General features: G+C 34.6%; 86 protein-coding genes, 2 pseudogenes, 1 riboswitch and 1 other annotated feature (1 of these 90 cut by a window edge). Of the genes and pseudogenes, 12 read left to right on the forward strand and 76 right to left on the reverse strand.

Going from position 1 to position 84,399, the window contains the following annotated elements:
• Positions 1-227: the end of a hypothetical protein gene (locus tag CD29_RS10285; protein ID WP_036186226.1), read on the forward strand. Its footprint begins 358 nt before the window's first position; only the last 227 of its 585 coding nucleotides appear in the window; its start codon lies beyond the left edge, outside the window; it ends in the stop codon at positions 225-227.
• 354 nt (positions 228-581) lie between these two features.
• On the opposite strand, the gene CD29_RS10290 is transcribed toward CD29_RS10285, so the two are convergent.
• From CD29_RS10290 to CD29_RS10310, 5 genes are all read right to left on the reverse strand, one after another.
• The gene (locus CD29_RS10290) at positions 582-1,133 is read right to left on the reverse strand and encodes an ECF transporter S component (protein WP_036186228.1); all 552 of its coding nucleotides are present in this window, start codon (positions 1,131-1,133) and stop codon (positions 582-584) included.
• 189 nt (positions 1,134-1,322) lie between these two features.
• Complete coding sequence (locus CD29_RS10295) at positions 1,323-1,736, reverse strand: DUF4430 domain-containing protein (RefSeq protein ID WP_036186229.1); 414 nt, start codon at positions 1,734-1,736, stop codon at positions 1,323-1,325.
• Positions 1,737-2,029: 293 nt separating this feature from the next.
• Positions 2,030-2,200: riboswitch (cobalamin riboswitch) on the reverse strand.
• Positions 2,201-2,276: 76 nt separating this feature from the next.
• A complete protein-coding gene (locus tag CD29_RS10300; protein ID WP_036186231.1) occupies positions 2,277-2,687 on the reverse strand; it encodes a Fur family transcriptional regulator in 411 nt (136 codons plus the stop codon).
• Entirely contained in the window at positions 2,684-3,541 is an 858-nt protein-coding gene (locus tag CD29_RS10305) for a metal ABC transporter permease (protein WP_036186233.1), read from the reverse strand. Before CD29_RS10305 ends, CD29_RS10300 begins: the two co-directional genes overlap by 4 nt.
• Positions 3,542-3,555: 14 nt before the next feature.
• The gene (locus tag CD29_RS10310; protein WP_036186235.1) at positions 3,556-4,302 is read right to left on the reverse strand and encodes a metal ABC transporter ATP-binding protein; all 747 of its coding nucleotides are present in this window, start codon (positions 4,300-4,302) and stop codon (positions 3,556-3,558) included.
• Positions 4,303-4,753: 451 nt separating this feature from the next.
• Between CD29_RS10310 and CD29_RS10320 the strand changes: the two genes are divergently transcribed.
• Positions 4,754-5,002 carry a DUF2624 family protein gene (locus CD29_RS10320; protein ID WP_036186238.1) on the forward strand — a complete coding sequence of 83 codons (249 nt, stop codon included), beginning with the start codon at positions 4,754-4,756 and terminating at the stop codon, positions 5,000-5,002.
• 48 nt (positions 5,003-5,050) lie between these two features.
• On the opposite strand, the gene dacB is transcribed toward CD29_RS10320, so the two are convergent.
• From dacB to CD29_RS10355, 7 genes are all read right to left on the reverse strand, one after another.
• A complete protein-coding gene (dacB, locus tag CD29_RS10325) occupies positions 5,051-6,484 on the reverse strand; it encodes a D-alanyl-D-alanine carboxypeptidase/D-alanyl-D-alanine endopeptidase (RefSeq protein WP_036186239.1) in 1,434 nt (477 codons plus the stop codon).
• Between the two features lie 156 nt (positions 6,485-6,640).
• On the reverse strand, positions 6,641-7,528 hold the full coding sequence (locus tag CD29_RS10330) for a deoxyribonuclease IV (protein ID WP_036186240.1): 888 nt from the start codon (positions 7,526-7,528) through the stop codon (positions 6,641-6,643).
• 63 nt (positions 7,529-7,591) lie between these two features.
• Positions 7,592-8,911, reverse strand: a complete 1,320-nt coding sequence (locus CD29_RS10335) for a DEAD/DEAH box helicase (protein WP_036186241.1) — start codon at positions 8,909-8,911, stop codon at positions 7,592-7,594.
• Between the two features lie 157 nt (positions 8,912-9,068).
• Positions 9,069-10,034 carry a 4-hydroxy-3-methylbut-2-enyl diphosphate reductase gene (locus CD29_RS10340; protein ID WP_036186242.1) on the reverse strand — a complete coding sequence of 322 codons (966 nt, stop codon included), beginning with the start codon at positions 10,032-10,034 and terminating at the stop codon, positions 9,069-9,071.
• Positions 10,035-10,118: 84 nt separating this feature from the next.
• Complete coding sequence (vrrA, locus tag CD29_RS10345; protein WP_036186245.1) at positions 10,119-10,793, reverse strand: VrrA/YqfQ family protein; 675 nt, start codon at positions 10,791-10,793, stop codon at positions 10,119-10,121.
• Between the two features lie 144 nt (positions 10,794-10,937).
• Positions 10,938-11,636 carry a response regulator gene (locus tag CD29_RS10350; RefSeq protein WP_036186403.1) on the reverse strand — a complete coding sequence of 233 codons (699 nt, stop codon included), beginning with the start codon at positions 11,634-11,636 and terminating at the stop codon, positions 10,938-10,940.
• Positions 11,637-11,643: 7 nt separating this feature from the next.
• Positions 11,644-13,209 (reverse strand): ATP-binding protein, encoded by a 1,566-nt coding sequence (locus CD29_RS10355; RefSeq protein WP_036186406.1) that lies wholly within the window; start codon positions 13,207-13,209, stop codon positions 11,644-11,646.
• A 139-nt stretch (positions 13,210-13,348) separates the two neighbouring features.
• Between CD29_RS10355 and CD29_RS10360 the strand changes: the two genes are divergently transcribed.
• A complete protein-coding gene (locus CD29_RS10360) occupies positions 13,349-14,371 on the forward strand; it encodes a DctP family TRAP transporter solute-binding subunit (RefSeq protein WP_169716176.1) in 1,023 nt (340 codons plus the stop codon).
• A gap of 278 nt (positions 14,372-14,649) precedes the next feature.
• The gene (gene dctA / locus CD29_RS10365) at positions 14,650-15,912 is read left to right on the forward strand and encodes a C4-dicarboxylate transporter DctA (RefSeq protein ID WP_036186247.1); all 1,263 of its coding nucleotides are present in this window, start codon (positions 14,650-14,652) and stop codon (positions 15,910-15,912) included.
• A gap of 79 nt (positions 15,913-15,991) precedes the next feature.
• Here dctA and CD29_RS10370 read toward each other — a convergent pair whose 3' ends face one another.
• The 9 genes and pseudogenes from CD29_RS10370 to CD29_RS10405 form a co-directional block, all read right to left on the reverse strand.
• A complete protein-coding gene (locus CD29_RS10370; protein ID WP_036186248.1) occupies positions 15,992-17,113 on the reverse strand; it encodes a Nif3-like dinuclear metal center hexameric protein in 1,122 nt (373 codons plus the stop codon).
• Positions 17,100-17,807, reverse strand: coding sequence for a tRNA (adenine(22)-N(1))-methyltransferase (locus CD29_RS10375; RefSeq protein WP_036186249.1), 708 nt, complete (start codon positions 17,805-17,807; stop codon positions 17,100-17,102). The genes CD29_RS10370 and CD29_RS10375 overlap by 14 nt, the downstream gene beginning before the upstream one ends.
• Before the next feature lie 158 nt (positions 17,808-17,965).
• Positions 17,966-18,322, reverse strand: a complete 357-nt coding sequence (locus tag CD29_RS10380) for a c-type cytochrome (RefSeq protein WP_036186250.1) — start codon at positions 18,320-18,322, stop codon at positions 17,966-17,968.
• 147 nt (positions 18,323-18,469) lie between these two features.
• Positions 18,470-18,625: pseudogene (locus CD29_RS20000) on the reverse strand (acyl-CoA dehydrogenase family protein); the annotation flags it as partial.
• Positions 18,626-18,661: 36 nt separating this feature from the next.
• Positions 18,662-19,216 (reverse strand): hypothetical protein, encoded by a 555-nt coding sequence (locus tag CD29_RS10385; protein ID WP_036186251.1) that lies wholly within the window; start codon positions 19,214-19,216, stop codon positions 18,662-18,664.
• A gap of 163 nt (positions 19,217-19,379) precedes the next feature.
• Complete coding sequence (gene rpoD, locus CD29_RS10390) at positions 19,380-20,504, reverse strand: RNA polymerase sigma factor RpoD (protein WP_036186252.1); 1,125 nt, start codon at positions 20,502-20,504, stop codon at positions 19,380-19,382.
• 32 nt (positions 20,505-20,536) lie between these two features.
• Positions 20,537-22,357 (reverse strand): DNA primase, encoded by a 1,821-nt coding sequence (dnaG, locus tag CD29_RS10395; RefSeq protein WP_036186253.1) that lies wholly within the window; start codon positions 22,355-22,357, stop codon positions 20,537-20,539.
• A gap of 218 nt (positions 22,358-22,575) precedes the next feature.
• The gene (locus tag CD29_RS10400) at positions 22,576-23,388 is read right to left on the reverse strand and encodes a pyruvate, water dikinase regulatory protein (RefSeq protein WP_036186255.1); all 813 of its coding nucleotides are present in this window, start codon (positions 23,386-23,388) and stop codon (positions 22,576-22,578) included.
• Positions 23,389-23,399: 11 nt separating this feature from the next.
• Positions 23,400-24,038, reverse strand: coding sequence for a helix-turn-helix transcriptional regulator (locus tag CD29_RS10405; RefSeq protein WP_036186257.1), 639 nt, complete (start codon positions 24,036-24,038; stop codon positions 23,400-23,402).
• 594 nt (positions 24,039-24,632) lie between these two features.
• On the opposite strand from CD29_RS10405, the gene CD29_RS10410 reads away from it, so the two are divergent.
• Positions 24,633-26,021, forward strand: a complete 1,389-nt coding sequence (locus CD29_RS10410; protein ID WP_036186259.1) for a glycine--tRNA ligase — start codon at positions 24,633-24,635, stop codon at positions 26,019-26,021.
• Positions 26,022-26,190: 169 nt separating this feature from the next.
• On the forward strand, positions 26,191-26,670 hold the full coding sequence (locus CD29_RS10415) for a hypothetical protein (protein WP_036186261.1): 480 nt from the start codon (positions 26,191-26,193) through the stop codon (positions 26,668-26,670).
• A gap of 8 nt (positions 26,671-26,678) precedes the next feature.
• On the opposite strand, the gene recO is transcribed toward CD29_RS10415, so the two are convergent.
• The 15 genes from recO to deoC all read right to left on the reverse strand — a co-directional run bounded on the left by recO (position 26,679) and on the right by deoC (position 39,508).
• The gene (gene recO, locus CD29_RS10420; RefSeq protein WP_036186263.1) at positions 26,679-27,473 is read right to left on the reverse strand and encodes a DNA repair protein RecO; all 795 of its coding nucleotides are present in this window, start codon (positions 27,471-27,473) and stop codon (positions 26,679-26,681) included.
• 258 nt (positions 27,474-27,731) lie between these two features.
• Positions 27,732-28,643, reverse strand: coding sequence for an NAD(P)H-dependent flavin oxidoreductase (locus tag CD29_RS10425; protein ID WP_036186265.1), 912 nt, complete (start codon positions 28,641-28,643; stop codon positions 27,732-27,734).
• A gap of 309 nt (positions 28,644-28,952) precedes the next feature.
• Positions 28,953-29,870, reverse strand: coding sequence for a GTPase Era (gene era / locus CD29_RS10430; RefSeq protein WP_036186267.1), 918 nt, complete (start codon positions 29,868-29,870; stop codon positions 28,953-28,955).
• Positions 29,845-30,270, reverse strand: coding sequence for a cytidine deaminase (locus tag CD29_RS10435; protein ID WP_036186269.1), 426 nt, complete (start codon positions 30,268-30,270; stop codon positions 29,845-29,847). Before CD29_RS10435 ends, era begins: the two co-directional genes overlap by 26 nt.
• Before the next feature lie 25 nt (positions 30,271-30,295).
• Positions 30,296-30,652 carry a diacylglycerol kinase family protein gene (locus CD29_RS10440; RefSeq protein WP_036186271.1) on the reverse strand — a complete coding sequence of 119 codons (357 nt, stop codon included), beginning with the start codon at positions 30,650-30,652 and terminating at the stop codon, positions 30,296-30,298.
• 4 nt (positions 30,653-30,656) lie between these two features.
• A complete protein-coding gene (gene ybeY / locus CD29_RS10445; protein WP_036186273.1) occupies positions 30,657-31,127 on the reverse strand; it encodes an rRNA maturation RNase YbeY in 471 nt (156 codons plus the stop codon).
• 24 nt (positions 31,128-31,151) lie between these two features.
• Positions 31,152-33,200: an HD family phosphohydrolase gene (locus CD29_RS10450; RefSeq protein ID WP_235801819.1), complete on the reverse strand. Its 2,049-nt coding sequence runs from the start codon at positions 33,198-33,200 to the stop codon at positions 31,152-31,154.
• A 311-nt stretch (positions 33,201-33,511) separates the two neighbouring features.
• Positions 33,512-34,468 carry a PhoH family protein gene (locus CD29_RS10455; protein WP_036186278.1) on the reverse strand — a complete coding sequence of 319 codons (957 nt, stop codon included), beginning with the start codon at positions 34,466-34,468 and terminating at the stop codon, positions 33,512-33,514.
• A 4-nt stretch (positions 34,469-34,472) separates the two neighbouring features.
• Positions 34,473-35,594, reverse strand: coding sequence for a sporulation protein YqfD (locus CD29_RS10460; protein WP_036186280.1), 1,122 nt, complete (start codon positions 35,592-35,594; stop codon positions 34,473-34,475).
• Positions 35,591-35,833, reverse strand: a complete 243-nt coding sequence (locus CD29_RS10465; protein ID WP_036186282.1) for a hypothetical protein — start codon at positions 35,831-35,833, stop codon at positions 35,591-35,593. Before CD29_RS10465 ends, CD29_RS10460 begins: the two co-directional genes overlap by 4 nt.
• An 85-nt stretch (positions 35,834-35,918) precedes the next feature.
• Positions 35,919-36,383, reverse strand: coding sequence for a hypothetical protein (locus CD29_RS10470; RefSeq protein WP_140422905.1), 465 nt, complete (start codon positions 36,381-36,383; stop codon positions 35,919-35,921).
• A gap of 86 nt (positions 36,384-36,469) precedes the next feature.
• Entirely contained in the window at positions 36,470-37,483 is a 1,014-nt protein-coding gene (gene floA, locus CD29_RS10475) for a flotillin-like protein FloA (protein ID WP_036186285.1), read from the reverse strand.
• Positions 37,480-38,241, reverse strand: coding sequence for an NfeD family protein (locus CD29_RS10480; RefSeq protein WP_036186287.1), 762 nt, complete (start codon positions 38,239-38,241; stop codon positions 37,480-37,482). Before CD29_RS10480 ends, floA begins: the two co-directional genes overlap by 4 nt.
• 254 nt (positions 38,242-38,495) lie before the next feature.
• Positions 38,496-38,669, reverse strand: a complete 174-nt coding sequence (gene rpsU, locus CD29_RS10485; protein ID WP_016426884.1) for a 30S ribosomal protein S21 — start codon at positions 38,667-38,669, stop codon at positions 38,496-38,498.
• A gap of 170 nt (positions 38,670-38,839) precedes the next feature.
• Positions 38,840-39,508: a deoxyribose-phosphate aldolase gene (gene deoC, locus CD29_RS10490; RefSeq protein WP_036186289.1), complete on the reverse strand. Its 669-nt coding sequence runs from the start codon at positions 39,506-39,508 to the stop codon at positions 38,840-38,842.
• Between the two features lie 196 nt (positions 39,509-39,704).
• Between deoC and CD29_RS10495 the strand changes: the two genes are divergently transcribed.
• From CD29_RS10495 to CD29_RS10505, 3 genes are read left to right on the forward strand one after another with little or no spacing between them, the layout of a single operon-like run.
• Complete coding sequence (locus CD29_RS10495; RefSeq protein WP_036186290.1) at positions 39,705-41,213, forward strand: glucosyltransferase domain-containing protein; 1,509 nt, start codon at positions 39,705-39,707, stop codon at positions 41,211-41,213.
• Positions 41,214-41,223: 10 nt separating this feature from the next.
• Positions 41,224-42,153: a glycosyltransferase family 2 protein gene (locus CD29_RS10500; protein WP_036186291.1), complete on the forward strand. Its 930-nt coding sequence runs from the start codon at positions 41,224-41,226 to the stop codon at positions 42,151-42,153.
• Positions 42,137-42,544, forward strand: coding sequence for a GtrA family protein (locus CD29_RS10505; protein WP_036186292.1), 408 nt, complete (start codon positions 42,137-42,139; stop codon positions 42,542-42,544). The genes CD29_RS10500 and CD29_RS10505 overlap by 17 nt, the downstream gene beginning before the upstream one ends.
• A 55-nt stretch (positions 42,545-42,599) precedes the next feature.
• Here CD29_RS10505 and mtaB read toward each other — a convergent pair whose 3' ends face one another.
• The 12 genes from mtaB to gpr form a co-directional block, all read right to left on the reverse strand.
• On the reverse strand, positions 42,600-43,940 hold the full coding sequence (gene mtaB / locus CD29_RS10510) for a tRNA (N(6)-L-threonylcarbamoyladenosine(37)-C(2))-methylthiotransferase MtaB (RefSeq protein WP_036186293.1): 1,341 nt from the start codon (positions 43,938-43,940) through the stop codon (positions 42,600-42,602).
• Positions 43,941-43,956: 16 nt separating this feature from the next.
• Positions 43,957-44,700 carry a 16S rRNA (uracil(1498)-N(3))-methyltransferase gene (locus CD29_RS10515; RefSeq protein ID WP_036186294.1) on the reverse strand — a complete coding sequence of 248 codons (744 nt, stop codon included), beginning with the start codon at positions 44,698-44,700 and terminating at the stop codon, positions 43,957-43,959.
• Between the two features lie 109 nt (positions 44,701-44,809).
• Positions 44,810-45,748: a 50S ribosomal protein L11 methyltransferase gene (prmA, locus tag CD29_RS10520; protein WP_036186408.1), complete on the reverse strand. Its 939-nt coding sequence runs from the start codon at positions 45,746-45,748 to the stop codon at positions 44,810-44,812.
• A 78-nt stretch (positions 45,749-45,826) separates the two neighbouring features.
• Positions 45,827-46,945, reverse strand: coding sequence for a molecular chaperone DnaJ (gene dnaJ, locus CD29_RS10525; RefSeq protein ID WP_036186295.1), 1,119 nt, complete (start codon positions 46,943-46,945; stop codon positions 45,827-45,829).
• Positions 46,946-47,221: 276 nt separating this feature from the next.
• Positions 47,222-49,060 (reverse strand): molecular chaperone DnaK, encoded by a 1,839-nt coding sequence (gene dnaK / locus CD29_RS10530; RefSeq protein ID WP_036186296.1) that lies wholly within the window; start codon positions 49,058-49,060, stop codon positions 47,222-47,224.
• Between the two features lie 65 nt (positions 49,061-49,125).
• Positions 49,126-49,713: a nucleotide exchange factor GrpE gene (gene grpE, locus CD29_RS10535; RefSeq protein ID WP_036186298.1), complete on the reverse strand. Its 588-nt coding sequence runs from the start codon at positions 49,711-49,713 to the stop codon at positions 49,126-49,128.
• Between the two features lie 12 nt (positions 49,714-49,725).
• On the reverse strand, positions 49,726-50,760 hold the full coding sequence (hrcA, locus tag CD29_RS10540) for a heat-inducible transcriptional repressor HrcA (RefSeq protein ID WP_036186299.1): 1,035 nt from the start codon (positions 50,758-50,760) through the stop codon (positions 49,726-49,728).
• Positions 50,761-50,850: 90 nt separating this feature from the next.
• Positions 50,851-51,996, reverse strand: a complete 1,146-nt coding sequence (gene hemW / locus CD29_RS10545; protein WP_036186301.1) for a radical SAM family heme chaperone HemW — start codon at positions 51,994-51,996, stop codon at positions 50,851-50,853.
• A 147-nt stretch (positions 51,997-52,143) separates the two neighbouring features.
• On the reverse strand, positions 52,144-52,449 hold the full coding sequence (locus tag CD29_RS10550; protein ID WP_036186303.1) for a hypothetical protein: 306 nt from the start codon (positions 52,447-52,449) through the stop codon (positions 52,144-52,146).
• 202 nt (positions 52,450-52,651) lie between these two features.
• Positions 52,652-54,481: a translation elongation factor 4 gene (lepA, locus tag CD29_RS10555; RefSeq protein ID WP_036186305.1), complete on the reverse strand. Its 1,830-nt coding sequence runs from the start codon at positions 54,479-54,481 to the stop codon at positions 52,652-52,654.
• A gap of 296 nt (positions 54,482-54,777) precedes the next feature.
• Positions 54,778-55,623 carry a stage II sporulation protein P gene (spoIIP, locus tag CD29_RS10560; protein WP_036186307.1) on the reverse strand — a complete coding sequence of 282 codons (846 nt, stop codon included), beginning with the start codon at positions 55,621-55,623 and terminating at the stop codon, positions 54,778-54,780.
• Positions 55,624-55,688: 65 nt separating this feature from the next.
• A complete protein-coding gene (gene gpr / locus CD29_RS10565) occupies positions 55,689-56,723 on the reverse strand; it encodes a GPR endopeptidase (protein ID WP_036186309.1) in 1,035 nt (344 codons plus the stop codon).
• 164 nt (positions 56,724-56,887) lie between these two features.
• On the opposite strand from gpr, the gene rpsT reads away from it, so the two are divergent.
• Entirely contained in the window at positions 56,888-57,139 is a 252-nt protein-coding gene (gene rpsT, locus CD29_RS10570; protein WP_036186311.1) for a 30S ribosomal protein S20, read from the forward strand.
• Between the two features lie 53 nt (positions 57,140-57,192).
• Here the strand turns inward: rpsT and holA are convergent, their stop codons facing one another.
• Positions 57,193-58,203, reverse strand: coding sequence for a DNA polymerase III subunit delta (gene holA / locus CD29_RS10575; RefSeq protein ID WP_036186411.1), 1,011 nt, complete (start codon positions 58,201-58,203; stop codon positions 57,193-57,195).
• A gap of 176 nt (positions 58,204-58,379) precedes the next feature.
• Here holA and CD29_RS20005 point away from each other — a divergent pair, with 176 nt between their 5' ends.
• A complete protein-coding gene (locus CD29_RS20005) occupies positions 58,380-58,541 on the forward strand; it encodes a YqzM family protein (protein ID WP_036186313.1) in 162 nt (53 codons plus the stop codon).
• Between the two features lie 43 nt (positions 58,542-58,584).
• Here CD29_RS20005 and CD29_RS10585 read toward each other — a convergent pair whose 3' ends face one another.
• The 12 genes and pseudogenes from CD29_RS10585 to CD29_RS10635 form a co-directional block, all read right to left on the reverse strand.
• Positions 58,585-60,867, reverse strand: coding sequence for a DNA internalization-related competence protein ComEC/Rec2 (locus tag CD29_RS10585; RefSeq protein ID WP_036186413.1), 2,283 nt, complete (start codon positions 60,865-60,867; stop codon positions 58,585-58,587).
• Positions 60,860-61,435, reverse strand: coding sequence for a ComE operon protein 2 (locus CD29_RS10590; protein WP_036186315.1), 576 nt, complete (start codon positions 61,433-61,435; stop codon positions 60,860-60,862). Before CD29_RS10590 ends, CD29_RS10585 begins: the two co-directional genes overlap by 8 nt.
• 72 nt (positions 61,436-61,507) lie before the next feature.
• Positions 61,508-61,795, reverse strand: coding sequence for a ComEA family DNA-binding protein (locus CD29_RS20695; protein ID WP_235801820.1), 288 nt, complete (start codon positions 61,793-61,795; stop codon positions 61,508-61,510).
• A 45-nt stretch (positions 61,796-61,840) separates the two neighbouring features.
• A pseudogene (locus CD29_RS20875) lies at positions 61,841-62,101 on the reverse strand (SLBB domain-containing protein); the annotation flags it as partial.
• A 150-nt stretch (positions 62,102-62,251) separates the two neighbouring features.
• Positions 62,252-62,992, reverse strand: a complete 741-nt coding sequence (locus CD29_RS10600; protein ID WP_036186321.1) for a class I SAM-dependent DNA methyltransferase — start codon at positions 62,990-62,992, stop codon at positions 62,252-62,254.
• Positions 62,989-63,339 carry a ribosome silencing factor gene (rsfS, locus tag CD29_RS10605; RefSeq protein ID WP_036186326.1) on the reverse strand — a complete coding sequence of 117 codons (351 nt, stop codon included), beginning with the start codon at positions 63,337-63,339 and terminating at the stop codon, positions 62,989-62,991. The genes CD29_RS10600 and rsfS overlap by 4 nt, the downstream gene beginning before the upstream one ends.
• A gap of 61 nt (positions 63,340-63,400) precedes the next feature.
• On the reverse strand, positions 63,401-63,961 hold the full coding sequence (yqeK, locus tag CD29_RS10610; RefSeq protein ID WP_036186331.1) for a bis(5'-nucleosyl)-tetraphosphatase (symmetrical) YqeK: 561 nt from the start codon (positions 63,959-63,961) through the stop codon (positions 63,401-63,403).
• Entirely contained in the window at positions 63,948-64,523 is a 576-nt protein-coding gene (locus CD29_RS10615) for a nicotinate-nucleotide adenylyltransferase (RefSeq protein WP_036186334.1), read from the reverse strand. The genes yqeK and CD29_RS10615 overlap by 14 nt, the downstream gene beginning before the upstream one ends.
• Before the next feature lie 11 nt (positions 64,524-64,534).
• A complete protein-coding gene (gene yhbY, locus CD29_RS10620; RefSeq protein WP_036186336.1) occupies positions 64,535-64,840 on the reverse strand; it encodes a ribosome assembly RNA-binding protein YhbY in 306 nt (101 codons plus the stop codon).
• A 43-nt stretch (positions 64,841-64,883) separates the two neighbouring features.
• Positions 64,884-65,708: a shikimate dehydrogenase gene (aroE, locus tag CD29_RS10625; protein ID WP_036186338.1), complete on the reverse strand. Its 825-nt coding sequence runs from the start codon at positions 65,706-65,708 to the stop codon at positions 64,884-64,886.
• Between the two features lie 47 nt (positions 65,709-65,755).
• Positions 65,756-66,859, reverse strand: a complete 1,104-nt coding sequence (gene yqeH / locus CD29_RS10630; RefSeq protein WP_036186341.1) for a ribosome biogenesis GTPase YqeH — start codon at positions 66,857-66,859, stop codon at positions 65,756-65,758.
• Positions 66,856-67,377, reverse strand: a complete 522-nt coding sequence (locus CD29_RS10635; RefSeq protein ID WP_036186344.1) for a YqeG family HAD IIIA-type phosphatase — start codon at positions 67,375-67,377, stop codon at positions 66,856-66,858. The genes yqeH and CD29_RS10635 overlap by 4 nt, the downstream gene beginning before the upstream one ends.
• A gap of 373 nt (positions 67,378-67,750) precedes the next feature.
• Between CD29_RS10635 and sigK the strand changes: the two genes are divergently transcribed.
• Positions 67,751-68,485, forward strand: coding sequence for an RNA polymerase sporulation sigma factor SigK (gene sigK, locus CD29_RS10640; RefSeq protein ID WP_197061755.1), 735 nt, complete (start codon positions 67,751-67,753; stop codon positions 68,483-68,485).
• Between the two features lie 291 nt (positions 68,486-68,776).
• On the opposite strand, the gene mtnN is transcribed toward sigK, so the two are convergent.
• The 15 genes from mtnN to CD29_RS20265 all read right to left on the reverse strand — a co-directional run bounded on the left by mtnN (position 68,777) and on the right by CD29_RS20265 (position 84,306).
• A complete protein-coding gene (gene mtnN / locus CD29_RS10645) occupies positions 68,777-69,469 on the reverse strand; it encodes a 5'-methylthioadenosine/S-adenosylhomocysteine nucleosidase (protein ID WP_036186347.1) in 693 nt (230 codons plus the stop codon).
• Between the two features lie 122 nt (positions 69,470-69,591).
• The gene (locus CD29_RS10650) at positions 69,592-70,356 is read right to left on the reverse strand and encodes a YrrS family protein (RefSeq protein ID WP_036186349.1); all 765 of its coding nucleotides are present in this window, start codon (positions 70,354-70,356) and stop codon (positions 69,592-69,594) included.
• A gap of 205 nt (positions 70,357-70,561) precedes the next feature.
• Positions 70,562-71,047 carry a transcription elongation factor GreA gene (gene greA, locus CD29_RS10655; RefSeq protein WP_081976221.1) on the reverse strand — a complete coding sequence of 162 codons (486 nt, stop codon included), beginning with the start codon at positions 71,045-71,047 and terminating at the stop codon, positions 70,562-70,564.
• Between the two features lie 250 nt (positions 71,048-71,297).
• On the reverse strand, positions 71,298-71,936 hold the full coding sequence (gene udk / locus CD29_RS10660) for a uridine kinase (RefSeq protein ID WP_036186352.1): 639 nt from the start codon (positions 71,934-71,936) through the stop codon (positions 71,298-71,300).
• A complete protein-coding gene (locus CD29_RS10665; RefSeq protein WP_036186354.1) occupies positions 71,936-73,213 on the reverse strand; it encodes a peptidase U32 family protein in 1,278 nt (425 codons plus the stop codon). Before CD29_RS10665 ends, udk begins: the two co-directional genes overlap by 1 nt.
• A gap of 15 nt (positions 73,214-73,228) precedes the next feature.
• Complete coding sequence (locus CD29_RS10670; protein ID WP_036186357.1) at positions 73,229-74,161, reverse strand: peptidase U32 family protein; 933 nt, start codon at positions 74,159-74,161, stop codon at positions 73,229-73,231.
• Between the two features lie 5 nt (positions 74,162-74,166).
• Entirely contained in the window at positions 74,167-74,796 is a 630-nt protein-coding gene (locus tag CD29_RS10675; protein WP_036186360.1) for an O-methyltransferase, read from the reverse strand.
• A 251-nt stretch (positions 74,797-75,047) separates the two neighbouring features.
• Complete coding sequence (gene mltG, locus CD29_RS10680) at positions 75,048-76,139, reverse strand: endolytic transglycosylase MltG (protein WP_036186422.1); 1,092 nt, start codon at positions 76,137-76,139, stop codon at positions 75,048-75,050.
• Between the two features lie 1,206 nt (positions 76,140-77,345).
• Complete coding sequence (locus CD29_RS10690) at positions 77,346-78,266, reverse strand: nuclease-related domain-containing protein (protein WP_036186365.1); 921 nt, start codon at positions 78,264-78,266, stop codon at positions 77,346-77,348.
• A 171-nt stretch (positions 78,267-78,437) separates the two neighbouring features.
• A complete protein-coding gene (locus tag CD29_RS10695; RefSeq protein WP_036186367.1) occupies positions 78,438-78,959 on the reverse strand; it encodes a DUF1292 domain-containing protein in 522 nt (173 codons plus the stop codon).
• Between the two features lie 69 nt (positions 78,960-79,028).
• Positions 79,029-79,337 carry a DUF1292 domain-containing protein gene (locus tag CD29_RS10700; protein ID WP_036186370.1) on the reverse strand — a complete coding sequence of 103 codons (309 nt, stop codon included), beginning with the start codon at positions 79,335-79,337 and terminating at the stop codon, positions 79,029-79,031.
• A gap of 88 nt (positions 79,338-79,425) precedes the next feature.
• On the reverse strand, positions 79,426-79,854 hold the full coding sequence (gene ruvX / locus CD29_RS10705) for a Holliday junction resolvase RuvX (protein ID WP_036186372.1): 429 nt from the start codon (positions 79,852-79,854) through the stop codon (positions 79,426-79,428).
• 4 nt (positions 79,855-79,858) lie between these two features.
• Positions 79,859-80,128 (reverse strand): IreB family regulatory phosphoprotein, encoded by a 270-nt coding sequence (locus tag CD29_RS10710; protein WP_036186375.1) that lies wholly within the window; start codon positions 80,126-80,128, stop codon positions 79,859-79,861.
• A 111-nt stretch (positions 80,129-80,239) separates the two neighbouring features.
• The gene (gene alaS, locus CD29_RS10715) at positions 80,240-82,900 is read right to left on the reverse strand and encodes an alanine--tRNA ligase (RefSeq protein ID WP_036186378.1); all 2,661 of its coding nucleotides are present in this window, start codon (positions 82,898-82,900) and stop codon (positions 80,240-80,242) included.
• Positions 82,901-83,089: 189 nt separating this feature from the next.
• Positions 83,090-83,314 (reverse strand) — a binding site (T-box leader).
• A 776-nt stretch (positions 83,315-84,090) separates the two neighbouring features.
• Positions 84,091-84,306: a hypothetical protein gene (locus CD29_RS20265; RefSeq protein ID WP_211277457.1), complete on the reverse strand. Its 216-nt coding sequence runs from the start codon at positions 84,304-84,306 to the stop codon at positions 84,091-84,093.
• Between the last annotated feature and the right edge of the window lie 93 nt (positions 84,307-84,399).

An 84,399-nucleotide genomic window follows, 5' to 3' on the forward strand; every position in this document is an offset into this window, starting at 1 on the left:
TGGTTATGGAAAAATACAATTTGATGGATCTTTATGAGAGAAATAAAGCACGGAGATATTTCGACTCCCATCTTGGAAACCCAGAAGAAATTAAAATATTAGCTGAGAATCAAGCGCGTTTTGTCAAAGCATCCGTTAAAGAGCTAAAAACTAATTCATTTAATCAGATGATTAAAAATTGTTGTGATGAAGCTATTAACATTTCAATGCAATATTCTCATATTTAGCAACCCAAGTTAAAATTACATAATAAGAAAAAAACAGGCTGAGACATAAGTAAAAAGGTACAATCATTCAAATTGGGATTGTACCTTTTTGATATAGCGACGTTCGTTTCTGATGCATGCTTCGCGCATCCAGGGGAAGCCATGAGCCTCCGGGAGCTAAAGCTCTCCGGGGTCTCATGACTGCTTCTACGTCCTGCAGGATAAGGAATGCTTCCTTGAAATATCATCGCAACGAGAAAATACTTTAGTATTTTCGAGAGAGTCTTCGCATGCCTCGGAAGCGACGACTTTCTAATCTAGCGTTAGCAGATTTTTATTATACATAATACTGACTTTTGGTTGAAAGTTATCTTTTTATCTAAATAACTTTTTCTTTTCTTTTTCCATAATTTTAATAATAATTGGGCCGAGTACTAAAAAGAAAAAGAAATTTCCTATTGCATGATAGATATCGAATGGTATGCCCGCTAAATAGTATGCAACGAACATGAGTCCATCACCTATAAACAGCATATTTAAAGAGACCATTAAGCCAAAGAACATCCCCATCAGTGCAGAATACAATGCAAGGATGAAAAATGGAATCTTTTTGTATATCTTACCTATCAACCCTGAAACAACGGCTACAGAGCCCCAAGCAATCAACTGCATAATCAAGAATGGTCCAAATCCTAAAACAAGATTAGAGCCAAACACTGTAATTATCGCTAAAGTTAAGCCAACTTTTATGCCAAAGACAAGCGATACGCAGATAATTATGGTTGTAGATGGTTGCACATTCGGAATACCAACTGTATATATTCTACCAACAATACTTAATGCTGCAAGACAAGCGATAATTGTCATAACTCGAGTAGATTGTCTAATTTGCATTGTCGAACGTAATTGAAGATTTTTATCTTCCAATTTTTCACCTCATTCAAATACGCCAAAACGTATTTACACCTGTCACTTCTCATTCGAATCAGTAAAAAATGTGTTAGCTAAATTGTTTCGAGCATACTAAATCCTTAAGGAAATTTATATCGAGAATGTCATTCTGACGAAAAGCAGCTATCTTTTATTCAACTATCCTCTATTATGTGTGGCTAAATATTAATAAGATGTTAACTCCCAAGTGATTTTATCGCCATCTTTAAGGATAACTTCCGCAGCGCCTACCATTGACATTTCACCATTTACTGATAATGCCCAGTAAGTTTTCGTTTCTTCCCCTGCTTCTACCCCGTTAATTGTAGTGACAAAACCGCCTTCTTCAATAGCGTTTAACTCTCTAACTGTTACTTCTAGCGCATTTTCCCCTTCTGTAAATGCAGCTTCTTTTACATCTGATTTACCATCATTAATAACTTCAAGTTCAACTGACAGTTGCTCTACGTTCGATTCAGTTGTTTCATTTGTTGTTTGTTCTGCTGGTTTTACTTCTTCCTGTGCTCCATTTGAACTACAGCCAAATAATGCAATAACGACTAACATTAATAAAGATATTCTTTGTAATAATTGTTTCATTTATATCTCTCCTCAAGTGTTCTATAAATTACTATGTAGCAAAAATCGTTAGTTCCACTTCCCCCAATACTAAAGTAATAAGTGAATGGTGCCTCTTGGATGGAATCTAGATAGATTAAGATGTCCGTTTTATTTAAGTGATGACTTACTGTTTCGAGTTTTTAAAAATACTAGAGACTAAAAACGCAAAATAAAAAGCCACCCAAGAATGGATGGCAAAAGAACAAGTTTCAACACAAATAATGTGTGATTTAAGCATTTCGCCGTACATTCTCTTTAATTCCGAAGAGGTTTGTTACGATCAGAAAAAGACAGGTCTCCTGGCTTGTGCATTTGCGTTTTGAAGCCTTCCCATCATTAGACAGTGGCATATTCCAAAACTAGCACTTACAGTTGCGGATACAGCTTCGGTCTCTAACCGAATTCCCAATTAAGCATTAAGCGTCTTCTTCCTGCATGATTATTCACTTGACTATCAATTTATCATACTATTCATAAAAATCATAGTGAAATTTAAAGTTTTAGTAATTTCATGAAACACTAAGCGCAATTTGAACACTTTCCGTAAATTTCAAACTTATGCGATTGGATTTCATATCCTGGTAATTTTTCAGTGAGCATTTCCATAGGACATACTTCAATTTCTCTCACATTCCCACATTCCATACATATAAAATGATGATGGTGGTGGTCTGATTCACATTGCATACGGAAGTTTCGTTCTCCATTTAACTCAGTTTCTTCTAAAATACCTAGCTCTACAAAAGTAGAAAGATTGCGATAGATTGTATCGAAGCTCATCCCAGGAAACTCCAACTTCAAAACATTTAGTAAGTCACGTGCTGTTAAATACTTTTCCGTCTCCTCAAACATATTTAAGATTAGTTCGCGTTTGTCTGTTTTTTTATAGCCGTTTTCTTTTAATATTTCCCATGCTCGTGTAATATTCACTGTTCTATCCCCTTTCTACTAAAATTCAATACCAGTTTTTTTATAGAAATAACTGCGAATAAAATGATAATCGATGTTACTACAATGGTACCTCCAGGGGCTAAATTTAAATAGAAAGCTCCCACTAGTCCAATAATGACAGCAGTTTCCCCGAAAATTATAGAAAATAGTATTGTTTCTTTAAATCCTTTGGCAAAACGCATAGCTGTTGCAACTGGTAATGTAATAAGCGAGGAAACTAGTAAAATACCTACGATTCGCATACTTGCTGCAATGACTAATGCAACGACTATCATAAATAATAAGTGAATCGACCTAGAGGGTAATCCTGTGGCTTTTGCATATTCTTCGTCAAAGGATAAAACAAACATCTCTTTAAAAAATAACGATAAAAATATAATGACAACTAATGCAATTAGGATGACTACTACTAAATCCTGCCTTGACACGGCAGAAACAGAACCAAATAAATAACTCATTAAATCTGTACTAAAACCACTTGCTAGAGATATAAAAATTGCTGATAATCCAATTCCCGCTGACATAATTATAGGTATAGCTAATTCTTCATAATGTTTATACAATCTTCGTAATCGTTCTATTAATACAGAACCCCCAACAGACGCAACAATCCCAAGGTAAATTGGATTAAGCAAAGCTAAGCTTGCAAATGTTTGACTTAAATAAAGGCTTCCCGCAATTCCTGCAAGAGTCACATGTGACAAAGCATCTGCAATTAAAGACATACGACGTACGACAATGAAAACTCCTAATAACGGCGCAATAGCACCAATAATTAATCCAGAGAGAAAGGCATTTTGTAAAAATTCATAGTTTAATATAGCTTCGATCAATGTCCTTCTCTCCTTTAATGAATTTTTCGAACCGAATGTCCGTACCAATCATTTAACTGCTCATTTGAAATGGCATCAAAGTCTTTTTTATATCCATGAAAATGAATCGTTTGATTTAAACAAGCAACGTGACTAATACGATTAGAAACCGTATCAACATCATGTGTGACTAAAATAATTGTCTTTTTTTGTTCCTCGTTCAATCTCACTAACATATCATAAAATGATTGAACATTTTCATGATCAATACCTACTGTCGGCTCATCTAAAATTAGTAACTTTGGTTCAGCAATTAATGCTCGAGCGATAAAAACTCGTTGTTGTTGACCGCCAGATAATTGACCGATATTACGTGATAAGTAATCTTCCATACCAACAGATTTTAATGCTTCAATAACTAATTCCTTAGAATTTTTTGGCATTCGCTTAAATAAACCAACTTTTTTAGTTAAGCCACTTTTTACAACTTCTTCTACTGTTGCAGGGAAACTTGAGTTAAATGCGTTTGATTTTTGTGAAACATACCCAATCCATTCACGATTGACAAATGAATTCGTTGATACTCCAAACAAATTAACTTCACCTGTAAGAGGTTTTTCAATTCCTAATATAAGCTTTAATAATGTAGATTTTCCTGATCCATTTGGACCGAGCAACGCTAAAAAATCACCTTCAGAAACACTGAAGGATATATTATGTAATACTTTTGTATGTTCATATTGAAACGAGACATTTTTCAATTCTATTAATGATTTGGTCATAATTTCGCTTCTTTCTAATTCTAATTCATAATCATTACGATTTACATTTTGTAAGTATACGTGTTTCTTTTTCGTTTGTAAAGAAATCCATCTTAATGAGAAAAGCGGAGAACGCCTGCTCAGCTCCGCGTCGGTGAAAACGCAACGTCGTGCTCCTGTGCTGCAGTAGCTGCTCGTCGCAAAATGCTTTTGTTGCATCTCCGACATGACCAACGGCAGTCAAAAGCGCAACGTCCTGTTGCATTGACTGCATGACCGACGTCGTGTCGGCCCTCGTGTTAACCTCTGTCGCACTACCGGCACTCGTACATCCATGTACTTCGGAGAAACCGACAAAATGGCGCTCTTTGCCCTTACAGGCGGTTTTTAAGTTGCTGAGGAGCTGGGTTCGAAGCTAGACATTACTCAAAAATGTTATACATTCTTATACTTTAAGAAAGGACATGAAAATATGCGTGCAGTTGAGATATGGGAATCCTTGTTATCTAAGCCTGATAAAGAAGTCATCAAAATTGCAAGATACTACGGAGTAGAACTAACTATTGATGAAGTTCGCCAGTTAAGACCTTTAGCAGAACAAGCTAATATAACTTGGTTAGTAACAGGTATTCCAAAGAGTGTATTAAAAGAGGCTGAAAGAATATTAGGGCCGAAAAAGTTTAGACAATATAAGAAGCTTCTTGATAGTTATTCGTCGTAACAAAACATTGAAAGTGGTTGAAAATATGAAGTTCAACCACTTTTATATTTAATATTGATCTATAAACATTTTTACTAATTCATCTATTGAACTAAGTTTTATTGTTTTTTGATTTTGTGTCAGTATAGTAAAAGCATATTCCTTCCCACTTTTTGCAGTAAAGTAGCCAGATAATGTATAGACACCTGAAATATAACCTGTTTTTGCAACAACTTTGTTCATTAAGTTAGGTGTGCTAAACCTTTCTCTTAATGATCCTCCCACTAGACGGTCCGGTTGTCCTCCAATTGGTAAACTATTATAAAATACTGAATAATACGGTTCATTTCTAACATTATACAGTAGGTTAGTTAATTGGTTTGCAGTTACTTTATTATTATGGGACATGCCTGAACCATCCTCAAAATCCCACTCATTCATTTGTAGGCCTAACTTTCTACCATAATCATTCATCACCTGTAAACCATGTTCCAGACTTCCTACACCAAAGTTTTCTTTTCCCATTGTTTTAACGAGAATATCCGCTATGTTGTTATTACTCAATTTTAAAAATGGAACCATAATTTTTTTTAGAGGAATTGATTTTTTCGTGTAAAGTAAAGTTGCATTTGTTGGTACAACTTTTCTTTCAATTTTAGAAGTTGTGGAAAAGGAAATACCAGTTTCCTTTAGTACATTTTTCATTGCATACAGTGTGTTTACAGTCGGATCTTGCAGGGAAATCCATTCTTTTGATGTGTTCCCCACAGGAATTTGACCAGAAATTACAATCTGGTTCGTATTATACTCACGACTTATTTCTAAAGTATCCTTTTCACTTTTTGAAACAGTCAATGCCTTATTGAGTATGACCATTCCACTCAGATTTGGTTCAATTTGAACAATTGGAGTTTTACCTACACTTGTTGCATTTACTTGCACTAGAACTGTTCCAGAGTCATAATCATCATCTGGCGACATTGTTATCGCTGAAGTTCTAGCAGCATAATAATAACTTTCATCATGTTTTGCAATTCCTGGTGTTAATTGTGGACCAATAAACATTGAATCATCACCATAGAGATTCCCAGAAATTGATGTTATACCATGTCGTTTTAAAGCATTACCAAGTGTTTGAAAATTCTCCGCTTGTAAGGTTGGATCTCCCCCACCTTTTACATAAATGTTACCATTAAGTACTTGGTTTTTTATCTCACCATCGTAATATATTTGTGTTGTAAATCGGTATTCTTCTCCTAGTACATGTAAGCTACTTACAGCTGTTAATAACTTTAAAGTAGAGGCTGGTTTTATCCCAATATCTCCATTACTTTCAAATACAACTTGTCCAGTATCAATCGCTCGCACTGATACACTTATATTCGTTGAACCTAACTGATTTGTGATTGCTTCATTAATGGTTGTAGCGTACATTGTCATGGGAAAAAGAATATTACTAGCAAGCAAAAATAAAATGAACCCTCCTACTATCTTTTTTCTCATTAATTTCCTCCAAAAGTTTGCATTCACTGTTTTTTAATGTTATTTCATAGTATGAATTAAAGACAAAAAAATTGCTACTTAAGAGAAGATTTCCCTTATGTAGCAATCTTAATTCAAATTTAGTCCACTATACATAATCTTAGTTGTTGATTGATGTTAAATTCGTAATAAATCTATTTGTTCTGGATTATACATTCCAGTACGAAGCATTTCTATTTCTTCTTTATATGGAGCTTTCTTATTTTTAGCGTCAACACCAACCCAAGGTGTTTCTAGTATTTTAGGTATATCTTTAAGAACATCGTGATGGACGATTGTTTTTAATGCGTCAAAACCGATATGACCAAATCCAATATTTTCATGGCGGTCTTTACCTGCTCCACATACATTTTTACTATCGTTTACATGAACTACTTTAATGCGATCCAATCCGACGATTTTATCGAATTGCTCTAATACCCCATCAAAATCATTGACAATATCATAACCAGCATCATGAATGTGGCATGTATCTAAACAAACTGAAAGTCTTTCGTTATTTGTCACACCGTTAATGATTTGTGCAATTTCTTCAAAAGAGCGACCAATTTCAGTTCCTTTTCCAGCCATTGTTTCTAACGCAATTTGAACAGGGTGGTGTGTAGCTAGTACTTCATTCAAACCCTCAATTATCTTTGCAATCCCTGCTTCTACTCCTGCTCCAACATGAGCTCCAGGATGTAGAACAATTTGTGTTGCTCCAATTGCAGCAGTTCTTTCAATTTCCTTTTGTAAAAATTCTACACCAAGTTCGAAAGTTTCAGGCTTTGTTGTATTAGCAATATTAATAATATAAGGAGCATGAACAACAATATTCGAAAGGCCATTTTCTTTCATATGAGTGAGTCCTGCTTCAATATTTAACTCTTCGATTGGTTTACGACGAGTATTTTGAGGTGCACCTGTATAGATCATAAAGGTTGAAGCTCCATAAGAAGCAGCCTCTTTACTTGATGCAAGCAACATTTCTTTTCCACTCATTGAAACGTGTGAACCAATTAACATTCTAATTTCCTCCATTAATTAAATTCGCTGTACCGTATGAAGTTACGAATTTTTACTCTCTATTTAACTTCGGGGCTTTTTATTGTCTTGTTTAGTTCTTTTCTTACGTTCTTTCTTTTTAATTATATCCATTTCCCATTTCATTGCTCGTTTGTAACCTGGTTTTACCTTTTTCGGTTTACGAACTTTAGCTTTTGCAATTTTTTCTATTTCGTTTTCTTTTTTTACACGGTTTTGACGTGCATGGCGTTCTTTTAATGGAATCCATTCTCCATTTTTAATATCCATTTGCTCAAAGGATATTTCCATTTTTTCAATACGGTTAATTTTATCTTCATCTTCTGGTTCAAATAGTGTAATTGCTGTCCCTTTATTACCAGCTCGTGCAGTACGTCCAACACGGTGGATGAAAAACTCTAAGTCTTCAGGGATTTCATAGTTGATGACATGTGAGATCCCTTGGATATCAATACCACGAGCAGCTAAATCAGTTGCAACGATATATTGATATTCTAGATCCCGAACTTGTTTCATCATTTTTTTACGGTCACGGGGGCTCAAATCCCCATGAATTTGACCAGTTTTAATTCCTTCTTCTGCTAAGTATGATGCTACAGCTTCTGCTGTTTTTCGCGTATTACAGAAAATTACCGCTAAGAATGGATTAATACCCTCAATGACTTCCAGAAGTCTTTTATTGCGGGATTTCGAACGAATTGGAACTAATTTAAAATCAATTCCTTCTGCAACAGGACGCTTATCATTCATATGGATATGAATCGGTGAATCCATATATTTCTTTAAAAACGGTTGCAGTTTTTCTGGAATAGTCGCTGAAAAGACATACATCTCCAACGTCTCAGGCATTTTGGACGCAAATCCGTCAATGTCTTCAATAAATCCCATATCAAATGCTAGATCTGCTTCATCCACAACTAGAATTGGTGCAGTATGAACAAGTAATGCATTTTCTTGAACAAGATCCTTAATACGACCTGGTGTTCCAACGACGATTTGGGGTTGTCCTGATTTTAATTTATCGATTGTTCGTAATTTATCCGTTCCACCAATGAATAATTTTGTTTGAATAGGTGTTCCTTCAATCAGTTGATTTAATGCATCAAAAATCTGCTGCGCTAATTCTCTCGTTGGTGATGTAATCACCGCTTGTACTTCTTGTTTGTCTTCATCAATTCGCTGTACAATTGGTAGTAAAAAGCTATGTGTTTTACCTGTTCCTGTATGTGCTTGTCCGATCGCACTTTTTCCTCTTAGGATTAGTGGAATCATTTCCTTTTGTATGGGTGTTGGCTCTTCAAAACCAATCTCAGCGAGTTTTTGACGAAGAAATGGTTTAAAATCGTAATCCGTATACTTCGACATATTTCGTTCCTCCTAACTAACATGTTTCATATTGTAACATTTTGCGGTTGTAAAGCACAATTATTCCATGTTCAATATAACAGTTTTTTCTTATGTAAATATAAAAAAGACTAGCTAATTTATACTAGCTAGTCAGTTGTAAATCATTTATATTGCTTTAAGGCATAATTTTCTCAACAGGTTTCGGCTCTTTAATTTTTGGTAGTATTTTATCCATCGTTACCGTTCTTGTAATTTCGTGAGTTGAAGGATCTTTAGGATCAAACTTCTCTAAAAAAGCAATTACTTCTTTTACAATTGGGGTAGGAGTAGAGGCACCTGCTGTTACTGCTATTTTTTCAACCCCATCAAGCCACTCTAGTTTCAGTTCTGATATATCCGCTATTCGATATGCATTTGTACCAGCAATTTCTTGTGAAACTTGCGCTAAACGGTTTGAGTTGTTAGACATTGGGTCTCCAACAACAATCGTTAAATCCGCTTCGCCAGCTTGTTTAGCAACAGCTTCTTGTCGCACTTGAGTTGCTTGGCAAATTTCTTCATGTACTTCAATGTGTGGATATTTCTCTTTTAAATAATCCATCGCAGCTTTTACATCCCATTGACTCATTGTCGTTTGGTTTGTAACGAGCAATTTTTCGTTATCTATCTGCAATAAATCTACATCTCCAACATTTTGTACTAAATGCACATGGTCTGGCGCAACGCCGATTGCACCTTCTGGCTCTGGATGGCCCTTTTTACCAATATAGATAATGTCGTAGCCTTCTTTTGTCTTCTCGCGGATTAAGTCATGAGTCACAGTAACATCTGGACATGTTGCATCAATTGCTACTAATCCTTTTTTTCTAGCAATCTCCCTAATTTCAGGGGAAACTCCATGAGCCGTGAAAATGACTGTTCCCTCATTCACTTGCTCTATAATTTCTTTACGATTATCTCCATCAAGAGTAATAATTCCGTCTTTCTCAAATGCATCTGTTACATGTTTATTATGAACGATCATTCCTAATATATATATAGGTCTCGGTAATGTTTTATCTAATGAAGCGTTACGCGCAATTACCATAGCATCGACTACCCCGTAACAATAGCCTCGGGGATTAATCTTAATTACTTGCATCATGTCAACTCCTTTTGTTGTTACATAGTTTTATTATATAGGAGAGTGACATTTAATACAAAGCTTCATTGCTACAAAAGTATATTATTCATCAAAATGATATGGAGGTTGAAAAATTCTAGGTACTGACGGCTTTGTTTTTAGTGGTCTTGCTATTTTCTCAACAGCAACAGGTTCTTTTTCTTTTTCACGTCTACTTTCATGTCGAACAGGAAAGAAGCGATTTCCTCCACGTTTATGATTAATATCTTCTAAGGGTCCAGATTCATATTTATGTCGAATAGTTTTATCATGTTTATGTTTGTCATGATGGTGTTTTTCTTCATATTTATGCTCGTTTTTAACATCATGTTTTGATTTATGTTCATGATCATCATCTTTGTACACATATTCAAAAGATGAAGAATCTATATTAAATTCGGAGGATTCATTGTCATAGTCATCATCAATTTCTCTTTCTTTCGGAGCTGCATTAAAACCTTTATATAGTCTCCATAGTGCTGGAATATTACGAATTAATGGAGTTGCTTGAGCAATATAGGGCTGAAATCCTTGTGCTGTTGCTAAAAAACGATTACAAGTTTCCATAAACGATTCAATTTTAGATGGAGCTTTGGCACCATTTGGTGGTATTCTCCCTGAGTTAAAGCCAGGCGGTGGTGGAGGCGGTGGATACCCATATCTTGGCATACGACCTGGCCCATGATAGTAATTGTTTGGTCTCACAGGTGGCGGTGTTTGCCGATAAAAATTATGCATGTAAATCTCCTTTCTTCTAAATAAAAATCAAATGGCGTAGGTTGTTCTATCAGCTATCATATGCAAAGACTTGAGCATATGTAATAGGTTAAATGCCCAATTAAAAAATGATGACTATGAAAATACATAAGTCATCATAATGAGTCAAATAAAATATTGGTTTATTGGTCTCCCAATCCCTCCATAGTGAACATCTACTTTAATAAGTTTTTGTTTTTCAAGGAAATCTAAATAGCGTCTTGCTGTTACCCTTGCAACACCTATATTTGTAGCAACTTCATCTGCGGAAGAACCTTGTTCTGTTTGTTTTATATAATTTAATACCTTCTCTAGAGTCGATCGGTTAAACCCTTTAGGTAAATCAACGATATCATCTAAAGTTGATTCTTTTATTTTATCACCCTCACGAAAATGATGAATCATTTCATCTAGCTCTTTCTGAGAAACATCTTGAACACCAAGGGACATTCGTTTAAATCTTAGGAAGTTTTTTAATGTCTGCTGAACCCGCTCAAAAGTAAATGGTTTCATAATATAATCATAGACACCTAAGTGTAAAATTTGTTGGATTGTTTGCATATCATTTGCAGCCGTGATGGTGATAACGTCAACTGGTATGTTTTCTTTTCGTATTTTACGTAAAGTCTCAATGCCATCTTGCTTTGGCATAAAAATATCCATTAATACTAAATCGGGTTTCAATTCAACGATACTTTTAAAACCTTCCTCCCCATTACTACACATTCCTATCACTTTGAATCCTTCAACTCTTTCGATAAATTGTCGATTTACCTCTCTTACCATCGGATCATCTTCAATAAGCAGTACACTTGTCGTCACAATATCACCTCTATATGTCAAATGTAATGATAAATGTTGTTCCTTTGTTCAACTCGCTAGTTACTTCAATCGTTCCTTTGCCTTTGTTAACGATTTCTTTTATTAAATAAAGTCCGATTCCTCGATTTTCTTTTGCTTTTGTTGAGTAACCTTGTTCAAAAATATAATTCATCATTTCCTCAGTCATGCCTATCCCATTATCACTCACCATAATTGCAAGGATGTCATCTTGGTCATCAATTGAAATAGTAATTTCTTTATGGTCCACATTTAAAGATGTTAATGCATCAAAAGCGTTTTCGATTAAATTACCGAATATCACGACAAAGTCATGATGATCAAGCTTTTGTGGATACTTTGTAAACTTACTCTCTTGATCAATTGTTACTTTAATACCAAGTTCTTTTCCACGACTAATTTTACTTAATAATAACCCTGATATATTTTCATTATAGATTCGTTCATTTAAAAATTTTGTGACACTTTCTTGTTCTTCCTGTACTTGCGAAATATATTCCATCGCTTGTTTTGTATGCCCTAAATGTAGCAGCCCAGAGATTGTATGTAGCTTATTCTTATATTCATGTGTGTGAACTCGCAAAGCTTGTACATAAGCTTTTACACCCGTAAGTTCTTCCGCTAATTGTTTGAAGTCTGTTAAATCTTTAAAGATTGCAACTGCCCCAACCAATTTGCCATTAACTCGAATGGGGACTCTATTACTTAAAATACTATGTTTATTTACATAAATTTCTTGGTTGTAAACTGATTCACCTGTAAAAACAATTTCGGGTAGCCGAGTATCGGGTAACACTTCATGAATATTCTTCCCAATAAAAATGTTAGGATCTTCCCCTACACCTAGAATTTTAGCAGCAGTCTTGTTAAAGATTGTAATATTAAGTTTACTATCAACAGCTACAATTCCATCATGCATTGCATTAAAGGTTTCTGTCCTTTCAACATACATCTGAGAAATTTCATGTGGTTCTAAACCAAACATTTGTTTTTTTATATGCCGCCCTAATGTTAGTGCTCCCCATATGCAAAAGAAGGTGGATAATGCTATCGTCATTAATATCTCACTTCTAAAATCATGAAAAGCCTGTCCAATTGTAGGTAATTTACTACCGACAAGCGTAACACCAATCTGTTCATTTTCTTTGTTCATAATTGGAACAAATGCTCGGATCATAGTTCCTTTTTCGCCTTCCGCTTTTGAAACATAATAATGTTGTGCAAATGCAGCATTCATGTCTGTTGAGTTACTAATTTGACCAATGGAGTCTTTTAAAGGGTGGGAAAATCTTACCCGATCCATATTCATAACAACAATATATTCTAAATCATTGATAAAACGAATTTCTTCTGCTACTTCATTTATTCTTACATAGGATTCTTCTAAATTACTACTCATTAATAAGTTTTTTATTTCAGTTAAATTAGAAACAGTTCTTGCTACTAACATCGCACGCTGTCCTAATTCTTCCTCTTGTTGTTTTAGAAGACTAGTTAAAACAAATGTGCCAGCCATTAAAAACGAGAAAGCAATGATGAAGAAAGTTAAAAATAACATTTTGATATTTATGGAAAGTTTATGTTTCAATACATTTCCTCCATCAAGTTTTAATTGTTACTTCGATACAATTATCGCTATAATTTAAGAAAATAATATATTTGTGGTGAGTAAATTGAGAAACTTTTTCATAGGCTCTATGATAACAATCATAATACTAATTGTTCTTCTTGGATATCGTCAAAATATTTTTTCACAAGGAACACTTCCCTATGATGATGAACAGGTTGGAATTGAAGATCAAGTAATTATTAAATTTAGCCATGTTGTTGCGGAAAACACTCCAAAAGGTATTGCCGCAGAAAAATTCGCTCGTTTAGTAGAAGAAAAGAGTAACGGAAGAATGGTTGTACAAGTGTATCCAAACGGAATGCTGTATAACGATGTGAATGAATTACAAGCATTAAAAGAAGGGGATATTCAAATGATAGCCCCAACCTTTTCAAAAATGACTGATTATTTACCAAACTGGCAAGTGCTAGACTTGCCCTTTATAATTGAAAATGAAAAACAGCTAAAAAAAGTTTTGACGGGTTCTTTTAGTGAAAAACTAATTGCAGAATTAGATGGGTTAAATATAAAGGGACTCACTTTCTGGAGTAATGGTTTTAAGCAAATTGCCTCTAGCTATTCACCTATATTAGAAACCCATCACTTTTGGCATAAAAAAATTCGAATGATGCCTAGTGATATATTAAAAGAGCAATATTATTTATTGCGGGCTAAACCGATTACTAGAACTTTTGACGAAGTGTACAAAGAAATTGAAAAAAATTTAGTGGATGCACAGGAGAATACAATTTCAAATATTTTTTCCAAAAAGTTTTATGAAATGGAAAACCATATTACTTTATCTAACCATGGAATTCTAAGTTATGTTGTCATGATGAATGAAGAATTTTGGAATGATCTTAGTATAAGTGATCAAAAAATCATTACAGATTCTTTAGATGAAATGGAAAATTGGCAATTTGAACAGGCGGAAAATATAAATGCTATAAATCTTCAAACATTGGCCCATAACAAAAATGTATTCATTTATGAACTAGATGAAAAAAATAAGCGGAAGTGGCAAGAAAAATTGAATCCAATCTATGAATACTATAGGAAAAACATTCATCCCAATTATCTAAATGAATTGTTAAATGAGATTAATAACTAATTTTATCTATTTATTGAACAAAAAGACCAAAAGAGAAACTGTCGATAAAAATCGACAGTTTTTTTATATTTGTTCTATAACAAAATTTCGGTAATTTTAAACAGTATTATAACAGCTAGAACCCTCTTATTTATTGGGTTTTCAAAAATAAACAACTAATTTTTGAACAAAATGAACGAAAAAATCTTTAAAAACGAAACGATATATTCAGATATTATTTTGATAATATCTATCTATGAAAACGATATCATGGTTTTAGACACATAGGAGGACGGTATATGAAACTAGTAAAAAACTTAACTTTTCAAGTTGTTGCAGCAATCATACTAGGAATTATTGTAGGGGCAATTTGGCCAGAGTTTGGCGCAAGTATGAAAATATTAGCGGATTTATTTATTAAATTAATTAAAATGTTAATTGCACCAATCATCTTCTTAACAGTTGCAATCGGAATCGGTGCAATGGGTGATATGAAGAAAGTTGGTAAAATCGGCGGTAAAGCTTTACTGTATTTCGAAATCGTTTCCACGATTGCATTAGCTATTGGTATTGCAGTAGCTTTAGTTATCAACGCGGGTGATGGTTTTGATACATCAGCAGCAGAAAATGCAGATGTTTCTAAATACACATCTGCTGCTGCAGAAGAAGATTTTAGTATTGGTGGTTTCATCGCAGATATTATTCCTACTAACTTTGTAGGTGCATTAGCAAACGGTGAATTATTACCAACTTTATTTGCAGCAGTTTTGTTCGGATTAGCAGCTGCAGCAATTGGTGATCGAGCAAAACCAGTGATATCATTTTTTGAAACGGTATCTGAAATTTTCTTTAAAATTGTTGGTATGGTGATGCGCTTCTCTCCAATAGGAGCATTCGGAGCAATGGCATATACAATTGGTAACTTCGGTTTAGGATCATTAAAGAGCTTAGGGTTACTAATGGCTGCCGTTTATATTACAATGTTTTTATTTGTTGTATTTATTCTAGGATTAATTGCCAAATATTATGGAATTAATATCTTTAAATTTATTGCGTATATTAAACAAGAAATTTTCTTAGTAGTAGGTACTTCATCATCTGAATCTGCCCTACCGTCTTTAATGAAAAAATTAGAGAGAATGGGTTGTTCTAAGTCTACTGTTGGTCTAGTAGTTCCAACTGGTTATTCATTTAACTTAGATGGTACAGCGATTTATTTATCAATGGCTGCTCTATTCATAGCTCAAGCATATGGTGTTGACCTTTCATGGATACAAATTTTAACGCTTCTAGGTATCTTAATGATTACTTCTAAAGGCGCAGCAGGGGTTACAGGTTCTGGATTCATCGTGTTAGCAGCAACATTAGCAGCATTCCCAATGATTCCAGTTGAAGGGATCTTCTTATTAATCGGTGTTGACCGCTTCATGTCAGAAGCTCGTGCTGTAACAAACTTAATCGGTAACGGATTAGCTGCAGTTGTTATTTCAAAATCAGAAAAAGAATTTGACGAAGCGAAATTTGAACATTTGAAAGAAGAAGGTTCACACTCACACGCATAATAGAAGCTGTTTGTCCCTTTATTATAAAGTAGATATAAAAAACAACTTGCCATAAATTTGGCAAGTTGTTTTGTTTTTATTAAATAAATTGAAATGGTTCGGTGTTGATTTCTGATTGAATAAATTCAACATCAAGCTTTTTTTCTTTACATAACAAAGACATTTTTTCTGCAACACCTTTAATCATTACTTTTTCAACATGATGGCCAGGGTCAACAATCGTCAAGCCTAAGTTTTCTGCATCTTGTGCTACGTGAAACTTTATATCACCCGTTACAAATACATCAGCACCTGCTCGCTTTGCTGAGTGTACATATGAATTGCCGTCCCCACCAATCACCGCAACTTTAAAAATCTTTGTTTGTAGATTTCCTACAACTCGGACCGCAGGAACATCTAATTTCGCTTTTATGTGATGGGCAAATTGCTCCAATGACATCGGTTGTTTTAAAGTTCCAATGCGGCCTAAACCCATTACGTTTGTTTCTACTGCCATTGTATAAAAATCATACGCGGGTTCTTCGTAGGGGTGCACATTTAACATTGCTTTAAGTATTTTATTTTTCATTGAAGTTGGAAAAACAACTTCAATCTTCACTTCCTCGGTTACTTCCATTTCACCAATTTCCCCTATATAAGGGTTTGCTCCATCAAGCGCACGAAAACGTCCTTCTCCGCTACTTGAAAAGCTACAAGAATCATAATCTCCAATATGTCCAGCACCAGCCTTAGCAAGTGCAACACGAACTGACTCGGCATGCCCATCTGGTACAAATACGGCAAGTTTCATTAGATTTTCACTATATGTTTCCTCTAAAACTTGTCGATTTTCAAGATCTAATGCATCAAATAGTAAATCATTTACGCCACCATCCGCTACATCTAGGTTCGTATGAGCTGCATAAACTGTAATATCATTTTTAATAAGTTTTTCGAATAGTTTCCCTTCAGGTGTATCAGTCCTTAAATTTGATAACTTTCGAAAAATTGGAGGGTGATGGGCAATAATTATTTGACAACCTTTTCTAATTGCTTCCTCTGCTACTTCATGGTTTACATCAAGTGTAACTAAAACTTTTGATACAGATTTATTTAATGTACCAATAGCAAGTCCAATAGGGTCATTTTCCATACAAGCTAGTTTTTTTGGAGACCAGCTTTCAAATAATTGTATAACTTCATTTCCATTAGGAATTTTCATTGTGCAATACCCCCTCTACCAATGAAATTAAGTGTAAAATTTCCTCTCTTTTTGCAACAACATCTGGTGTCGATTCTGCACCTTCTAAAGAAGACAATACACGTTTCAAGTTATCGATTTCCCTTTGCCATTTTTTTATGAAAACATCAGATTTTTCATTCATTAGATGTTTTCCTAGCAATAATTCTTGCTCTGTTAGGTTCATTTCACCACGTTGTAATACGAGAATTTCGTATATTTTAGCATCTTCTTCTAAAATAACCTCATCTAAAAGAGCCCAATTATTTTTCATTGCCCACTCACGAATCACTTTTGCATGAATATTTGGCTGTAAAATTAATCGAGTTACATTTTTTAATGCTTCCGGTTGTTTTTCTAAGATTGAGACGATTAAAGGACCACCCATACCGGCAATCGTAATCGTATCTACTTTGTCACCATCTTCAATAGCCTCTAATCCATCTGCTAGTCTTACAGAAATTTTATGGATTAATCCTTCTTCTCGAACCTGCCTAACAGCTGATTCAAACGGACCTTTTACGACCTCTCCTGCGATGGCCTTTTTTGCAATTTTATTATTGATTAAATAGCATGGCAAATAAGCATGATCACTACCGATATCAGCTATAACTGCTCCTGTAGGAACAAAAGATGCTACTGTTTCTAATCTTTTTGAAAGTTTTTTTGCATTCACAACAAATTACCGCCTTTACTACTTCGATGTCATTATTATAGTAGAAACTAGAACATATCACCAATGCTTTGATAGTAATCAAACATAAACAAATTATATTTCATTACGAAAAAATAAATCCTTAGTTGTCTAAACAACTAAGGATTTATTGTTAAATGTTATTTTAAACTAGTAATGTAATCAGCAATTGCTTGTGCTTCAGCATCACTTTTACCTTGAGCTGGCATTGTACCGAAACCATTAATAATTGCATCTTTAATATGTTCAACATCAGTTAAACCTACTAATGATGGACCGAAACCACCAGTTAAGTCACCACCGTGACAACCGATACAAGATGCAACTAATTCAGCTCCACCTGCACCTTCTTCAGCAGTTGCACCGCCTTCTTCAGTAGTTTCACCACCGTGAGCGATTTCTTCTTTGTTTCCAACGCCTTCCATAGACATGAAGAAGATAAGACCGATACCAAATGCCATAATAAGGATATAAGGAATGATTGGATTGTTTTTCATATAAGTTACCCTCCCTTTTACTTCATATATGCTTCTATTTATTATAGAATCTAGTCAACATCTATAATTGTACTTCAATCTGTCTAAAACGAAAAGACCTAAACGAGAACTTTTTCTCTAGACTGTAACAATTTTGACAAATGTGTGTTAGTTGCCCAATATTTTCCAAGGTAATACTATTTTCTGTATTTTAGATGTACCTTCCCCTATCACTATAAGTTTCTCATCTCGTAAATATCTTTCCACTTCAGACTCTTTCATATACCCATAACCGCCATGAATTTGTATTGCTTCATCAGTAACTTACACTTTATCCATATTTCTTTATCTGCTTAAATTTTAAAAAAAGAATTGATAGCCTATTAATACGATTAACCCAAGGGAACCTGCAATAATGAAATAAATTAACTTACTAAGTATTCCTGTTCCTAACCACAATAGACAGTTAGCAATTAGTAATGAGTACAAAACATTTAAATTATCAGGAAAATAAGAAATACTAATTTTTACGGAAAGACTAAATATTAGTAATGCAGCTACAATTTGCAGAATTGGTGCTAGAAGGCCTTGTTTTTTTGAAAAATAGATAGCTCCGACTAAACTTAAAACAGCTACAATTCCTACTACAATCAATAAATATAATGTAATTTGATCAAAGGTAAAGAGTAGTGTGATAAGAACCATTGCTATTAAAAATAGTAAACTATTTAGAAAATAGTTTCGATTTTTTTCTTTAGCCTTTACAGCTTTTTTTGCGTTGTTTTCTTCGTTCCCAATCTCTGTTCCCTCTGAATATAAAGTCATTAAAAAATCGCAATAATGCTCTGGCAGTAACTTATTTTGTTTCCAAAAAAGAATTTCGTTTAAAATAATTTGTTTTCGTGGATTTGGCATCGATATTTTTCTCCAAATTTGATGAATTATGTATATTATAATTATATTGTATATTACAATTTTGAATTTTCCTATACTTAGAAAGTATCAATGTTTTATATAAAAAATTCTAAATAAGATGAGAAAAAGACATCCAAAGGATGCCTTTTTATTAATATATATTTTATTCTAAGAAATCTTTTAAACGTTTACTTCTAGAAGGATGGCGAAGTTTACGAAGAGCTTTCGCTTCGATTTGACGAATACGTTCACGAGTTACACCAAAGACTTTCCCAACTTCCTCGAGTGTACGTGTGCGGCCATCATCTAAACCAAATCGTAAACGTAAAACATTTTCTTCACGGTCAGTTAATGTATCTAGTACATCTTCTAGTTGTTCTTTTAAAAGTTCATATGCTGCGTGATCTGAAGGAGATTGAGCTTCATGATCTTCGATAAAATCCCCTAAATGCGAATCATCTTCTTCACCAATTGGAGTTTCTAATGAAACTGGTTCTTGAGCAATTTTTAATATTTCTCGGACTTTTTCAGGAGTTAAATCCATTTCTTCTCCAATTTCTTCTGGAGAAGGTTCGCGACCTAAATCTTGCAACAATTGACGTTGAACACGTATTAATTTATTAATCGTTTCAACCATATGAACCGGGATACGAATTGTTCTTGCTTGGTCAGCAATAGCACGAGTAATTGCCTGACGAATCCACCAAGTAGCATAAGTTGAAAATTTAAACCCTTTTCGATAATCGAACTTTTCAACAGCTTTAATAAGTCCCATGTTACCTTCTTGAATTAGATCTAAGAAAAGCATACCGCGTCCAACATAACGTTTTGCAATGGATACTACTAAACGTAAGTTTGCCTCAGCAAGACGTTTACGTGCTTCTTCATCACCATTTTCAATTCGTTCTGCCAGTCGGATTTCTTCTTCAGCAGTTAACAGATCCACTCTACCAATTTCTTTTAAGTACATTCTTACAGGGTCGTTAATTTTAACACCAGGAGGAACGCTTAAGTCATTTAAATCAAATTCTTCTTCACTTGCTTCTTGTTTCGATAAGGCTTCTTCTTCAAATTCTTCTTTTCCATTAACAGTTACATTGAAATTGTTTTCAAGTTCTTCAGCAAAATGGAAAATTTCTTCACTTTCTAATTCAAATGGAGCAAGCTTATTTGCAATTTCACCCATTGCAATCTCTTTATCTTTTGCCTGTTCTTGTAGAAGTTTTTTTACTTCTTCCAATTTTTGATCACTAACTACTTCTTTTGAACGTTCTGACTTGTCAGCCATAAACCTTCCTCCTTCTAACCAACCGTATCAAGTTAAATAGCCGATAATGATTTTCGCAAATTTATAATTTGTTGCGCAATTTCAAGCGCTCGTTTATGCTCATGCATTTTCTCTGCTTCTTTAAAATCATGAGTTAACTTATTTATTTCAGTTTCTATGCCATATTTTTCTAAATGTTTAATGCAATCTGCAATTTCTGCTTCCATATGTTCAGGATCTCTTTCTGAAAGGGCAGCTTCCATTACAATTTTTCTTAATACACTATCATCTAGAATTTCTAAAAATCTTTGATAATCTGCTGTTTCATGTTCTTCATAAAATCCAATTAATCGAACAAAAACGGCTGCATATTCATCATGAACAAAGGGCTGTGGATTTGTACTATTCAAAATTCGATCAACAACATCAGCGTTATATAACATATGCGAAAGAAGTAGTCTTTCTGCCCTATCTGTTGCTGTCAACTTCTTTTTTTGTTTAATAACAGTATCAACAGTTTGTCCATCTTTTTGATAATTACGTTTTATTATTTTTGCTTGTTCTGCATCTAATTTACGATATTGCGTATAAATTGCATCTTCAGAAATATTTGTTTCACTTGCTAGCTGTTTTATATATAAGTCTCTTTCAACCGGTGATTTTCCAACAAGTTCTTCGAGAACTTCTTGAATATACTGTAAAATGTCATTCTCGAATTGAAAATTTTTATTGCGTCTAGCATGCATCATACTAAATGCGATATAACTTTGGGGCTTGTCCAAAATCTTTTTATAAGAATCAGGACCATATTTTCGAATATACTCATCTGGATCAAGTCGATCAGGCAGTACAGCAACTTCTACTTTTAGTTTTTCAGCTTGTAACAACTCCGCGGCACGTTTTGCTCCTTCTTGACCAGCATTATCACCGTCATAACAGATAATCACTTTTTCAACTAAGCGCTTGAGCTTTGTGATATGCTGTGGTGTTAAGGATGTCCCCATGGTGGCGACAGCATTGAATATGCCTGCTTGATTTGTAGCTAATACATCCATAAAGCCTTCCATAAGAATAACTTGACCTGTTTTTCGAATAGTTCCCCTCGCCTTATCTAAATTGAATAAGACTTGGCTTTTATGAAAAATTGGTGATTCAGGACTATTTAAATATTTTGCATCATTTCCTGTTTGATGAAGTATTCGTCCTGAAAACGCAATTATCTTTCCAAATTCGTCCCTAATAGGAAACATAACTCTTGAACGGAAACGGTCAAAATAAGATTGTTCGTTCTCTCTTTTGATGATTAATCCACTTTCAGTCATTTCATCCAAATCGTAACCTTCTCTTTGTAACAAAATCGAAAGTGTATCCCATGAGGATAAAGACCAACCTATACCATTCGTTTCGATATCTTCCTTCGTAAATCCTCTTTTTAGAAGATAATTTAATGCTTCTTCGCCTTCTTCGGTATTCATCAATAAATGATGATAAAATTCAGCAGCAAATTCATGGGCATTCAACATATTTTCATCTGACTTTGAATAATTTCCTGCACTTTTTTGCATACTGTCTTTTTGTATATCAATATGGATTCCCAAAGAAGTACCTAGTTTAGCAACAGCATTAACAAAAGGAATATTTTCTATATCCATGATAAAAGTAAAAGCATTCCCACCTGCACCACATCCAAAGCAATGGAAAATCTGCTTTTCTTGAGATACTGAAAATGAGGGTGTATTTTCACCATGAAATGGACATAATCCAAACCAGTTACGTCCTCTTTTTGTTAACTGAACATATTCACTGATAACATCGACTATATCTGATTGAGATCTAATCTGTTCAATCAGTTCTTCAGGAATCTTACCAGTCATTGCATCACCATCTTAAGTTAACTTATTACACAATTCGGGATAAATTTTAAAAATCCTTTATTATACGACAAAAAATTTAAAATTCAAATAAAAAATATACTCAATTATATTTTTACCACAATTTTATTATTATAAAACAAATTCTTTTAAAAATCCACTGTTTTTTTAAAAAAACTAATAAAAACCTCCTCTAATGGGTCTTAGAGGTGGTTTAGTGACTATCTACCTTGTTCTATTTTATGAATAATTACATTTGCCGTTTCTTCGACAGCTTTATTTGTGACATCGACAATTTCACAACCAATTTTTTCAACGACTTTATAAAAATGCTTTAGCTCATCTTCTATCCTTGCATGTCTTGCATAGTTAGCATCATCACTTAAGCCTAATGCCTTTAGTCTTTCTCTACGAATAATATTTAACTTTTCCGGTGAGATCACTAAGCCAAAACATTTTTTTGGATCTACGAGATATAATTCTTCTGGAGGATCGATTTCTGGAACTAAAGGTACATTCGCAACTTTTAAACGTTTATGTGCCAAATATTGTGATAATGGTGTTTTCGAAGTTCTAGAGACTCCAATTAATACAACGTCAGCTAGTAGTAAACCTCTAGGATCACGTCCATCATCATATTTTACCGCAAATTCTACTGCTTCTATTTTCCTAAAATAATCTTCATCTAGTTTATGAACAAGACCAGGTTCCTCTAATGGTTTCTGATTCGTTTCTGATTCGAACATCGCAATCATTGGACCTAATAAATCAAACGATTTTACACCTTTTTGGTTGCAAACTTCAATCATATTCTTGCGCATAGATTCTTCTACTAATGTAAATACAATGATTGCATCTTGAGCTTTTGCAATTTCAACGATATTTTGAATATGATCTTTGTTCGTAATATGAGGAAATTTCCGAATGATTGTATGATCGAAATTTGGACGAAATTGAGTAGCAACAGCTTTTACTACCTGTTCACCAGTCTCACCAACGGAATCTGATACAACGTACACTTGTAATTTTTTCAAAATAGCACTCCTTATAAATCATGCGTTTCAGCTAATGATATAAATGCTTTTGTAATATTCGTTTTTGTTATGCGCCCGACAATTTCAAATCCATCTTCTTTCTCGTTAACTACTGGAAGAGAATCTACTTGTCTTTCAATAAGTTTCTTGGCTGCTACGATAAGAGAATCTGTTTTTTTACAAAAAACAATATTCGGCATTCGAGTCATGATAATATGCACAGGGATCTGATTTAAATTTTGAGTACCAATACTAGTTCTTAATAGGTCTTTTCTAGACAAAACACCTTGTAAAAATGATCTATGATCTACAACAAATAAAGTTCCTACATCTTCTAAAAACATGTGAACTATTGCATCGTATACCATCATGTTTTCAGAAACTACAACAGGAACTGATTGAAAATCCTTAACTTTTAAATTCATCATAGATTCTGTAACGCTTGCCATTGTTTTTTTACCCGAATAAAAATACCCTACACGTGGTCTTGCATCTAAAAAACCAGCCATAGTTAAAATTGCTAAATCCGGTCTTAATGTTGCTCGTGTCAAATTGAGACGTTCTGCAATTTGCTCACCGGTAATAGGACCATTTTCTTTTACAATCTGCAGAATCGTGTCCTGACGTTTATTGAGTTCTATTGGACTCACCCGCCTCAAATAGTGTTATACTTATTACCTGAATATTATATACTATATTCTATTGAATTGCTAAGAAAAGTAGTACATGATACAATATTGACACAGTTACGAATCTTAGCATAAACTAAGGGTAAACTTAATATTGAGGCAATGATAGGACAATAAGTATCTTTTCCACATTAGCGAGTAGGGTTTGGTGAAAGCCTACACGAAAAGAGAAACGGCCCCCTTGAGCCAACTATTCTAAAAGAGGATTGTTCAATAAGACGACGTTTGCAATTTCGAATGCGAACGCTTGATTTCAGACCGGTGAGGCCTAAAGATAAGCGTTTGTCATTCTAGGAACGAGGAACAAATCAACCGCAGTGAACATTATAGATGTTCACGGACTAAGAGCGCCACGTCCTGTGGCAACGTCCGTGTGACAAACATCCTGTTTGCCTCATGAGGATTGATTTGTGACGAGTGACAACGAATGCGAACGCTTGACTTCAGCCGAACAATCAATCAGGGTGGAACCGCGGGTAAAGCACTCGTCCCTGGGCATAAATCTATTGTGCCCGGAGACGGGTGCTTTTATTTCATTTTATAGGAGGAATAATCATGACAAACAAATCAATGGAAACAATCGTAGCTTTGGCAAAACATCGCGGTTTTGTATTTCCTGGCTCTGAAATTTACGGAGGCTTAGCAAATACTTGGGATTACGGTCCACTTGGAGTAGAACTTAAAAACAACGTTAAACGCGCTTGGTGGCAAAAATTCGTTCAAGAATCACAGCACAACGTAGGTTTAGATGCGGCAATCCTTATGAACCCACGCGCTTGGGTGGCATCTGGTCACGTAGGCAACTTCAATGACCCTATGATTGACTGTAAATCATGTAAAGCAAGACACCGCGCTGACAAATTAATCGAAGAAGCATCAATTGCAAAAACAGGCAATGAAATCGTTGTAGACGGTATGAGCTTTGACCAAATGAAAGCGAAAATGGAAGAATTAGAGGTTGTTTGTCCAGACTGTGGTAAGAATGACTTTACAGATATTCGCCAATTTAACTTAATGTTTAAAACGTTCCAAGGTGTTACAGAATCTTCAACGAACGAAATTTATTTACGTCCTGAGACGGCTCAAGGTATCTTTGTAAACTTCAAAAACGTTCAACGTTCTATGCGTAAAAGAATTCCATTTGGTATTGCTCAAATCGGTAAATCATTCCGTAACGAAATTACACCAGGTAACTTTACGTTCCGTACACGTGAATTCGAACAAATGGAGCTTGAATTCTTCTGTAAACCTGGTGAAGATTTAGAGTGGCAACAATATTGGAAAGAATTCTGTAAAAACTGGTTACTAAACTTAGGTATAAAAGAAGATAGCATTCGCCTTCGCGATCACGGTGAAGATGAATTATCACACTATTCAAATGCAACAACTGATATCGAATACCGCTTCCCATTCGGTTGGGGTGAATTATGGGGTATTGCAGACCGTACAGACTACGATCTAAAACAACATATGGAACATTCCGGGGAAGATTTCACATATATCGATACTGTAACGAATGAACGTTATGTGCCATACTGTATCGAACCTTCAGTTGGTGCAGATCGTGTTACATTAGCATTTTTAGTAGACGCATATGATGAGGAAGAACTTGAAGGTGGCGATGTACGTACAGTTCTACGCTTCCACCCAGCTTTAGCGCCATTTAAAGCAGCCGTTTTACCTTTATCAAAAAAACTTGCTGATGAAGCATCTGACGTTTGGGCTGAACTTCGTAAAGCATTCCCAGTTGATTATGATGAATCACAATCTATCGGTAAACGTTACCGTCGTCAAGACGAAATTGGTACTCCTTTCTGTATCACGTACGATTTCGATTCAAAAGAAGACGGTCAAGTTACTGTACGTCACCGCGATTCTATGGACCAAGTTCGTATGCCAATCGCAGACGTGAAAGCGTATATTGAAAAGCATTTACAATTCTAATACATTTAGGAGCATTTTTCGCTAAAGCGAGAAATGCTCCTTTTTAAATTACCTACTACATTCCTAACAATAAAATCGCATTTTCAGAAATTTCAATTTTTTAATGAATAGTTTTTTCCAATTAGGTATATTAGTGGAAAGGGGATTTTTCATACTAGGGGGAAGTAGGATGTTCTTTCAAGCAATATTAAAAAAGCAAATAGAAAATGATACGAAAAAAGATTTATATGAACAGTTACAATTTACTGTAGTAACACTATTAAATCGTGAATTACCAACACATTATCAAGGGAATCATATACTCTACACAGCTAATTTAAGATTAGCCGAACTAAAAGAATTAGCCCTATACCATCGAAAAAAAATTGATATGTACACGGAGGTGGGTCAATTTCATAACGAAGCATATGAAATGACCATTAAACTAGCAAACCAACTTGAGTTAACAATTGATTCTTATATTGCTTTACACATTGATTCCGACCGAGATCGTATCAATCGTCGCTTAGGCTTTATGAAAGATAAAATAGAAACGGTTTACGAAGAATTTATAGAGTTTAATAAACAAAAAGTACTTCCTAAGTTACAAGAATCATATTGGAGTGCTTTAAAAAAAGATTTAATGCCAATATTAGCAGAATTAAGATAGGAGGATAGCTATTTGCTGTCCTCCTCTTTTTCGTTCGCATCAGAACTCCTCGGTAAAAGCTCTGGCGTTCGTTCTAACTGTTCGATAAATGTTCTAGATTTCAATCGAATGCCTGTTTGTTCTTCATAGATAGTTGTTACTATTTTTTTAATAAACCTTTTTGTTTCACGTTTTAATTCAATTTTCCCCAATTGTTCAATAGGTACCATATAAAACATACGAATTAATTTCAATTGTGTTGGTGTTAAGCGAATAATATATGGATCAAGATGGAAACAACGATGGCATAAAAAGCCACCTTGCGTAAATGAAAAAGCAAACTCTCCATCTATTGCGCCGCAAGAAGCGCATGCATGTAAAATGGGTTGAACCCCGGTATAGGGTAGCATTTTCCAATCCACAAATAATGTAATAGCCTCAGGATCATACCCTTCTTCTATTGCATTTAAAGCTTGTTGTAACACGTCAAAAGCATACGGTTCCGATTTACCTTCTTCTACTAGTCGGTCGACAATTTCAACGATATAACTTGCATACGCAGTTAATGTAATGTCCGTTAAAATATGTCGCATTGAATTCAAATGTTCCCCCTGTTGAAGTGTCCCCATTCCGCTCGTTCTCTGACAGACAAACATTCCATGCATAAACGTTTGAGTAATACCCGCCAGTCTGCTTGTTGGTTTTTTTGCACCTCTTGCCATTACGGTTACTTTACCTGCTTCTCTTGTAAAAAGCGTAACAATTTTATTTGATTCTCCATAAGCTCTAGATTTTAATACGATGCCTTCCCATTTATGTAACACATTGGCACTTCCTTCAATAATTCATTAACTTTATTATACATGAGATTCTAAAGAACTGGAGTAACTTCAAAAATGCCGATACAAATTTTACTCTGTTCATATATAAACAACATTTCTTTCAACTACCGAATTTTTCATACGATATATTTATTATTAAGTGCAAATTTCACATAACTTTTAATATGTCGTATGTCGTTTACAGTGACTTGAGAAATTTTTCTATAAAAAAGAACACCTACGAAACGTAGGCATCCCCCATTAAACAACCGGAATCAATTTTGACTTAGCTTCTTCATATTCTTTCTTCAATTGACTCGCTACGTCCGATACTTTATTGATTGACTTGATTGTCGTCACGCCATGACCTGCAGACCAAACGTCGCGCCACATTTTCACTTCACTCATGCTTGAGAAATCAATTGATTCTTCTTTTCGTTTTAAGTTCGTTGGATCCAAATTGTTTTTAAGTAAACTTGGGATTAGGAAATTCGCATGAACTCCACTAATAGCATCAGTATAAAGTACATCTTCAATTGTTGTATCCACTAACATTTGTTTATAGTCTTCAAACGCAGCACTTTCTTCTGTTGCGATAAATTTTGTCCCCATATAAGCAAAGTCTGCGCCCATTATTTGTGCCGCTAATACATCTTTTCCGTGGGAAATTCCCCCTGCTAAAATTGTATAACCAGTCCAAAATTCACGAACCGAGTCTAAAAATCCAAACGGATTTAGAGTCCCTGCATGTCCCCCTGCTCCAGCAGCAACTAATATTAATCCATCTACATTTGCTTCCGCTGCTTTCTTTGCATGTTTCACACTAGCTACGTCTGAAAATACTAGTCCTCCATAACTATGCACCACTTCAGTTACCTTACCAGGATGGCCAAGTGATGCAATCACAATAGGTGGTTGATAAGTTTTAATCAATTCTAAATCTACATCATGACGCTTGTTCGATTTATGAGCTATAAAATTCACAGCCCAAGGTTCTGTTGGTAACGCTTTTTTTAGTTCCTTTAACATATTTTCAGCATCTTCAGCAGTCCTTGCATTTAACATAGGAATGGAACCAACGAGCCCATGCTTGCATGAAGCAATAACCATTTCAACACTGGAGACTAAAAACATTGGTGCAACAATTACAGGTAATGATAATTTATCAAACATAACTATTCCCCCTTTTCCCCTTCTTCATTGTCATATATTCAACAAAGGCTACAAATATCCCTTTTGAGACTAAGATTTCTATAAAACAGCAATTTATCTTATATCTTCAAAAATTTCATATGGGTGATGAAGGACATTTGGGGGCAAATTCCTGTTCGAAATGTCGTTCATTAAGGCGACCAACGACTTATGAAAGCAAAATTCAACTTGAAGTGCCATTTCATACTAGAGATAATGCTATTTTTCCTTCGATAAGCATTCCCTAATATAAAAAACACCTACAGCATTCACTGTAAGTGTCCCTTAATGTTAATATTCGTCTTCACGATAGCCAAAGTCTCTTAATTGAGTTTGTTTATTGCGCCAATCTTTTTGAACTTTTACCCAAAGTTCTAAATATACTTTTGACCCTAGTAGCATTTCAATATCTTTTCGTGCCTGTGTACCAACTTGTTTTAACAGGGATCCTTGTTTTCCAATGACGATTCCTTTTTGTGAATCGCGCTCAACCATAATCGTTGCTTGTACACGAATTTTATCTTCATTTTCTTCGTCACGTTTAATTTTGTCAATCACAACAGCTATGGAATGTGGGATTTCTTCACGTGTTAAGTGTAGTATTTTCTCACGAATTAACTCTGAAATGATAAAACGTTCAGGATGATCGGTAACCTGATCTGCTGGATAATATTGTGGGCCTTCAGGCAAATAGCTCTCAATTGTCGCTAGTAGATTTTCAACATTATTACCCTCTAACGCTGATATCGGAATAATTTCTTTAAATGGATACTTATCTTTAAAACTATTGATGAATTTAGCTAATTCATCTGGGTGTACTTTATCGATTTTATTCACTACTAAAAAAACTGGTGTTGAATTTCCTTCAAGCATTTCAAGGATAAATTCATCACCCTTGCCCAACTCTTGCTCTGCATTAACCATTAACATGACAATATCGACTTCACGTAAAGTATTCTTTGTTACTTTAAACATAAACTCACCTAGTTTATGTTTTGGTTTATGAATTCCAGGTGTATCGATAAAAACCATTTGGCTATTCGTTCGAGTTAGAACACCTTGAATTTTATTGCGTGTAGTTTGTGGTTTATCGGACATAATTGCAATTTTTTGACCAATTACTCTATTTAAAAATGTAGACTTTCCTACATTCGGTCTTCCAATTATTGAAATAAACCCTGATTTATAATTCTGATTTTCCTGCTGCATAATCTATATCCCCCGCTGAAAAGGCAAATGGTATTAATTCGCCTACTGTAGTTTCTAGTACGTCACCTTTAAGATTTGTTAAGTATACTGGCATATCTGGAGCACAAAATTCACTCATTACTTGACGACATGCACCACATGGTGAACATGGGCCTTCAGTATCCGCAACAACTGCAATAGCTTTAAACTTTGTTACACCTTCTGAAATTGCTTTAAAGAATGCCGTTCTCTCCGCGCAATTTGTCATACTATAACCCGAATTTTCGATATTACATCCGTGATAGATTTTTCCATCTTCACCTAAAAGCGCAGCACCTACTTGGAATTTTGAATAAGGTACATAGGCCTTTTCACGCGCAACTTTTGATTGTTCTAATAATGTATTTTTATCTACAGTCATCTTATATAACACCTCACAATTTTTGTTAACTGTTTAACCATTTGGGTAAAAAAATGATCAATCCAACCACTACACTACATATTGCAAAAATTAATACAGCACCAGCAGCAATATCTTTTGCTTGTTTTGCAAGTGGATGGTATTCTTTTGAGGCTAAATCAACAACACTTTCAATTGCACTATTAATCATTTCTGCCCCAATTACTAGTGAAATCATTAAAATAATTATTAACCACTCAAACTTTGAAATACCAGTGTATATTCCTGCAACGATTACGATGATCATACTCGCAAAGTGTATACGCATATTTTGCTGCTTTAAAGCTGTAAAAATCCCTTCAAGTGCATACCCAAAAGATTTAATAAGCTTTTTCAAATCCATTTTACTACCGACCTAAACCAAAAGATGATAATATTTCATCCTGTTTACCGAACATTTCTTTTTCATCTTCATCAGTCATATGATCATAACCTAATAAGTGTAAAAAACCATGTACTGCTAAAAACCCAAGTTCTCTCTCAAAAGAATGCCCGTATTCTTCGGCTTGTTCTTTTGTTCGATCGATAGAAATAATAATATCTCCTAAAACTCTCGGCATATCTTCCCCTAGAATTTCGATTTCTCCTTCACCTAATTCCTCAAGTGCAAAGGAAATTACATCTGTTGGTTGATCTTTATCACGATAAGTGCGGTTGATTTCATGGATTGCCTCATTTTTTACAAAGGTAATCGAGACTTCACTATCATCTTCAATGTTTTCTGCTTCTGCTGCATGTTGAAGTAATTTTTCAACTAGGGCAATATGATCTTCCTTTACTTCATTTGTTTCATCTAAAAAATCAATATTAATCGCCATGATTTCCTCCAATTGTTCATGAACTTAACCTTCTTTTGGATATTCAATTCGCGAGTGGAATATGCCATTTAATGTATTACACAGTGCTTCTTCAATAATTTTCAACTCTTTGATGGAAACATCGCATTCATCAAATTGATTTTCTTGAACTCGACTTTGAATGATGGAATGGACTAAATTACGTATTTTTTCGCTATTTGGACTCTTCATCGAACGTACGGCTGCCTCTACACTATCCGCAATACTAATTACAGCTGCTTCTTTAGTTTGTGGTTTAGGTCCCGGATAAGAGAATAATGCTTCATCCACTTCTTTGCCCTGTTCTTTTGCTTTGTGTACAAAGAACTTTAATGTACTTGTACCATGATGTTGTAGTGCGATATCAATAATTTCTTTAGGCATTTTATGTCTAGCTAATAGCTCTGCACCATCTGTAGTATGTGCAATAATTATTTCAGCACTTCTTTCAGGTGGTAACGAGTCGTGGGGATTTATACCTGACATTTGGTTTTCAATAAAGAATGCAGGCCTTTTCGTCTTTCCAATATCATGATAGTAACATCCAACTCGTGCTAAAAATCCATCTGCACCAATAGCTTCACAAGCTGCCTCTGCTAAATTGGCTACCATCACACTATGATGATATGTTCCCGGTGTTTCTGTTAATAGCTTTTTCAGCAACGGGTGGTTTGGATTTGATAATTCGATTAATCTCATTGTCGACAATAAACCGAAAGCTGATTCAAAGAATGGCAATAATCCCATTGTTAAAGCACCAGAGAGTAATCCTGATACTACAGCAGCTATACCATAGAATAATAATTCCATTAAGCCGAAATCTGTTTGAATCATTAATAAATAAAATGCGATAAATGCTACGTTTATAATTGCAACTACACCACAAGCTTTAAGAAGATCAGAACGCTTTTCGATACTGCGCATAAAGAATATACTTGCAAATCCACCAAAAGTAATATAAAGCGCTATATCCATTTGGAGTACAGCAGCATATCCTTCTTGAAAAATAACTCCTGCAGAAGTTGCAATTAAAACAGTTAGTAAACTTGCTATTTTATCATTACATAATAATCTTACAATCATAGTTGCTAATGCAGTTGGGTAAAGAAATGCGACGGTTACATCAAATTCATCGACAATCAAGCTCATCAATTCCATTAAAACAATTGATAATGAATAAACAATCGATGTTACAAGGACCGCATTCCGTTTCTTCGTAAGCTCCATTTTAGAGCGATCGAATAAAATATATAAAAATGACATTTGAATCACAATTAAGATCATTAAGCCTATAATTGGATTGAATGATTCGTGATTATCTAACATTCCTAATAATTCTAATTCACGGTAAACTTCCCTATCAACAAGCTGACCTTCTTGGACAATAATTTGACCTTGTAAAATACGCGTCGGCTCAACTGATTCACGAGCTTGTTTTTTCAGTTCATCTGTTTTTGCTTGATCTAAGAGGTATGTTTCAACTATTGCCCCTCTTGCAATAACAATTGAAGCATTAATGAGTGTATCATCTATACTCGTATTTTGACGGACTTCATTTTCAATTTCGTTTTTTGCTGAATTAACTTGCTCTTTTGTTATTTGATTATTTAATTTCTCTTTTACTAAAGTTTGAATCGTATTATTTGCTATTTGCAAATCTGATTTCGGGCTAGATAAAAGGGACCATAAATGATCATCTGAAAAAGTTAACTGTGATTGACTTACTGTAATTTCTGCAAGCTTTTCACGTAATGCTATTATTTGCGTTTCTTTTGAAGGCTGTTGAACTTCTACCCCGACACCTTCAGGTTGTACTGGTAGTATACTACTTCTTTCAAAATTAGTACGAACATCAAGTATTATTTCAAAAATAGAGTTTATTAACTCCATTCTATGTTCTACTGTTTCATTATTAAAGATGAATACTTCTTCTACTAATTTTTCAGCTTCATCACGTTCTTTTTCCGTTTTAAACGTATCTTCAACTGTTTTAGCGGATCGAATAGTCTCAGGTGCTAATTCAAATGTTTCTATATCGTAAGTTACGCTTCTCACATTTTCAAACATTAGTATAAATTGTAGTAAGCCAGTTATTACGAGGACTATAACTAAAAATGTACGAAAGTTTATAATGTTTAAAAACCTGTTATAGTGCAATTATAAGCACCCCCAATAGCATATATATACTAGTTTACCAATTTATAATACTAATTTCATTGATTCACATAAATTTTATTATATTTTTCATAAGAAAGATGCTAATCAAAAAGCTAAAGTAGGTTCAAAATTGTTTAAGGCAAAAAAAACGTGTACCAGAACAGTACACATTTTTGAGCCATATTAGTTTATATACATCCTGATAATTTCTATAATTCCTGTTCAGTGTAGGCTTGAATAATTCTAGCTACTAAAGGATGGCGAACAACATCTCCAGCTTCAAGCACTTGGAAATTAATATCTTTTACATACTTTAATGAGCGCTCTGCTACGATCAAACCAGATTCTGTATTCTTTGGTAAATCAATTTGAGACTTATCTCCAGTAATGACCATTTTAGATCCAAAGCCTAAACGTGTAAGAAACATTTTCATTTGTGCATGCGTTGTATTTTGTGCCTCATCTAGAATAACAAATGCATCATCTAAAGTTCTACCGCGCATATATGCAAGTGGCGCAATTTCAATAGTGCCTCGTTCAATTAATCGCCCGGTTTGTTCTGCACCATAAATATCATTTAACGCGTCATATAATGGACGTAAATATGGGTCCACTTTCTCTTTTAAGTCTCCAGGTAAAAATCCTAAAGATTCGCCTGCTTCCACTGCCGGGCGTGTTAATATAATCCGTTTAACATGACCATTTTTTAGCGCCTGGGTTGCCATTACAACAGCTAAATACGTTTTACCTGTACCTGCTGGACCAATACCAAATACAAGATCATGGTGACGAATTGCACGAATGTACTCTCGTTGACCGATTGTTTTCGCCCGAATAGGTGTACCTTTATTATTGCGGGCGATTTCTTCATTATATAATTCTGCAAAATATTCAATGGTCCCTTTGTTCACCATTTCAATTGCCGTCGCTACATCGCGAGCATCAATATTGATTCCTTTTCGAATAACTTTAAGAAGTTGAGATAGAAGTGCGGTCGCATGTTTCTTCCCTTGGGCATCGCCTGTTATTTGAATAACTTCTCCACGAGTTATTATTTGTACATGAAATGTTTCTTCAATTAGTTTAATATTTGCGTCTTTCATTCCAAGTAGCATCACTGCTTCATTTGGATTTTCAACTTGTAGCTCTGATAATTGTTCTGACATTAAATCATTCTCCTTGGGAAATTGGGTATGGTTTAGCTATATTTTCATTTACCAAAAATAGGACTTTCCCTTTCACTTTATCACCATCGAAAGAAACCTGCAAAATGTTTTCTTTTTTGATAATGGTTTTTGGTGGTAAAGACTTTAAGATTTTTTCGTGCAAGAGTGGCAAAATAAATGATTCGATTTGTTTTTCTGTAATTTCTTGGGTGGAAGTAATGTACTCTTGCGTCTCTTTGATTTCGAGTAAACCTGAAAGCCACTGTGGTAAATTGACTTCTCGAAACGATTGTTGACTCTCCTTCTCGTCATTTGTTTTAAAATGAATGGTCCATTTCCTTTCTGTTGAAGAAATGAATTGAACTTTTTTTGGTATAGTAAATTCCGTTTCCAACCAGTAATCTGCGTAAACCTCACCTACAGCACCAATAGGAACAGATTTATCCCCAACAGTAATGACACCCGATACGAGCGTCTCACCTTCATAAACAGTCGTATTCGGCATTACTCGCCTTTCACCACTTGTTAATACGAAATGTGTGATGACCCCGCTCTTTGCAGCGACTAGATGACTTACCTGTTCTGGTTTTTGCTCTCTAATATCTGTAATTGGTGCTAATTGAGGTTCGATTGTAATTTTACTTCCCTTTTTAAAAATATGAACCCATGAAAGATCACGCAATTCTTCCATAATAGTTTGTCTAATTTCAAAATCCGATTCTATGGCATTTTTATATACCGGATTATCGAGCGTTAACTTTTCTGCCATCACTTTTTCAACTGCCACTCTTAATTCAGGAGTATCTGCGACTACTTCCACTTCCCATATAAATTGTGAAAAGACAATTGGAATGATGATTAAAAAGAGCAGTCCTATTAAAGTTTTAAATTCTTTTTGAAAAATCTTTGATGTATGCAAATAACGAATTTTAACCTTTAAACGATATTTTTTACGTACTTCTCGAAGAATTTTTATATCGCTTCTTGCAATTTCAAAAGTTACGTTTTGATCTGTTACAACTACATTTTTAATCTTGACTTTCCTTTGATGTAAAGCTTGTATAAATTGATGAACCTTTTCATGCTTTGTTATTTTTATTTCAACAGGGCGATGGTCAATAATCATAATGAATCACCCTGCTTCTTCATTTCAATGGACTCTAAATCTTCAACATGTAATATTAATTCTTCCACCTTTAACACATCAATATGTACTTTTTTCGCTTTTACTTGTATGTAAAATTGTTCATACAAAAAAAGACAATGCCCGCTTGATGCTTCTAAAAACTTATATTGGCCAATTATTCTTAATTCATTACAATTGAATAGTTCCAATAAAGGTTCGGTTTGAAACAATTTTTTCAATTAAAAACGCCCCCCTTTCGCAAAAGTATATGCTTTTGGAAAGAGGGACATGATGTATTTTACTTATTAATTTGTTAATAATTCGTCATCTTTGTTTTGCTTTCGGAGGACCAATTATTTCAGAAGCAACAATCGCCTGAATGAGTGCTTGTTTTGTTTTTGGAACATAAGAACCAATTTCTGTTTGTTTAATAACATCATTAAATACGGGTTTATTGTTCCTATTGGATGAACGGTTTTCATCTAGAGAAGGTCTATTTCCAACATTTCTTTTAACTACAGGTGTTTCTATATTTTTGGAAATAGGTAAATCTACTTTAGGTTGAACTGGCACATCCTTATATTTCTGCTTAGTAAAAACATCTCTTGACTGGTTACTTTTTCTGTTTAATTGATCAAAGACTTCGTTAGCAAAATCTTCTAATGATTTAACAGTTGTTTGTGATTTCTGAGGTTCCACTTTGTGCTCTGGAAATTCATCATAAGTAGTTGTACTAGTCTTATTGTTAAATGGTGGCATAGGCTTTTGTTTTTCTTTACTTTTTGACATTAGGGAGCCTATAATTCCCATAATTATAAATAGTATTATAGTTTCCACGGTCACCAACACTCCCTTCTATAGGGCTGTATATCATTTTACTTTTGAGTTGTATCTGGTTTGTCGTTTGAAACTTTTGCAATAGAGTCACGCATAGATGTATCTGCCTGAATGTTTTTGTAGTTCATATAATCCATAATACCGAAATTACCTGCACGTAATGCTTCAGAAATAGCCATCGGTACTTCAGCTTCCGCTTCTACTACCTTCGCCTTCATCTCTTGAACGCGGGCGATCATTTCTTGTTCTTCTGCTACAGCCATTGCACGACGTTCTTCTGCTTTTGCTTGAGCGATATTTTTATCTGCTTGTGCTTGTTCAATTTGTAATTCTGCACCAATGTTTTTACCAACATCCACATCTGCAATATCAATGGATAAGATTTCAAATGCTGTTCCAGAATCTAATCCCTTTGCAAGTACTGTACGAGAAATCATATCAGGGTTTTCTAACACATCTGTATGTCTTGCAGAGCTACCGATTGTTGAAACGATACCTTCACCAACACGGGCAATGATTGTTTCTTCACCAGCACCACCGACTAAACGTTCGATGTTTGCTCTTACTGTAATACGCGCTTTTGCTTTTACTTCAATCCCGTTAATCGCCATACCAGCGATAAATGGTGTTTCAATTACTTTAGGGTTAACAGACATTTGAACCGCTTCTAAAACGTCACGACCAGCTAAGTCGATCGCAGCACATCGTTCAAATGGTAATTCAATGTTTGCACGGTGAGCAGCAATTAATGCGTTTACTACTCTGTCGACATTACCACCTGCTAGGTAGTGAGATTCTAATTGATTGATTGTCACAGCTAAACCAGCTTTGTGTGCTTTAATAAGAGGATTTACAATACGTGATGGAATTACACGACGTAATCTCATACCAATTAACGTAAAGATACTTACTTTTACTCCGGCTGCAAGTGCGCTAATCCACAGTGCAACTGGTACTAATGTAAAGAATACAGATAATACAATAACGACAAGTACTAAAGTAATGATAAGTCCAATCGTACCTGCATCAAATAAAATCATGTTTAAACTCATCCTTCTTCATCTCCTTTAATAATTTCTCTCACGACAATTCGTGATCCTTCTACTTGAATAATTTCTACTTTCTTATTTGAATTGATGTAACTACCTTGCGATACAACATCAAGTCGTTCTTTATCGACTTGAACTGTACCAGCAGGGCGTAATGGAGTTAATGTAACACCGATTTTGCCAAGAAGATCGACACGATTTTCATTTGATACGTATCCTTCATCCGTTGTAGTTGCATCTCTTAAAACAAGCTTGTTAAAGAAGTGTAGATTTTTCCCAAGGAATTTCATCATAATCACCATTCCTAATACCGCAATAATCACTGCGATTAACATTGAATAGGCCATATAAACAACACTTTCGCCTGCAAATAATAAACTAATAATAACGAGCGCTCCACCTATAACGCCAACAATTCCACCTGGGATGAATAATTCACCGATAATAAGCAAAAATCCAATAATGAACATTATTATCGATGGGTATTCTGCATGCCCCTCTACCATATGGCCATAGAAAAATAGAACGAATGCAATGATCCCAATAGTCCCAGGAAGACCAAATCCTGGTGAAAATAATTCAATGACTAAACCTAAACACGCAATACTTAGCAGAATTGTTACAACAATTGGATTCGTTAGAAAACTTGCAAAATGATCGATAAATGTTGAATCACTATCAACATTTGCGAATGCATGTATACTTGGAATCACAAATAAAAACGCTACAATAAATAAAAGAACCCTATTTAAACGCTTCATAGTTCTATCCAATCCTCCTTTCCCAATTGCTTATAGTATGTTTACGGTTTCATACATAAAAAGTTTCAAATGGTTATAAAATATTTCTTATTAATTTTACACTATTTTATATGCATAAACCCATTTTACATAAAAATAAACAACTAAAGAAAAATACCCTAGCATTTACAAATTGTAAACACTAGGGTATGTCATTTCTCAATTTAGAAAATCTAAAATTGCGTGTTTTGAACGTAGGGACTTAACAGGAAAAATTAGAACTTACGTTTACGTGCAGCTTCTGATTTCTTTTTACGTTTTACGCTTGGTTTTTCATAAAATTCGCGTTTTCTTACCTCTTGAATAGTACCACTTTTAGAAACAGTACGTTTGAAGCGGCGAAGAGCATCTTCAAGCGATTCGTTTTTTCTAACGACAGTTTTTGACATCTCTCTTTCCCTCCCTCCGAACACACGTTAACACACTCAGTAAATATAATTTACACATTTGTGTACTAAAGAATTATATCGCAATGTATAAGCCCAGTCAATAGAAAGAACTAAATACATTTAACAAAATATAATTTTTTATTATGCATTAATAATTATTAATAATTTTATTAATAATTTGAATTAGAAGATAATCCATTCATAATTGCTACGCCAGAACTTGCACCGATTCTAGTAGCACCTGATTCAATCATTTTCTTCATATCCTCAAGATTTCGAACACCACCTGATGCTTTTACACCTACAGATGGGCCAACTGTTTTTCGCATTAATGCAACATCTTCTGCAGTTGCACCACCAGTAGAAAATCCAGTAGAAGTTTTAACAAAGTCAGCTCCTGCTTCAACTGATAATTCACATGCCTTAACTTTTTCTTCATCAGTTAATAAACAAGTTTCAATAATCACTTTTACTAACGTACCATTAGCGGCTGCAACAACTTGTTTAATATCTTCTCTCACTACATCATATTGTCGATCTTTTAAAGCACCAATGTTAATGACCATGTCAATTTCAGTTGCGCCTTTTTGTATAGCATCTTTCGTTTCAAACGCTTTAACTTCTGAAGTAGTAGCACCTAATGGAAACCCGATTACTGTACACACTTCTACTTCTGAACCGCCAAGTTTTTCTGCACAAAGTTTAACCCATGTTGGATTGACACAAACTGAGGCAAATTTATATTGTAGTGCTTCTTCACACAGTTTTTCGATTTGAGTTTGAGTTGAATCCGCTTTTAATAATGTATGGTCTATGAATGAAGCATAATTTTGAGTCATTATAGTCGCCTTCTTTCTATGTTGTAAGTTCAGCTATAAGTATACATGATAATGATTCATGACAAAAGTAAGAGTATCTGGTAGGATTTACTTTCTTTCATTGTCTAGTACATTCTTTCAACAAAATAAAATTTTGGAATCCATTTGATATGGATATACTAGGTAAATAAATCAATTTACTCAGGGGGCAGTTTTAGTGGAACAGTTAATAAATTATTTTGAAAGCAAAGTTACAAAAAGAATGAAATATTCTTTTCTTATAGCTTTCTTAACTGGACTATTAATTCACTTATATATCATTACAAATGGCTTTGTAAATCACGATACGATGTATAATTATTACTCAAATCAGAATATGAGTTCATCAGGGCGATTTACACTGACCTATTTAGCAGGAATTAGTAGTTATTTTGATTTACATCTACTAAATGGTCTTCTCTCGATTTTGTATTTAGCATTAACAGTCTCCCTTATGGTGGAATTACTTAATATTAAATCAAAATTAGCCATACTTTTAACTGCTATCCTATATATTTCATTCCCGACTATTGCAGGAATATTCATGTATATGTTTACAGCTGATGGCTACAATCTAGGTACATTGTTAGCCGTAATGTCAATATATTGCGTGATGAAAGTCCATAAATCATATGTCGCTGTCATAATCGCAAGTTTATTGCTCTATGTATCCATTGCATCTTATCAGGCAAATTTAGCAATCGTATTAACCCTTGTGTTAATAATCTTTGTAAAAGACAACTTCGAACAAAATGTAAGTCTTTCCTTTTATGTAAAAAACATAATATCGATTATTTTAGGACTTGGGCTATATGTATTCCATTTTAAGTTATATGATCGGTATTCTGAAAATGGTTTAACAAGCTATAAAGGGATTAATGAATCTGGAAATATTAACTTAGATCACATCATTCAATCACTTGAAATGGCAAGGGATGAGATGACTTCTTTTCTTTTCAATTCAGGAGAATATATCAATACATTCGAGAAATTCAATATAGTCTATTTTGTCCTTCTTTTCATCATGTTATTATTGTCAATCTTTGTTTGTAAGCTACATTGGAAAAATATTATTGGCTTAATCATTTCGACAGTACTTGCACCTTATATTACACATATTTTGTTTTTCATATCTCCAGGTGTGGAATACCACATTTTAATGAGACAGAATCTTGTACTTCTTTTTATTGTAGGTGTTGTAATTATTGACCTACTCTATAAACATAAATCTGTTCATACAATTGGTTTTACTATACTTTTTACATTTAGCGTTTCTTTAGTTGCTTTTAACAATGTAATTATTACAAATATTTACTATGAAAAATTCGAAGATGTAAATAAACAAACCTCATCTCTGCTTACACAAGTTGCTTATGATATCCGACATTTAGATGGCTACAATGAAAATCTAAATATTATTATCTTTGGAACACCCTCCATCCATTTATCAGTCGGTAATCGATATGAGAAGGTTCCTCCTAATGTTGGTACTACAACTCGAGTGATTTATGATACGAATACCTTTGTTTACTATTTGAACAATGAAATAGGATTAAAAAATGGTATTAAGTTTGAAATGCAAAATTTTATAGACAAACATATTGAAGAAATAAATACATTAACTATTTGGCCAGATCAATCATCTATGAAAATTATCGAAGATACAGTTGTAATCAAATTCGAATGAGGAAGATTAAATGAGTAAAATGAGTATTGTTTTACCTGCCTATAATGAAGAAGGAAATATCCTTTTAGTTTATGAAACGCTTAAAAATTTACTTGATAGTCATCATATACAATTCGAGTTAGTTTTTATTAACGATGGTTCAAAAGATAATACATGGAATGAAATAAAAAAAATTAAGGATTCACGATGTATAGGGATTAATTTTTCAAGAAACTTTGGTAAAGAAGCTGCGATTCATGCGGGTTTGCAAAACGCAACCGGAGACTGTGTTGTTGTCATGGATTCAGACCTACAACACTCACCTTCTACGTTAATAGAAATGCACGAACTTTGGTTAAGTGGATATGATATTGTAGAAGGAATCAAAAATTCAAGAGGAAATGAGTCAATAGTACACAAATTATTAGTTAAAACATTCTATAAAGTGATTTCCAAATTCACCCACTTCAATTTGGCGAATTCGTCGGATTACAAATTATTAGATCGACAAGTAGTGAATGAACTAAATCAATTAAAAGAAAAGAATCGATTTTTTCGCGCACTATCATTTTGGGTAGGATATAAGCAGACTACTGTAAACTATGATGTACAAGAACGAATTTCTGGGCATAGCAAATGGTCATTTAGAGCCTTATTTCAATATGCAATTAATAACATAACTTCGTTTTCAACTGCGCCTTTACAAATTATCACTTTATTTGGTTGTATCTATTTGTTATTTGCATTTTTTCTAGGAAGTTATGTTTTGATAAAATACTTAGCTGGTAATTCTTTAGAAGGATTTACTACTGTCATTTTACTAACATTAATCATTGGTAGCACTTTAATGATTTCATTAGGGATTATTGGCATTTATATTGGAAAAATTTACGATGAAATAAAAGGTCGACCAAATTATATTATTCAAGAGCGGACAAATAATCATGAAATGGACAATTGATCCTTCTTTTTATCGTTTTATTATAGTTGGCGTAATCAATACACTTGTTGGAACTTCAATTATGTTTTTGGCATACAACTTGTTCCACCTATCTTATTGGGTATCATCCTTTTTAAATTATTTTATCGGTAGCATTGTCAGTTATTTTTTAAATAAATATTTTACTTTTAGACAAAAAGACAAAAGTTTGAAAGAAATTATTTTATTTGTCGTAAATATAGCAGTCTGTTATGTAGCCGCATATTACCTTGCAGCAAAAATCATCTCTGTTCTTCTGGTTGACTACTCAATGAACATTAAAGATAATATCTCATTAATTGTCGGTATGATCTTATTTGTATTGCTAAATTATTTTGGCCAGAGATTCTTTGTTTTTACTAGAAAAGAATAAAAAAATTCACCTCAATGACATAGATCATTATGTCAATTGAGGTGATTTTATTTCGTTATTTTACATTTTCAACAGTATCTAAAACTCGCACAAACTGTCCTTCATTGTATGGATAACCAGCTTTAGTAATTTTCACTTTAGTTAGTTTACCAATCATATCGTCAGTTCCTTCAAATACTACGCGTAAATAATTATCAGTGTAACCAGAAAGTAAATTATCTTTACCTGTTTCTTTAAAGTGTTCTTCTGGAATCACTTCTAATACCTCACCGTCAAAGCGAGAAGCATACTCTTTTGCTAGTTGATCATTTAGAGTAATTAGACGATGTACACGTTCATTTTTAACTTCTTCATCGATTTGATCTTCCATACGTGCTGCAGGTGTACCTGTTCGTTTTGAGAATGGGAAAACATGTAACTCAGCAAATTTATGTTTTGCAATAAAGTTATAAGTTTCCATAAATTCTTCTTCAGTTTCTCCAGGGAAACCAACAATCACATCCGACGTAATAGCTAAATCAGGTAATGCATCATTTAGTTTCTCAAGTCTCGATGCAAAGAATTCCATCGTATATTTACGTCTCATACGTTTTAAAACCGTATCAGAGCCAGATTGAATCGGGATATGTAAATGACGTACAACAATATTCGAATTTTTCAGTACTTCAATTACTTCATCTGTTAACTGTGAGGCTTCGATTGAAGAAATGCGTAGTCGTTTTAAACCTTTTACATTCGCTTCTAAATCTCGAAGTAGTTGAGCTAAGTTATAATCTTTAAAGTCTTGTCCGTAACCACCTGTGTGAATTCCAGTTAAGACGATTTCTAAGTAACCAGCATCAACTAGTTGTTGTGCTTGTTTAATAACTTCTTGTGGATCACGTGAGCGCATTAAACCACGTGCCCATGGAATAATACAAAATGTACAGAAGTTGTTACAGCCTTCTTGAATTTTTAATGATGCACGTGTACGATCTGTAAAATATGGAACATCTAATTCTTCGTAAACACGATTTTTCATTATATTTCGAACAGCATTGATTGGTTGTCTTTCTTGTTGGTACTGTTCGATGTAGCCAAGCATTTTTTGGCGATCCTGTGTCCCTACGACAATGTCAACACCAGGTATTGCCATAATTTCGGCAGGTGAAGTTTGTGCATAACATCCTGTTACACAAATAACCGCGTCTGGATTTTGACGAACTGCTCGACGAATAACTTGACGGGATTTCTTATCACCTGTATTTGTTACTGTACATGTATTTACGACATAAACGTCTGCTTGATGTTCAAATTCTGTACGTTCATATCCTTGTTCTTTAAACAGTTGCCAAATAGCTTCTGTTTCATAATGATTTACTTTACAACCTAATGTATGAAAAGCCACTGTTGTCAAGGCTCGTACACCTCTTTCATTCAAATTCATATGAGATGGCAGAAAGCGCATAAAGTGGTGCTGTTTCTGCTCGTAAAATTCTTGGTCCAAGTGACATCGTTTCTGCTCCAGCGGTACTCAAGCTTTCAGCTTCTGTTCGAGAGATCCCACCTTCAGGGCCAAAGATTAATAAAATAGACTTCGATTTATTATCATACACCTTTTTTAGTTTCTCCGCAAATCTTGTGCGACTTTCCTTCTTCGCATCTTCCTCATCAGCAATAAAAACTACATCATAATTTTTCACCATCGATAGTAGCTGTTTGAATGAGACTGGATGGAGGATTTCTGGTACTAACGTGCGATGAGATTGTTCTGCTGCTTCTTGAGCAATTTTTTGCAATCTTTCGGTTTTCTTTTCACCTTTTTTTTCGTCCCATTTCACAATTGACCTTTCTGCTTTAAAAGGAATTAATCGATGCATCCCAAGTTCGGTCGCTTTTTGTGCGATAAATTCTAACTTATCTCCTTTAGGAAGTCCACATGCTATGTCCACTTGAACGGGCATTTCAGGAGATGGTATAATCTCTCCGGTTTGTCTAACTGTTATTACGTCAGTAATGGAAACAATTTCACATATGTATGCAACTTCTTTTACAACAACAATTATTTTTTCGCCTAGTTCCATTCTCATTACTTTTGAAATATGTCTTGCGCTTTCCCCTGTAATGGACAATTCATTATCAGTATTAAATGTCTCTTGTACAAAATATCTTTGCATTTCGTACCTCCATATAATTTATCTAACACAAATAGTTTTTAACATTTCTACAAAAAATTAGACTGTTAGTAATTATTAAATTACCATACAGCCTAATTTTAAAATTATTCTATGGACGTGTTGCGATAATAGCTACCCAATCTTCCATCATGAGAACTTCATCGATGACAAAGCCAGATTTTTCTAGCGCTTGTTTTACCTCATCTTTTTTGAATCCAATAATTCCAGATGTAATATATTTACCACCTGGTTTAACAATAGAATACGCATCGTCTGTAAATGAAACAATGATTTCAGCTAATAAGTTCCCAACAACAATATCAGCAGATTCTTTAACAGAATCTAATAAATTTCCATGGAACACTTCAACCACATTGTTAACTTTATTTAAAACAACATTTTCTCTTGCTGATTCTACCGCTACTTCATCAAGATCTAGTGCATGAACTTTTCGGGCACCTAGTAATGCTGCTCCTATAGATAGAACACCAGACCCAGTACCGACATCAACAACAGTATCTCCACTTTTCACAACTTTTTCAAGTGCTTGAAGACACATTACAGTTGTTGGGTGAGTACCTGTTCCAAATGCCATTCCAGGATCTAGTTCAATGATCAACTCGTCTGTACTAACTGGTGAATAATTTTCCCAAGTAGGAACAATTGTAAAGCGTTCGGAAATTTTTACAGGATGATAATACTGCTTCCATGCTGTTGCCCAATCTTCTTCATCAACTAAAGCTGTTTTAAGTACTTGATCGCCAATATTGATTTCAAAGTTTATAAGATTTGCTAATGCAAGCTTGATTTCCTCAACAGTTTCAGCAATAAAACTCGAAGCAGGTAAATATGCTTTTACTATAACTCCGTTAGTAGGGTAATCATCCGGATTAAGAGCATATATCTCTCCAAACTGATCAACCCGTTCCTTTTCTATTTCTGTTGAATCTTCAATGACAACCCCACTAGCGCCTGCTTCATGAAAAACGTTAGAAACAGCTTCTACCGCTTCGTTTGTTGTTAACAATGAAATTTCAGTCCATTTCACTTGCATCCAGCTCCTCTTATTTTTTTGCTAATCAAATAATTTTTATAACAATTGATGTTTTAAGATTAAGGTTCTTTCTTAATCACCTTTTAACGTTTTCTTAATGCGATCAAATAAAGAACTTCCTTGTTCTTCTGGTATATCTCCGCTTATTTCAGCGAAATCACGTAAAAGTTGTTTTTGCTTTTCAGTTAATTTTGTTGGAGTTACGACTTTGACAATTACATACTGATGTCCTTGACCATAACCATGAACATTTTTAACACCTTTATCTTTAATGCGGAATTTTTCACCTGATTGTGTACCTGCAGGGATTTTAAGCTTCACTTTACCATGAACAGTCGGAATTTCGATTTCATCCCCTAGTGATGCTTGAGGGAATGTAAGTTTCAATTCATAGTATATGTCATCTCCATCTCGTTCAAAATACTCATGCTCTCTAACATTGAACAAAATGTATAAATCTCCGGCTGGTCCCCCATTTTTACCTGGTTCACCTTGCCCAGATACACGTAATTGTTGACCATCATCAACGCCTGCTGGAATTGTTACTTTTATCTTTTTACGCTTATGAACTGCACCAGCACCGTGACAAGTAGAACATTTTTCAACAATAATTTTTCCAGTACCACGACAAGTACCACATGTTTTACGATTTACCATACGACCAAATGGAGTCTCAACGGTTTGATTAATTTGACCTGATCCATTACAGCTGCTACACGTTTTTGGTGATGTTCCTGGTTTTGCACCTGAACCATTACACGTACCACATGATTCTTCTGTTGGAATTTCAATTTCAGTTTGTTTACCAAATACAGCATCTTCGAATGAAATATTCATGCGATATTGAAGGTCATCACCTTTTCGTGGGGCATTTGGGTCTGAACGGCGACTACTTCCTCCACCGAAGAAAGAACTAAAAATATCTTCGAAACCACCAAATCCAGAGAAGCCACCGCCTCCGAATCCTCCACCTGGTGCTTCATGGCCAAATTGGTCATATTGAGCACGTTTATTATCATCACTTAATACTTCATATGCTTCTGCAATTTCTTTAAATTTCACGTCAGCATCAGGTTCTTTATTAATATCTGGATGATATTGTTTAGATAGTTTTCGATATGCTTTTTTTATTTCATCTTGAGATGCACTTTTACTCACACCAAGTACTTCATAATAATCGCGTTTACTCATCGTTCACACTCCGCTCTATATACATAACGTTTATTGTAGCATAATTTAATAAAAAACTTATAAATAAAATTTCCAGTTAACTTTTAGGTTAGAATAATAATTTAATTCCAAGTAAAACGCTACACTTATCACCTTGCAATGAAAAAGTCAAAGTCCGTGATCGGCTTTGACTTTTTCGGCAAGAATAAATTCTAGAATATTAAAGATGTCTAGCTCTAGGCGTTAACCTTCTTTTGCAATTTTTATTGTCTAGCTGCAAGCGTCTTTTCGCTTTTCTTATTTATTGTCGTCTTTTACTTCTTCAAAATCTGCATCGACAACACCGTCATCTTTTTTGTCATTGCTTCCAGCACCCGCATCTCCTTGAGAAGCTTGTGCAGCAGCAGCAGCTTGTTCGTATACTTTCATAACTAAAGGTTGTAATACACCTTCAAGTTTTTCTTTAGAAGATTTAATACCTTCAAGTTCACCAGCTTCTAATGCTTTTTTCAGTTCTTCTTTTGCATCTTCAACTGATTTTTTCTCATCTTCAGTAATTTGCTCTCCAAGGTCAGTAATTGTTTTATCAACTTGGAATACTAATTGGTCAGCTTCATTACGTAATTCAGCTTCTTCTTTACGTTTTGCATCTGCTTCAGCGTTTGCTTCTGCTTCTTTTACCATTCTTTCGATTTCTTCGTCAGTTAAACCAGAATCCGATTGGATGACAATTGTTTGTTCTTTTTGTGTGCCTAAGTCTTTTGCTTTAACTGATACAATACCGTTTTTGTCGATATCAAATGTCACTTCAATTTGTGGAATACCACGTGGTGCTGGTGGAATATCCGCAAGTTGGAAACGACCTAATGTTTTGTTATCTGCAGCCATTGGACGTTCACCTTGAAGTACATGAATATCTACTGCCGGTTGGTTATCAGCTGCTGTAGAGAAGACTTGAGATTTAGATGTTGGAATCGTTGTGTTACGATCGATTAATTTCGTCATAACCCCACCCATTGTTTCAATACCAAGCGAAAGTGGTGTTACGTCAAGTAATACGATATCTTTCACATCACCTGTTAATACTCCACCTTGAACAGCAGCACCCATTGCTACTACTTCGTCAGGGTTAACTCCTCTATGTGGCTCATGTCCTGTTTCTTTTTTCACTGCATCTTGCACAGCTGGAATACGAGTAGATCCACCTACTAAAATAACTTTATCTAATTGTGAAGCAGAAACTCCAGCATCTTGTAATGCTTGACGAACTGGAACCATTGTTCTTTCAACTAAATCACGTGTAATTTCATCAAATTTTGCACGAGTTAAGTTTAACTCTAAGTGTAATGGACCATCAGCACCTGCAGTGATGAACGGTAATGAAATTTGAGTTGAAGTTACACCTGACAAGTCTTTTTTCGCTTTTTCTGCTGCATCTTTTAAACGTTGCATTGCCATTTTATCTTTTGATAAATCAATACCATTTTCTTTTTTAAATTCTTCTACTAAATAATCGATAACTTTTTGGTCAAAATCATCTCCACCAAGTTTGTTATCCCCTGCTGTAGCAAGAACTTCAAATACACCGTCACCTAATTCAAGAATAGATACGTCAAATGTACCTCCACCCAAGTCGAATACTAGGATTTTTTGATCTACGTCTTGTTTATCTAAACCATACGCTAAAGCTGCTGCAGTTGGTTCATTAATGATTCGTTCAACTTCAAGACCAGCAATTTTACCAGCGTCTTTTGTCGCTTGACGTTGAGCATCACTGAAATAAGCAGGTACAGTAATAACTGCTTTTGTAACAGTTTCTCCAAGGTAATCTTCAGCATAACCTTTTAAATATTGTAAAATCATTGCTGAAACTTCTTGAGGAGTATATTCTTTATCTTCAATTTTAACTTTTTCGCTTGTTCCAATTTTAGATTTAATTGAAAGAATAGTATTTGGGTTAGTAATAGATTGGCGTTTAGCTACCTCACCAACTTGACGTTCTCCATTTTTAAATGAAACTGCTGATGGAGTTGTGCGGTTCCCTTCTGGGTTTGGAATAACTTTTGGTTCTCCGCCTTCTAATACCGCTACACAAGAGTTTGTTGTTCCTAAGTCAATACCAATAATTTTGCTCATATTAAATTTTGCCTCCTATAATTAAAAAACTATTAAAGTTCAATTATTTACAAATTATAAAATGATTACTCATTTACAGAGACCATTGACGGTCGAATAACACGATCTTTTAACTTATATCCTTTTTGAAGCTCTCTAAGCACGATGCCTGATTCTTTTTCTGAATCCGCTTCTTGCATAACTGCTTGGTGAACCGTTGGATCAAATTGTACACCTTCAGCTGGAATTAACTCCAAACCTTCTTTGTTCAATGCATCCACTAATGATTTATATACCATCTCTATTCCTTTATTTAGAGCGATTGCATCCTCTGAAGTTACTTCAACTTGAAGGGCACGTTCAAAATTATCTACTACAGGTAATAGATCTGTTAACAAGCTCTGAGCTCGATATTTTTCTTGTGCCTCACGATCAAGTTGAGTACGACGACGTAAATTGTCAAAATCCGCTCTTAAACGTAGGAAACGATTTTCTTCTTCAGCTAATTTAGTTTCTAATTCTGAGATTTGCTGTTTTAATTGTTCCTCGATTGTTAATTCCACTTCTTCCCCAGATTCATTTAAAGTTGTATCTGGATTTTCTTCCGTATTCTGAGTTACTTGTTCTGTAACATCTTCAGTCAGTTGCTCTTTGTTTTCAGTTGTTTCAGACACAAAAAAACCTCCTTATAATCCATCCATCAATTTCTTAGTTAGTGTGTGTGAAAGCCCACTCCGCATTAAGTCAAGCAACGAGATAACCCGTTGATAATCCATGCGAGTTGGTCCGATTATTGCAATTGAACCCGTTTGTGCTTCTCCAATTGAGTAAGTTGCAGTAATCACACTACAATCTTCCATCGCTAAATTATTATTTTCTGACCCAATTCGAATATGAATATCATTATCCCCTGGATGGAATAGGGAAATGATTTGACTTTTCTTATCCATTAAATCCATAAACATTCGAATTTTATTAAAATCATGAAACTCTGGTTGGTTCAACATGTTCATTTTACCAGCGAAGTAAACTTCACTTTCCTTCTCAACGTTGGCCATTTTTTTTAATGACTGAAATAAAGAATCTGCAGTATGAATATGTTGTCTTAATACTTCAAGAGTTTCAAGCTCTAATCTAGACTGTAGTTCTAAAATTGGAACTCCGACTAATCGGTCATTAAGTATTTTAACAGTTTTTTCAATATCTAAGGCATCAAAGCCCTTAGGTAATGTAATCATGCGATTTTCAACATGCCCGTTATCCGTCACAATAATTGCTACTGCTGATTGTTCAGATAATGGTACAAGTTGAAACCTTTTCACTCGATGGTTGCCAACATTGGGACCAAGAAGAATCGTTGTGTAGGTTGTTAAATCTGAAAGAATGTTAGCAGATTGTCTTATAATTTGCTCCATCTCAACAATTTGATTTTGAAAGAGTGATTGGATCAAACCGATATCTTGCACTGACATTGTCTTTGGTTTTAACAAATGATCTACATAAAACCGATATCCCTTCTCCGAAGGCACTCTACCTGAAGAAGTATGTGTTTTTTCTATATACCCTAATTCTTCAAGATCTGCCATCTCGTTTCTAATCGTTGCAGGGCTAAAATGGATCCCTTCTTTTTTAGAAATTTGACGTGAGCCAACCGGCTGTGCTGAACTAACAAAATCGTCAACGATTACTTGTAATATTTGTAATTGTCTGTTTGTTAACAATTTCATCACCTCTGTTAGCACTCGCAATGACAGAGTGCTAATACTATTAATAAGTTATCAAAACTAAAGAATCATGTCAACGAAATCGAACTATTCTCCTAATAAAAATTGCTGAAAAATTTCATTCCCAACAAATTTTCCTCTTCTCGATAGTCGAACACCAACATCATCTAATAATAATAAGCCGTTTTGAACAAGCGGATGTATGACAAATTCGTATTTTTCCATCATTGATACACCTAATTTTGTTTGAAATGATTCGAAAGATACCCCTTCTTCTTTACGTAAACCTAAGAACATTTGCTCCTCACATTGTTCTTCAAAGGTAACTTCATGCTCTGATTGTAGTGGCCTCTTTCCATTTTGGATAGAGTCTAAATATTTTCTTATTGGACCTATATTTGAATAACGTTTACCTTCGATATATCCATGTGCTCCAGCACCTATTCCTACGTATTCATCATTATCCCAATAAATCTTATTATGCGTTGAAATATTGTCACCCTTTGCAAAGTTACTAATTTCATATTGATGGAGGTTATTTCGTTCCATTTCATTCATTAAATAATCATACATTTCTGCCTCTAAGTCTTCAGTTGGTAAGTTCAATTTTCCTTTAGCATATTGAATGTAAAAGATTGTTTTAGGTTCAACGATTAAAGAATATGAGGAGTAATGTGGGAGTTCTAATGATAAAGCTTTTTGTATTGTATCTTCCCATTGCTTCATAGTTTGTCCAGGTAATCCATACATTAAGTCAATATTTATATTAAAAATCCCAACAGATCGTGCGTTTTCAATTGTTTCATAAACTTGTTCATTTGAATGGGTACGACCAAGTCTTTGCAATAAACCAGCATCAAAGGATTGAACGCCTAGACTAAGTCTGTTAATTCCACCATTTTTTAATGCGTGTAATTTATCAACAGTTAATTCATCTGGATTTGCTTCTGATGCAAACTCGATTAAGTGCTTTGTTTGAACTGTATTATTGATAATCTCTAGTAGTCGATCAAGCTGATTAGCAGATAAGGAGGTTGGAGTTCCACCACCTAAGTAAACAGTCTCTATATCTTTAAATACTTCAGGCTTACTCTGTTGGATTAGTGCAATTTCTTTTCCGATTGCTTCAATATATTCATCTACAGGTTGATTCTTAAAAAATACCTTATTAAAATCACAATAATTACATATTTGATGGCAAAAAGGGATATGTATGTAAATGCCACGGGCCATTTATGATCACTTCTTTCTAATTCTAAAAAATCTTTTATCACTTTATTGTACAGCTTCATACTAAAAATTCAATTTTACACACATCTACAATTAAAAAAACGTTCGAATTGCTATAATAACAATTCGAACGTTTTAATAACACTAATTTCATTTAATTTTATTTATACATAATAATAGATCAGTTGCTGTCATCAATGGTAATTCATCTGCGAAAGATACAGCTTCTTCTTGAGTTCGGAACATAAATGCATCAATTTCTTTATTTACTTCATAATTCTCATCCACTTTTCCCACTAAATAAAGACGAATAATAAATTTGTATGTAGTATTATTAAAATCACTAGCAACTAAAATACCCATCTTATCGTTTTCAGAACTTCTTAAAATATGTAGTACTTCTAACTCATCAAGTTCAAATAGCCTCGGTAAAGATAAATTCATCAAATTCCCCATTTTAGACACAACTCCTCTATGATGTATGTATAAATTATAATTATTCCTACCACATTAGTAAGTTTTATTCATAAGTAAATATTACTACAGAAAAAATTAAATTCAATAGAAAATTCTGTTAATTGAAAGCGTTTTAAAAGGATTAATCATTTTTTAATGAAAAAAACAGGAAAACACACTGTTTTCCTGTCATAATTTTTATTTACTTTTTATCATCCATTTTTAAAACAGCCATGAACGCTTCTTGAGGTACTTCAACTGAACCAACTTGTTTCATACGTTTTTTACCTTCTTTTTGTTTTTCAAGAAGTTTACGTTTACGTGAAATATCTCCACCATAACATTTAGCAAGTACGTTTTTACCCATTGATTTAATAGTTGAACGAGCCACGATTTTTTGGCCAATAGCTGCTTGAACTGGAACTTCAAATTGCTGACGAGGAATGAGTTCCTTTAATTTTTCAACAATGACCTTTCCACGCTCATAGGCGAAGTCACGATGTACAATAAAGCTCAATGCGTCAACAGTTTCACCATTCAATAGAATATCCATTTTCACTAATTTTGACGGTCTATAACCAATTAGTTCATAGTCAAACGATGCATAGCCCTTTGTGCTTGATTTTAATTGATCAAAGAAATCATAAACAATTTCAGCTAATGGGACATCGTATTTGATGGATACACGTGTTGTATCAATATAATCCATACCTATGAATGATCCTCGTTTTTGTTGACAAAGCTCCATCACTGCTCCAACGTAATCATTTGGTACCATCATAGTAGCCTTAACATAAGGCTCCTCTACACGATCAATCTTTTGAGGATCTGGCATCATTGAAGGGTTATCAACTTTAATGGACGTTCCATCTGTTAAAAATACTTCATAAATAACAGAAGGAGCTGTCGCAATTAGGTCAATGTTAAACTCACGTTCAATACGTTCTTGAATAATTTCCATATGAAGTAATCCTAAGAAACCACAACGGAATCCAAATCCTAAGGCTTGAGAAGATTCTGCTTCAAATTGGAGAGCAGAGTCATTTAACTCTAACTTTTCTAATGCTTCACGTAAATCGTTATATTTTGCAGTATCAATCGGATAGAGACCGCAATATACCATCGGATTTAAACGACGATATCCTGGCAATGGTTCTTTAGCAGCTTTACTACCTGCATACGTTACAGTATCCCCTACACGAGTATCGGCGACATTTTTAATTGAAGCTGTTAAATATCCTACATCACCGACCGTAAGCTCTTTTTGTGGAACTGCTTTTGGCGTATGAATTCCCACTTCAATTACTTCAAATTCAGCACCTGTTGCCATCATGCGGATTTTGTCGCCAGGTTTTACAGTACCGTTTATTACACGGATTGATATAATAACTCCTCTATAAGCATCGTATACCGAATCGAAAATTAACGCTTGTAGTGGTGCATCTGGATCTCCAGTTGGTGCAGGAACTTTTTCAACGATTTGTTCTAGTATTTCCTCAATTCCAATCCCTGCTTTTGCTGATGCTAGAACAGCTTCAGATGCATCGAGTCCTATTACATCTTCAATTTCTTGTTTTACACGTTCAGGATCTGCTGCAGGTAAGTCGATTTTGTTAATAACCGGTAATATTTCTAAATCATTATCAAGAGCTAAGTAGACGTTAGCTAAAGTTTGGGCTTCAATCCCTTGTGCTGCATCAACAACTAAAATTGCACCTTCGCAAGCAGCAAGCGAACGAGATACCTCATATGTAAAATCGACATGTCCAGGTGTATCGATTAAATGAAATGTGTATTGCTCGCCATTTTTTGCATTATATTTTAATTGTACTGCATTTAATTTAATCGTAATTCCACGTTCACGTTCTAAATCCATCGCATCTAAAAGCTGCGATTTCATTTCACGCTGTGTTACTGATTTTGTTTGTTCTAAAAGACGGTCAGCAAGTGTTGACTTCCCGTGGTCAATATGGGCAATTATTGAGAAATTTCTAATGTGTTCTTGACGTTTTAAACGTTCTTCACGATTCATTTATGTCCACTCCAATCAAATACGCCTCCGTAAATAATGACCTACTACAGTAAGTGTGTCATTAAAGCGGAGGCTTTAACCTTAAAAGCATTCGTTTACTTAAAATTTTTATACAAGTAAGAAGACTTCATCTTCTAATAGGTTAAACACTAATTTGAATTATAGCAGTCAGACATAAACTTTAGCAATGTTCTCGTGAAGAAAACTGTTTAAAATATCTATTATATACACATTGAACTATTTTAGCCTGCTCACTTTTTAATCTATACAACCAAGAATGAGGCTATAAAGACTTTTTACAATTCATTTGTAATAAACGTTTTAGAAATTGCCTGGGCAAGAATTGAGATAGTTCGATATACTTCATCTTCAGTATTGTCAATCCCTCCCAATTCAACTACTAAAAGCTCCTTAGACAAATCCTGATTATAGACCCCATTTACTCCCTCACCTTTTTTTATTAATGCTCCGCGAGAGATTCCTGGGATTATTTTATTCAATGCTTCGCTTAAAGCGTTAGCATATGCTAAATTCGATTGATAATTTGGATTTTCTGCACCAATGACAAAGGCGATTTTGGCATATTTCACATTGTTATGTGATACGGTCGTGGCTTCAGCACCTACAGCGTCACGATGAATATCGAGAATTAAATCATATTTGTTCTGTTCAAGTTCTTTTACAACATATTTACGTGAAGTATCATATGCTTTGTGGAATGGTATACCATTTTGATTCATAATACCTTGTACATCAACATCTAAGATGCTAGTTGTTAAACCGTTTAATTGGAAGTAGTTTTTAATCATATCTTGCATTGAAAATAAATTCGAACTACTATCATAGACAGCAACAGTCCCTGTCTCGCTTTCTACAAAAGGTTTATACGTTTCATGTGAATGTGTAAAATAAATCAATACATCGAAGGGACTAAGTGGTTGAGAAACATCTGTAGCTGTATGTGTCGTAGTTATTGTCGGAGTCATAGATGTATCTGTACTTGCAGCATAGACAATTTGTGGTTCTTGCACTTTTGGATATTCAATTTTTGCGTTATTAGGTAACGGTAAAAGTCCTGCAATTATAGGTAAAACAAAAAAGAAAACTAAAAAAGCAACTAATATTTGTAATTGTTTTATCATGACATCCTCTCCTTCCACTACAATATGGAGAGGAGAGGAATTTTAGAACTTTTAAGAACTATTAACTATTTGACTTTTTTCTTCATCCATTTAAACAAAGCATCACTAACTAATAGTGAATACTTTGTAATCCACACATCGACCTCTTTAGGTGTCACGATTAATCTTTCTGGATTAGAGTTTAACACTTCTTGAAAAAGTTGTAGTCGATCGTTTGATGACCATGTAGACCATTCTCCAAAGATTGGTTTGATTACATTCATATCGAGTCTAGCATCTGTGTCTGGTGTCCAGGATGAAACAGATAATTTGCTAGAAGGTTTCCCTTTTTCCTGAACTCTAGCAGCTATGGATCGAAATACCTTTTCGACTGCATCAGCGATAATTACAGTAGCATCGACAACTGTAGGAATCCCAATTGCTGTTACTGGAACCCCAAATACCTCTTTCGATACTTCCGCACGTTGATTTCCAACCCCTGATCCTGGATGGATACCAGTGTCTGTAATTTGTATTGTTTTACATAAACGCTCTGATCCACGGGTTGCTAATGCATCAATCACTAAAACTAATGCAGGATTAATTTTTTGAACTAATGCATGGATAAAATCACTTGTTTCGAATCCAGTTTGTCCAGTTACCCCAGGTGCGTACATTATAAAATGATCACTTGGATTTTCCGTATTTTCAGCTTGCATCGCATCTATTGCAAATGGACCTACCGCATCGGGAGTGATTGTTTTATTTCCTAGTCCAATGACAAGTACTTTACTATCTTTATCAAGCACAACATCTTTGTGAATTTCATCTAAATATTTTACAAATGATTTTTCTAGTTGTTCAAACCCATTTTCATCATCTACGTATAACGTTGGAACAGAAAGAGTGATGTAGGTACCTTCTTTTTTACCAATTTCTTCTTGCCCTTTTTTATCTACCGTTACTTTTGTTACTTTGACCCGATTTTCCTTAAATTCCTCAATGACGACACCACTGGTATCTTCTAGTTTTTCTTTCTGCTTTTTGGTGCGGTGTTCAACAACTTCCGCAGCCTCGTCAATTAGGTCGGTTCTACTCCAATTAACTTCTATTTCTGCCATCAATATCACCTCAAATTATATGTTGGTCAAACTGTCAAGTAAATATTCTTTGCATTTATCTATTGCAATTAATCTATTCCTTTGGTAGAATGATTTTTGTTGTATTGACAATCGAAACTAGTGAGAAGTTATCATCTCAGGTCCTATCTTAGGAGGTGAAATCTATGCCAAATATTAAATCTGCAATCAAACGTGTTTTAGTTGCTGAAAAAGCAAACGCTGCAAACTCTCAAGCAAAATCTGCTATGCGTACTACAGTGAAAAAAGCTGAACAAGCTTTAGCAACTGGTGCTGAAAATGCACAAGAACTAGTAGTAGCAGCACACAAAGCTCTTGATAAAGCGGCTTCTAAAGGCCTTATTCATAAAAACGCGGCTAGTCGTAAAAAGTCTCGTTTAGCTAAAAAAGCTAACTAATTTTGCCTTTATTAAAAAAACCATCCTTAATAGTAGGATGGTTTTTTTTATTGTTATAATGCTTTTAGTAAAAACATTTCTAAAAATCTTTCTCTATTTCCACTCACACTCTTTAACATTAAATCAATTTCGGATAATTTATTTAATGCTTTTAATAATCTTTCTTCACTTGGTCGATTTTTTTGTTCAAGCATTAATTTTACACGATATGGATGAACTTTTAACTGTTTTGCAATTTGTGTTGGATGATAACCTTTTTTCTGCAAATAATAAACATTGTTCATTGTCCTTAAATTAGATGCAAGCAAACCTACGAGCATAATTGGTTCTTCTTTTTGTCTTAATAGATCATGATAAATCTGTATAGCCTCTGCAACGTTTTGTGCTAGATAAGCATTTAACATTTTGAAGGCATCATGTTCTAATGTTTTTGCGACCATATCCTCAACTAATTGGATGGTTATGGTAGAATCTTCTCCAAGGTATAAGGAGAGCTTCTCTATTTCTTTTTGTAGCTGTAGCATATTAACGCCAACCATTTCGATTAATTTGTCGATGGCATCATTATTAATAGTTTTCCCATAATTTTTTACAGCACTTAACACCCATACATTTAAGTCATTTTCCTTTAAAGGCTCAGCAGCTAACATAATACTATGTTGTTTCATTTGTTTTGTAATTTTTTTACGCTCGTCTAGTTTTTCATAAGGAGCAACGAAAATAGTTACGGCAAAATCGGATGGATTCTTTAACCAATTTTCAAGACGCACTAAATCATGATCTATCTTTTCTTTCCCTTTTTCTGAAGCCTTTAAAAATGATGCATTTTTTGCAATAACTAATTTTCTATCTGAGAAGAATGGAAATGTGTCAGCTTCGTCAATTACAAAATCAACAGGTGACTCCTCTAAATCAAAGGTCATTATTTCTAATTCCTCATTCATTGTTAGAGCTTTTTTTAGTCTGTTAATTGTTTCATCGATAAAATAAGTTTCTTCCCCAACTATACAGTACACAGGAGCAATGTTCCCATTCTTTATATCATTCCATACTTTTGTAAACATCGAAATAGCCCCCAATAAAAATTCTCCTTATAAGTATACACGTTTTTTCATATACTTTTATAGTGTATGTATAAACTGTGACATACTTAAAGAACTTTAATGGTAGAATTTATATGAAATCATATAGATTTTTACTATTTATTAACTTATAATGAAGTTTGAGTAGGAGGGATAGTATGGCACATAATACAGAAAACTTTGTTACACATAACCCTTTTGAAGGCGATAACGGAGCTATGCAAGGCAACCAAGTAATCCCTGCCGGCGTAGGTTTTGTTGTATCATTCGTCTTCTTTGCACTTATGTTTACAATTGCGACAATTATTGCTGCAGTATAACTGAAAAAAGCTTTGCCTTTGTATGGCAAAGCTTTTTTCTATTCTAATCGCTTGAGTTACTAGTAAATACTACAATACCTTCCTTGTTTACACTTATTTCGATTGTCCCATCTTCTGCAGTGTTTAATGTTTTAAGATTGTATAATTGAAATCGTTCAACTACCTCTTTTGAAGGATGCCCATACCGATTATTCTTTCCTGTGCTAAAAATCGTAATTTGGGGTAATAATTTTTGAACAAAAACCTCACTACTCGATGTTTTACTACCATGATGACCAGCTTTCAGAACAGTTATATTTTTAAGCTGTGGGTAATGTCTTACTAATTGTTCTTCTCCAGCAGCTTCTAAATCACCAGTAAACAACGCTTGAAACCCGCCATTCGTCACATATAAAACGAGTGAATCATTATTCCCTTCATAATTCGTATCGGTCGGCCAGAGATATTGAAAACTAAATTGATTTACTATCCATGAGTACCCCGCCATTTGCTCTATAATAGGTATTCCTCTAAGATTAGCCTCCAAGATTAATTCAGCCATTACATCTTTATTATATGAATTTGGAGAAATATGAATTTCACTAACTTCTATTTCTTTCAGGATTTCTTCTGCACCTTCAACATGATCACTATCTGCATGGGTAATTATTAACTTATCAATTCGATGAATACCTTTTCCTTTTAAATAAGGGACAACTACTTGCCTTCCTACTTCATAAGGTTCTTTAGTTTTTTTCCATTCCTCTTGTTCGAACCGCAACAATCCACCAGTATCAATTAAATATATTTCTTCTCTATTAGGTAACTCCACTAAAATACAATCTCCTTGACCAACTGAAACAAATGATATTTTCATTTGATTATTCCAGTTATTATGAATTTGCAAGAGTAGAATCGGGACGAATAGAACTAGACAATACTTCCAAAGCTTTGCACCTTTATCCATTATATAAAACGCACAAAACACACTGATATAAGCCATAACGATTAACACAAGAGATGGTTTACCTGGAATCCACATCTGATGAGGTATTGTTTGAACCCACAAAATAAATTGACTCAACGATTCCCTCAATGGTTCATAGATAATAAATAATATATTTACAATCTGTCCTGGTAAAAAAGAAACAATTAGCAATACAATATTAATCGGTAAAATAATAAATGAAAACAGTGGCACAAAAACAATGTTAGCTATTAACGAGGACAGACTTAACTCATAAAAATGATAGAGTAAAAGAGGATATACAATTAACTGACAAACAAATGTAATTAAAAATGATTGAACAAGCCATGATTTAAAACGATTTAATAGATTTGAAGAATAAATTAAACTAACTGTTGCTAAATATGATAGTTGAAACCCTACCTGATAGATTGACCAAGGTTCCAAGAATACAAAGAAGATAAAGCTAATGGCTAAAGCATCATCCATCGACAATTTTTTAAACTTTTGCGTTAATAATATAAATTCCACAACTAATACAGCTCGCCATACAGAGGGGGCTCCACCAGCCAAAACACCATAGATTGGTAACACAACGATTAATAGAATTGTAGCAAGCTCTCGCCTTACCCCCGTTCGTAGTAACCCTTGAAACACGATTAGCGAAACAATGGCGATATGCAATCCAGAAATGGCAAAGAGATGAGTAATTCCTAATTTTTGATATGCTCTCGTCATTTCAGAGTCTACATTCTCTTGAAATCCAATGAGTAAACTTTGGGTTTCAGCTATTAAAGAACTTGGAAACGTATTTTCGATATGTTGTATTAAATAGTATCTTTGGTAACTAATCTTTTGAGAAATGCTAGAAGTTGCTCTAAGGTATACCCAATCTGAAATTTCAAGGATTCCTAATGATCCCTTACTTTTTAAGTAACTTTTCATATTAAATCCATACTGATGAGCGGGAGGTTCAGGCTCTTTAAACACACCCATTACTTCAAATTTCATCCCTACTAAAGGGATCGATTCAAACCGGGTTTTCTCATCTTCGTTCTTAAATTCATACGTAACATAAACATTACGACCTCCACTATCCTTCATAAATCCGCGCAATTTTGCACCATTAATCTTATATTCATCTGTCCAAGTTAATGTTGCAGGTAACTCCAACGGTTGATGGAGTTTACTAATTTCATAGGAAAAATATAAAAAAGACAATAATCCAACAAGGATGACACTTGTGCAGTACAGAAAACTGAACCGTTTATATAAACAAAACACCAAAACAATTAATAACAATAAAAAAAGCCCTGTCGATTCATGAGCTGCAATCGTTGCAGCTAAAACCGACAAGGCGTAAAAAATCCATTTATGCATTAATGAGTTTACCAAATAATTCATTCACCTTCTCTTCAAAAGGGGCAATTTCTTCCTTAGAAGCTCCTAAATTTCGAAGCTTGTTTAACATTTCTAAGCTTAAATCCAATTTTTCATCTTTTAAGAAATCAATTTTTGCTTCATCAAAGGGCACATGGACAACATTTACATTTGCTTTTTCAAATAATTCTAATGCATATGGGTTATTTTTATAACTTTTAGCATAATATACATTTTTAATGCCCGATTGAATAATCGATTTTGTACATGGTAAACAAGGAAAATGAGTGACATAAAGGTCTGCACCGTTTGTTGGCGTACCGTATTTCGCACATTGTAACAATGCATTCACTTCTGCATGCACTGTACGAACACAATGGTTATCTATTACGTAGCATCCTTGTTCAGTGCAATGCTCGTCCCCTGATATCGACCCATTATAGCCTCCAGCTATAATTCTCTTTTCCCGAACTATTGTTGCTCCTACAGATAGTCTAGTACATGTGCTTCTTAAGGCTAATAAATGACTTTGGGCCATGAAAAATTGATCCCACGTAATACGCTCCATATGACTACCTCCATATTATATCTTATTGTTAGTTTAGACCTAATTTACTTGAGATGCAATGGGGGATCTTTTTCATTGTTTAATAGTTATAAATTCTTTTAATTTTTCAAAGGTCTTATCACCAATACCTGAAACTTTCTTTAAATCTTCAATTGATTGAAAACGACCATTCTCATCCCTATAGGTTATAATTGCTTGCGCTTTAGAAGGGCCAATACCAGGTAGAGTTAACAAATCAGATTCATTTGCTAGATTGATGTTTATTAAATTCGAGGCTGTAAAAGTAGTAGGTACGGTAATAAATGTGTCGGTTTGCTCATCGTTGAGTGAGTCCCCTGTTTTAGGGATATAAATGACCATTTCATCCTGTAACCTTTGGGCATGGTTGATTCCCTTTGAATCAGCATCATCTGTATACCCACCAGCGAGTTCTATTACATCAATAACTCTTTTATCTGAAGTTAATTCGTAAACACCAGGGTATTTAACTTCACCTTTAATATCGACGATTACGTTATGAAAACTAATTTCTTCATTGTCAAAAGGTAGTTGTTCATTCGTATTTAATTGTTCATTTTCAAGAGGGATAATTGTAATTGGCTCAAGAAATTCTTCACTTGAGTGATTTTGTTGAAGGAATATAACAAGGATAGCTGTACATAGTATGCCTGGGGATTAGCACACTAAATCCATACTTTTTTAAAAAATTCTGGAACAATATTAACACCTACTTTCCAGAAGGTAAATCATATGGAGATAACTCTATATTACAAAATTTACCTTCTGCTAACAAGAGGTTTCTAGAAGATTTTGAGATTATTTTATTGCTCTAATAAATATTCTCTCACTATTAAAACTTGGTGGTAGTTCAGTAAAGTCAGCGGTGATCTCTACTTTTGAAAACCCAGATTGATATAGCCATTCCTTGTAATACTCTACTGGGAATGTCCGTTGATAATGTTCTTCATCAAAACGGTCAAACTTGTTGGATTGTTCATCCTTTACAAAGAATGTCATTTGATGATAAACAGAGTATTCTTCTTCGCCTTCTTCTGTATGCCATACATACAAAATATTCCCATCATCATAGGTAAATGGGCTTTGCATAAATATCTCATTCACTTTATATAAAGAATGGACGTCAAAAAACAATTGACCTCCATTTCGCAAAGCATTGTATGTGCGATTGAATGTTTCCTTAACGGATTGTCCATCTTCAAGATAATTTATTGAATCAATTGGAATTGTAATCACATCGTAGTCTTGAAAACCTTCAATCTCATCCATTGACATTTGGTAGAAAGGAATCGGTAATGCTTCCTTAAGTGCTCGTTCATTGGCAATTGCTAGCATTTCTTCTGAAAGATCTATTCCACTCACATTATATCCTTCTTTAAAGAAATTTAATGTGAGTGTTCCAGTTCCACAGCCAACATCCAAAAGTAAAGGAAAATGTTCACTAGGTGCAAACCTTTTCACCCATTGAACATATTCTTTATATGGAACATCTTGCATCAGTAAATCATATACTTCTGCAAATTTTACATAGTTGCTCATAGTTCTAAAGTCGGTGCATCCAATTGTGGTGCATCGCCCCATAAACGTTCTAAATTGTAAAATACACGCTCGTCTTTATGGAACACATGCACAACAACATCACCTAAATCCACTAGAACCCAACGTGCCGAATCAAAACCTTCCACTCTCTTTACGTCAAATCCGTGTTCATATGCCTTTTCTTGAACTTCTCTAGCAATCGCTTGTATTTGTCGATCTGAATTCGCATGGCAAATGATAAAATAATCTGCTAGTAATGAAATGTTTTGCATGTTTAACACGACAATATCTTCCGCACGTTTGTCATCGATGGCTTTATAAGCAACTTGTAATAAAGTTTCTGTCATTCTTCCACTTTTCCTCTCTTCTTTACATTTTAATTATTAAAACGTTCAATTTTTTGAAAACCTAATCGTTATCGATTAAATCGTTATAACATTCAATTGAAACGGGATAGATTTTTTGTTTTGTTTTTACTAAAAACTTAATGGAGTGTCGTATGCAAGCACGCATTGCTTTATCCAAATCTTTTTCTGATTTTCTACGTAGTTTTTCAACCCCATCAAATTTACGATTTGGCTCAATCATATCTGCGATAAAAATGATTTTTTCTAATCTAGACATTCCTGCTCTGCCTGTTGTATGAAAACGGATTGAGTTTAGTATATCTTCATTACTAATATAAAATTCATGTTCTGCAATCCATGCTCCAACTGGACCGTGTAAAATTTCTGGCCCCCAACTCACAAGTCTTTCGTCAAGGCCATTGTCCTTTACAATTTCAATCATCCATTGTTCGTCCGCGTATTTGGCAATATCATGTAAAATCGCAGCGGTTTCTGCCGATTTCACATCTTCCCCAAAATTTTGAGCTAATTGAATAGCCGTTTCCATAACGCCAATGGTATGAATATATCTTTTTTCAGGCATACGTGATTTAATAGCTTCTAAATATTCAGCCCGTTCCATAAAGACCTTCCTTTCGAATATATGCTTCAACACCTTCAGGAAGTAAAAATTTTAATGTCCCACCAGTTGCAAGTCTATGTCGAATCAATGTTGATGATAGGTCTATTTCAGGTGCTTCAATCATTTGTACCGTATAGTTTGAATTTGAAGAAGTTGAACCAGGACGTTTAAATCCAACAAATTTAACTAGTTTTACTAACTCATCAATGTTATACCACGTTTCTAGCGTGTCAATCATGTCTCCACCTATGATAAAGTAAAATTGAACATCTGGTTCACGTTCACACAATTCTACCATCGTATCATAAGTGTATGATACACCACCACGTTCAATTTCAATTTTTTCTATCTTGAAATAAGGATATGGTTTAATCATCATCTCTAACATTTGAATTCGATTGAATGTGGTGGCATCTTCTCTATGTTGTTTATGAGGTGCAATTGCATTTGGCATAAAACGGACTTCATCAAGTTTTAGTGCATGAAAAGCTTCATTAGCACATATAAGATGGCCGATGTGTGGGGGATTAAATGTTCCCCCTAAAATGCCAACCCTTTTCATTAACCAACACCTTACTTTTTATCTACTCTTGGTAAATTTATTTTTTTATTATTTTTTGATTCTTTATAAAGTACAACTGTTAGTCCAATCAATTGAACTAGCTCAGAGTTTGTACCTTCAGCAAGTGCTACTGCAACTTCATCTTTTTCGTCTGCACAATTATCGAGTATACGTACTTTTAATAACTCACGTGCTTCTAGCGCATCGCTAATTTGAAGAAGCATTTGCTCATTCACGCCACCTTTACCAACTTGGAAGATGGGAGTTAAATGATGTGCTTCTGCTCTTAAATATCTTTTTTGTTTTCCTGTTAACATAAATTCTAGCGTCCTCCTAAGACTTTCGGAACAAATTTTACTCCTACTTTACGTTTTCTGTTAGTTTTTCAATCATTGCTTTTGTATTTGGGTAGTGTCCTAACCAATGTTCGTAGGCAATTGCTCCTTGATGCACAAACATTCCAATACCAGTAACAATCGTTGCCCCAATATTAGATGCATGCTGTAAAAATGGAGTCATTAATGGATTATACACAATATCAGCAGCAATTGCTTCTGTTGACATATCGTCGATTGAGAATGGTAAGTCTGTATCTCCATAAATCATTCCTGCAGATGTGGTTTGAATTAGTATTTTGTACTGATTTAATGTTTCACTTGCTTCATCATTTGAAATAGCTTTACCAATGCCTAATGCATCAACTAAATCATGAGCTTTTGAAACCGTTCGATTCGACACAGTTATATTTTCATAACCTTGATTTTTTAGTGCAAATGCAATTCCTCTTGCAGCACCACCTGCACCGATTATTAAAACAGACTGATCCCGATGTTCTTCACCAATTACTTCTTCTAATGAACGAACAAATCCATCGCCATCTGTATTATACCCTTTTAATTTACCATTCTGTAATCGTACAACTGTATTTACAGCACCCATAAGTCGCGCTGTTTCATCGATTTCATCTAAATACTGGATAATCGATTGTTTATGTGGAATTGTTACACAAAATCCACTTACACCTAACAACTTTAGTGAATCAACAGCCTTTTCCAATTCTTCTTTCTTCACCTGTATGGGGATAAAAGCTGCATCAATCCCATCGTTTTCATACCAACTAGTATGCATTTCTGGAGATTTCGACTGAGCAATTGGATCTCCAATTACGGCAAACCATTTCTTCATTTCCCATAAACCTCTTCTCTTTAAATGTCATGCTTTTAAAAATGAAGTTAAATCAATGAAGGACGAATAAACACCTCTACACCTTTTGGGGCATGAACAGCAACAACTACATTCGGGTGTTGTACTGTAATCCAACCCAATCCAGAAATAACGACATCCGTTTTTCCTTCCTTAATTGAAAATTCATGGCGAACAAGTTCAGGTAATTTTTCAATATGTTTTGAAGTTGGAGGGGCTAATAATTCACCTTTATGTTCTTCGTATAATTGGTCTGCTTTTTCAAGTTTCGTACGATGAATAGGTAAGTCATTTGCCACATGAACAGTAAAGGCAGATCTTTCCCCTTTAATGAAATCAAATCTAGCCAAAGCACCAATAAACAAGGTTTGTCCTGGGTTTTGCTGATACACTTTCGGCTTTATTTCTTTTTTTGGTGTAATATATTTTAATTCACTCGCATCAATATGGTGGGCCATTTGATGATGATTAATAATTCCAGGCGTATCAAAAAGTGATGCACCGTCATCTAATGGGATTTCTATCATATCTAGCGTTGTGCCAGGGAAATGTGATGTCGTAATAACATTACCTTCACCTGTTGCTTGTTTAATAATACGATTAATAAATGTTGATTTTCCAACATTTGTACTACCTACTACGTAAACGTTTTTCTTTTTTCTATATTGTTCGATAGCTTGTACAACTTCTGCTATCCCAGTCCCTTTATGAGCGCTTACTAACAACACATCAATCGGCTGTAATCCTAGACTTTTTGCTTCCCTCTTAATCCAGTTAATGACTTTACTTGGTTTAACTGATTTAGGAAGTAAATCTACTTTGTTTGCAACTAACAACACTGGATTGTTTCCTACAAAACGATGAAGTCCAGGAAGCCAGCTGCCATTGAAATCGAAAATATCGACAATTTTCACAATCAGACCTTCTTGTTCACCAAGGCCGTTTAGAATTCGCAAAAAGTCATCGGAAGTTAATGTAACAGGTTGAATTTCGTTGTAGTTTTTTAAACGGAAACATCGTTGGCAAATAACTGTTTCCTTATCGATTGAGGAAGGTGGTGTATATCCTACTTCATTTTTATTTTCTGTTTGAATTACTGCACCACAACCAATGCAATGTAGCACTTCTGTCATTCTTTTTCCTCCCAAGTTTTAATACCTCTACGTTTTAATGAGTTAAATACACGTCGTTCAACAAAACGATTAAATTTCGTCACCATACCATCGGATTCAGCCACAGGTCGAACTAAGATGGTATATAATTTTAAACGATTCGCACCCATAATATCAGTTAGTAATTGGTCTCCTACCATTACTACTTCTTTACGATCTAGTTTAATTTGCTTTAATGCAGCTAAATAAGCAGCACCTAATGGCTTTCTTGCCTTGAAGATAAATGGAATGCCTAGAGGTTCTGCAAATCGTTTAACACGTTCTTCATTATTGTTAGATGCGATAATTACTTTAATTCCTGCATCTTCCATTTCTTTAAGCCAATGCGCAATCTCTTCAGTTGCATCATGTCGATCCCATTCAATTAATGTATTATCTAGGTCAGTAATAATACCTTTAATCCCTAATTTCTTCAATTTTTCTGCTGTTATTTCATAAACAGAAGTAACAAACTCTTTTGGTAATAAAAAATTATACAACGATAATACCCCTCAAATCTTTTATCTTTTATTAAACAACAGAATGATCCTTTTTAGCAATTTAGGTCCACCTGTTTGTCAAAGTCCGCGCTTATATACAGACTAAAAATTGCCACATCCTGTGGGCTAAACCACAACCAGCACTTGAAACGACTGGTTGAACGTTCACTTTATTTTTAGATTATATCATAAGAGAATAGGTTGTCCTATCGTCACCCTGTCATTTCTTGCATATAATAGGCAATACAACAGAAATTGACATGAAATTCAATTTTCTATTGTATAATATTTTTCTTCTCTTTTCATAAAGTATTTTCATTTTCACCCAGTAAAAATCATATAATGTCGAAAAAGGTAGAAAGGATGACTTTCCTTGGGCGGAATCTTTGCTTCACTTATGCAGCTTTGGTTAGATATTCCTTCTTTCCTTGGATATCTTAAGGGTCAGGCTTTTCATAAGCCTTTTACTAAAGAAGAAGAGGCAAAGGCAATCGAACGTTTTATGGCTGGTGATGAACAAGCTCGACTTGATTTAATCGAGCGAAACATGAGACTCGTCGCGCACGTTGTAAAGAAATTCCATCCTGCACACGAGCAATTAGATGATTATATTTCAATTGGTACGATTGGATTAATGAAAGCAGTAAGCAGTTACACACCTGATAAAAAAACGCGCCTTGCAACATACGCAGCAAGGTGTATTGAAAATGAAATTTTAATGCATCTTCGGGCACAGAAAAAAGTACAAAAAGACGTTTCATTGTTTGAACCTATCGGAGTGGATAAAGAAGGTCAATCTTTGCAAATCCGTGACCTACTTCAAATGGATGAACAACCCGCTATAGATGTCATTGAGCAAAAAGAGAGCTTTGAACAACTTTATGAATATTTAAACACACTTGAATCTAGGGAGCTTGAGATCATTGTCTTTAGATATGGGCTTAATAATAATGATCCACTAACACAAAAAGAAATAGCAAAAAAACTAAAGATCTCAAGAAGTTACGTTTCTAGAATAGAAAAACGAGCACTAGTTAAGTTATACCAACAATTTAAACACAACCAAATACAACAAGAAAAAGAAAAAGAGAAAAATGATGTCCAATAAAAATGGCTCATTTAAGACGAAATGTCTTAAATGAGCCGTTTTAGCGGATACTAAAATGTTGTTTCCTCAGTTGTACCGAAATAAGCAACAATACCAATTACTGCAGTAATAATTACTGAACCAGCCATGATAAATAACATTTATGCTTCCCCTCCTCAGGACTATTTGATATTAATATCGTAACATCTGCAACTATATATTACTGTTAAATTTTTCACATAGTCAAGTTGAATTAAGAAAACTCTTGAATTATGAAAATTTTTTTCAAGACAATTTCGACAAATATTCTAATTATAATTTAGATATAGTTTTTAGGACAATTTCAGTAGAATGTTTTGCGGCAACAGGTAAAAACTCATCAAAACTAATATTCGATTCTTTTCCAGCAATATCAGACAATGCACGAATAACAACAAACGGCTTTCCAAATTGATGACATACTTGTGCTACTGCTGCAGCTTCCATTTCGACTGCCTTCATAGTAGGAAAATGCTCTCTAACCATCTCCACTCTTTTCGGATCATTCATAAAGGAATCCCCTGAACAAATAAGTCCTAGAGCATATTGATGTTCGCCTATTTCTGAAACAGCTTCTTTTGCTACATTCATCAAATGTTCGTCCGCTTTGAATGCAGCAGGCATTTGTGGGACTTGCCCAATTTCATAATTAAATATTGTTACGTCAACATCGTGATGACGTACCTCGTCGGATATAACTACTGCACCTACCTCTAAAGTAGGATCATATCCACCTGCAGAACCTGTATTAATGACAACATCCGGCTTAAATTCATATAACAATACCGTTGTACCCATTGCAGCATTCACTTTACCAATACCACTTTTTAAAAGTACCACTTCTTTACCATTATATGTACCAGTTGTAAATTCACTATTAGCAATAGTTTTTACTTCCGTATCACTTAATTCATTTCTTAATAATTCTACTTCTTCTTCCATTGCTCCGATAACTGCAATTTTCATATAATGTCCTCCATGATGTAATGATATTAAAAGGTTAATAACTAAAAATTAATCAAAATCGCATTGGTGGACTAGCACCTCTTGCGCTGCTTTTATTGCAAATTGAGATTAACAGAATACTGTTATGCACCTTCTAATTCATTCAATATTTCCACTTTTACTGGTTTCCAGCCTTGATTTGGCATCCATTCAATACTTATTCGATATTTTGACTGTAAATCTTTAGAAGATACAACAGCGATTGAGGTTTCACTACTACCATTATTATTAATACGCCAATAAATAATGTTGTCTTTTTCTAAGCCCACAGCATTTTGGAATGTTAATTTTTTCTCTTCATAATCGATATGACCATCCTGGTAAGTTGATACATGCTCGCCAGTTTGGGTTGTAGGTGTCACTTGCCAATTTGGATCAATGATAACTTGGTCTACTAATGGATCGTCAGAATCTTGTACAATTAATGACTCAGCATTCGTAGGAACTTGGTTTTGTGACTCATTTCCATCTTCATTTGCAACTTGATCGGATGAGCTGTTTTCTTCACTATTATCCTTAGTTGTACTTGAATTAGCGGAAGAATTCCCTGCTGATTCCCCGTTACCTGTACTATTAGTATCCGTTTCACCAGAATTCGAATCATTATGTTGCTGTTGTTCTTTATTTTCTGCATCTTTGTTAGAAGTTTGAGTTGAATCTACTTCGTTTGTTACATCTGTTTTTTCTTCATTATTTGAGAAAACAAAATATAAGTTAATAATGATTAATACCGCTACAACTGCAATGAGTACGTTTAGTAGGCGATCTAATTTTTTTCGACCTTGAGTTCTATTTGATCTTTTTTTACTTTCAGTCCGAGTTAAAAAATCACGATCTCGATTTGACATCGATAGTCCCCCTTCATGTTACATCATTATCATTTTAACAGTACTGTATTTAAAAAGCTTAATTGTAATCAAATTTTAACGTCAATTTAGTATTTTAAATATTTTAAAATTGGAATTGAAAAAGTCGACAAACTAACTAGTAATGTTGTCGACTTTTTTTCATTTATCATCTTAACTGCTGGCAATAGGTTGCCAACAATATTGTTTACTTAGCTGTACTAATTGAAACAATTCGTACTTCCATATCTCCACCAGGTGTTGTTAACTTAACAACATCTTCTACTTTGCGTCCTAATAACGCTCTAGCAATTGGAGAATCGTTAGAGATTTTACCTTCAAATGGATCTGCTTCAGCAGAACCTACGATAGTATATTCTTCTTCCTCACCATCTGGAAGTTCAACAAATTTCACAGTTTTACCCAATGTAACAATATCGCTTTCGCCTTCAGTTTCTTCGATGATAATTGCATTACGAAGCATAGATTCAATAGTTGAAATACGTCCTTCAACAAATCCTTGTTCTTCTTTTGCTGAATCATACTCAGAGTTTTCAGATAGGTCACCGAAGCTACGTGCGATTTTTATACGTTCTACTACTTCTTTACGTTTTACCGTAATAAGATTTTCTAATTCTTCCTCAAGTTTTTGTTTACCTGCTAAAGTCATTGGGTATTGTTTTTCGTTTACCAAAATACTTCACTCCTTAATTCCTCACATTAAATACACCAGTTCTAGCTAAGCGTTTTCATTTTTCTACAATTACGCGTGCATAGTATAAAACCCGGTTATTGAAATAAGCATATGAAAGGAAAACTTCATCTAGAATGTTTTTTTCAATATGCTTATCCAAGAACCGAATTTCAATTTGGAATATTGTTATGTTGCATTTATTATACTTTGTAAATTACATGTAAATAATACCAATACTTTACTCATCATATTATAGAATGGTCGTAGTTTCAAGAATAGTTTTAATTTTTGTAACCAATAGATCGATTGCTACTTCATTCTCCCCGCCCTCTGGAATAATTAGATCAGCATATCTTTTCGTTGGTTCGATGAATGAATTATGCATTGGACGGACAGCGCTCATATATTGCTCAATCACTGAATCGATCGTTCTCCCACGTTCTTTAATATCTCTCTCAATGCGTCTAATAATACGTATATCTGCATCCGTATCAACAAAAATCTTAATATCCATCAAGTTACGTAAACGTTCGTCTTCTAAAACTAGTATACCTTCTAGTATAATGACGTCTTTTGGTTCAACATGAATGATTTCACTAGAACGTGTATGTTGAACATAATCATATACAGGCTTATCGATTGGTTCATGATTTAACAAATGATGTATATGTTCAATTAATAAATCGTTATCAAAAGCTAATGGATGATCATAGTTTGTATTTAAACGTTCTGAAAAAGACATATGACTTTGGTCTTTATAGTAGTAATCTTGTTCAATGACTACAACAGAATGCTGGCGGAATACATCATAGATAGAGTTCGTCACACTCGTCTTACCAGAGCATGATCCTCCTGCAATCCCTATTACTAAAGGGCGCTTTTTTACCATTATTTGTTCTCCTTTCGCATCATGTTGTTTTTAAACAACGAGCGATCTACTTTAAATGTAACGATTTGTAGCGGATGATTTGCTACTTCAATTTCTTCACCTTTATCGTTCCAAATTTGACCAACTTCCATTTTAAAGCTTTCAATTTCTGGACCGAAAAATTCGATAGTGTCACCTTGTTTAAAGTAGTTTCGTTGTTGTAATGTGACCATTTGTGTTTCTTCGTTATAATCTAAAACTAGACCTGCAAAATCCCATTTCATTTTTGATGGTGCAAATCCAAACATTTGTTGTTTATAGCTTGGTTCACCTTCAAAAAAGCTAGATGCTGCTGCACGGTTTGCACAACGATCGAGTTCTTCTAGCCATTCTTTTTTTATTGTAAAGTTTTCAGGATCTGCACAGTATGCATCAATTACTTTTCGATATACAGAAATAACAGTCGCAATATAGTGGATAGATTTCATACGTCCTTCAACTTTTAATGAGTCAATGCCAAGCTCAATCATATGTGGAATTGATTCGATGAGTTTTAAGTCTTTTGGACTCATAGCAAATGGTGCGTCTCCTTCTTCGAATAACGCAACTTCTTCGCCATCCACGTTCTCATATAAATCGTAGTCCCACCTACAAGATTGACAGCAACCTCCGCGGTTTGAATCACGTGCAGTCATGTGATTTGAAAGTACACAACGACCAGAATAAGCAATACACATTGCTCCATGAACAAATGCTTCGATTTCGATATCTACTTCTTCTTTCATTTTGCGCATTTCTTCAGCCCCAACTTCACGAGCTAAAACCACTCGATGCAGTCCTTCTTGTTTCCAGTACTTCACTGCTTTCCAGTTTGATAAGGACTGTTGAGTAGAAAGGTGAATTTCTAATTTTGGAGCAACACGGCGGCATGTTTCAATGATTAAAGGGTCTGCAACAATAATTCCCTTTACTCCTACATCTTCGATTGCTTGTAAGTATTCTTCAAGACCAGACATATTTTCATTGTGCGCAAAAATATTAGTTGTCACATATACAACTGCACCATATTTTTGTGCAAATTCTACGCCTTCACGCATTTCCTCAATTGAGAAGTTACCTGCATTGGAGCGTAATCCAAATTCCTGACCGCCGATAAATACCGCATCCGCACCGTAATGTACGGCTACTTTTAACTTTTCTAAACTACCAGCTGGGGCAAGTAACTCAGGTTTTTTAGTAATTACAGTCTTTCCATTTACTGTTTCACGAATTTTATCATTTTGTATTAACTGTAGCATAGTTACGCTCCTTTCTTAGTAAACTGTTTCTTTGAAGACAAATCCTGTATCTAGAGGACGTAATGGTGGTTGAATTCCTTCAATTTTCTCAAGTAGATCATCTTTTAAGTCTTCATATGCATCTTCGCCTTGGTCAAAATATGCATCGATTGCCTGGCGATAAATATTTGTTACTGTTGTTATATATTCTTCCGTTTGAAGCACCCCGTCAAATTTCAATGTGTCAATGCCTGCTTCAAAAAGTTCCGTTAATTCATCAATTAAACACATATCATTTGGTGAAAAAATATGAGTTCCATTTAAATCTTCATAAATTGGATACTTATTTTTTCGCTCTTTATCGTGTAAAAACATATTTTTGTTTTCTTTGCGATTTTCAATTTCCATCGCTTCTCCACGATATAAGAAATAGTTACCTAATAATTTACGTTTCGATTGGAACATACAAGTCATTCCATGAACCTGAACTTCGATTTCTGATTTTGAATTTTCTTTAATTTCTACGATTTCATCTAAAGATAATTCACGGGCAAGAACAGCTCTTTTCGCTCCACGTTCAGCCCAATAATTAGCCTGGAACCAGTTTGTAGCTGTAGTTTCGGGATTCCAGTGTAATGGAATCGTAATTCCTAGCTCTCGTACAGCAACTAATACAGCAGGGTCTCCAAAAATTATTGCATCTACACCGATCTTTTGCATTTCTTTTAAATACACATCTAATGCATCTAAACGATCGTTATGGAAAAGAGCATTTACTGCTACATAAACTTTTTTGTTTGATGCATGTACCAATTCAGTTGCTTCTTTTACTTGTTGTACTGTAAATTCTCCTGCTAAACGCAATCCAAACTGTTGCTCACCAATAACAAACGCATCTGCCCCAGCAGATAGTAAAGCTTTTATATGATCTACTGATTTAGGGGTAACCAATAATTCTGGTTTTGACATTCCTTTCACCTCTTCAAACAAATTAATAAACCATCGCCAACAGGGAAAAACGAGCTCTCATACTCATCATGATTCATTATCCAGTCAGCAAAAGTTCTTAAATTACGAATCATAGTTCGTTTTCTTCTTGGTACATCTTCTAATTTCAAGTCAGATAAGCCGTGCATGTACATATTATCGATATACAAAACACCACCTGAAGGTACTAGTGGTGAATATTTTTCAAAAAAGCGCATGTATTGGCCTTTTGCGGCATCAATAAAAACAGCATCAAAAGTAGTGTTCGATGTAACATCCACTTCTAACGCGTCGCCTTCAATAACCGTAATTTGATTTGCAACTTCCGAACGTGATATAAAATCTCTTGCTAATTTTACGCGTTCAGCATCCCTTTCAATCGTTACAATAGTACTTCCAGGTAATGCAAGTGCCATTCGGATTGCTGAATAACCAATTGCTGTACCAATCTCTAATATAGTTTTTGGCTTTTGTATGCGGAGGATTTGATTTAGCACTTCTATTCCCGGCAGTTGCATAATCGGCACATGGTTTTCATTAGCGAAAGACTCCATTTCAACGAGCAAATCATTTCTTGGTTTAATAAAGGACTCTATATAAGCATTTGAAAACTCCATTTGGCTCAAGTTCCCTTCAGAAAGTTATTTGCACATAGCAAACTCGACCGCAAAGTGGTCGAGTTTGAATCTTCTTAGCAGAGAGTAACAGCTAAAAAAGTAAAAAAATAGTTGGTTTTTAAAAATAGTATATTTTAAAAAAATCACAATATATGATATCACGAAAAGAAAAGGAAAGCGAATATTTCTCTATTAATTAACTATGAATTAAATTTCATAGAAATAGTTGAAATATCGTTTTCCTCATAGAATTAACGTAAATAAGTATCTATATTTTTCAAATGTTCATCATAGGTTTTTGCGAAATGATTTGTACCCTCTTTATCCGCTAAGAAATATAAATACTCTGTTTTTGTTGGATTTAACACAGCTTCTATCGAAGTTTTCCCAGCATTTGCAATTGGCCCTGGTGGTAATCCGTTAATAACATACGTGTTATATGGATTTTCTACTTTTAAATCTTCATAGAGCACTTGATCTTTATGAGATCCTAATGCATACAGTACAGTAGGGTCTGTTTGTAATGGCATACCTATCTCAAGTCGATTATAGAAAACACTTGCAATCGTCTCACGGTCTGTTTGGGCAGTTGCTTCTTCTTCTAAAAGTGAAGCAAATGTTAACAATTCGTGAACTGTCATTTGTTTTTCTTCTAGTAACGCACTATAACCTTTTAATACTTCCTCAGTTTGAGAGATCATTGTTTTTATTATTTCTTCTAAGGATGGATTCTCCTCATAGAAAGAATAAGTTGCTGGATATAAATAACCTTCTAATGCAAAACGGATATTCTCATTTAATATATCTTCCGTAATTAGTTCAGGATATGTGCCTATCATACTCTCGACAAATTCAGGTTTCGTTACTTTCTTCATAAATTCATCAGCTGTAAACTCTGTATTTTTTTCGATAACATTAGCAATCTGTTCAAGTGTTAACCCTTCTGGAACAGTAACTGTAAATACTGGTTCACGATAAACCCTTCCAGTTTTTAAACTCTCGATTATTTCATCTAATGTCATACTTTGAGTCATCGTATAATTACCAGCTTGGAAATCAGATTCATTTTTAAATTTTGTATAATATTTAAAAATTTGCGCATCTTTTATAATTCCATTTTCTTGTAGAATCTTTGCAATCGTTGTTAAACTTGATCCAATTGGAATTTCCACTTCAATTCCAGTAGTAGCTTCTGGATCAACAGGCTCAAGAGCAGATTGAATATAAGTATATCCAGCAAATGCTACGATTCCTATGATTAGAATAATTGCTAATGAAGTAAATCCAACTATTTTTCTAACAGTTCTACCTTCTTGTTTACGTTGTTTAACTTTCTTAAACATTTCTTGTTTTTTATCTTCTTTCTCATTTTCCACGGGTATCCCCCCTTACACCTTTTAATATGATACATAGAAACTATGAAATATTCAAATCATCTTTCATAGGTTTTATTTTGTAATTTTTTGAATTGAATAAAATTCGTCATTTTTACTATTCCCAAACAAATATTAATATATTCCAAATTCATCCAATAATAATTTTCATCGTATGATTTTTTTCGGAGTGCCGATTCACAGTACCATTTTTAATATTGCTAAATTCCTCCACTGACAAAATCAACACACGACATATTTATTATTATGTGCAGATTTCACTTAATTTTGACTATGTCGTGTGTCAAATTTGGCCACGGTGAAAAGTGAGGAGGTTATTTTTCGTTGGTTTATTTTGAATAGAATTATTTTCTTTTTGTTTTTTTAGTTCGATATAGAATTTTCATAATTGGATTAGAAATATTTTAGAGGAGTTTGAGATTATTTGATTCCACAAACACAAATTATCCATGGATTACACCTCATTGACAGTTGTGTTCAAATTTAAAGTAGAATTGTCCATGAGAAGCGTTCTATGAGACAAATACGGAAGTAACTGAGCGAGAAATGTCCCGTAGTAGCGCTCTATGAGACAATTGCGGAAGTAACTAAGCGAGAAATGTCCCGTAGTAGCGCTCTTTGAGACAATTGCGGAAGAATGTCAGCAAGAGATGTCTCGTAGAAGCACTCTATGAGACAAATGAAGAAAAAACCGAGCAAGAAATGTCCCGTAGAAGCGTTCTATGAGACAATTGCGGAAGAATGTCAGCAAGAGATGTCTCGTAGAAGCACTCTATGTGACAAATGAAGAAAAAACCGAGCATGAAATGTCTCGTAGAAGTGTGAAGCACCCTATGAGACAAATGAGGAAGGATCCAAGCGAGAAATGTCCCGTAGAAGCTTTCTATGAGACAAATACAGAAGAACCCAAGCAAGAAATGTCTCGTAGAAGCATTCTATGAGACAAATGAGGAAGGATCCAAGCGAGAAATGTCTCGTAGAAGCATTCTATGAGACAAATGAAGAAGAAACCGAGCAAGAAATGTCTCGTAGAAGCGTTCTATTGGACATTAGCGGGAGAATCACAGCGAGAAAAGTCCCGTAGGAGTGCTCTACGAGACAAAACAGTAAGTATAAATTAAAAAAATCCCATAGAAATTACAAAAATTCCACATATCACTCAAAACTAGCCCACCGAAACTTTCCTACCATCTTAAGGTTGGTGTCTAAAATCCTCTGAATCCTCTTCCTCGACTCCACAACCCCACCGCACCAGTCATAAATCGCCATTGTTGTAACCTTCCGCTCCGGAAAAAGCAACCGAAACTCACCAACACTCCGCAACACAGCTGAAGTCACCGATTCTTTATGGTCACAACTCAAGCAAACGCAACTTTGCCCTTCAACCACCAACGAAAATGAACTACATACTGCACAAGTTATCCCTTTTTTTAAATGATCATATTCGTATTCAGGTATTTGCTTGAAAGGGGAATCTAATAAATCCAATGACAATAATTTATCCGCTAAAATTTTATGTTTATTCGTCATTCGTGATGGTTTTGAATCTAGCTGTGTTAATAATTGAGTAATTTGCGTCGGAAATACAAAAGGTTTATTCATGGGGGCTTGATACAAGGTAAATGCTGGGTTAACAAAAACAATGGTGGATTTTATGGGTAAGGTGAATCCGTTATTTTGAAGCAGCTTGCGCAACAGCGTTTCCGCGCGCATTAATTGGCCGAGGGGATTCACAATTTCAACATCGCGCGAATTCGTATAAAGTTTATCTGACTCCGCTTCGTAATAATGATCCCCTTCAAAATTCTTCACTTCAAACACGATTAGACAATCTGAGATAATCATCAGGGAATCAATCTGAAACGTAGTTTGATTCACTTGCAGAAGTAAATCATTAATCACAAGACAATCGCACTTAACGAATTCAACAATATATCGATCAAACAATACCTCTCCCTCAAATCCCTTTTTCAGATTGTAAAAGTGAGTTTTGTCTTTCCCTGATAATTTCATACGATTGTTCAGTGATTCAATCATCAATAATTCACGAGATTTTTCTCTATTTTTTAAAATCAAATAAATCTCACACCTCACTCATATTATTAGTAGAATCTTCCAACTCTTATTCTATTAAGTTTCATTAAATAATCAAGGGGAAATTCCATAATAAAAATTTACAACATAAAACATAACAAAAAAGCCACAATCAATGCAGATTGCAGCTTTTCTCATTACAAACTATAATTTTTATCTTCCAGAAATTACATCAAGTTCATTTTCTACTGCTGCCCATTCTTCGTCAGAATCAATTGGAATTAGGTCAACCACTTCACCATTTTCACCAGCAATAAATGCAGCTGCAAAAATCTCTGACGCTTCTTCATCGTCAGCAAAGGTATAGAGGATATAAGACCTGTTGTATTCCTTCAATTCAAATCGATGTAGAATTTCACAGATGACTTCTTCACCCTCATCATCAGTTATTGTGAAGAAATTCGTTAAATCATCTGTAAATTCATGAACCAACGTGTTTAATACTTCTTCTACCATTTGCCATTCTTCTTCTGTTTCTAATGATGCAAAATTAGTCATTTCACCATTGTCATCTAATTCATAGCGGAGTGCGGATACTTCTGTACTTTCTTCTCCATTTTCATCAATTAATGAATAAAGTACATATGAATGCTCATCCGAATCAAATGTAAAAACGACCTTGCCTTGTTGCTCACTTCCGTCTTCCGTTACTACTGTAATTAATTGTTCTTCCATTTTGCACTCCTCCAAACTTTCAGTATCCTTAAAAAAAGGTAGGCAAACTTGCCTACCTTTTATATAAGATTATTCTTCGTCTTCGTCGTCTAATTCGTCTTCAAGAGTATTTAATACTTCCTCGATTAAATCCCATTCTGCTTCTGTTTCAATTGGTTCTAGCTCTCCGTCTTCCCCATTTTCAGAAGGTGTGAATGCTGAAGCAAAAATTTCAATTTGGCCTTCTGCATCTTCTTCTGCCCCAACTAATGAGTATAAAACATAAGACTTTCCAAATTCTTCTGAGTCAAACGTGTAAATAACTTCGCATAATTGTTCATTTCCATCTTCGTCAACAATAGTAATGTGACGGTGATCGTGATCGTGTTCATGTACCATATTGGTCACCTCTTCTATTAATATAAACTTCCTGTTAGTAAAGCTATTTGTATTTCTAGATGCAATGCATCTTTAATTAAAGGTTATCTTAAAATAAAGACGAACCTTTACTATCTAAATATCCTTGTAGGATCATGACAGCCGCCATTTTATCGATTACTTTTTTACGTTTCTTTCTACTAACGTCTGCTTCGATAAGCATTCGTTCAGCTGCCATCGTAGTTAAACGTTCATCCCAAAGCTTTACAGGAAAACCAAACGTATCTTCTAACAACTTTTTGTAACTTTGTGATGCTTCACCACGTGGACCAATTGTGTTATTCATGTTTTTAGGTAGACCAACAACAAATTCCGTAATAGCATATTCTTTAACAAGTTCTTTTATTCTTTCAATGCCGAACTCGCCTTCGTCTTCGTTAATTTGGATGGTTTCGATACCTTGTGCAGTCCAACCTAGCGCATCACTAATAGCGATACCAACTGTTTTAGACCCTACGTCTAAACCCATAATTCTCATTTTACTATTTTGCCTCGTTATTCTTTCTGATATAAAATTTTACAAGCTCTTCTAAAATTTCATCTCGTTCGAGCTTACGAATTAAATTACGTGCGTCCTGATGGCGAGGGATGTATGCAGGGTCACCTGATAATAAATACCCAACAATTTGATTAGTAGGATTATACCCTTTTTCTTCTAAAGATGAGTATACCTTTAATAAAACTTGCTTCACTTCTTGCTCCATCGATTCTTCTGGAAAACTGAATTTCATTGTTTGATCAAACGAACTCAAGACCAGCACCTCGCTCTCGAAGATAAGGGAGACCAAAAGCCTCCCCATTTTTTTCTATTATAACCCATTCTTGCTAGAGAGTTAAATGAATTTATAATAATAAATCTAAAGTTAAATTGATTTAACGTAATCATACACAGATTGAAGAGCTTCATCAAGTTTTGACACTTCTTTCGCACCAGCCATCGCCATATCTGGACGACCACCTCCGCGACCACCACAAAGTTCAGCCACTTGCTTTACAATATTCCCTGCATGATAGTTACCGCCAACTATGTCTTTCGTTACCCCTGCACACAACATTACTTTATCTCCGTCTACTGCACCTAGTACGATTACTGCATGATCCAATTTTTCTTTTAAATCGTCCATCATTTGGCGAAGTTGGTTGTTATCTTTTGCTTCTACACGAGTTGAAAGTACTGACACATCTCCAATTTTCTCAACTGCATTTAATACTTCCCCAGCTTGAGCATTAGCAATTTTTTGTGATAACGATTCATTTTCACGTTGTAGCTCTTTTAGATCATGTTGTAAATTTTCAACACGGTGAATTAGATCTTTTGGATTTGCTTTTAGTATAGCAGCTGTTTGCTCAATTAAACGTTGTTCTTCTTTTACAGCTTCAAATGCAGCTTTACCTGTAACAGCTTCAATACGGCGAGTACCAGCTCCAATACCACCTTCTGATACAATTTTAAACAATCCAATTTCTGAAGTACGATTAACGTGAATACCACCACAAAGTTCAACAGAATAATCACTTACTTGAACAACACGTACCACGTCTCCGTATTTTTCGCCGAAAAGTGCCATTGCACCCATTGCTTTTGCTTCTGCAATTGGCATTTCTTCGATGACTACTTGTATATCTTCCCAAATTTTTTCATTTACTATACGTTCAATACGTTCTAATTCCTCTTTGGTTGCAGCACCAAAGTGTGAGAAGTCAAAACGTAATCGATCAGGACCTACGTAAGAACCAGCTTGGTTAACATGTTCGCCTAGTACATCTTTTAATGCACTTTGCATGATATGTGTTGCCGTATGGTTTTTAACGATTAAGTTACGCTCAGCACGATCAACAACTGCAGACACTTTATTGTTCAAATGCATTTCACCAGACTCAACTACTACAGTGTGTAATGATTGGCCATTTGGAGCTTTTTGAACATCTTTTACAAATGCTTTAAATGAATCATTTGAAATCGTACCGTGGTCTGCTACTTGACCACCCATCTCAGCATAGAATGGTGTTTCAGCTAAAATAACAAGTACTTCGTCACCTTCTGATGCAACTTCAACAGCTTCACCATTTGCAACCATCGCAACTACAGTTGTTTCAGTTTGCAATGTTTCATAACCAACAAAATTAGATTCCATTGTTAAGTTTGCTAGAACTTCTGATTGCACTTGCATTGAGTCTACATCTGCACGAGCTGCTCTTGCACGTTCACGTTGTTCGTTCATTGCTAATTCAAAGCCTTCGTGATCAACTGTCATACCAGCTTCTTCTGCATATTCTTCCGTTAACTCGATTGGGAAGCCATATGTGTCATATAACTTAAATGCATCCGTACCAGGGATTACCGTTAAACCGCGCGCTTTTTCTTTCTCAATAACTTCAGAAAGTATAGATAAACCACCGTCTAAAGTTTCATGGAAACGGTCTTCTTCATTTTTAATAACACGCGCAACAAATTCATGCTTTTCTTTCACTTCTGGATAGAAGTCGCTCATGATTTCACCAACAGTTGGAACTAATTCGAACATAAATGGCTTTTCAATCCCCATTTGTTTTGCATAACGGACTGCACGACGTAATAGACGACGTAATACATAACCACGACCTTCGTTTGATGGAAGTGCTCCATCTCCAATAGCAAACGCAACAGTACGAATGTGGTCAGCAATTACTTTAAATGGCGTGTTAATATCTTCTGCACTACCGAAAATTTCTTGTAAATCGATCTCACCTGGACGTTTGTATTTACGGTTTGCATATTGTTCGATTTTCTCAATTATCGGCATGAACAAGTCTGTATCGTAGTTTGTAGGAACATTTTGCACAACTGAAGCTACACGCTCAAGTCCCATACCTGTATCAATATTTTGTTTTGGAAGCGGAGTATAAGTACCATCTGGATTATGATTAAATTGTGAAAATACTAAGTTCCATACTTCTAGGTAACGTTCATTTTCTCCACCTGGATATAGTTCTGGATCATTTTCATCGTTTCCGTATTCAGGACCGCGATCATAGAAAATTTCTGAGTTTGGACCAGATGGACCTTCCCCGATATCCCAGAAGTTCCCTTCAATTCGAATTAAACGTTCTTCAGGGATTCCAATTTCATTTTTCCAAACGTTATAAGCTTCTTCATCTTCTGGATGAATCGTAATTGATAATTTTTCAGGATCAAAGCCTAACCATTTTGAATCCGTTAAAAATTCCCAAGCAAAATGAATTGCCTCTTTTTTGAAATAATCACCGATAGAGAAGTTCCCCAACATTTCGAAAAACGTATGGTGACGTGCAGTTTTCCCTACGTTTTCAATATCGTTTGTACGAATGGATTTTTGTGCATTTGTAATACGTGGATTGTCTGGAATAACACGACCATCAAAATATTTTTTCAAAGTCGCAACACCTGAGTTAATCCATAATAATGAAGGGTCATTAATTGGCACTAAAGATGCAGAAGGCTCTTGTGCATGCCCTTTTTCAATAAAAAATTCTAAATATTTGCGGCGAATGTCTGTTGCTTTCATGTTAATTTCCTCCTAATTTGGTTTAATGATGTTGAGAGTCGGGTCGACTGATATCCGCCAAAACCGATGTGATATCCGCCAATTTCTCGAAATTTCCGCCAAGTTTGCTTTTAAATCTGCCAAAATGCAAGCGATATCCGCCAAACACCTTACAGCAGCGAAAGAAAACAAAAAAAGCCCTCATCCCATATAAGGGACGAAGACTGTTATCTCGCGGTACCACCCTCGTTATAAAAAATTGCATCCAAAACGATACATTTTTTATATCTCGAGCACTGTAACGTAAGTGAACGGCAGGGATTAGCTGCACTCTGGATTAGCTTTCAGTTACGCTCTCGTAAGATTCTTTCAGCCAAAGGAATCTCTTTCTGAAACGGTTAAGCAAAAACTTACTCTTTCCATCATAGTGTTTTTCATATTATGTTCTAGATTATATGCGAATGAAAGAAAAGTGTCAATTATAACCCAATTTTAGGGACGGAGGGGAGAGGTAATAGTTGCTGACCCCTTTTATGGCTTTTTATAAGAACATTTTGAATTTTACCAATTTGAACTATATTCTCTTGAAGGAATTAAACTAATGTTTGTAAAGCTATTTGCTAGATAAAATCAAAAAATCTCTTTGAAGTTATTATTGTCCCTGGTAATCCGGTTGGATAAAGAATATCATCGCCATTCCAAGTATTAGTTTCTAAATAACTAGCTTCAAATGATTTTATCGTGCCTACTCTACAGGTTTCACAAAGTTCTTCACAGGTTCGCTAAATAGTTTGAATTTTATCTCGTCAATTTTTGCCCCTCCTCTTTATTTTTACATACATAATAATAACTTGGTAGCATTTCTTTTTCTTTACAAGAAATGTTTACTTTTCGCTAACAACATCCTGAAATTCTATTTTCCCACTAAGACCTGATTTTTCATATGCGACTTTAAATCTTTCAGAACAAAGAAATGTTGCGAAAGTACCAAAAACAAAATCTCAAGTTTTAGAGAGTTTAATCTATCTTGGGGAGAGCCACTCCCTCATCCCGAGAGGTAATTTACACTCTACACATACCTCGAATTCACCTGTTTTTAGGTCAATTTGTTCTCCAAAAGCATATATGTCATCTTCGAAACGGTTAGCCTTGTTAAATACATAAAAATCCATCCCACACCTCTATTATATTTACATTTGGCATTCTGTCTTTTAACCAAGGTTGTTGATGAAAGCCATTAAATACTTTGTAAATTGTTGCTCTGTAACTCGTGGATTATTCTCTAACCAATTAACAACCCTGCCGTCATATTGTCTATGCCATGTTTGATATCCTCTATGAGAATCCAAAGCCTTAGCACGATACTTAAACATTGAGTTCTCTTTGAACTTACTTTTTAAGGTTGGTTGACTATTTAGAGATCTCATAATTTTTATTTGAAACAAGTCCTGCACTGGTCCTGTATATAACCTAATCGAGTAGGAGACTAGCCATTATTTGGCTAGTCGACCTCTCACACC

Origin of the sequence: Ureibacillus manganicus DSM 26584 (assembly GCF_000772945.1) — a bacterium.
Taxonomy (GTDB): Bacteria; Bacillota; Bacilli; order Bacillales_A; family Planococcaceae; genus Ureibacillus; species Ureibacillus manganicus.

Excerpts from the sequence above, each read along its gene's own strand:
- mltG (WP_036186422.1), bottom strand. The coding sequence starts at position 76,139 with ATGTTTAAGAAAGTTAAACAACGTAAACAAGAAGGTAGAACTGTTAGA.
- CD29_RS10470 (WP_140422905.1), bottom strand. The coding sequence starts at position 36,383 with ATGTCAAAAAGTAAAGAAAAACAAAAGCCTATGCCACCATTTAACAAT.
- CD29_RS10320 (WP_036186238.1), top strand. The coding sequence starts at position 4,754 with ATGCGTGCAGTTGAGATATGGGAATCCTTGTTATCTAAGCCTGATAAA.
- gpr (WP_036186309.1), bottom strand. The coding sequence starts at position 56,723 with ATGGCAGAAATAGAAGTTAATTGGAGTAGAACCGACCTAATTGACGAG.
- CD29_RS10385 (WP_036186251.1), bottom strand. The coding sequence starts at position 19,216 with ATGCCAAATCCACGAAAACAAATTATTTTAAACGAAATTCTTTTTTGG.
- deoC (WP_036186289.1), bottom strand. The coding sequence starts at position 39,508 with ATGACTCAAAATTATGCTTCATTCATAGACCATACATTATTAAAAGCG.
- CD29_RS10415 (WP_036186261.1), top strand. The coding sequence starts at position 26,191 with ATGTTCTTTCAAGCAATATTAAAAAAGCAAATAGAAAATGATACGAAA.
- rpoD (WP_036186252.1), bottom strand. The coding sequence starts at position 20,504 with ATGGCTGACAAGTCAGAACGTTCAAAAGAAGTAGTTAGTGATCAAAAA.
- dctA (WP_036186247.1), top strand. The coding sequence starts at position 14,650 with ATGAAACTAGTAAAAAACTTAACTTTTCAAGTTGTTGCAGCAATCATA.
- CD29_RS20695 (WP_235801820.1), bottom strand. The coding sequence starts at position 61,795 with ATGGTCATTTATATCCCTAAAACAGGGGACTCACTCAACGATGAGCAA.
- CD29_RS10295 (WP_036186229.1), bottom strand. The coding sequence starts at position 1,736 with ATGAAACAATTATTACAAAGAATATCTTTATTAATGTTAGTCGTTATT.
- CD29_RS10310 (WP_036186235.1), bottom strand. The coding sequence starts at position 4,302 with ATGACCAAATCATTAATAGAATTGAAAAATGTCTCGTTTCAATATGAA.
- ybeY (WP_036186273.1), bottom strand. The coding sequence starts at position 31,127 with ATGGCGATTAATATTGATTTTTTAGATGAAACAAATGAAGTAAAGGAA.
- CD29_RS10695 (WP_036186367.1), bottom strand. The coding sequence starts at position 78,959 with ATGGAAGAACAATTAATTACAGTAGTAACGGAAGACGGAAGTGAGCAA.
- rpsU (WP_016426884.1), bottom strand. The coding sequence starts at position 38,669 with ATGTCAAAAACTGTCGTTAGAAAAAACGAATCGCTTGAAGATGCTCTT.
- CD29_RS10425 (WP_036186265.1), bottom strand. The coding sequence starts at position 28,643 with ATGTTTGATAAATTATCATTACCTGTAATTGTTGCACCAATGTTTTTA.
- CD29_RS10500 (WP_036186291.1), top strand. The coding sequence starts at position 41,224 with ATGAGTAAAATGAGTATTGTTTTACCTGCCTATAATGAAGAAGGAAAT.
- CD29_RS10370 (WP_036186248.1), bottom strand. The coding sequence starts at position 17,113 with ATGAAAATTCCTAATGGAAATGAAGTTATACAATTATTTGAAAGCTGG.
- alaS (WP_036186378.1), bottom strand. The coding sequence starts at position 82,900 with ATGAAAGCAACAGACATTCGCCGCAAATATTTAGAATTTTTTATTGAA.
- dacB (WP_036186239.1), bottom strand. The coding sequence starts at position 6,484 with ATGAGAAAAAAGATAGTAGGAGGGTTCATTTTATTTTTGCTTGCTAGT.
- hemW (WP_036186301.1), bottom strand. The coding sequence starts at position 51,996 with ATGGCCCGTGGCATTTACATACATATCCCTTTTTGCCATCAAATATGT.
- CD29_RS10550 (WP_036186303.1), bottom strand. The coding sequence starts at position 52,449 with ATGGGGAATTTGATGAATTTATCTTTACCGAGGCTATTTGAACTTGAT.
- holA (WP_036186411.1), bottom strand. The coding sequence starts at position 58,203 with ATGTTTACAAAAGTATGGAATGATATAAAGAATGGGAACATTGCTCCT.
- CD29_RS10440 (WP_036186271.1), bottom strand. The coding sequence starts at position 30,652 with ATGGATTTGAAAAAGCTTATTAAATCTTTTGGGTATGCACTTGAAGGG.
- vrrA (WP_036186245.1), bottom strand. The coding sequence starts at position 10,793 with ATGCATAATTTTTATCGGCAAACACCGCCACCTGTGAGACCAAACAAT.
- CD29_RS10590 (WP_036186315.1), bottom strand. The coding sequence starts at position 61,435 with ATGGAGCGTATTACGTGGGATCAATTTTTCATGGCCCAAAGTCATTTA.
- CD29_RS10455 (WP_036186278.1), bottom strand. The coding sequence starts at position 34,468 with ATGTCAGAACAATTATCAGAGCTACAAGTTGAAAATCCAAATGAAGCA.
- dnaK (WP_036186296.1), bottom strand. The coding sequence starts at position 49,060 with ATGAGCAAAATTATTGGTATTGACTTAGGAACAACAAACTCTTGTGTA.
- CD29_RS10665 (WP_036186354.1), bottom strand. The coding sequence starts at position 73,213 with ATGCTACAGTTAATACAAAATGATAAAATTCGTGAAACAGTAAATGGA.
- dnaJ (WP_036186295.1), bottom strand. The coding sequence starts at position 46,945 with ATGAGTAAACGCGATTATTATGAAGTACTTGGTGTGAGTAAAAGTGCA.
- CD29_RS10330 (WP_036186240.1), bottom strand. The coding sequence starts at position 7,528 with ATGTTAATTGGTTCACACGTTTCAATGAGTGGAAAAGAAATGTTGCTT.
- CD29_RS10650 (WP_036186349.1), bottom strand. The coding sequence starts at position 70,356 with ATGTCAAATCGAGATCGTGATTTTTTAACTCGGACTGAAAGTAAAAAA.
- yqeH (WP_036186341.1), bottom strand. The coding sequence starts at position 66,859 with ATGACAGAAGTGCTACATTGCATTGGTTGTGGTGCAGTAATTCAAACA.
- lepA (WP_036186305.1), bottom strand. The coding sequence starts at position 54,481 with ATGAATCGTGAAGAACGTTTAAAACGTCAAGAACACATTAGAAATTTC.
- CD29_RS10515 (WP_036186294.1), bottom strand. The coding sequence starts at position 44,700 with ATGCAAAGATATTTTGTACAAGAGACATTTAATACTGATAATGAATTG.
- floA (WP_036186285.1), bottom strand. The coding sequence starts at position 37,483 with ATGAGTTTAAACATGATTTTATTTGATGCAGGTACGATTGGACTTATC.
- CD29_RS10675 (WP_036186360.1), bottom strand. The coding sequence starts at position 74,796 with ATGGAGTTTTCAAATGCTTATATAGAGTCCTTTATTAAACCAAGAAAT.
- udk (WP_036186352.1), bottom strand. The coding sequence starts at position 71,936 with ATGGTAAAAAAGCGCCCTTTAGTAATAGGGATTGCAGGAGGATCATGC.
- CD29_RS10355 (WP_036186406.1), bottom strand. The coding sequence starts at position 13,209 with ATGTTATTTTTAACTTTCTTCATCATTGCTTTCTCGTTTTTAATGGCT.
- CD29_RS10670 (WP_036186357.1), bottom strand. The coding sequence starts at position 74,161 with ATGTCAAAACCAGAATTATTGGTTACCCCTAAATCAGTAGATCATATA.
- rpsT (WP_036186311.1), top strand. The coding sequence starts at position 56,888 with ATGCCAAATATTAAATCTGCAATCAAACGTGTTTTAGTTGCTGAAAAA.
- CD29_RS10435 (WP_036186269.1), bottom strand. The coding sequence starts at position 30,270 with ATGACTGTAGATAAAAATACATTATTAGAACAATCAAAAGTTGCGCGT.
- CD29_RS10410 (WP_036186259.1), top strand. The coding sequence starts at position 24,633 with ATGACAAACAAATCAATGGAAACAATCGTAGCTTTGGCAAAACATCGC.
- mtnN (WP_036186347.1), bottom strand. The coding sequence starts at position 69,469 with ATGAAAATTGCAGTTATCGGAGCAATGGAAGAAGAAGTAGAATTATTA.
- yqeK (WP_036186331.1), bottom strand. The coding sequence starts at position 63,961 with ATGGAACGGGCTGAATATTTAGAAGCTATTAAATCACGTATGCCTGAA.
- dnaG (WP_036186253.1), bottom strand. The coding sequence starts at position 22,357 with ATGACTGGTAAGATTCCTGAAGAACTGATTGAACAGATTAGATCTCAA.
- CD29_RS20265 (WP_211277457.1), bottom strand. The coding sequence starts at position 84,306 with ATGAGATCTCTAAATAGTCAACCAACCTTAAAAAGTAAGTTCAAAGAG.
- CD29_RS10585 (WP_036186413.1), bottom strand. The coding sequence starts at position 60,867 with ATGCATAAATGGATTTTTTACGCCTTGTCGGTTTTAGCTGCAACGATT.
- CD29_RS10600 (WP_036186321.1), bottom strand. The coding sequence starts at position 62,992 with ATGAGCAACTATGTAAAATTTGCAGAAGTATATGATTTACTGATGCAA.
- CD29_RS20005 (WP_036186313.1), top strand. The coding sequence starts at position 58,380 with ATGGCACATAATACAGAAAACTTTGTTACACATAACCCTTTTGAAGGC.
- yhbY (WP_036186336.1), bottom strand. The coding sequence starts at position 64,840 with ATGTTAACAGGAAAACAAAAAAGATATTTAAGAGCAGAAGCACATCAT.
- rsfS (WP_036186326.1), bottom strand. The coding sequence starts at position 63,339 with ATGACAGAAACTTTATTACAAGTTGCTTATAAAGCCATCGATGACAAA.
- CD29_RS10480 (WP_036186287.1), bottom strand. The coding sequence starts at position 38,241 with ATGAAGCGTTTAAATAGGGTTCTTTTATTTATTGTAGCGTTTTTATTT.
- aroE (WP_036186338.1), bottom strand. The coding sequence starts at position 65,708 with ATGAAGAAATGGTTTGCCGTAATTGGAGATCCAATTGCTCAGTCGAAA.
- CD29_RS10340 (WP_036186242.1), bottom strand. The coding sequence starts at position 10,034 with ATGCAAGTAATTAAGATTAATCCCCGAGGCTATTGTTACGGGGTAGTC.
- spoIIP (WP_036186307.1), bottom strand. The coding sequence starts at position 55,623 with ATGATAAAACAATTACAAATATTAGTTGCTTTTTTAGTTTTCTTTTTT.
- CD29_RS10360 (WP_169716176.1), top strand. The coding sequence starts at position 13,349 with ATGATAACAATCATAATACTAATTGTTCTTCTTGGATATCGTCAAAAT.
- era (WP_036186267.1), bottom strand. The coding sequence starts at position 29,870 with ATGCAGCAGGAAAATCAGAATTATAAATCAGGGTTTATTTCAATAATT.
- CD29_RS10460 (WP_036186280.1), bottom strand. The coding sequence starts at position 35,594 with ATGATTATTGACCATCGCCCTGTTGAAATAAAAATAACAAAGCATGAA.
- CD29_RS10700 (WP_036186370.1), bottom strand. The coding sequence starts at position 79,337 with ATGGTACATGAACACGATCACGATCACCGTCACATTACTATTGTTGAC.
- CD29_RS10505 (WP_036186292.1), top strand. The coding sequence starts at position 42,137 with ATGAAATGGACAATTGATCCTTCTTTTTATCGTTTTATTATAGTTGGC.
- CD29_RS10615 (WP_036186334.1), bottom strand. The coding sequence starts at position 64,523 with ATGAAAAGGGTTGGCATTTTAGGGGGAACATTTAATCCCCCACACATC.
- CD29_RS10335 (WP_036186241.1), bottom strand. The coding sequence starts at position 8,911 with ATGTCGAAGTATACGGATTACGATTTTAAACCATTTCTTCGTCAAAAA.
- ruvX (WP_036186372.1), bottom strand. The coding sequence starts at position 79,854 with ATGAGAATTATGGGTTTAGACGTAGGGTCTAAAACAGTTGGTATCGCT.
- CD29_RS10380 (WP_036186250.1), bottom strand. The coding sequence starts at position 18,322 with ATGAAAAACAATCCAATCATTCCTTATATCCTTATTATGGCATTTGGT.